The 107,093-nt window shown below is 57.6% G+C and carries 79 protein-coding genes, 3 pseudogenes and 1 CRISPR repeat array; of the genes and pseudogenes, 32 read left to right on the top strand and 50 right to left on the bottom strand.

From position 1 onward, the window contains the following. A pseudogene (locus KP699_RS06660) lies at positions 1–193 on the bottom strand (IS5/IS1182 family transposase); the annotation flags it as partial. 101 nt (positions 194–294) lie between these two features. Between KP699_RS06660 and KP699_RS06655 the strand changes: the two are divergent. Next, positions 295–1,857, top strand: a complete 1,563-nt coding sequence (locus tag KP699_RS06655; RefSeq protein ID WP_086654698.1) for an APC family permease — start codon at positions 295–297, stop codon at positions 1,855–1,857. A gap of 107 nt (positions 1,858–1,964) precedes the next feature. Here the strand turns inward: KP699_RS06655 and KP699_RS06650 are convergent, their stop codons facing one another. From KP699_RS06650 to KP699_RS06640, 3 genes are all read right to left on the bottom strand, one after another. Beyond that, the gene (locus tag KP699_RS06650; RefSeq protein ID WP_077929705.1) at positions 1,965–2,624 is read right to left on the bottom strand and encodes a GntR family transcriptional regulator; all 660 of its coding nucleotides are present in this window, start codon (positions 2,622–2,624) and stop codon (positions 1,965–1,967) included. 112 nt (positions 2,625–2,736) lie between these two features. Continuing rightward, positions 2,737–5,130: a glycoside hydrolase family 127 protein gene (locus KP699_RS06645; RefSeq protein WP_215762049.1), complete on the bottom strand. Its 2,394-nt coding sequence runs from the start codon at positions 5,128–5,130 to the stop codon at positions 2,737–2,739. Positions 5,131–5,201: 71 nt separating this feature from the next. Continuing rightward, the gene (locus KP699_RS06640) at positions 5,202–8,099 is read right to left on the bottom strand and encodes a DUF5695 domain-containing protein (protein WP_215762048.1); all 2,898 of its coding nucleotides are present in this window, start codon (positions 8,097–8,099) and stop codon (positions 5,202–5,204) included. A gap of 274 nt (positions 8,100–8,373) precedes the next feature. Here KP699_RS06640 and KP699_RS06635 point away from each other — a divergent pair, with 274 nt between their 5' ends. The 6 genes from KP699_RS06635 to KP699_RS06610 all read left to right on the top strand — a co-directional run bounded on the left by KP699_RS06635 (position 8,374) and on the right by KP699_RS06610 (position 17,009). Beyond that, a complete protein-coding gene (locus KP699_RS06635; protein WP_215762047.1) occupies positions 8,374–9,846 on the top strand; it encodes a peptide MFS transporter in 1,473 nt (490 codons plus the stop codon). Between the two features lie 164 nt (positions 9,847–10,010). Further along, positions 10,011–10,739 (top strand): IclR family transcriptional regulator, encoded by a 729-nt coding sequence (locus KP699_RS06630; protein WP_215762046.1) that lies wholly within the window; start codon positions 10,011–10,013, stop codon positions 10,737–10,739. Between the two features lie 87 nt (positions 10,740–10,826). Next, positions 10,827–11,225: a heme-binding protein gene (locus KP699_RS06625; RefSeq protein WP_212363574.1), complete on the top strand. Its 399-nt coding sequence runs from the start codon at positions 10,827–10,829 to the stop codon at positions 11,223–11,225. A gap of 25 nt (positions 11,226–11,250) precedes the next feature. Next, entirely contained in the window at positions 11,251–12,486 is a 1,236-nt protein-coding gene (locus KP699_RS06620; protein ID WP_025827213.1) for an MFS transporter, read from the top strand. A gap of 262 nt (positions 12,487–12,748) precedes the next feature. Beyond that, positions 12,749–15,163, top strand: a complete 2,415-nt coding sequence (locus KP699_RS06615) for a TonB-dependent receptor (protein WP_212363572.1) — start codon at positions 12,749–12,751, stop codon at positions 15,161–15,163. A gap of 220 nt (positions 15,164–15,383) precedes the next feature. Next, positions 15,384–17,009 carry an inorganic phosphate transporter gene (locus tag KP699_RS06610; protein WP_215762045.1) on the top strand — a complete coding sequence of 542 codons (1,626 nt, stop codon included), beginning with the start codon at positions 15,384–15,386 and terminating at the stop codon, positions 17,007–17,009. A 201-nt stretch (positions 17,010–17,210) separates the two neighbouring features. Here the strand turns inward: KP699_RS06610 and KP699_RS06605 are convergent, their stop codons facing one another. Genes KP699_RS06605 through KP699_RS06585 form a run of 5 tightly spaced genes read right to left on the bottom strand, consistent with a single transcriptional unit; the run spans position 17,211 to position 25,856 of the window. After that, positions 17,211–18,401 carry an acetate/propionate family kinase gene (locus KP699_RS06605; protein ID WP_215762044.1) on the bottom strand — a complete coding sequence of 397 codons (1,191 nt, stop codon included), beginning with the start codon at positions 18,399–18,401 and terminating at the stop codon, positions 17,211–17,213. 42 nt (positions 18,402–18,443) lie between these two features. Continuing rightward, on the bottom strand, positions 18,444–19,463 hold the full coding sequence (locus KP699_RS06600) for a bifunctional enoyl-CoA hydratase/phosphate acetyltransferase (RefSeq protein WP_215762043.1): 1,020 nt from the start codon (positions 19,461–19,463) through the stop codon (positions 18,444–18,446). Positions 19,464–19,494: 31 nt separating this feature from the next. Then, positions 19,495–20,514, bottom strand: a complete 1,020-nt coding sequence (locus tag KP699_RS06595; RefSeq protein WP_215762042.1) for a dihydroorotate dehydrogenase-like protein — start codon at positions 20,512–20,514, stop codon at positions 19,495–19,497. 39 nt (positions 20,515–20,553) lie between these two features. Further along, positions 20,554–24,144: a pyruvate:ferredoxin (flavodoxin) oxidoreductase gene (nifJ, locus tag KP699_RS06590; RefSeq protein WP_215762041.1), complete on the bottom strand. Its 3,591-nt coding sequence runs from the start codon at positions 24,142–24,144 to the stop codon at positions 20,554–20,556. A gap of 14 nt (positions 24,145–24,158) precedes the next feature. Further along, positions 24,159–25,856 (bottom strand): NAD(P)-binding protein, encoded by a 1,698-nt coding sequence (locus tag KP699_RS06585; RefSeq protein WP_215762040.1) that lies wholly within the window; start codon positions 25,854–25,856, stop codon positions 24,159–24,161. A 355-nt stretch (positions 25,857–26,211) separates the two neighbouring features. Between KP699_RS06585 and KP699_RS06580 the strand changes: the two genes are divergently transcribed. The 8 genes from KP699_RS06580 to KP699_RS06545 all read left to right on the top strand — a co-directional run bounded on the left by KP699_RS06580 (position 26,212) and on the right by KP699_RS06545 (position 38,192). After that, positions 26,212–27,195 (top strand): HlyD family secretion protein, encoded by a 984-nt coding sequence (locus tag KP699_RS06580; protein ID WP_215762039.1) that lies wholly within the window; start codon positions 26,212–26,214, stop codon positions 27,193–27,195. Then, a complete protein-coding gene (gene rbbA / locus KP699_RS06575) occupies positions 27,195–29,930 on the top strand; it encodes a ribosome-associated ATPase/putative transporter RbbA (RefSeq protein ID WP_215762061.1) in 2,736 nt (911 codons plus the stop codon). Before KP699_RS06580 ends, rbbA begins: the two co-directional genes overlap by 1 nt. Continuing rightward, positions 29,930–31,057 (top strand): ABC transporter permease, encoded by a 1,128-nt coding sequence (locus KP699_RS06570; protein WP_215762038.1) that lies wholly within the window; start codon positions 29,930–29,932, stop codon positions 31,055–31,057. The genes rbbA and KP699_RS06570 overlap by 1 nt, the downstream gene beginning before the upstream one ends. Before the next feature lie 6 nt (positions 31,058–31,063). Then, positions 31,064–32,506, top strand: a complete 1,443-nt coding sequence (locus KP699_RS06565; protein WP_374196895.1) for a TolC family protein — start codon at positions 31,064–31,066, stop codon at positions 32,504–32,506. Positions 32,507–32,671: 165 nt separating this feature from the next. Beyond that, a complete protein-coding gene (locus tag KP699_RS06560) occupies positions 32,672–33,364 on the top strand; it encodes a TetR/AcrR family transcriptional regulator (RefSeq protein ID WP_252346839.1) in 693 nt (230 codons plus the stop codon). A 774-nt stretch (positions 33,365–34,138) separates the two neighbouring features. Beyond that, the gene (locus tag KP699_RS06555) at positions 34,139–35,530 is read left to right on the top strand and encodes an NAD-dependent succinate-semialdehyde dehydrogenase (protein WP_215762058.1); all 1,392 of its coding nucleotides are present in this window, start codon (positions 34,139–34,141) and stop codon (positions 35,528–35,530) included. A gap of 259 nt (positions 35,531–35,789) precedes the next feature. Then, on the top strand, positions 35,790–36,326 hold the full coding sequence (locus tag KP699_RS06550; RefSeq protein WP_256940517.1) for an acetate uptake transporter: 537 nt from the start codon (positions 35,790–35,792) through the stop codon (positions 36,324–36,326). Positions 36,327–36,542: 216 nt separating this feature from the next. Further along, complete coding sequence (locus tag KP699_RS06545) at positions 36,543–38,192, top strand: alkaline phosphatase family protein (RefSeq protein ID WP_215762037.1); 1,650 nt, start codon at positions 36,543–36,545, stop codon at positions 38,190–38,192. Between the two features lie 94 nt (positions 38,193–38,286). Continuing rightward, positions 38,287–38,847: a CRISPR direct-repeat array (repeat unit 32 nt; unit sequence GTTTCTATCCACGCCCCCGCATGGGAGGCGAC). Positions 38,848–39,143: 296 nt separating this feature from the next. Here the strand turns inward: KP699_RS06545 and KP699_RS06540 are convergent. Together KP699_RS06540 and KP699_RS06535 are read right to left on the bottom strand one after the other, a co-directional pair. Beyond that, positions 39,144–39,731, bottom strand: a complete 588-nt coding sequence (locus KP699_RS06540) for an NADPH-dependent FMN reductase (RefSeq protein ID WP_215762036.1) — start codon at positions 39,729–39,731, stop codon at positions 39,144–39,146. A 32-nt stretch (positions 39,732–39,763) separates the two neighbouring features. Continuing rightward, a complete protein-coding gene (locus tag KP699_RS06535; RefSeq protein WP_215762035.1) occupies positions 39,764–40,633 on the bottom strand; it encodes a pirin family protein in 870 nt (289 codons plus the stop codon). Positions 40,634–40,752: 119 nt separating this feature from the next. Between KP699_RS06535 and KP699_RS06530 the strand changes: the two genes are divergently transcribed. Together KP699_RS06530 and KP699_RS06525 are read left to right on the top strand one after the other, a co-directional pair. Continuing rightward, on the top strand, positions 40,753–41,697 hold the full coding sequence (locus KP699_RS06530) for a LysR substrate-binding domain-containing protein (protein ID WP_215762034.1): 945 nt from the start codon (positions 40,753–40,755) through the stop codon (positions 41,695–41,697). Further along, positions 41,694–42,884, top strand: a complete 1,191-nt coding sequence (locus KP699_RS06525; RefSeq protein ID WP_215762033.1) for a low temperature requirement protein A — start codon at positions 41,694–41,696, stop codon at positions 42,882–42,884. Before KP699_RS06530 ends, KP699_RS06525 begins: the two co-directional genes overlap by 4 nt. 53 nt (positions 42,885–42,937) lie before the next feature. Here KP699_RS06525 and KP699_RS06520 read toward each other — a convergent pair whose 3' ends face one another. Genes KP699_RS06520 through KP699_RS06505 form a run of 4 tightly spaced genes read right to left on the bottom strand, consistent with a single transcriptional unit; the run spans position 42,938 to position 47,940 of the window. Further along, positions 42,938–43,672 carry a hypothetical protein gene (locus KP699_RS06520; RefSeq protein WP_215762032.1) on the bottom strand — a complete coding sequence of 245 codons (735 nt, stop codon included), beginning with the start codon at positions 43,670–43,672 and terminating at the stop codon, positions 42,938–42,940. Between the two features lie 10 nt (positions 43,673–43,682). Further along, the gene (locus KP699_RS06515; RefSeq protein WP_215762057.1) at positions 43,683–45,206 is read right to left on the bottom strand and encodes an efflux transporter outer membrane subunit; all 1,524 of its coding nucleotides are present in this window, start codon (positions 45,204–45,206) and stop codon (positions 43,683–43,685) included. A 4-nt stretch (positions 45,207–45,210) separates the two neighbouring features. Continuing rightward, positions 45,211–46,287, bottom strand: coding sequence for an HlyD family secretion protein (locus tag KP699_RS06510; protein WP_215762031.1), 1,077 nt, complete (start codon positions 46,285–46,287; stop codon positions 45,211–45,213). A gap of 15 nt (positions 46,288–46,302) precedes the next feature. Beyond that, positions 46,303–47,940: an MFS transporter gene (locus tag KP699_RS06505; protein ID WP_215762030.1), complete on the bottom strand. Its 1,638-nt coding sequence runs from the start codon at positions 47,938–47,940 to the stop codon at positions 46,303–46,305. A 120-nt stretch (positions 47,941–48,060) separates the two neighbouring features. On the opposite strand from KP699_RS06505, the gene KP699_RS06500 reads away from it, so the two are divergent. Beyond that, positions 48,061–48,984: a LysR family transcriptional regulator gene (locus tag KP699_RS06500; protein WP_215762029.1), complete on the top strand. Its 924-nt coding sequence runs from the start codon at positions 48,061–48,063 to the stop codon at positions 48,982–48,984. A 25-nt stretch (positions 48,985–49,009) separates the two neighbouring features. Here the strand turns inward: KP699_RS06500 and KP699_RS06495 are convergent, their stop codons facing one another. Next, entirely contained in the window at positions 49,010–49,417 is a 408-nt protein-coding gene (locus KP699_RS06495) for a lytic transglycosylase domain-containing protein (RefSeq protein ID WP_215762028.1), read from the bottom strand. A gap of 220 nt (positions 49,418–49,637) precedes the next feature. On the opposite strand from KP699_RS06495, the gene KP699_RS06490 reads away from it, so the two are divergent. Then, positions 49,638–50,237, top strand: a complete 600-nt coding sequence (locus KP699_RS06490; protein WP_215762027.1) for a methylamine dehydrogenase — start codon at positions 49,638–49,640, stop codon at positions 50,235–50,237. On the opposite strand, the gene KP699_RS06485 is transcribed toward KP699_RS06490, so the two are convergent. The 7 genes from KP699_RS06485 to KP699_RS06455 form a co-directional block, all read right to left on the bottom strand. Beyond that, positions 50,234–50,698 (bottom strand): cystathionine beta-lyase, encoded by a 465-nt coding sequence (locus KP699_RS06485; RefSeq protein ID WP_374196897.1) that lies wholly within the window; start codon positions 50,696–50,698, stop codon positions 50,234–50,236. The two genes, KP699_RS06490 and KP699_RS06485, sit on opposite strands and share 4 nt — an antisense overlap. Positions 50,699–50,729: 31 nt before the next feature. Further along, entirely contained in the window at positions 50,730–51,200 is a 471-nt protein-coding gene (locus tag KP699_RS06480) for a cytochrome c (protein WP_215762026.1), read from the bottom strand. Continuing rightward, positions 51,197–51,784 carry a methylamine dehydrogenase (amicyanin) small subunit gene (mauA, locus tag KP699_RS06475; protein ID WP_252346846.1) on the bottom strand — a complete coding sequence of 196 codons (588 nt, stop codon included), beginning with the start codon at positions 51,782–51,784 and terminating at the stop codon, positions 51,197–51,199. The genes KP699_RS06480 and mauA overlap by 4 nt, the downstream gene beginning before the upstream one ends. Before the next feature lies 1 nt (position 51,785). After that, positions 51,786–52,379, bottom strand: coding sequence for an alkyl hydroperoxide reductase (locus tag KP699_RS06470; RefSeq protein WP_215762024.1), 594 nt, complete (start codon positions 52,377–52,379; stop codon positions 51,786–51,788). Next, on the bottom strand, positions 52,379–52,897 hold the full coding sequence (locus KP699_RS06465; protein WP_215762023.1) for a MauE/DoxX family redox-associated membrane protein: 519 nt from the start codon (positions 52,895–52,897) through the stop codon (positions 52,379–52,381). Before KP699_RS06465 ends, KP699_RS06470 begins: the two co-directional genes overlap by 1 nt. Before the next feature lie 2 nt (positions 52,898–52,899). Beyond that, entirely contained in the window at positions 52,900–54,105 is a 1,206-nt protein-coding gene (locus KP699_RS06460; RefSeq protein ID WP_374196896.1) for an amine dehydrogenase large subunit, read from the bottom strand. A 71-nt stretch (positions 54,106–54,176) separates the two neighbouring features. Continuing rightward, on the bottom strand, positions 54,177–56,675 hold the full coding sequence (locus KP699_RS06455) for a TonB-dependent receptor domain-containing protein (protein WP_308164884.1): 2,499 nt from the start codon (positions 56,673–56,675) through the stop codon (positions 54,177–54,179). A gap of 392 nt (positions 56,676–57,067) precedes the next feature. Between KP699_RS06455 and KP699_RS06450 the strand changes: the two genes are divergently transcribed. Continuing rightward, a complete protein-coding gene (locus tag KP699_RS06450) occupies positions 57,068–57,610 on the top strand; it encodes a cupin domain-containing protein (RefSeq protein WP_025829444.1) in 543 nt (180 codons plus the stop codon). Here KP699_RS06450 and KP699_RS06445 read toward each other — a convergent pair. The 4 genes from KP699_RS06445 to KP699_RS06430 form a co-directional block, all read right to left on the bottom strand. After that, a complete protein-coding gene (locus KP699_RS06445) occupies positions 57,600–58,835 on the bottom strand; it encodes a cytochrome c (RefSeq protein WP_252346837.1) in 1,236 nt (411 codons plus the stop codon). The genes KP699_RS06450 and KP699_RS06445 overlap by 11 nt on opposite strands. After that, positions 58,832–61,030: a molybdopterin cofactor-binding domain-containing protein gene (locus KP699_RS06440; RefSeq protein ID WP_252346836.1), complete on the bottom strand. Its 2,199-nt coding sequence runs from the start codon at positions 61,028–61,030 to the stop codon at positions 58,832–58,834. The genes KP699_RS06445 and KP699_RS06440 overlap by 4 nt, the downstream gene beginning before the upstream one ends. Then, entirely contained in the window at positions 61,020–61,481 is a 462-nt protein-coding gene (locus tag KP699_RS06435; protein WP_086654727.1) for a (2Fe-2S)-binding protein, read from the bottom strand. The genes KP699_RS06440 and KP699_RS06435 overlap by 11 nt, the downstream gene beginning before the upstream one ends. A gap of 184 nt (positions 61,482–61,665) precedes the next feature. Further along, positions 61,666–62,412, bottom strand: coding sequence for an SDR family oxidoreductase (locus KP699_RS06430; RefSeq protein ID WP_215762020.1), 747 nt, complete (start codon positions 62,410–62,412; stop codon positions 61,666–61,668). A gap of 152 nt (positions 62,413–62,564) precedes the next feature. Between KP699_RS06430 and KP699_RS06425 the strand changes: the two genes are divergently transcribed. From KP699_RS06425 to KP699_RS06410, 4 genes are all read left to right on the top strand, one after another. After that, positions 62,565–63,479 carry a helix-turn-helix domain-containing protein gene (locus KP699_RS06425; RefSeq protein ID WP_215762019.1) on the top strand — a complete coding sequence of 305 codons (915 nt, stop codon included), beginning with the start codon at positions 62,565–62,567 and terminating at the stop codon, positions 63,477–63,479. Positions 63,480–63,674: 195 nt separating this feature from the next. Then, the gene (exbB, locus tag KP699_RS06420; protein ID WP_215762018.1) at positions 63,675–64,415 is read left to right on the top strand and encodes a tonB-system energizer ExbB; all 741 of its coding nucleotides are present in this window, start codon (positions 63,675–63,677) and stop codon (positions 64,413–64,415) included. A 6-nt stretch (positions 64,416–64,421) separates the two neighbouring features. Beyond that, positions 64,422–64,889 carry a TonB system transport protein ExbD gene (exbD, locus tag KP699_RS06415; protein ID WP_215762017.1) on the top strand — a complete coding sequence of 156 codons (468 nt, stop codon included), beginning with the start codon at positions 64,422–64,424 and terminating at the stop codon, positions 64,887–64,889. Further along, on the top strand, positions 64,886–65,728 hold the full coding sequence (locus KP699_RS06410; protein WP_374196894.1) for an energy transducer TonB: 843 nt from the start codon (positions 64,886–64,888) through the stop codon (positions 65,726–65,728). Before exbD ends, KP699_RS06410 begins: the two co-directional genes overlap by 4 nt. Positions 65,729–65,974: 246 nt before the next feature. Here KP699_RS06410 and KP699_RS06405 read toward each other — a convergent pair whose 3' ends face one another. Continuing rightward, entirely contained in the window at positions 65,975–68,296 is a 2,322-nt protein-coding gene (locus tag KP699_RS06405) for a TonB-dependent hemoglobin/transferrin/lactoferrin family receptor (RefSeq protein WP_215762016.1), read from the bottom strand. Between the two features lie 160 nt (positions 68,297–68,456). Here KP699_RS06405 and KP699_RS06400 point away from each other — a divergent pair, with 160 nt between their 5' ends. Then, positions 68,457–69,044: a biliverdin-producing heme oxygenase gene (locus KP699_RS06400; protein ID WP_215762015.1), complete on the top strand. Its 588-nt coding sequence runs from the start codon at positions 68,457–68,459 to the stop codon at positions 69,042–69,044. 77 nt (positions 69,045–69,121) lie between these two features. Here KP699_RS06400 and KP699_RS06395 read toward each other — a convergent pair whose 3' ends face one another. The 14 genes from KP699_RS06395 to KP699_RS06330 form a co-directional block, all read right to left on the bottom strand. After that, positions 69,122–69,442: an antibiotic biosynthesis monooxygenase gene (locus KP699_RS06395; protein WP_086654734.1), complete on the bottom strand. Its 321-nt coding sequence runs from the start codon at positions 69,440–69,442 to the stop codon at positions 69,122–69,124. 15 nt (positions 69,443–69,457) lie between these two features. Next, on the bottom strand, positions 69,458–70,276 hold the full coding sequence (locus tag KP699_RS06390) for an ATP-binding cassette domain-containing protein (RefSeq protein WP_215762014.1): 819 nt from the start codon (positions 70,274–70,276) through the stop codon (positions 69,458–69,460). Next, entirely contained in the window at positions 70,273–71,337 is a 1,065-nt protein-coding gene (locus KP699_RS06385) for an iron ABC transporter permease (RefSeq protein WP_077931550.1), read from the bottom strand. The genes KP699_RS06390 and KP699_RS06385 overlap by 4 nt, the downstream gene beginning before the upstream one ends. Next, a complete protein-coding gene (locus KP699_RS06380; protein ID WP_308164885.1) occupies positions 71,334–72,239 on the bottom strand; it encodes an ABC transporter substrate-binding protein in 906 nt (301 codons plus the stop codon). Before KP699_RS06380 ends, KP699_RS06385 begins: the two co-directional genes overlap by 4 nt. An 80-nt stretch (positions 72,240–72,319) precedes the next feature. Beyond that, positions 72,320–72,649, bottom strand: a complete 330-nt coding sequence (locus tag KP699_RS06375) for an antibiotic biosynthesis monooxygenase (RefSeq protein WP_212355370.1) — start codon at positions 72,647–72,649, stop codon at positions 72,320–72,322. A 248-nt stretch (positions 72,650–72,897) separates the two neighbouring features. Then, entirely contained in the window at positions 72,898–74,571 is a 1,674-nt protein-coding gene (locus KP699_RS06370) for a glycosyltransferase family 4 protein (RefSeq protein ID WP_215762013.1), read from the bottom strand. 17 nt (positions 74,572–74,588) lie between these two features. Beyond that, the gene (locus tag KP699_RS06365; RefSeq protein ID WP_215762012.1) at positions 74,589–79,592 is read right to left on the bottom strand and encodes an AIDA repeat-containing protein; all 5,004 of its coding nucleotides are present in this window, start codon (positions 79,590–79,592) and stop codon (positions 74,589–74,591) included. 546 nt (positions 79,593–80,138) lie between these two features. Continuing rightward, entirely contained in the window at positions 80,139–81,794 is a 1,656-nt protein-coding gene (locus tag KP699_RS06360) for a phospholipase C (RefSeq protein ID WP_086654797.1), read from the bottom strand. Positions 81,795–82,178: 384 nt separating this feature from the next. Next, positions 82,179–82,628, bottom strand: a complete 450-nt coding sequence (locus KP699_RS06355) for a hypothetical protein (RefSeq protein WP_215762011.1) — start codon at positions 82,626–82,628, stop codon at positions 82,179–82,181. Continuing rightward, positions 82,618–83,217: a prepilin-type N-terminal cleavage/methylation domain-containing protein gene (locus tag KP699_RS06350; RefSeq protein WP_215762010.1), complete on the bottom strand. Its 600-nt coding sequence runs from the start codon at positions 83,215–83,217 to the stop codon at positions 82,618–82,620. The genes KP699_RS06355 and KP699_RS06350 overlap by 11 nt, the downstream gene beginning before the upstream one ends. An 8-nt stretch (positions 83,218–83,225) precedes the next feature. After that, complete coding sequence (locus tag KP699_RS06345; protein ID WP_215762009.1) at positions 83,226–83,624, bottom strand: prepilin-type N-terminal cleavage/methylation domain-containing protein; 399 nt, start codon at positions 83,622–83,624, stop codon at positions 83,226–83,228. After that, positions 83,614–84,045: a GspH/FimT family pseudopilin gene (locus tag KP699_RS06340; protein ID WP_215762008.1), complete on the bottom strand. Its 432-nt coding sequence runs from the start codon at positions 84,043–84,045 to the stop codon at positions 83,614–83,616. Before KP699_RS06340 ends, KP699_RS06345 begins: the two co-directional genes overlap by 11 nt. Next, positions 84,029–85,270: a type II secretion system F family protein gene (locus tag KP699_RS06335; RefSeq protein ID WP_215762007.1), complete on the bottom strand. Its 1,242-nt coding sequence runs from the start codon at positions 85,268–85,270 to the stop codon at positions 84,029–84,031. Before KP699_RS06335 ends, KP699_RS06340 begins: the two co-directional genes overlap by 17 nt. Further along, on the bottom strand, positions 85,267–87,036 hold the full coding sequence (locus KP699_RS06330) for a GspE/PulE family protein (RefSeq protein ID WP_215762006.1): 1,770 nt from the start codon (positions 87,034–87,036) through the stop codon (positions 85,267–85,269). Before KP699_RS06330 ends, KP699_RS06335 begins: the two co-directional genes overlap by 4 nt. A 41-nt stretch (positions 87,037–87,077) precedes the next feature. On the opposite strand from KP699_RS06330, the gene KP699_RS06325 reads away from it, so the two are divergent. From KP699_RS06325 to KP699_RS06310, 4 genes are all read left to right on the top strand, one after another. Then, the gene (locus tag KP699_RS06325; protein ID WP_252346833.1) at positions 87,078–87,863 is read left to right on the top strand and encodes an A24 family peptidase; all 786 of its coding nucleotides are present in this window, start codon (positions 87,078–87,080) and stop codon (positions 87,861–87,863) included. A 216-nt stretch (positions 87,864–88,079) separates the two neighbouring features. Next, positions 88,080–88,685 carry a type II secretion system protein GspM gene (gene gspM, locus KP699_RS06320; protein ID WP_215762005.1) on the top strand — a complete coding sequence of 202 codons (606 nt, stop codon included), beginning with the start codon at positions 88,080–88,082 and terminating at the stop codon, positions 88,683–88,685. Between the two features lie 5 nt (positions 88,686–88,690). Then, positions 88,691–90,988 (top strand): type II secretion system secretin GspD, encoded by a 2,298-nt coding sequence (gspD, locus tag KP699_RS06315; protein WP_215762004.1) that lies wholly within the window; start codon positions 88,691–88,693, stop codon positions 90,986–90,988. A 21-nt stretch (positions 90,989–91,009) separates the two neighbouring features. After that, positions 91,010–91,894: a type II secretion system protein GspK gene (locus KP699_RS06310; RefSeq protein WP_215762003.1), complete on the top strand. Its 885-nt coding sequence runs from the start codon at positions 91,010–91,012 to the stop codon at positions 91,892–91,894. Positions 91,895–92,011: 117 nt separating this feature from the next. Here the strand turns inward: KP699_RS06310 and KP699_RS06305 are convergent, their stop codons facing one another. Continuing rightward, positions 92,012–92,419, bottom strand: coding sequence for a lytic transglycosylase domain-containing protein (locus KP699_RS06305; RefSeq protein WP_215762002.1), 408 nt, complete (start codon positions 92,417–92,419; stop codon positions 92,012–92,014). A gap of 106 nt (positions 92,420–92,525) precedes the next feature. Between KP699_RS06305 and gspG the strand changes: the two genes are divergently transcribed. Further along, the gene (gene gspG, locus KP699_RS06300; RefSeq protein ID WP_215762001.1) at positions 92,526–92,987 is read left to right on the top strand and encodes a type II secretion system major pseudopilin GspG; all 462 of its coding nucleotides are present in this window, start codon (positions 92,526–92,528) and stop codon (positions 92,985–92,987) included. Between the two features lie 62 nt (positions 92,988–93,049). Here gspG and KP699_RS06295 read toward each other — a convergent pair whose 3' ends face one another. After that, on the bottom strand, positions 93,050–94,453 hold the full coding sequence (locus tag KP699_RS06295) for a cytochrome c peroxidase (RefSeq protein WP_308164880.1): 1,404 nt from the start codon (positions 94,451–94,453) through the stop codon (positions 93,050–93,052). 256 nt (positions 94,454–94,709) lie between these two features. Here KP699_RS06295 and KP699_RS06290 point away from each other — a divergent pair, with 256 nt between their 5' ends. Continuing rightward, positions 94,710–95,801 carry a PilN domain-containing protein gene (locus KP699_RS06290; RefSeq protein WP_215762000.1) on the top strand — a complete coding sequence of 364 codons (1,092 nt, stop codon included), beginning with the start codon at positions 94,710–94,712 and terminating at the stop codon, positions 95,799–95,801. Positions 95,802–95,883: 82 nt separating this feature from the next. Here KP699_RS06290 and KP699_RS06285 read toward each other — a convergent pair whose 3' ends face one another. The 6 genes and pseudogenes from KP699_RS06285 to KP699_RS06260 form a co-directional block, all read right to left on the bottom strand. After that, entirely contained in the window at positions 95,884–97,524 is a 1,641-nt protein-coding gene (locus KP699_RS06285) for an efflux transporter outer membrane subunit (protein WP_215762050.1), read from the bottom strand. 47 nt (positions 97,525–97,571) lie between these two features. Further along, positions 97,572–98,768, bottom strand: coding sequence for an efflux RND transporter periplasmic adaptor subunit (locus KP699_RS06280; RefSeq protein ID WP_212375807.1), 1,197 nt, complete (start codon positions 98,766–98,768; stop codon positions 97,572–97,574). Further along, on the bottom strand, positions 98,768–101,971 hold the full coding sequence (locus tag KP699_RS06275) for an efflux RND transporter permease subunit (protein ID WP_215761999.1): 3,204 nt from the start codon (positions 101,969–101,971) through the stop codon (positions 98,768–98,770). The genes KP699_RS06280 and KP699_RS06275 overlap by 1 nt, the downstream gene beginning before the upstream one ends. A 437-nt stretch (positions 101,972–102,408) precedes the next feature. Next, the gene (locus tag KP699_RS06270) at positions 102,409–103,281 is read right to left on the bottom strand and encodes a LysR family transcriptional regulator (RefSeq protein ID WP_215761998.1); all 873 of its coding nucleotides are present in this window, start codon (positions 103,279–103,281) and stop codon (positions 102,409–102,411) included. Positions 103,282–103,391: 110 nt separating this feature from the next. Beyond that, positions 103,392–105,293 (bottom strand): CocE/NonD family hydrolase, encoded by a 1,902-nt coding sequence (locus KP699_RS06265; protein ID WP_252346832.1) that lies wholly within the window; start codon positions 105,291–105,293, stop codon positions 103,392–103,394. Positions 105,294–105,430: 137 nt separating this feature from the next. Continuing rightward, positions 105,431–106,846 (bottom strand): annotated as a pseudogene (locus tag KP699_RS06260) (TonB-dependent receptor plug domain-containing protein); the annotation flags it as partial. An 89-nt stretch (positions 106,847–106,935) separates the two neighbouring features. On the opposite strand from KP699_RS06260, the pseudogene KP699_RS06255 reads away from it, so the two are divergent. Continuing rightward, positions 106,936–107,093, top strand: a pseudogene (locus tag KP699_RS06255) (IS630 family transposase); the annotation flags it as partial.

The following is a 107,093-nucleotide window of genomic DNA, read 5'->3' as shown; positions in this document are numbered from 1 at the left end:
GGAGGGCCAGCATCAGGCGCGGATGATACTGCGCCTTGCCTCCCGTGCGCACTGGCACGCAGAACGCGCTCATCGGAACCCGCTCAACGGCTGCAACAATGAAATGCGCCATATCGTCAGCAGGAAGCCACGACTTCAGATCCGGTGGCAGAAGATACGGCTGAGACCGGTCAAACGGGATGAAGCTGCTCATCTCACAACCTTACAACATCACCCCTTCACAGGGTACCCCAATCCGACAGGCTGCTAAAGCCCACCGCCAGCCAGCCACAAGACGGACGACAGGAGCCCTTCATGCCGCATGACGCCACACAGCATGATGACTCAGGCCACTTCAGGCAACGCCTTGGCCTGTTTGATCTGACAATGATCGGCTTCGGCTCCATCTTCGGCTCCGGCTGGCTGTTTGCCGCCGCGCATGTGGCGGATATGGCCGGTCCGGCCAGCATCGTCTCCTGGCTGATCGGCGGGATTGCGGTTCTGCTGATCGGGCTGGTCTATTGTGAACTGGGGGCGGCCCTGCCGCTGGCGGGCAGCGTCGTGCGCTACCCGGAACAGGCACATGGCTCGACCGCGGCTTTTCTGACCGGTGCCATGACAACCATCGCCTTCTCCAGCCTGATCTCCATCGAGATCGTAGCCGCCCGCCAGTATGCGGATGCCTGGACAGGGGGCCTGACCCGCAATGCCAGCGGAGACCCTACTCTGGCCGGGTGGCTGGTCCAGCTTGCGGTCATGGGGCTGCTGTATGCCATCAACCGGCGCGGTATTGGCAGTTTTGCACTCATCAACAATATCGTGACGGTTTTCAAATTTCTGGTGCCGACGCTCGTTGTCGTCCTGCTTCTGGCCGCCATGCACCCCGGCAACTTCAGCCTGCATGGCTTTGCGCCGCATGGCTTTCAGGGTGTGGAAACCGCCATTTCCGCCGGGGGCGTTATTTTTGCCTATCTGGGGCTGACCCCCATCCTCTCGGTTGCCAGTGAAGTGCGCAATCCGCAGCGCACCATTCCCATTGCACTGGTGGCCTCCATCACGCTGGCCATGCTGGTGTATCTGCTGCTCCAAACGGCATTTATCGGCGCATTGCCTCCGGCCCTGCTGACGGATGGCTGGAACGGAATTGCCACCCGGCTCAGCCTGCCCTTCCATGATATTGCCGTGCAGCTTGGTCTGGGCTTTCTGGCGCTGATGGTTGTGACAGATGCCATTCTCTCCCCCACCGGCACCGGTAATATCTACATGTCGGCCACGGCCCGCGTGGTTTATGCGTGGTCCAGAAGCGGCACGTTCTTTCCGGTTTTTCAGCGCATGGACACGCAGCGCGGTGTGCCGGACAAAGCCCTGCTACTGACATTCGGGCTGGCGCTGTTCTGGACTCTTCCGTTCCCCTCCTGGCAGGCGCTGATTGGGGTCGTGTCTTCCGCCCTCATGCTCAGCTATGCCATGGCGCCTACATCGGCAGCCGCCCTGCGCCGCTGCCAGCCTGACCTGCCGCGCCCTTTCCGCCTGCCCTGCTTTTCCGTGCTCTCCCCTCTGGCGTTTGCCATCGCCTCCCTGATTGTTATCTGGACGGGGTGGAGCACCCTGTGCTGGCTGATGCCCGCCCTGCTGGTGCTCACAGGGATTTTCATGATGCTTGTGCGGCGCAACCTGTCCAGTGCCGCGTGGTCTCAGGAACTCCGCAGCAGCCTGTGGATGCCGGTATATTTTCTGGGGCTGCTTGGTCTCTCATGGTGCGGTCCTTTTCAGGGCACGGGCCTGCTGAACCATGTGTGGGATGATGTGGCGGTGATTGCCTTTGCACTGATTATCCACCACTGGGCCGCGCTCTGCGGCGTAAAAACAACCCGGTAAAAACGGAGGCGGTTCAGGCGGGAGCGAGGCAGGCAGGCAAAGCAATTTCACATTGCCTGCACCTGATAAGCCGGCTTACAGGCAGACATCTCTCGCAGACTGGAATTTTATTTCAGCGCACCCCGGAGGTCATCCAGCGTCGTCTGAATATGTTTGCGCATCAGCTTTTCAATCTCGCGCTTGTTGCCAGCCAGCCAGCACGCCATCAGTTCACGATGTTCCTGATTAGCGCGGGTATCAATATCCTGCATATGCATATGGAAGCGTACATAACGGTCCGCCGTCACGTTGAGCAGGGTCAGCACATGAATGGTCGTGGGGCCTGCCGCAGGCTGGACCAAGGCCAGGTGAAAAAGCCGGTTATACACGCCCCGCCGTGGGTCCTGCCGTGCGACGGCACTTTCCAGCTCTTCCAGACAGGCCTGCGCTTTTTTTGCATCTTCTTCTGTTGCACTCTGCGCGCCAAGAGCCGTCGCCTCCGGCTCAATCAGCAGGCGCAGGTGAAAAACATCCTCCGCTTCTTTGCGCGTCAGCGGCGTGACAAAAAATCCGCGCTTGGGGTGCAGAGAAACAAGACCATCCTGTTGCAGGCGCACCAGTGCTTCACGCACCGGGATTTTGCTGATTTCAAACGCTGCGGCAATCCCATCCTGCCGGATCGGTTCGCCCTCCCCCACCTCGCCATTCAGGATTTGCTCGCGGAGAACATCATAAAGCTGGTCTGAAATAGACCGCGACACAAGCCGCGTCTTCTGTGGGGTGCTCATATTATACAAACTTCACTTCTATCGCTCAGATCTTGTCTGTATAGCTAAGGCATTCCCCACGCTGAAACAACCAATACGCATAAAGATGGCTGAAAATACCGGCCTGACTGCGTTACTCCGCTTTTTTACGGGCCGCCAGCAAACGCACCCCAAAGAACGGACCATTGGAACGGGACCCACCCGGGACGATACGCACCGTCAGGCTCTGTTTTCCGCGTGTCCATGCTTCCGGAAGCGCAACCTCCATCTCCACAAACCGTGCGGGCGCTTCCGCAGGCCAGTTCAGACCGGAAAGCGCTTTACCGTTAATGAGAATATGCGTGCCCCGTGTGCGCGGACTATCCTTGCTCCACAATGTCGTTTGTAAAACCAGCGGCCCCGGAGCAGCCTTGAGAGTAAATTCCATAAACCCGCCCGCGCGCAGATCCCGCCCGTTCCGCCCGCGATAGACAAGCGGCCAGGACTCATCCGCCTTCAGGCCGTGATCATGCTCCTGCTGCATTTCACCCAAATGAATAACATCAATCGTGCGGGCCGCGATATCCTTCTGGCGGCGCTGTTCCTCACGATATAGACCTTCTTCCTGCGTCCATTCCGTTTCTGAAAAACAGCGCAAATACAGGGCGCTGCGGCGCTTGTACTGCGCATAAAAAGGTTTGAATTCAAGCTGCGCCGGTCGTCCTGCCTGTGTCGTGCGATACACCGCCTCCTGCCCTGCCACCGGCACAAAATCCCGCACAACATCCGATGTCACAAGCGCCGGGTCCATAGCATCATAAGCGCCTTCGGCTGTGGCGAGATCAGCAGCCAGCACCATGGGGCCGTGCAGGAGCGAGACAAGATGCGGCGCTTCCACCGGGGCTTCCGTGCGCAGTGCCAGAGGCAATGTCAGTGTGACAGTATCCCCCTCATGCCAGACCCGATTGAGGATAACATATCCACCTTCAGGCTGCGCCGGGACGGTCTCGCCGTTTACCTTTAGCCAAATGGAGCCCTTAACCCAGCCCGGAACCCGCAGAGCCAGACGGAAAGGCCCGGCCGCTTTCGCCTCTTCCACGCTCAGCGTGACCTGCCCGTCATACGGGTAACGTGTGTCCATTCGCCAGACAACGTCCTGAGCCGCCCAGTGCAGGCGGGAGGGAATATAGAGGTTCACAAAGAGCGTCTCAGCCCCTTGCCACCAGATAGACTCTCCATGTTTGGCATGACTTTCCATGCCAGTCCCCACGCAGCACCAGAAACTATCTTCAGGGGTTGACCACTCCCGCACACCGGCGGTGATGGTCGGGGTCATGTAGGTAAACAATCCGGTGTGTGGATCATGCGCCGCCAGAACATGGTTCAGATGCGCACGCTCGTAATAGTCAAACAGCGTGCTGTCCGGCTGCCATGTGTAAACCTGCCGCGTCAGCTTGAGCATGTTATACGTATTACAATGCTCGCAGGTCTGCTCCGTCAGATGCTGAGAAACTGTGTCTGGTTCCGAGAAATATTCCCGGTCCGCATTTCCGCCGATCACGTAACTATGGTGCCGGGTCACGGCCTGCCAGAAAAAACGCGGCCCCACCTGCCAGCTTTTATCCCCGCTTACCTCCGCAATCCGCCCCAGCCCGATCAGCTTCGGAATTTGCGTATTGGCGTGCCGGTTGGCCAGATCATCCTGCCGCGCCATTAGAGGGTCAAGCACCGGATGGTCATAGGTGCGCTTTGCCAGTTTCAGCCACTTTGTATCGCCTGTGCGGGCCGCCAGCTCGGCAAAACTCTCGTTCAGTCCACCATATTCACAGGTCAGAACTTTCTGGAGCTGCGCGTCTGTCAGTTTGCTGTAAAAAACCTCAAAAAAACCACCCAGCCTGACTGCGACGGCCAGCGCATCCGTATTCTGGCAGTAGGTTTGTGCATCAAACAAACCGGCAAATGTTTTATGGATATTATAAAGCGGAGACCATGCTCCGTTCAGATCAAACCCACCTGAGCGGATATCGCCATTTTCAATTTCAGAAAAAATTATTTTCCCGCCAGTAATTTTTCCGTCTTTTTCCTTGCGGGTAAAGCCTGCGACATACCCGTCGCCCCATTTAGTCTGAACAAGAGCCAGTTCCTGCACAATATAGGCCACCCTGTTGCGACATTCGGCTTCCCCTGTCTGCGCATACATCAGAGCCAGAGCGGAGAGGTAATGGCCGAGCGTATGCCCGGCAATCGTGTCATTCTCCCACCCGCCATAGACTGCGCCTCTGGCAGGCAGTCCCGCCTGCGTGCGGAAGTTATGCAACAGGCGGTCCGCGCTCAGGCTCAGCAGATAAGCCCGGTTTCTCTCAACTGCATCAAGCCACGGGGAAGGAAGCAGCCGAACATCCTGCAGCGGCACCGGGGTTACGGCCTCTCCGGCTCCGCCCACCCTGTCCCCTGAGGCAAATGCCCGGCGTATTCCGGGCACACCGGATACCACGCCACCCAGAGCCGCACTTGTCAGCAGGAAACGCCTGTTCAGTCTGATCCCCATACTCTTTCCTTCCCACCGTGCAAAAACTATCGTCTGTTTCCGAAAATAAAGCTCTCAGAACGTAATCCGCCTCAAGGCCGCCCTGCATGCAGATGCAGAACGGTCGTCCTGCTGTGCAAAGGTATTTCCCACGCGCCCCGCACGCCTGGTGGTGCGGGGCTCAGAACGTAGGGATGCGCAGGCACTCCGGCAGGGTAGTCAGCGCGCAGCCGTGCAACCGGGGTCCAGCGGTCTGCTGCTGCCAGTGTGACCTCAATGTCCTGAGAGGCAGGATGATACGTCGCAGCTTCAAACTTTCCGCTTTCCAGCGTCAGGAAGACGCCCACCTGCGCGATGAAAATACGTGTTCTGGCACTATCTTTTGGCAGAACCGTCACGCTGCCATCGCGGCCTTCCTGCAGGAGCGCCCCAAAAGCCTGCCAGCCAAACGTGGGGTCTTTGATCACATCAACCTGTGTTGCCAGAGCATGCCCGTAAAACCCCATGCCGTAATCTCCGGAATAGGCATCAAATTGCATGGCATCCGGGGCAGAATGGAATGCGGCTGATCCAAATCCCTGCTGGTCAATATTGGTTAAAGCACCCATCAGGCCGCCATAGGCCACACGGAGCATATACAAATCTGCGGGCTGAGCCTGAAAAGCCGAAAACAACGGAACGGCATTCAGTGCAGAGCCATAATGGTGAATCTGCCGCTCAATCCGGGCACGTTTTCCGGCGTAGAGAAAATCCCAGTAACGGCGGGCATTTCCATTGTAGCCCCAACTTGGCAAAGCCGGATCATACGCCAGAATGGCATCCCGCGTTTCCGCCGCCTGTGCCGCATCACCAAAATAGGTCAGCCACGCATACACTTCCGGCTGCCCGGTGGAATCCCACGCCATTTCACTCCCATACGGGTAGCGCTGGCCTTTCCAGACAGTCTCACGCTTTTTCATAAGCGTTTCGATTACGCTCGCTTCTTCTGTCAGGTTTTCCCGTTTTAAATCCCTGAGGATTTCAACAAAAACATCCCCCTCCATCAGGCCATACTGCGTGTAGTACGGGGCCTGCTGCATCATGGCTGTCATTGTGACAGCCGCCTTACGCAAATACCACAGCGCATCATGCTGCTGCACCAGCCCGGTATGGTTGCGTGCCAGCCGATACAAAACCCAGTGCACCAGAGCGACATGCGGGTAATTATAAGCCCGCTGGATATCCGCCGCTTTTTCCCGCGACCATGAAGCCCATGTTTTCCAGTTTTCGCCTGTCTTATACAAATCGGGGAAATGAGCCGGATCATAATAAAACAGGCTTTTCCTGACACCGCCTTCTGCGGGCCCTGATGCAACCTGCAAGCGGCCAGTCACAGTTTCATTGACAAACCGCTCCAGCTTCGCAACTTCTTGCGGGTCGGGGTTGTCCAGCTCTTTCATGGCTGCGGCAACATAGCTGCCAGCCCCGCCCTCATCACTCAGCCCGGCAATCCAGACACGCGGCTCCTGCGTGACGATATGCCCGGCCTCCTGATCATACGTCATGATTGACGGGCTACGATGGAACGGGTCTGCCGGGTTTTCATACCACTGGCGTGAAAACAGAAAACGCCCCATCTCCTCAGCGGCCGTCCGGGCCGGATGGGTGACAAAATAGTTCAGCGTCTGCACACTGCCATCAGCGTACGTAACAGACAGGCGCGCCCGCCCCCATGTTCTGCCTTCTACCCGATAACGCTGCCAGACCCCGCGCGTGCCTTCCGGAACAAGGCTCAGTGCTCCCTCCGGCTCCACGGAAAAAGACCGAACAGGCAGCGGCGCCTGAAGGGAGAGGGTAGCGGGCAGGTCCTGCGGCACCACATAGCCCGGCAGGCTGACGGCAACCGGCCGCGCATGCTCTACCAGTGTTTTTTCAATCCCGCGCACACCGGGGGCAAACGTAAAGCGGATGCCAAAACTGCGTGTTTCACCGGGGTGTAAGCTAAACTGTGTCGGAGTATTCCACTGCGCACCCGCGTTTTTCCACTCCTGCCCGGCAAAACCGGCGCTGGCGGGCATCCAGTCATAAAACCCTTCAAACGTCTGGCTCCGGGGCGTGCCATCCGTCAGCACGGCATTCGCTCCGGGCACGGCATGGGGTGCATCCATAATCGGACGATATGCTTCCAGTGGTGTGTGACCCTCCGGCMCCCCGAGCAAAACAGGACCCGCCCCACTCATCCGCGTGACCTGAATATACCCCCCATCCCGCGCAATCGCGGGGTCTGCAAACACTTCGTGCCGGTGTGCCTCTTCCAGTGTTTCATCGGTAAAGTCATTCCCGAACACCAGCGGTATGCCCAAACCGCCAACTATCACGGTCTGTTTGCCGGGATTGGTGACAGAAAATTCCAAAACCAGATCCTGCCCGGAGAGCCTCCATGCACGAACAACCTGTAACGGAAACCCATACCCCAGAGAGGCACTCATATCGTCCCGCCGCAGGACACTCTCCTGCCCCCCGTTCTGGGTGCTGGGTTGTGTTACGGGCCGCCTGACATGCCATGAGGCGTAATCCTGCCAGCCCGTCTCCCCCTCGGTTTTCAGCCGGAAATCAATGTCCCCCAGATGCGCAAAACCATTCCCCTGCCGACGCGCCTCTATGCGCCATGGCAGATAATCCGCGTCTTTATCTGTCAGGGCAGAAAGCGCCCGCAGCGTTCCGTCCGATGCCTGAAACCGGAGAAAAAACGGCCCGGCATTGCAAAGGGTCAGGCTTTTTGCTGCATCACAGTGAAACACAGGCTGATCAGACTTATCGGATTGCCCTACAGCAGACCTAGCCTGCGCAAAAGCCGACAACGGCCCCACAAGGCCTGCCCCGCCTAACCCCGCCAGCATGAGAGCGCAGGGAACACGCTGCCAGAGCATCCGTATCCGGAAGCCCATGCACCCGGAAACCGTATTCCTTCCGGTGGGGCGGCCCGCCTGCCCTGCAAAACGTCGTCTCACTGTGCTGAAGCCTCTCAATCACGGGAATATCTTTAATATATCGTATACTATTTTTGGCAAGAGAGATAGATTTTATCGCGCGCGCTTTCAAGAAAGTCAGAAAACGGGTTGCTGAAAATATCAATCACTTTTTCAGACTAATTTCTTGTCCGAACCGATCTTCTCTGTATGATCGTATACGAAATAAGAAACCAGATTTTCGACCCGCTCTCCCCCGCCAGTTTCTTAGCCGCATAGCTTCCTCTGCGCGTGTGACGATGTAAGGACCCTCTCTGTGCAGCCAGACACCCCTCCCCTGACCGCCCCACGCTCCGCTTTTTTAACTCTGCTGGTCACGGAAGCCGCGGAACGTGCCGGGTTTTATGGCATGGAAGCCATCTTGCTGCTGTTTATGGTGCAGCAGCTTGGCATGGCCGATATGGGGGCGGATCTGCTGGTAGGGGCTTTCGCGGCCATGATTTACGCCACACCTCTGCTGGGCGGCTGGCTGGGAGACCGCGTTTATGGAGCCCGACGCACAGTCGTGCTGGGGTCCATTCTGCTCAGTGCAGGTTATGGCCTGCTTGCTCTGTCCACTGTGTATCGCACACTGTTTGAGCCCGCACTGGCACTGGCTGCAACAGGCAACGGGCTCTTCAAACCCAACGCCGCCCAGCTTATCCGCTGCCTTTATGAAGACCAGCCGCAGGAGCGGGATTCCGCCTTTACCCTCTATTATATGGCCGCCAATGTTGGCTCCGCTCTCTCCATGCTGTGTATTCCGTGGGTGCGGGACCATGCCGGATCTCTCACCGCATTCGGGCTTTGTGTGGCCGGGCCTGCCTGCGCGTTACTGATTTTGCTCTCCCGCACGCGGGCTTTACGCCTTACAGGTTCCGCACCAGACTACGCTCCCCTCCAGTTCCGCGCCGCGGCGGCTGGTGCGGGAGCCATTGCGCTCTGTGCGCTCGCGGTTATGGCCGTTCTCTCCAGCGCCTCTTTCGCCAGACTGGCTGTTCTGGGCTGCCTCGCGCTCGTGGCTTTACTCTGGATAGCACTCTACCGCCGTGCGGCCTCACGGGAGCGGCTGAATCTGGTCACCATGGGGGTCATGCTGCTGCAAAGCATTGCGTTCTATTGCTTCTACCAGCAGATGCAAACTTCCCTCACCCTGTTTGCCCTCACCCATGTTGATGGCACGTTCCGGCTGGCAGGGCATGCCCTGTTCACACTTTCAGCCGCTCAGTTTCAGGCGCTTGACCCGATCTTCATTATTCTGCTCAGCCCCCTTCTCGCCAAACTCTATCACGCTCTTGCCAGCCGGGACCGGGACTTCTCCCTGCCGACAAAATTCGCGGCAGGCTTCGGTTTTGTAGCCCTGGCCTTTTTTATCTGGTGGGGCGGCACCTATCTTGCTGGCCCCGGCCTGACCAGCGCATGGCCCATGCTGGGCGGTTATTTTGCTCTTGCCACGGCGGAATTACTGATTGGCGGCTTAGGGCTGGCCGTTATTGCCCGCTACGCGCCCGCCCGCCTGAATGGCCTGATGGTCGGGGCCTATTATCTGACAGTCGGAGCCGGCATGTATTTAGGGAGTGAGATTGCCAGCCTCGCCAGCCCGCCCGCAACAGCCGTCCCGCTCCACAACCATCATTATGAAACCCTGTTTGGCATTCTGTGCCTGTGCGGCCTCGGGCTGGTCAGCGTTGCCCTCCTTCTGGCCCGGATGCTCAACACTCTGGAAGATCGTCATCAGGCGACGGTTTAGCCCCTGAGCGGTCTGGCCAGCACGCGCGCACCATTCAAGCTGGCCCGGCTAGCACGGCAGACAGCCAGAAAGAAAATCCGCAAAAGTTCATCCATACTGAACACGCCCCCGTTCCCAAAGACAGGTTGCTCACGATAAAGCGTGAACATCAGGAGACCTGTCCCATGGGCAAAACCCCGAAACTGATTCAGTCCATTGAACGCTCTGCCGCCATTCTGGAAATTATTGCCCAGGAGGGTGGCAGCGCACGCCTGCAACAGATTTCCGGCATTTCGGGGATTGGAAAAACCACCGTCCATAACATTCTCCAGACGCTGGACCATCTGGGCTATGTGCAACGCCGGACCGGGGACATGCGCTACCATCTGGGTGGCCGCATTCTCAATCTCTCCCGCATTGCGGGCGACGATAATGCGCTGCGCGCACGCCTCCGCCCAACGCTGGAAGCCATTGCGCAGGAAAGTGACGCCACCGTCTGGCTGGCGGTTCCCAGCGGGGATGAGGCCGCCTATCTGGACATTATCAACCTGCCGGACCCGTCCCTAATGGGGACCATTCCGCGCCGGGAAAAGCTGGAAGGCTCCGCTGTAGGCCTGGTCTTTCTGGCCTTTGTGCCCGGCCTTGGTAAACGGGTGCTGAGCACCCGCGCCAACGCCCTGAACAGTGACATTCTGGCCCAGATAGACACTGTCCGCATCAAGGGCTTTGCGCTGGATCTGCAAACCTATCATCCCGGCGTAAACGGGGTGGCCATTCCCTGGCGCGACAACGGCGAGGTCCGGGCCAGCATCTGCCTGACAGGGCCCGCCAGCAAGCTTCCGCCCCACCGCCTCAGCCGTCTGGCATGGGTGATGATGAAGCAGGTCGAGCGCATGGATATCCAGAACTGTTGAACAAATAAGCTTTCCCTTGCGCGCTGCATTCCCTTATTGACCGGCGCAACGCCTCTGCGCCTTTTTCCAGAAAGCGATTTTTCCGTTATGAACTGCACTGCCGCTCACGCCATGCTGAACGCCGCTCTGGCTGAAGCACACCGCATGAATGTCTCCGTCTGTATTGCCATTGTGGATGCCGCAGCATGGCCAGTCGCCTTCCTGCGCATGGACAACACCATTCTGGGGGCCATTGATATTGCCAATAAAAAAGCCCGCACAGCCGTCCTGTTCCAGATGGACAGCGCCGAATTTGCTGAAATTGCCCACCCCAATGCCCATGCCTACACGCTGGAAAATACCAATGGCGGGCTGATCAGCTTTGGTGGCGGCCTTGTGCTGAAAGACGCTGATGGAACCGTTGTGGGAGCCATTGGTGTCTCCGGTGCCAGCACCGCTGACGACATTGCCATTGCAACCGTTGCAGCCCGCGCTCTGAACGCCTGAACGTTTTTTTTAGCCGAGACCCTTTATGACAACAGAAACCGTATTGCCCGAGGGCACCATGACTGTGGTTCCGCCGCCGCACGGCAGAACCGCAGCCCTTCTTACCCTGACATTCGGCACGTTTGTTGTCGGAACCGGGGAGTTCGCCATTATGGGCATGCTTCCTGAATTTGCGCAGTCCCTTAACCTCTCTCTGGCGGATGCGGGCTATGCCATTACCGCCTACGCGCTGGGGGTGGTGATTGGCGCCCCCCTTATTACCATTCTGGGGGCACGCCTCTCCCGCAAGGAACTCCTGCTGGTTCTGCTGATCATGTTCTGTCTGGGCAACTTCCTGAGCATTGTCATGCCAACGCCGGGGCTGGTTGAAGTCGCGCGTTTTCTGACAGGCCTGCCCCATGGCGCCCTGTTTGGCATCTCAGCACTGGTGGCGGCCTCCATGGTGGAACGCTCCCGCCGGGGCTGGGCCGTTGGCCGGGTGCTGTCCGGTATTGCCATTTCCACGCTGATTGGCGCACCATTTTCCACGTTTGCGGCAGACCATTTTGGCTGGCGGATTGCCTACCTGATTATCGGCGTCTTTGGCGGCCTGACCTTTCTGGGCGTGCTGCGCTATATTCCGGCCGATAAACCCAACCGGAAAAACTCCCCGCTCCGGGAAGTCACCGCACTGGGCAACACACAGGTCCTGCTTACCCTGCTGACGGCAGCCATCGGCTTTGGCGGCATGTTTGGCATTTACACCTATCTGACCAGCGTTCTGCAAAACGTCACGCATGTGCCGGAATGGCAGATCATGATCTATATGGTCATCTGGGGCGCGGGCATGCTGGTTGGCGCAAATGGCGGGGCCTGGCTGGTGGACCGTAACATCAACCTTGCCGCCATTCTGGCTCTTGCCGGGAGCGCTGTGATTATGCTGGCTTTTTCCGCGGTTCTGCACAGCAATATCAGCCTCATGGTCATTGTTTTTCTGGTCCCCACCTTTGTCAACGGCCTTGGCCCGGCACTTCAGACCCGGCTGATGGATTTTGCGGGCGATGCCCAGACACTCGCCGCCTCGCTCAACCATTCCGCCTTTAATATTGCCAACGCGCTCGGGGCGTCTCTTGGCAGTGTGTTGCTGGCCAACCAGTTCGGGTATGGGTCACTTGGCGTTGGCGGCGCCATTCTCTCCGTTGGCGGCCTGCTGGTCTATCTGCTGGCTCTGGCTCTGCTGAAAAAAAGCGGGCAGCAGGAAGAGCGGAGCCCCATTCTCTAAAACGCAGCTTTTTCCTGAAAAAAGCCTCCTTCCCCGCACTCTGTGAAGGAAGGAGGCTCACGCTTTTCCCTCATACGGGCAAAGCCTTGTGCAGCCCCCACGCCACAAATCGCGATGTTTGTGCAACAGACCGGGGGGAAAACTGTCTTAAAATGTCACAAAAACATCACACCCTTCCTTGAAGGCTTTGCATATCTGGAGGTTCAACGGCTAAGAGACCGCTTCTCTTTGACCCGCATCACCCCCCGGAGTGCTGACCGAAGTGCGCACCAAACACCTGCTTTTGTCCTCTATCACGCTGTTCGCTGTCGAACGCCCGGCTCTGGCCGCTGAAGCCACCGCACAGCACAAGCATGCGCCACGCCATGCGCAGCCGGTTTCCGCTCATGCCCCGGCAAAGGCGGAGAGCACTCCGAAGACCAAAGCCCGGCCCGCCACCAGTCACCACAGCAAACCGGCCGATCTGGAATCGCACGGTACAGAAAGTGTGTCCGTCACCGCCCGCCAGCTGACCGGGCGTGATGCGGAACAGGCGGTCACCAAGGCCATTATGCGGCAGTATGTGCCGGGCACCAGCCCGTATAAAATGCTGGACCGGATGCCGGGGGTCAGCTTCTCCTCCACAGACCCGTTCGGCATCGACAGTTTTGGCGCCAATCTGTACGTGCGCGGGTTCTTCATGAACCAGATGGGCGTTACGGTGGATGGCGTTCCCCTGAATGACCAGACTTATCAGTCTGTTAGCGGCATGAGCCTCGCCTCCTCCATCATCCCGGATGATATCCAGTCCATGCGGATGTCACAGGGGGCCGGATCGGTCGAACTGCCCTCCACCAACACGCTGGGCGGCACCATCCAGATTGGTTCGTCCGACCCGTCTGAAAAGCGTGGCGGCAAGATCAGTCAGTCTTTCGGCAGCTACAATTCCTATCGCACCTATGTGCGGCTGGATTCCGGCAAACTGAACGATACCGGCACACGCTTTTATACCTCCTATGCCCGTACGGATGAAGGCATGTGGATGGGCCGGGGCGACCAGTTCATGCAGCAGGTTGATGCCAAGCTGGTGCAGCCCATCGGCCACCGCAGCCGCATGTCCGCCTTCTTCAACTGGTCCAGTCTGGCCCAGTGGAACTACCCGGACACCTCCATCGGCATCCTGAAAAATCTCGGCTGGCGTACCCCGCATCTTTATCCCAATTACGCGCAGGCCTACGGCATTGCCAACGGCACCCTGCCGGTGCCTGCGGGCTATAACAACGTGCCGGGTATCAACGGGGCCGACATCGCCATGTATGATGGCGGGCAGTCTGAAATCAACTTCATGGGCGGTCTGCATTTTGACCTCGCTTTGACAGACCGCCTGACATGGAACACCACCGTCTACGGCCACAGCCAGACCGGCTATTACAGCTACACGGATTCAGAAGATCCCTCGCCCAACGGCGCACCATTTTCTGAAGAGGTCTGGCAGAACCGTCAGGAACGCTACGGCATAGATACCAGCCTGCGCTACAAATGGGGCCGCCACACCATTGAAGGCGGCGTCTGGTATGAAAACAACAACCAGCAGGCCGGACTTTTCAATTACCAGCAGCCTGTTCTGGGGGAAGGCGCACCGCTGAAAGCCGTTGGCCCGTATGATGTTTACGGCAAGGCCTTTCTGCAGGGCTACAACTTCCAGTGGACCACCAACGTCATGCAGTTCCATCTGCAGGACAGCATTCAGCTGACACCGGGGCTGGTGCTGCATGCCGGGTTCAAATCCATGGTGGCGACAACGGCCGGTGGCGCAAACTACAACAATGCGGACTGGACGGGGGCGGATGCCCTGCCCAATGGCTCTCTGACAGCCTCACAGGCCTTCCTGCCGCACATCAATCTGGACTGGCACCTCAACGACCACCACGAATTCTATGTAGACGTGGCTGAAAACATGCGCGCCTATGAAGTCTCGGCGTACGGTGTGGCCAACTCCATCTACTCCGTGCAGGATCAGGCAACCTTTCAGGCCCAGAAAAAGGCGCTGGAACCGTCCAAGGCGTGGGTCTATCTGGGCGGCTATCGCTATACGTCCCGCTACCTTCAGGCAAACGCGACCGTCTATCACGCCAGCCTGATCCATCCGCTTCTGGCAGCAGCCGTCGGGTCTCTGACCAACCCGGTCTCTCAGGTGATCGACTTCGGCCATATCTCCATGACGGGCGCCAACGGGGCCATTACCCTGACCCCTATCCCCGGCCTGAATTTTACCAATACGCTGAGCTACAACAAAGGCACGTATGACCGGAACGTCGATACCGTCGGCGGTTATTACGCGCTCTCAGGCAAGAATATCGTCAACTATCCGGCGTGGATGTACAAAACAGCCCTTTCCTATACATGGAAAGGAGCTACAGCGCATTTTGATGCCAACTATTTTGGCCGCCGTTATTACAGCTTTATGAACGATACCTCCGTTGCCGGATACTGGGTTGCCAATGCCGGGCTGGAATATCGCTTTGGGGATCTGAGCGTTCTGAAGAACGTCACAGCCAGCTTTAACGTCTATAACCTGTTCAACAACAAATATATCGCCATGATGGGCCAGAACGATAACCCCGCCGTTGGGGATTATCAGTCCATGGAACGCGGCGCCGTGCGCGAGTTTTTTGGTACAGTCAGCACCTCGTTCTAACAGACGGGAGGGGAGACCTGCCTCCCCTCCCCTTTGCACAGTATCCGGCGCAAGTAACGCTGAAGCATTCACTAATATCCTGTTTTAAAAAGAGACTTTTCTCCTTTTAAAAAAAGAGATTCCTCAGAAAAAACTGTCATAAATCTATCATCTTTCATTCATCGTATTTCGCATTCATTTTTCGTAAAGAAGCGCAATATCACTCAATGATGGATGCGTAATGTCCCAGACAGTCATGAATTCTTCTGAAGAGAGTATGCAGGCCACACGCCCGAATATGGACGTTGGCAACAAACCTCTTCATGTCATTATTTTCTTCGCCGTGCTGATTGGCGCTCTGGGCTTTGCGGCCTTCAGCATCCTTCAGGACATGCATTCCGCAGGGGAAGGCCCGCTGGCCGTCGGCACCTTTGTGCTGCTGGGCATTGCGCTGGTCATTGCTCTGGGGTTTGAATTTGTAAACGGCTTCCACGATACCGCAAACGCCGTTGCCACCGTGATCTACACCCGCAGCCTTCCGCCGCTGGTCGCGGTTGTGTGGTCAGGGTTCTGGAACTTTCTGGGTGTTGCGCTCTCCACCGGCGCGGTGGCGTACAGCATCGTCACCCTGCTTCCGGTTGAACTGATCCTTCAGGCTGGCAGCAACGCTGGCTATGCCATGATCTTCGCGTTGCTGATTGCCGCCATTGTCTGGAACCTCGCCACCTGGGCTTTTGGTATTCCCAATAGTTCCTCACACGCGCTGGTAGGGTCCATCATGGGTGTGGGTCTGGCCAACCAGATCCTTGCTCCGGCAGGTGCCGCCACGCAGGGTGTCGACTGGGGTCAGGTGCAGAAGGTATTTTCCGCTCTGCTGTTCAGCCCCGCCTGCGGCTTTCTCATGGCGGCTCTTCTGCTGTTTGTCATGAAGCTGCTGATAAAAAACAAAGCCCTGTATCGCGCACCGGAAGGTGACAAACCGCCGCCGCTGTGGATCCGTGGTCTGCTGATCTTTACCTGCACGGGTGTTTCTTTCTCTCATGGCGGGAATGACGGCCAGAAGGGCATGGGGCTGATCATGCTCATTCTGATTGGCGCCGCCCCCACGGCCTACGCGCTCAACCGCGCCATGCCGGAAAGTGCGATGCCTGCCTTTATTGAATCCGCAGGCCATGCGCAGCAGATTTTCGCCAGCCACGGCACAGGCACCCCGGCGGACCTGACGGAGCAGCAGGCGCGTGACATTGTTGGTGCCGCTCTGCGTGCCAAAGCTGTCTCCTCTCCTGAAATCTTCGGTGCTCTGGCTGTTCTGAGCACCGACATTTCCACCTCCGTCAAAACCTATGGCTCCATGAAGGCCGTTCCGGCGGCTGCCGTGCCCAACGTTCGTACAGACATGTATCTGGTTGCAGACGCCATCCGCGTGATGGGGGATGCGCAGGGCTTTAATGCGGACGAAAAGAAGTCTCTCAAATCCTTCCAGTCTTCCCTTTACAGCGGCACGCGCTTTATTCCGCTCTGGGTCAAAATCTCCGTCGCCATCGCGCTCGGGCTTGGCACCATGGTTGGCTGGAAACGTATTGTGGTGACAGTGGGTGAGAAAATCGGCAAGACCCACATGACCTATGCTGAAGGCGCCTCTGCTGAACTGGTCGCCATGACCACCATCGGTCTGGCTGAGCGGTATGGTCTGCCCGTCTCCACCACGCATATTCTGTCCAGCGGTGTAGCTGGCACCATGTGGTCAAACGGGTCCGGCCTGCAATTGTCCACGCTGCGCTCCATGGCGCTGGCATGGGTCACCACCCTTCCCGCCGCTATGGCAATCTCCGGCTTCCTCTACGTGCTGTTCCGTCAGATTTTCTGATAACCAGCCTACCCTCCGGCTCCGTTTCCAGAACGCTGGCCGGAGGGACCAGAGACGGCCACCAAGGCCCCAACAAAAAAGGCGCCTCCCTCTATGGGACGGCGCCTTTTTTCTGGCCAGCTCAGCCTACAAACCCAAACACCCGCACAAAGCCAGTTTTGCGCGGATGCTTACAGTCTTTAACGCATCAGTTTTACAACATCAGAGAAATTTCAGGACACTGAGATAAATCTCACGTTCCTCATCCGTCGGTGTGACGCGCACTTTTACCCGGCTGTCGGGGGCGCTGATAACAGGTGCATTCTGGCGGTTTGCCTCAGCATCCAGCGTCACTCCTGCCCATTCCAGAACCTGACAGACTTCCTGCCGCAAGGCGGCATCATGCTCACCAATTCCTGCGGTAAAGACCAGTCCATCAAGCCCGCCCATGACGGACACCAAAGCGCCAATCTCCTGCCGGATACGGTACACAAACAGGCTCAGGGCTTCAGCGATCTGTTGACTCTGAGCAGACGTCTGATCCTGCGCCAGAATCTCACGCAGAACCCGCATATCCGGCGAAACACCGGAGACCCCGAGCAGACCGGACTCATGGTACAGCGTCTGCACCAGCGCGCGCCAGTCCGCCTTTTCTTCCTGCACCATATAGAGCAGCACACCCGGATCAATCGCCCCGCAGCGCGTACCCATCATCAGCCCGTCAAGCGCTGAAAACCCCATTGTGGTTTCAAGGCTTTTTCCGTCCTTCAACGCACACAGGCTCGCACCGCTGCCCAGATGCGCGATAATGGTGCGGCCAGTTGCAAGGGCCGGGTCAATCTGTGTCAGACGCTGGGCTATATAGCTGTAGGAAATACCGTGAAAACCATAGCGTACCACCCCCCGCGCCTCATACCGGCGAGGAAGAGGCAAAAGCCGGGCCACTCTGGGAATGGTGCTATGAAATGTGGTGTCAAAACAGGCGATCTGCAGGAGGTCTGGCCGCTTTTGCGCAATGGCTTTTGCCGGAGCCAGTGTGGCCTGCTGATGGAGCGGGTCAAATGGCGTCAGCTGATCCAGCTTGTGCAAAACTTCGGGCGTAATTTTAACGGGTTCCAGAAAATCCGCGCCACCATGCACAATCCGGTGCCCGACAGCCACAACCCGCCCTTTACCGGAAAACTGCTCCATCCAGCGGAACAGATGATCAAAAATATCTAACCCCGTTTCAGACCAGTCTTCGGGCGGCAGCGCAACGCCTTCATGATTTTTGGCATGCAGACGCGCCCCTGCCGGGCTTTGTTCGATTTCCCCTTTGAGAAGCACCGTCGCTTTCTGGCTGTCAGCGGTATCGTAAACAGTAAATTTCAGACTGGAAGAGCCACTGTTAAAAACAATAATAACGTCCTGCATCCATGACTTCCTTTTTCTGGCTCTTCCTGCCTGCATCCGCTGCTACGCGGCAGGCGCGCTTTCGGGGTGCAGATGGCGCGCGTAGAGTGCGCCAATGGCAATGGAGGCCAGACGCGCCTGCACGCTGTCTGCCCGGCTTGTCAGCAACACCGGCACGCTGGCCCCCAGCACAACCCCTGCAGAGTCTGCTCCGGCCAGAAAAATCATGTTCTTGGCCAGCATGTTGCCTGCTTCCAGATCCGGCACCACGAGGATCTGTGCGCGCCCCGCCACGGGTGAGGTAATGCCCTTAATTCTGGCGGCATCCAGACTCACGGCATTATCCATAGCCAGTGGCCCGTCCAGAACGCCGCCTTCAATCTGCCCGCGCTCCGCCATTTTACATAAGGCCGCGGCATCGACCGTCCCCGGAATTTTAGGGTTTACGGTCTCCACCGCAGAGAGCAGCGCCACACGCGGCTCACCCAGCCCGAGGCCACGATGCAGGTCAATGGCGTTCTGGACAATGTCCCGCTTCACCGTAAGGTCCGGGAAGATATTGATAGCCGCATCCGTCACAAAAATCAGATCATCATAAGAAGGCACCGCAAGAAGGAAAACATGGCTCACCCGGCGGGCGGTTCGCAACCCACTCTCTGGTGAGACAACGGCGTGCATCAACACATCTGTGTGCAGACTCCCCTTCATCAGGGCATGCACCTGCCCGGCGCGAACCAGCGCCACAGCCTGCGCGGCTGCGTCCTGCGGGGTCGCGACATCCACAATTTTCGTGCCACCCAGATCAATCCCGCAGTTGCGCGCCACCTCGGCAATCAGGGATCGCGGACCGATCAGAACCGGTTCCACAATATTTTGCTGCGCTGCATCCATCGCACCTTCAAGCGCGTGCGGCTCACACGGCCAGACAATGCCGATGCCTACTTTGCCGGGGAGCTGTCTGGCGCGCTCAATCAGAGTTTCAAAGGCCTGATGGCTCCTGGCTCCGGAGGCTGCGGGCATATACGCACTGTCCTGCACATAATGCTGCGGGGCAGCCCCCGGCACGGAAGGAGACGACGGCATGGTCTGGTTATCCTGCTGAGACATGATGCGCTTACTGCCCAAAAACCGGTGTGCCAAAAACTGGCGTAGAAGACAAAATACGCCGATATTGGTCCCGCAGGAATGTCTCGGCTGTCTGGGCGCTGCCCTGTGCGGCCAGTTGCCCTTTCAGGCTGGCAATGCACTCAACAGACCGCGCGCCCATCCACGCCTGCATGTCTGCCAGCATGGTGGTAATAAATGCCGGGCCATGCCGCAGCAACGCGGAGGTGACCATCGCCACATCCGCCCCGGCCAGCAGGCACCGCACCACATCCTCACCGGAATTCACACCGCCAGAGACCGCAAAACTGGTCCTGAGCCTGCCGGACAGCAGGCCCGTCCAGATCAGGGGCAGCCGAAGCTCGTAGGATGTGCTGAGCTGTGCATCGGCTTCTGGCGCTACCGGATGCAGGTCCAGCCCCGGCTCATAAAACCTGTTGAACAGAACAAGCCCCGCAGCCCCCGCCTCCACCAGCCGTTTGGCCATATTGCCCGGCGCGCTGAAAAATGGAGGTAGCTTGATGCTGACAGGAATTGTCACGTCCGCTTTTATCGCCCTGAGGATAGCGATAAACCGTGCCTCGACCTCAGCGCCCGTTTCATCCGGGTCGGTCGCCATGTGCCAGAAGTTCAGCTCGATCGCCGCGGCCCCGGCCTGCTCTAGCTTGCGGGCAAAATGGACCCAGCCCGCCTGCGTGCAGCCATTCAGGCTGGCAATAACCGGCACCCCGGCCCGCTCCGAGGCCCGCCGCAGCACGGAAAGCCGCCCGTCCAGCACGGTGGCTTCCGGCACGGCAGGAAAATAGCCGCCATTCACATCGGGGTGACTGTCCTCCCCGGTTTCAAACAGGGCGGCATCACGCACCTCCTGCGCGGCAATGTCCTCCTCAAAAATGGAGGCCATGACAACGGCGGACGCCCCGGCATCCGCTACGCGCAGAATATGGTCCAGATCGGCCGTCAGAGGGGATGCAGACGCCACAATCGGGTGCCGCAGGGAAAGCCCCAGATACTGTGTTTCAAGGTTCATACTTTCTGAACTCCCTTGTGCCTCATGTTCCGGGTCACTTCAGTCCACATCTTCCCAGTGCGGCAGGAAGCGGCTGCCATCACGGGCGGCGAGATCCTCATAAAGGCGGTAGCGTTCATTCAGCGCCGCCTGCGCCTGATGCAGCATGTGCGCCGCTGCCTCCGGGTGCGTCCGGGTCAGGGTTTTGTAGCGCAGTTCCTTATAAGCATAGTCTTCCAGCGGTATACGCGGGCGCGTTGAATCCAGCCGGAACGGGTTCAGCCCGCTTTTCCGCATGGTCGGGTCAAACCGGAACAGGGGCCAGTAGCCGGAGGCCACCGCACGCGCCGCCTGCTTCATGCCTGTACGCATCTCAATACCGTGCGCAATGCACTGGGAGTAGGCCAGAATGATGGATGGCCCCTCATACGCCTCGGCTTCCCGCATGGCGAGCACCACCTGCTCCGGGTTTGCCCCCATAGCAACCTGCGCCACATACACATTCCCGTAGGAAATGGCCTGCATAGCGAGATCCTTGCGCGGCGCCCGTTTGCCTGCTGCCGCAAACTTGGCGGAAGCCCCCAGCGGCGTTGCCTTGGAGGACTGGCCGCCGGTGTTGGAATAGACTTCCGTATCCAGCACCAGCACATTTACGTTCCGGCCCTGTGCCAGCACGTGGTCCAGCCCGCCTGAGTCAATATCGTACGCCCAGCCATCCCCGCCGACAATCCAGATAGAGCGGCGGATCAGGAAGTCCGCCACGGAAAGCAGCATGATTGCGTCCGGCGCGTCCACCCCTTCCAGCTTCTGCTTGAGGGCTGCAACCCGCCGCCGTTGTTCTGCAAAATCCGCTTCCGTATGCAGCGAGGCGCTGAGCAGGGCTTTCGCCAGATCCTCACCCACCAGAGCAGACTGTTTCTGCACAAGCTGGCGGGCGAGACTGGTCTGTTCATCCGCCGCGATGCGGAAACCCAGACCAAATTCGGCATTATCTTCAAACAGGGAGTTGGACCATGCCACCCCGCGCCCGTCAGCATTCGCTTTCCAGGCATGGGCAGGAGTATTGCCCGCAAAAATAGCAGAGCAACCCGTGGCGTTTGCAATCTGAAGCCTGTCACCAAACAACTGGGAAATCAGCTTCAGATACGGGGCCTCACCACACCCCGCACACGCCCCGCTAAACTCAAACAGAGGCTCAAGGAACTGCACCCCACGGACATTGGCCTCATTAATGGTTGTCCTGTCCATATCAGGCAGTTTTTCAAAAAACGCGATATTCTGACGTTCCTGTTCCAGAATAGGGAGTTTTTCACCCATATTGATCGCGCGTTTTTCTGTTTCCGGCACAATTGCCGGGCAGTTTTCCACGCACACGCCACAGCCTGTGCAGTCTTCCACATAGAACTGGAGAGTGAAACGGGAGTCAGGATACCCCCGTGCATTGATCTCCGCAGATTTGAACGCAGCAGGCGCTCCTTCAAGATCCGCCACATCATACATTTTGGCGCGAATGACGCTATGCGGGCAGACAATGCTGCACTGGCCGCATTGCAGGCAGGTGTCCGGGTCCCAGACAGGCACTTCCACCGCAATATTGCGTTTTTCATACTGCGTGGTGCCACTGGGAAATGTTCCATCGACCGGCATATGGCTCACCGGGATCAGATCCCCGCGTCCTGCAATAATTTCACCAGTCACCTGTTTGACAAAGAGCGGCGCAGTCTCCGGCACAACCGGCGGCATCGGCACCGTACCCGTTGCCTGATCTGGCACCCTGACCTCGTGCAGTGCATCAAGTGCGGCATCTACAGCACGGAAGTTGAGCTGAACGACAGCATCCCCTTTTGCCCCGTAAGATTTCTGAATGGCCGCCTTGATTTCCGCAATAGCCTCATCCGCTGGCAGCACATTGGACAGATGGAAAAAACAGGTTTGCAGAATGGTGTTTACGCGCGGGCCAAGCCCGAGCTTCAGCGCAACGTCCGACGCGTTGATCACAAAAAACCGTAGCTTTTTGGAAACAATCTGATCCTGCACCTTACGGGGCAGATAGTCCCAGACTTCATCCGGCCCATACGGGCTGTTCAGCAGGAATGAAATGCCGTCATTCGCGGCCCCCAGCACATCCCTGCGGAACAGGAAATCAAACTTGTGGCAGGCAATAAAGTCAGCATGGCGGATCAGATACGGCGCCGTAATCGGGCTTTTGCCAAACCGGACGTGCGAGGCTGTCTCCCCGCCGGATTTATGGGAGTCATAATCAAAATAGGCCTGCGCAAACCAGCCGGGTTTTTCGCTCAGAATTTTAACACTGTTCTTGTTGGCCCCCACCGTGCCATCCGCGCCCAGACCGTAGAACAGGCACCGCACCGTGCCTTCCGGCTCAATGTCAAAATTCTCGTCATATGTGAGGCTGGTCTGGCCCACATCATCCAGAATACCGACGGTAAAATGGTTTTTGGGGGCAGGCTTTGCCAGTTCATCAAACACCGCCCGCGCCATGGCTGGGTTGAAATCCTTGGAGGACAGGCCATACCGCCCGCCAATAACGCGCGGCATATGCGGAAAAAGCCCTTCCCCCACGCCCTCGGCCAGAACGCCCACCACATCCGCATGCAGCGGCTCCATGGGCGCGCCCGGCTCCTTCGTGCGGTCCAGCACGGCAATGGAGCGGACGGTTCTGGGGAGCGCTTGCAGAAAATGCTTCACCGAAAACGGCCGGAACAGGCGCACCTGCAAGACGCCAACCTTCTGCCCCTGCTGGCACAACCATTTTGCCGTCTCACGCACCACTTCCGCACCAGAGCCCATGCACACCACAACCCGCTCGGCATCCGGTGCGCCCTCATACCGGAACAGCTGATACTGGCGGCCAGTCAGCGCCGCAAAACGGTCCATGGCGGACTGCACGATATCCGGCACCCGCTGATAAAACGGGTTCACGGATTCACGGCTCTGAAAATACGTATCCGGATTATGCCATGTCCCGCGAATAAACGGATTTTCCGGACTAAGGCCGCGTTTGCGATGCGCCAGAACCAGCTTATCATCAATCATGGCGCGAATGGTTTCATCCGGCACCAGATGCAGCCCGTTATATTCGTGCGATGTCCGGAACCCGTCCGTGTAGTGAATAAACGGAACGCGGGCTTCCAGCGTTGCGGCCTGCGCGATCAGGGCCAGATCATGCCCCTCCTGCACGGTGCTGGCCCCCAGAATGGCAAAACCCGTGGCCCGGACAGCCATAATATCCTGATGATCCCCAAAGATAGAGGACGCCCCGGCTGCCAGCGCACGGGCAGCAACGTGGAAAACGGTCGATGTGAGTTCGCCCGCAATCTTGAACATGTTGGGGATCATCAGCATCAGGCCCTGTGATGCTGTAAAGGTCGTGGTCAGAGCGCCGGTTTGCAGGGAACCATGCACACATCCGGCGGCCCCGCCTTCGGCCTGCATTTCCTGCACCACCGGCACACTGCCCCAGATATTACGTATCCCCTGATCTGACCAGGCATCCGCCAGCTCCGCCATGGTGGAGGACGGCGTGATAGGGTAAATGGCGCAGACTTCATTCACGCGGTAGGCAATATGGGCAACAGCGGTGTTGCCATCCATGGTCACACTTTTTACGGTCACACTCTGGTCGGTCATGACGCTTTTCCCTCTCACGCACGCACTTTGAAGCTGGCCGGAGCAATGGGCTCCCCAAGGTTCCCCGTCGCGGCGTGGTCATCCGGTGGTTCTGGCTGCATGTCTATGGCGTGGCAGGGGCACTGGGCGGCGCAGAGCGCACAGCCCGTGCAGAGGTCCATGGACACCTCATACCCCTTCCCGCGCCCCAGCCGCGTAATGGCCTGCTCCGGGCAGGCGGCAAAACAGTTGTCACATTCAAAGCAGTTGCCGCAGGACAGGCAGCGACCGGCCTCATACCGTGCCTGACGCTCGGTTAACCCTCCGGTCACTTCCTCAAACCCGGTCCGGTCTGTCAGCGCGCGTTCGGGCTGTTTGCTGCGCGGTGCATCCCGATAGTCTGGCAGATGCAGCATATCAAAGCTGACAACAGGATGGCTTTCCGGATGCACGTAGGCCTCACCCTTCAGATAGGCATGGATTGCATGCGCTGCGCGTTTGCCATGCCCGGTGGCCGTCGTCATGGTGCGGGCCCCGCCAATGCAGTCGCCACCCGCGAAAATGCCCGGAGCGCCTGTCATCAGGGTTGTGGCATCCACGGCAACCGTATCATTTTTCTGCACCGTTACATCAGGCGTCGTCGCCAGCAGGGACAGATCACTATGCTGCCCGACAGCCATCACCACAGAGTCCGCAGCCAGCGTTGTGGTTTCCCCCGTCGGTGTGACGCTGCCATCCTCATTCATGGTGACGGTCTCGACCGTAATGCCATCCGCCCCGAAATGGTCCACCACGTTCAGCCAGCGAATTTTAACACCTTCGGCAAAAGCCTCCGCAGCCTCACCCGGCAGCGCCTCCATGTGGTCCTGATCATACCGGAAGACAATCACCACATCCCGCGCACCAAGGCGTTCTGCCGTACGGGCGGCATCCATCGCCACGTTCCCGCCGCCCACAACAGCCACCACGCGGCCAAGCTGCGGCTTTTTCTGTGCGCTGACATCGTCCAGCAGGCTGACAGCATCTACCAGCCGTTTTCCATCCCCGGTGGGCACATTCAGATGGTTGGCAAGCTGTGCGCCTACCGCCACAAAAACCGCATCAAACCCGCCCTCGGCTTTGGCTTTTGCGAGATCATCCACCTTAACGCCGCATGTCAGGGTGACGCCGGGCATAGCGGCAATCCGGGCAATTTCCTGCTGGAGTTCCGCGCGAGGCAGGCGATAGGCCGGAATCCCGTGCATCATCATGCCGCCCGGCTCAGCTGCGGCGTCACGGATTTCAACAGCATGACCCTGCCGCGCCAGATGGTAAGCACAGGAAAGTCCGGCAGGCCCTGCGCCGACAATCAGAACTTTCTTGCCGCTGGCCGGCGCTGCTTCAAACGCCCAGCCATTTTTCAGGGCTTCATCCCCCAGAAACCGTTCTACCGCGTGGATAGACACGGATCCATCCAGCGCTCCGCGGTTACAACCGCTCTCACAGGGATGATAACAGGCGCGGCCATGCACGGCTGGCATCGGGTTATTGGCCACAAGCGCCCGCCATGCCTGCTCATATGCGCCGGCCTGCGCATGAGCCAGCCAGCCCTGAATATCCTCCCCGGCCGGACAGGCCTGATTACAGGGGGGCAGAAAATGTTCGTAAACAGGGCGCTGCCACCTTCGGCTTCCTACGCCGCGCCGCGCAGTGTCCTGCATAATCTGCGTCATATCGTGGAGCTTCATCGGCATTATCGTTCTCCCGTCACGTGCGGCACGAATTTTAAGGCTCTGAGCAAAACAGGCAGCAGGCACGCCCGACACGTCATGTTGCAGCACACCATATAAAACACGAACGATCTGTCAACTTTACAAATTTATGAAAAATGAAGATTTTGTATGGCTTCATTGATTTAGGTCAATTTAGCCGGGAGCGCGGAAATACCTTGACGAAACCGCTTTTAATCAAGACCTGAACAGTTCTGTATAGCGTCATATAAATGACGCATTAATAACTTGACGATTCCGTCATGAATTAAGCATAGTGCCGCGTCTTTAACGCACACCACCTCCACCTTCATCCGTTTTTTGCCAGACAAGGTCCATTGTGAAAGCTCCTGTAAAAATCACGATTATTGCTGCGTCTCTCCTTATTGTTGCAGGAGGAGCCTTTGCATGGCACCAGCATCAGCAGGCGGAACGGGTGCCGGATGGCATTCTTTACGGAAACGGGCGTCTGGAATTAACGCGCATAGACGTTGCGGCAAAATATCCGGGCAGGATCACAAAGCTTCTGGTTCATGAAGGGGATAGCGTTACCGCCAATCAGGTTCTGGCGCAGGAAGATACTGCTACCATACAGAGCCAGTATGATCAGGCCACCGCCCAGCAGAACCGGGCAGCCAGTGCCGCAGAGCGGGCCGGTGCGGAGCTTTCAGCGCATCAGGCGTCTTTGCGCCTTGCGCAGGATGAACTGCGGCATGCCCAGACCATGCGCCGCCAGAACCTTGTTTCAGACATGGAAGTCACACAGCGCCGCACACAGGTTGAGTCTGCTCAGGCTGCCGTGGCCGCTGCGGCGCAGGCCGTGCAGGAAGCCCGGCACGCAAAGGACGGTGCCGCGGCACAGGTCCGCCAGATTCAGACCGTGCTGGAGGACATGACCCTGCGGGCCCCTGTAGCAGGCCGGATTGAATACCGTATTGTGGAAACAGGCAGCGTGGTGGCACCGGGAGGCCGTGTTTTTTCTATGCTGGACCCGGTTGACCCGTATATGACGCTGTTTTTTCCCACAGCCGCCGTGAACAGCCTGAAAGTGGGAGATGACGCGCGTATCAAGTTTGATGGCATCGACACCCCCGTTCTGGCGACCGTTTCCTTTATTGATAGTCAGGCCCAGTTCACGCCTAAATATGTGGAGACCGCGACAGAGCGGGAGCAGCTTGTCTATCGTGTCAAACTCCGCGTCACACCGGAAGAACAGCAGCATCTTGGCGCCCTTCTCAAAGCTGGCATGACGGGTGAAGGCTATATCAGGCAGCGTCCGGACGCCGCATGGCCCAAAACCGCCCTGCGGAGCAATGCCGGGTGATGGCCACCCCTCCGTCTGAAATCCGTGTGGAAGGTGTCTGCCACGCCTATGGCGGGCATGATGTTCTGCATGATGTCTCCCTTACCCTTCCCGCAGGCCAGACCATTGCCTTTGTCGGGCCGGATGGGGTGGGAAAATCCACTCTGCTGGGGCTGATTGCCGGGGTGCGGCACCTGCAAACCGGCACCATCCACACGCTGGGCGTGGATATTCGTAACAAAGCAGAGCGCGAAGCGTTTCTGACGCGCCTTGCCTTCATGCCACAGGGGCTCGGGAAAAACCTCTACCCCACCCTGTCCGTGCGCGAGAATATTGATTTCTTCGGCAGGCTGTTTGCGCTGGATGCCCTCACACGCGCCAGCCGTATTACGCACCTGCTGGAGGCTACCGGGCTGGCCCCCTTCCCCAACCGGCCAGCGGGGCAGCTCTCCGGCGGTATGAAACAGAAAGTCAGCCTGTGCTGCGCACTGGTCCATAATCCGGACCTGCTGATTCTGGATGAACCGACGACAGGGGTGGACCCGCTCTCCCGCCGCCAGTTCTGGGCACTGGTGGACCAGATGCGGGCCGAGCGGCCATCCATGACCGTCATTGTCTCCACGGCCTATATGGATGAAGCTGAACGGTTTTCCTGGCTTATCGCCATGAATGACGGTCGTATTCTGGCCTCCGCCCCGACAGCGGACGTTAAAAAACAGACCGGCACCACAACAGTCGAGGCCGCCTATACCTCCCTGCTGCCAGAGGCGGACCAGAAAGAAATTTCTGACTTCACCATTCCGCCCTACCAGGATGATGGCAGCCCGCCCGTTATTGATGCTGAAAACCTGACACGCCAGTTTGGCACGTTTAAAGCCGTTGATAATGTCAGTTTCCGCATCCGGCGGGGCGAGATTTTCGGCTTCCTCGGCTCCAACGGCTGCGGCAAATCCACGACCATGAAGATGCTGACCGGCCTGCTGGACATTACCAGCGGCACCGCGACCCTGTTTGGCCGCAAGGTGACGCCGGGGGACATGTCCACACGGATGCGCATTGGCTATATGTCTCAGGGCTTCTCGCTGTATGAAGAACTGACAGTCCGGCAGAACCTCATGCTTCAGGCGGAACTGTTCCGCCTCTCCGGCGCAGAAGCCAGACGCCGCGTTGCTAAAATGCTGTCAGACTTCCGGCTGGAGGAACAGGCAGACGCCCGCCCGACCGGCCTGCCACTAGGCATCCGGCAAAGGCTGCAACTGGCGGCGGCCTGTATCAATGCTCCGGACATCCTCATTCTGGATGAACCCACCTCCGGCGTGGACCCCGCCGCGCGGGATATGTTCTGGAAACATCTGGTCGCGCTGTCCCGTGAGCAGCATGTGACGATTTTTGTCTCCACGCATTTTATGAATGAAGCCGCCCGCTGTGACCGTATTTCCCTGATGGACAAAGGGAAGGTTCTGGCAATGGGCACTCCGGAGGAGATCATTCAGGACGCCCACGCCGCAACACTGGAAGATGCGTTCATCACGTTTCTTGAACATGCGGGAAACAGCGTCTCAGCGGCCAGCACACCACAACAGGCTCAGACCAGCACAGCGCCTGCGCGGGAAATTCCCGCGTGGCTCCGCTGGTTTTCCCGCTGCTGGGCCTTTGCGCGGCGAGAAGCCGTGGAACTGACGCGGGACCGCCTGCGCCTGATGTTCGCCATTCTTGGCCCGACCATCCTGCTGCTGATTTCCGCCTACAGCGTCTCGTTTGATATCAATACCATCCGCTATACCGTCGCGGATTATGACCATACCCACGCCAGCCGGGAACTGGCCGAGCAGTTCCGTGGCTCCCGCTATTTCCATGAGACGGCCTACTCCCCGGACCGCGAAACACTGGAAACCCGTATCCGGCAGGGGCAGGTTGCGCTCGGGCTGGATATTCCGGATGGCTTCGGGCGGGATCTGGCGGCAGGGCGCAACCCTACTGTGGGGGTGGTGATTGACGGCGCAATGCCGTTCCTGAGCGCCAATGTCCGCGCCTATGTAGATGCCGTGCTGCTGACATACGCAGCCAGTCTGCAAAAAGCCCTGCCCGCCTCCACTACCGCCGGTCTGATGCCCATCAATATTGTGCCGCGCTTTGCCTATAATCAGGAATTCCGCAGCATTTACGCCATGACACCTGGCACCATCATGCTGGCCCTTATCCTGATCCCCACCATGCTGACAGCCCTTGGCGTGGTGCGGGAGAAAGAAATTGGCTCCATCATGAACCTCTACGCCTCCCCAGCCAGTTCCGGGCAATATCTGGTGGGCAAGCAGTTGCCTTATGTCGGGCTGGCCATCCTTGCCTATCTGGTGCTGGTTGTCCTCTCTGTCACGGCGCTGGGGGTACCACTCAAGGGGTCATTCCTCGGCCTGACGGTGGGGGCTGTGCTGTATATTCTGGCCTGCACGGGGCTGGGCCTGCTGATTTCAACCTTTGTCAGCTCTCAGGTCGCGGCTATTTTCGGCACGGCTATTATCTGCCTGATCATGTCCGCCAATTTTTCCGGCCTGCTCTACCCCATTTCCACCCTGACGGGCGCGACCTACTATCTGGCAGAGACATTCCCGGCCTCATGGTTCCAGCTTATCTGTCTGGGCAGCTTTACCAAAGGGCTTGGGGTCGGGTCCTTTTTGTCCATGTATGCCGCACTGGCCGCCTTTGCTGCGGTCTACATGCTCGGGGCGCGTCTTTTCCTTAAAAAGCAGGATAGCTGATGCTGCGCTGGGTCATGAATGTCGGCCTGCTGTGCCGCAAGGAATTTTACAGCCTGATGCGGGACTTTGTCCTGATGGGGCTGATTGTCTTTTCCTTCTCTTTTGCCGTTGTGCTGGTAGCGCATGGCGTGCGGATTGATGTCTCCAACGCCACTGTGGCGTTTATTGATGAAGACCATTCCGCCCTTTCCCGCCAGCTCCGCTCTGTCGTGCTGCCACCATATTTCAAGCAGCCAACACTGACGGACCGCGTTCACAGCAAAGCCGGGATGGATAACGGCACCTATAACTTTGTGATTGATATCCCGCCCCGTTTTGAGGCCGACACACTGGCAGGCCGCACGCCGGATGTTCAGGAGCTGATTGACGCCACCGCCATGACACAGGCCGGGCTGGGGGCTGTCTATCTGCAACAGATTTTTATGGCGGAGGCACAGGCGCAACTCCATACCCCTGATCTGAACGCCCTGATGCCCTTCCACGGGGAAAGCCGTATCCGCTTTAACCCGAACAGTGAGTCCGCATGGTTTACCTCTGTCATGCAGGTTGTCACCAACGCGACAGTTCTCTCCATTGTTCTGGTCGGGGCCGCGGTGATCCGTGAGCGGGAACACGGCACCATAGAGCACCTGCTGGTGCTGCCGGTCTCGGCCAGCCAGATCGCCGTCGGGAAAATTCTGGCCAACGGGGCGGTCATTCTGGTGGCCAGCCTGCTGTCCCTCTGGCTGACGGTGCATCTGTGGCTCGGCGTGCCCATTGTCGGCAATCTGTTCCTGTTTACCGCCTGCCTTGTGCTTTACCTGTTCTCCGTCACCTCTCTGGGCATCATGCTGGCCACCATTGCGCCGACCATGCCGCAGTTCGGGCTGCTGGTGGTGCCTGTCTATGCCGTGGCCTATCTGCTCTCCGGAGCCGCGACCCCGGTGGAGAGCATGCCGGACCTTGTGCAGTCTCTGGTGCGGTTTTTCCCCACCACCCAGTTCGTGAAAATCTCACAATCCATCCTGTATCGCGGCGCAGGCTTTGAAAGTATCTGGCCCTCGCTGCTGGCTATTGTGTTTTCCTCCACTCTTTTTCTTGCCATGGCGCTGCTCCGCTTTCGCTCCATGCTTGCCCGTCAGGACTGACTGCCGATGTCTTTTTCAGCCCCTACCGCCCGCCTGCTGCTGACCACGCTCCTGTGCTCAGGCGCTGTGGCCTGCTCCCCTTTTAAAACCGAGATGCCTCCCTCGCAGGTCACTCTGCCCGCACAGTTTACAGCAGCTCCGGCCAGCACAGAGGCAACAGACCTCACGACATGGTGGACGGCATGGCAGGACCCGCTGCTGACCCGCCTGATCCAGCAGGCTCTGGCCGCCAACCCAGAGATCCGGGTGGCGCAGGCCCGTGTGCAGGAATCCCGCGCTTACACCACAATGGCAAAATCGGCCCTGTATCCCACACTTGGCGCAACGGCAGGCATGATGGGTGGCGGGATGGACTGGCGGCATCCTGTGCCGCCTCTGCTGAAAATGGCGGAACCCAATATTCAGGACCCTGCGACGGACGGCCATCTGGCGGGCATTACCATGGCATGGGAGCCAGATATCTGGGGTGGTAACCGGGCAAGAGCGCGAGTGGCAAGGCAGATGGCTCTGGCATCGGAAGACGTTCTGCACGGCACCCATATGGCCATTGCGGCAGATGTCGCGGCCAATTACGTCACAGCGCGCGGCTTGCAACAGCGGATTGCCCTGCTGGACCAGTCCGTCAGCACGCTTCAGTCCCTGCTGCATTATGCCAGCGCGCGTTTTGATGCCGGGCAGACCACGCAGGCGGATCTGGAAACCATCCGGGGCCAGATTGCCGCAGCGCAGGTACAACGGCCGTTGCTGGTCGCTGCACTGGATGCCTGCCGCCACCGGCTGGCCATTCTGTCCGGCCTGCCGCCCGAACAGGCCCCCGATCTTTCCGCTCCGGCGCAGTATCGTGTCCCGGCGCCCCCGATGACTGAGCTGCCCTCCACAGTTCTGGAGCGCAGGCCAGATGTCCGGCTGGAAAAACACCTGCTGGACGCCAGTCTGCAACGGCTTATCAGCACCAAAACCGACCTCCTGCCCCGCTTCGGGCTGGAGTTTTTTGGCGGCGATGGCCGTCTGCGGTTTGATGGGATTCCCGGCGTGTCGGGCTCTGGCGGCCTGATGGCAGTCAACGCCTATCTGCCCCTCTTCAATGCGGGCCGGATACAGGCCAAAATCCATGCTTCCGACGCGCAACTCCATCAGACACTCGCCACCTATGATCAGACGGTGCTGACAGCACTGGCGGAAGTGGAAGATGCGTATGAAAACCGGAGCAGCGCGGACCAGTCCATCACCAGTCTGACGGCGGAAGTCAGCGCCCTTTCTCGGGCCGCCACGCAGGCGCGCGGGCTGTATGAAGGCGGGCGTTTTACCATGCAGGACGTGCTGACAACACGCATCAAGAAGATTGCAGCACAGGATGATCTGGCCAGCGCGCAGACACGGCAAGCCCTCGCCACCGTGCAGCTTGCCCGCGCTCTGGGCGGAGGGTGGAGCAACCAGCCGCCATCCTAACCCGAAAGTCACCTCTGGTCCGCACCACCACGCGCGCCTGAGACACTGCTGACCCGCTTGCTTTCCGTATGACATTGGAACACAAAGATTATTCTGTGATCATTTCCTGTTTGGGCAAAATGCCGCCCGCCCTGCCTGAAAAGGCCTGAAGGAGCCCGACGAGCGTTGAAGACAAACCCGCAGCTTTCTCCCCCGGATGCCCCCACAGATGCACCCGCGAGACGCAAAGCCTACCGGACCTCCCGGAAGAGAGAAATGACAAGAGCCTTCAAGGAAGAGGCTTTTGAGCGGGCGGCATGGACTGTGTTTTCAACCCTCGGGCTGGATGCGGCAACCGTGCGGGACATTGTCTCCCTGAGCGCTGTTTCCCCCGGCAGCTTCTACAATTATTACAAAACCAAGGAAAAGATTTTTGATATTCTGCTGATCAAAGTTGCTGATCGCGTCAGGACTGTTGTCCAGCAATCCCGCTGCCCGACTGACAATCTGGACATGATGCTAACCAGAAGCAATCAGGCCGTTTTACGGGAACTGATCAGTATCAACGGAGCCCCTCGTTTTTTTGAACTGAACCAGCATCATATTCGCGCCCGGCTGTTCACCATGAAGGAGACGCGGGACATGCTGGAGGACCTTAAACAGAATATTCTGCGCCTGATGCCCGTTGAGAGCATTTCTCCGGACCGGCTGAGCTTTATTGCCGCCACGCTTTTGACCATGGGGCTGGAATCCCTGCTCTACATGGCACGGAACCCTCTGCTGGATATTGAGCAGATTTCCGGCCTGTCAGGCAGCATGGCAGCCGGGAATGTCCGGGGTGCCATAGCGTTTCTATGCAACTCGCCCCCAGAACACTGAGCATGAAGCACCACAGGAGACTGGTTCAATCATCGGCCCTGCGCCGGTTATACACACAACACAGCGTCCTCGATTTTCAGCATTCACCATATTTTACGAAACATAGATAATCGCCCCGTAAGCCCCCTGACCGCGAAGGAAGACGACACAGAATATCTTTCCAGAAGGAAAATCTTCGCATTTCTGTCCCTTAAGAGAAAAAAATCGACATATTTGAGCAGTTCGTTAGATAAAAAAAATGAATAGATCACATTATTTTTACTAGCTGCCACTTGGGATGAAATTTGCTCTAAATATTCCATGGTAAGAATACAAAATAATATATGAAAATTAAAAAATAGTTTTTTGGAAATAACTTACAAAACAAAACGTCATATATCATAAATATATTCAATTACAGACCATTTTATAAAAATAAAAATTCTTTATTCCCACAAAAATAGCCTCAATATAATTTTTATTAAATTTTTTATTAATATTTATGCTTTTATTTCATCTAAATTTTTGTTTTTATAATGCCATTGATATCTGAAAAAATATAATAAACTCCGGAATGCCAGATCATCCCCACCCCATCAGACTTCATTTTTTATCCATCTCTCCTATATGCCCCAAGGGCACACCCCCTTTCTGCCAGAAAGTCGCCGGTCTATATTTAGTCACGGTGCAAGGGTTGGCGATAAAGCAGAATGAGACACTCTGCTCTTCCTGATCGGATACCGCGGATGCGGGATCGCTCTCCTTTTCCTGTTTTTGAGTTTTTATGAGGTAATGATGGCTTACGCGACGACAAACCCTTACACGGAGGAGGTGGTTGCCACTTTCCCTGAGGCTACAGATCAGGAAGTCCAGACTGCACTCTCTGAAGCCCACGCCGCCTTTGAAAAATGGCGTGATACATCTTTTGCTGAACGTGCGCGTATTATGAATGCCGCCGCCGCTATTCTGCGGCGTGATATTGACAAATATGCCCGTCTTGCGACGCTTGAAATGGGCAAGACATTAGCTGAAGCTAAAGGCGAAGTTATTCTCTCCGCCGAAATTTTTGAATATTACGGTAAATATTCAGAAGACCTTCTGAAGCCTGAATCCCTGCCCGTGGCAGACCCGGCAACCGGCAAAGCTACACTGGTGCATGAACCGCTTGGCATCGTGTTTGCCGTCGAGCCGTGGAACTTCCCGTTCTATCAGGTTGTCCGCATCATTGCGCCGCAGCTTTCCGCAGGGAATGCCGTGCTGCTCAAGCACGCATCCAACCTGCCGCAGTGCGCTGCCTCCTGTGAAGAACTGATGAACGAGGCCGGACTGCCCAAAGGCCTGTTCCGGAACCTGTATGCCGCGCGTTCTCACACAGCCCTGATCCTGAATGACCCCCGCGTCTGCGGCGTGGCGCTCACCGGGTCTGAAGGTGCTGGCTCCATTATTGCCGGGGTTGCAGGCAAGGCGCTGAAAAAATCCATGATGGAACTGGGTGGCGCAGATGCCTTCCTGGTTCTGGATGACGCGGATGTTGAAAAAGCCGTCAAATGGGCCGTTATGGGCCGCCACTGGAATGCTGGTCAGGTCTGTGTATCCGCCAAGCGTCTGATTGTGGATGACACGATCTATGACCGCTTTGTAGAGCTTTACAAAAAAGGCGTTGCCGAGCTTAAAGCGGGTGACCCGATGGACCCGTCCACCACACTGGCTCCCCTGTCTTCCCGCGCCGCAGTGGAAGACCTGCACCGTCAGGTTGAAGAAGCCGTCAAGCACGGTGCAAAAGTTGAGGTGATTGGTCAGGAAGTGCCGGAAAAAGGCACGTTCTTCCGCCCTCTGCTGATGACAGGTCTGGACGGTGAAAATGAAGCCCGCCACTGGGAATTCTTTGGCCCGGTGACGCAGCTTTACCGCGCCAAGGATGAAGCGGACGCCATCCGCATCGCCAATGATTCTCCGTATGGTCTTGGTGGCGCTGTCTTCACGAAAGACGAAGCACGCGGCGTTCGCGTTGCCAGCAAGATCCGCACTGGCATGGTGAACATCAACCATCCGCTGATCCCCAAGGCAGACCTGCCCTTCGGCGGCGTGGCCCGCTCCGGCTTCGGGCGCGAACTGGTTGGTCTTGGCATCAAGGAATTTGTTAATCACAAGCTGATCAACGTCGTTGATATCGACGCTCCGGCCTGATCACACCTACCGGCAGGCTCCCTCCCCGGGGCCTGCCTTTTCACTTTCTTTTCCTCTCAAAATTTAGTCCTCTTTTTAAATCATGAAACGCCGCGTTTCCTGAACGGTACCGTGCGCCCGGATTTTAATTCTTGCTGACTCTGACGGGTTTGTGAGCAATCATGAATGTGATCAGCGTTAATTCCGATTTTAATATCTTTCCCCCGCAGCCCGGCCATAAGGTAAGGAATAACAATCATAAGAAACAGGAATAAATACGGTGACGAGCGAAAAATCCTACGCTAATCCGGGCCCTCTGGGCCTGATGGGTTTTGGCATGACGACGGTTCTCCTCAACCTTCACAATGCCGGACTGGTCTCCATGGGGTCAGCCATTCTCGCCATGGGCATTATTTTTGGCGGTACCGCCCAGATTTTTGCAGGCATACTGGAATTTTTTAAAGGCAATACGTTTGGCCTGACAGCCTTTACCTCTTACGGCGCATTCTGGATTTCTTTTGTTCTGCTCATTGTTCTTCCGCATTTTGGCGTTATTCCGGCCTCTTCCCCCGCTCTTATTGGCAGCTATCTGACCATCTGGGGGCTGTTCACCGCCATTCTTTTTGTCGCGACGCTGAAAGCCTCTAAGGAGCTTCAGGTTATTTTTTCAACCCTTGTTATTCTCTTCCTGCTTCTGGCGGCTGGAGAATTTACCGGTCTGCCGATTTTCGGCACGATTGCCGGGTATGAAGGCCTGTTCTGTGGTTTCTCTGCCATCTATCTTGCCGGGAAGGAACTGCTGCACGCTCAGGGCTGAGCGGGCAAGACTGGGAAAATCCCTGCCTGAAAGGGGGCCTGTTTTTACTGATGTTTCAGTATCCACGCCCCCGCACAACCTGCCTCTCCACAAAGACCTCCTACCCCTGCAAAAACCTGAAATTTTATACATCCTAAGCCCTCTTTCTGCTCTTCGGCATGAAAGAGGGCTTATGGTATAAGACCGGCTTTGACGTTTATTTTTGCAGGGATGCCCATGTTTAAAACTTTTTGCAGTATTGTGTGCCTCAGCACGTCAATGCTGACAGTTCTCCCCTCCGCATGGGCAGCAGAGCCTGACACAACAACACGGACACCCATCAAGCATCTGGTTGTCATTTATCAGGAAAACGTCGCGTTCGACCATTATTTCGGCACTTACCCCGTTGCGAGCAATCCGGCGGGCGAACCTGTTTTTAAAGCGTCTCCGCAAACGCCTGCCGCCAACACCCTGCTCAGCGCGCATCTGCTGGAAACAAACCCGAATACCAACCCCGAAAACGGGAAAAACGCCGCCCTCCCGTTCCGGCTGGACCGCACTCAGGCCAGCACGGCAGACCAGAACCACCTCTATACCGCCGAGCAGATGGCATATCATGATGGCAAGGCGGACCTCTTCCCACGTTATACAGGGCGCGGCACATCCGGCGGTGCGGGGGCTTTTGGCACGCGCGGGCAGGTTATGGGGTATTTTGACGGCAATACCGTCACGGCGCTGTGGAACTACGCGCAGCGTTTTGCCATGAGTGATGCCGCCTATACGGACACCTACGGCCCCTCCACCCCCGGCGCGCTGGAGGCTGTCTCGGGCCAGACCAACGGCATGAAAATTATTGCCACCACGCAGAAACCCGCCACAAAAGAGATTACCTCGCCCTTTATTGCGGATGGTCAGGGCGGCTGGACGATGATCAATGACATTGACCCGGCGGGAGACGTCTGCTCCGTTAAAGGCAATCAGGTCATGATGACCGGTAAAAATATCGGGGACCTGCTGACCGCCGCAAATGTCTCATGGGGCGGGTTTATGGGCGGTTTCAACCTGCAAACCAAAAACAGCGATGGTTCAACCGGTTGCCAGCGCGCCACATATTCCCCCGTGGTGCATGAAGTCATTACCGACTATATTTCCCACCATAACTGGTTCCAGTATTACGCCAGCACCGCTAACCCAACGCATGCACGCCCCAGCTCCCTTGCCGCTATCGGCCATACCCTGAGCGCGGATGGTAAAACACGCGATCCTGCAAATCATGAATATGATCTGGAAGATTTCAAAGCCGTTGTTGCGGCGGGTCGTCTTCCGGCTGTGTCATTCATCAAGCTGCCCGCATTTCAGGACGGGCATGGCGGCTATTCTGACCCGCTGGATGAGCAGCAGGGCATTGTCCCGCTTGTTAACATGCTGCAACAGCGGCCCGAATGGCGCGATACCGCAATCCTGATTGCCTATGATGATTCAGACGGCTGGTATGACCACGCTTTTATCCCGCCTCAGCATGGGTCATTTGATCCGGAAGTTGATCAGTTGAATGCTCCGGGCCGCTGTGGCACGGGCACAGCCTTTGCCGGGGTTGGTGGCAAGCCTGTCAACGGGCGCTGCGGACCGGGCACCCGTATCCCGTTTATTCTGATCTCCCCATGGGCGCGCACCAACGCAGTCAGCCATGTTCAGATCACGCAAAGCTCGATCCCGCGCTTTATCGAAGATAACTGGCTGAACGGCCAGCGTCTTGGTGGCGGCTCCTTTGATGCTGTCGCGCATGATCTGACCGACCTGTTTGACTTCACCAGCCCCCCGCGCCTCACCCCTCTTCTGCTTGACCCTGAAACCGGCACACCTCTGCCTCAGCCCGCGTCTCACTAACTTCCTGAAACCACTCAGGCTGGATGCCACCCTGCACCCAGCCTGCTGTGCCCCCGAGAACGTCCCGGGGACGCAAAAAAGCGCGCTCTCTTTTATCTTTATCCACGCCTCTGCACGGGAGGCGACGGATATCCTTTGCAATGTTCTCCTCCATGTCCCGGTTTCTATCCACGCCCCCGCATGGGAGGCGACAGTTTGCAGTGCTCAACGGCATTATCCGCAACCCGTTTCTATCCACGCCCCCGCATGGGAGGCGACCGCCAGGACAAAATCTTGCCGCTGTAAATATCCTGGTTTCTATCCACGCCCCCGCATGGGAGGCGACTTTCCATGATCGGAGCTGACACGCTGGTGCGCGTGTTTCTATCCACGCCCCCGCATGGGAGGCGACAACAGGCGCAACATCCTTGGCGACCACGTTGCGGTTTCTATCCACGCCCCCGCATGGGAGGCGACTTGACAGCACACCAGATGTGCCACCCGCCTTGCCAGTTTCTATCCACGCCCCCGCATGGGAGGCGACCGGTTGTGCTTGAGTGTGATATTCCTCCTTCTAAGTTTCTATCCACGCCCCCGCATGGGAGGCGACCTGCCGTGCTGCTTCGGCGGCACGGGAGTGACCAGTTTCTATCCACGCCCCCGCATGGGAGGCGACTGCGCGAGCATATCACCTGATGCGCACAAGAAAAATCGGGGGCTTTGCGCGAACCTGATACTCAGTCGGCTTTTCTGGCTGTCCGATCTCGGAGTATGAAAATTTTTTCATTCCAAAACAGCTACTTAAGCCGTCCGCGATCCTCCCCGGTTTTTTACAACCGATAGAGGTTCGCGCAGACGCCTCTTTAGGGGTGAACTCCCCCTGCGCCATCATCCGTCAGAACGATGATGGCGCTCAATCATAGGAAAGTTCTTTATCTCCCAGCTTTTTTGAACCCACCTGACGCGGCCAGTTTAGCCCGCATCAGGCGTATGCGGGGAGACCTGCCTTGCCAGCGCGCCGAGGGCTGCAATCTGGCGTGTGAGGTAGGCACGGGTTGGCTCGTCTGTCAGGCGCAAATTCTCTGCGTCAAACTTGCTCATGGCCTGCCCGATCATCACCTCCGGCTTGTTCAGCACAAATGCGTCCAGAAACACCAGAGTTTGCCGCAGGTGGTACTGTGCCCGCGCCCCGCCGATCGCACCGGGAGAAACAGTCTGCAACGCCACCGGCTTGCCTGCCAGTGGCTGAGGAGCCACGCGGGAGAGCCAGTCCAGCGCGTTTTTCAGCACACCGGGGATAGAGTAATTATACTCAGGCGTTACAATAATCAGCCCGTCCGCCGCCCGGATCTGCTCCGCCATGGCCAGCACAGGTGCCGGAAAACCCTGCTCCTGCACATCCTGATCATAATGCGGAAAATCCCCGACTGACCCCAGATGCGTGATGGTTATTCCCTCCGGGGCCAGTTCCGGCAGGGTCCGGGCGACAATTGCATTCAGGGACCCTTTTCGCAGGCTGCCCAGCAGGGTGACGAAGTGAAGAGGCTTAGTCTGAGACATGGATTTTCTCCTGTTGTTCGTTTGCAGACAGGTCAGGCGTGAATGCCGCCAAACCGTCCGTTATTGAAATCTTCAATCGCCTGCCGGATTTCATCCTGCGTGTTCATAACAAAGGGTCCGTATCCCGCAATCGGCTCGTTCAGCGGCTCTCCCGTCAGCACCAGAAAGCTGCTTTCTCTGGCGGCCTGTACCGTCACCGTCGCGCCCTCATGGTCTAGTAACGCAAACTGAGCAGCCCCGAGTTCCTGCGTCCCGTTTAAAATCAGCCGCCCTTCCAGAGAGACAATGGCCGCGTTGTGTCCGGCAGGCACGCTCAGCGTCACCTGCGCTCCTTCATGCAGCACCCCATCCCACACGTTCAGAGGTGAGAAAATGCGGGCCGGACCATGGGCCCCGTCACACTCTCCTGCAATCACGCGCAAATGCCCGGCATTATCCGGCAACGGCACGGTGGGGATCTGGTCTGCCAGTAGAGTCTGGTACCCCGCCGGAGCTGTTTTATCTTTTGCGGGCAGATTGACCCACAACTGGACCATCCGAAAATTTCCGCCGGTTTTCGCGTAAGCCGGAGAATGAAATTCTTCATGCTGAATGCCGTTCCCTGCCGTCATCCACTGCACATCACCCGGCCCGATAATACCGCCCCCGCCCGAGGAATCCCGGTGTTCAACCTCGCCGTCATAGACGATGGTCACCGTCTCAAACCCTTTATGCGGATGTTCGCCAACACCCCGCCTCGCGTCGGTGGGTTCAAAAGCGTGCGGTCCGGCATAATCCATCAGCAGAAACGGGCTGAGATGCTTGCCAAACTGGGTGTAGGAAAACAGGGAGCGGACAGGAAAGCCGTCCCCCACCCAGTGACCACGGTCATTGCCGTAAGTGCCAAGAATTTTCTTCTGCATGGTCTTGTCCTTTTTCAAAGGCCTGAAGCCTGTGCCTCTTTGCTTGATAAGAACTATGGGTTTCCCCTATTGTCGCAGGAAGAGCGCAGGATCGAACAATGCGTTCTACAGGCAGGACGATGAGAGACCTCAACGACTTTGAATATTTTGCACAGGTCGTCAAACATGGCGGTTTTTYTGCGGCTGCGCGGGCAACCGGCCTTCAGAAATCCCTCCTCAGCCGCCGCGTCCGCCTGCTGGAAGACCGGCTGCACACGCGCCTTATCCAGCGTTCCTCCCGCCATTTCAGCGTCACGGAAACCGGGCACCGGTTTTATGAGCATTGTCAGGCCATGCTGGCGGCGGCGGATGCTGCGGAACACTCCGTCGCGCGTCTTCAGGCTGAACCCTGCGGGCAGATCCGGCTGAGTTGCCCGGTTGCCCTGCTCACCTTTCAGTTTGGTGCCCTGCTGGCCCGCTTTATGCTGCTCTACCCCGCCGTCACCCTGCAACTGGAAAGCACCAACCGGCAGGTTGATGTTTTAAAGGAAGGGTTTGACCTCGCCATTCGGGTGCGCTTCCCGCCCCTTGCCCCTTCGGACCTCGTGATGCGCACGCTGGACACCAGCACCCAGTGCCTTGTTGCCGCCCCCTCGCTGGTACCCCAGCCGCTGACCTCCCCGGCGGATCTCAACGGCCTGCCCAGTCTGGACTTCAAAACCCATCCCGGCACCCACTCATGGCTTCTGGAAAACCAGCAGGGGCAGACAGCCACCGTGTTTCATGAACCCCGTCTGGCAACGGATGATATGGCTGTTCTGCGGGAAACCGCGCTGATCGGCGGCGGTATTGTGCAGCTTCCCACCATGATGATCTGGCAGGATATTGAGGCAGGCCGCCTTGTGCAGGTTCTGCCCGGCTGGCACCCGCGCGCAGGGATTATTCATGCCGTTTTTCCGTCCCGGCGCGGGCTTGTGCCCGCCGTCCGGGCTCTTCTCGACTTTCTGGCGCAGGAATGTGCTACGCAACGCGGGTTTGCAGCGGAAGCGTTTAAAGCGCCCCCTTTCCAACGGAGCCCTTCATGACTGAACAGGACGCCTCAATGCATCGCCTCATGCGTAAGCCGGGGGCAGACAATGCCCGTGTGATGAACGAGGAACTGTTTTTTGATCTGGTTTACGTGTTCCTCGTGACACAGATCAGTCATGGCCTCCTGCACCATCTGACGGTTCTTGGCGGCGTGCAGACCCTCATCCTGTGGTTCGCGGCATGGCTGGGCTGGCAATATACCGGCTGGGTGACAAACTGGTTTGACCCGCGCGTGCCCGCCCTGCGCGGGGTGCTGTTTCTCACCATGGCGCTCGCCCTTGTCTGTGGTGCGGCGGTGCCAGAAGCCTTTGGCCCGCGGGGGCTGGCCTTTGCGGTCTGCTACGCGGCCATGCAGGTCGGCCGCTCGGGCTTCATCGTCTTCAGCCTGCCGGCCACACACCCGCTTGCTCCAAACTACCGCCGTATTCTGGGCTGGGGTGTTATTGCCGCGTGTTTCTGGATTGCAGGCGGCCTTGCAACACCGGAGGCGCGTGTTCCGTTATGGGCCGCCGGGGTGGTGTGTGAATATCTTTCCCCCATGTTCGGCTTCTGGCTACCGGGACTGGGCCGGTCTCACACATCGGACTGGACCATCTCGGGCAAGCATATTGTGGAACGCTGCCAGTTGTTTGTGATTGTCGCTCTTGGGGAAACCATCATGGCATCCGGCCTTTCCCTTGCGGAAAGCGCGCACTGGTCATGGATTGAACTGGGCGGATTTGGCACCAGCTTTCTCTGCACGCTGGCCATGTGGTGGCTGTATTTTGAAACCTCCAGTGAGGAAGCGGAACACGCCATAAGCAGTTCGCCCGATCCGGGCCGGATGGGGGCTTATTTCCACTATCTGCATGTTATTCTGATCGCCGGAATTATCGTCACCGCCGTCGCGATGGATCTCCTGCTGGAAAACCCGGTGGAAGAAGCGCACGGTGCCCCGGCTCTGGTCATGACGCTCGGCCTCGCACTCTACCTGCTGGCCAGCACCGCATATCGCTGGGTCGCCACGCGGCGGCTGGCCAGCAGCCAGATTATCGGTGTGGCGCTCCTGCTTCTGGTCGGCTTTGCCGGGCAGGCGCTTCCGTTATGGGAACTGGCGCTCTGTGAAACAGCCCTCTTCCTGATCATCAGCCTTGTCGGGTCACGGAAGAGCGCACGGCATGGTGTCCATTCCGGGGCCTCGTGACAGAGGCCTCCCGGTCATAGCCAGACCTTCAGTGTGGGGCGGGTTCTGTTGAGTCACACCGCAGCCACATCCGTCAGCAGCACCACGGCCTGCTCCAGCGCCATGACTGTCAGGGTGGTTACCCCCTGCGCGGCAACGGCATCGCCCGCTTTCAAAACAGTCTCTTGCACCCGCACCACGCCGGATACCACCACCAGATACAGATCACGGGCCGGGCTGGTGCGATAGGCCACCCCCTCACCCGCAGGTATGGCCGCATGCAGCAGGCGAGCCCCGGCACTCAGCGCCACAGGCGCGCCATCGGTCACGGTTTCAGTCTCTTCCGGATCATCCTCCGGAAAGCCGGAGGCGAGAATTCTGAACCCGCCATCTTCTGTTTGCGAAAAACCCGCGCGGCTTTCCTGCCGGGGCGTGCCTGCTTCCGTATCGGGCAAAAACCAGAACTGAAGAAAAGACGCCCCTTCCGCCCCCGCCTGCCATGTCAGCATCTGGCAGCCTGACCCGGTGCTGATCAGATGCAGCCCTTCAACCTGAAGGCTCTCCGGCGCAAAATCATCCACCTGCACCGTCAGGCTTCCGGCCTGCACCCATGTCAGAATATCAACCGCTGCTTCCGGCCCCAGGGAATATGTCCCGAAAGGAGAGAGCACCCCAAGATTGAGAGCCCGCAGGCGCCCCTCATGCTGATATGCCGGGTCTCGATACGTCGCAAATGCAAAATGGCAACGCAGAGCAAGACTATCTGATCGCACTAAACCGAGGCTGTCCGCCCGTCTGACAGTGATCATCCTCTCCCCCTCAGGCCGGTGTTCTGGCCGCAGGCTGTGCCGGGTAAACCGCCTGCCACCCGCCGCCAACAGCCCGATAGAGATGCGTCACGGAGCCAGCGACCTGCGCCGTCGCGAGTGCCAGCGCGCTTTGAGATGCAAGGAGCGCATTCTGCAAGGTCAGCACATTCAGGAAGTCTGATGCCCCCTGCACATACTGTGCTCTGGCGGTTTCTACCGCAATCTCGTTCTCATGCACCGCCTCGGCCAGTTCGTCCCGCCGGCTCTGGGCTGCGGTAAAGTCCGCCATGGCATCATCTATTTCCTGCCAGGCCTTCAGCACCGTACGCTGGAAAAGGGTTGCGGCTTCCTTCTGCTGGGCCTTGCGCAGGTGCAACTGGCCTGTCAGGCGGCCACCTTCAAACAGGGGCAACGTGGCCGTCGGGCCAAAGCCATACTGGCGGGAAGCCCATGACCCCAGCCCGCTGAACTGAAGCGCCTGAATATCCAGACTGCCGGAAAGCGTAACGCGCGGAAAGAAATCGGCAATCGCCACGCCAATGGCGGCTGTCGCCGCATGCAGACGGTCCGCAGCCATACGGATATCCGGCCTCTGCTCCGCAAGCTGAGACGGCAGGCCAGCAGGCACCAGCGCAGGCACGGAAGGAATACCGGCAGGCCTGCCCAGTTCAGCATCCAGCGCACCCGGTTCCCGCGCGACCAGAAAACTCAGAGCATTCAGCAAATGGGTTTCCTGCGCCTTAAGCGGCGCAAGGCGGGAGGTAAAACTGTGCAACTGGCCCGTTGCCTCCGCCACATCCAGCCGCGTTGCCGCCCCTTGTTCAAACCGCAATCTGGTCAGCCGGACGCTGTCCCGCGCCACAGCAATATTATGCTCAAGAATCCCCACCTGCGTCTGGGTCGCCCGCAGGTCAATATAGTCCTGCGCCGTTTCCGCCATGAGTGAAACCAGCGTATTGCGCCGCATATCTTCGGTTTCCTGCGTGGCGGCGGTAGCCGCTTCCACCTGCCGCCGCACATGCCCCCAGAAATCCACCTCCCACGAGGCATTCATGCCGTATTGCGGCAGATTGAACGACGGATTGCCGACACTGCCGGGCAAAGCCGTAGGGCCAAACCCCGGCATGCCGGAGGCAATGGTGCCTGCCTGCTCCCGCTCCATCGTGCCGAGCAACCCCAGCACGCCGTTGGTACTGGCGCGCTCCCGCCCGTAGGACGCATTGGCTTCCACATGCGGCATCTGGGCCGCGCTGGCAATACGCCGCTCAGCCTGACTTTGCATCAGGCGCAGGCTCGCCGCTTTCAGGTCCAGATTGGAGGCCGCGACCTCCTGCTCCAGCTTTGTCAGCGCAGGATCATGGAACAGCGTCCACCACTGCGGATCGGCCGAGGCGGTTGTGATGCGGCTGGCCGCAGGCAGCTGCGTCTGCCGCCATGTGGCTGGAGCCGTGACCTGCGGTGCGTGATACGTCGGCCCCACCGTGCACCCCGCGAGCGCCACTGTGGAAAGGCCTGCAAACAGGACGCGCTTCATGGCGTTACTGCCAGACATAGCGAGCATCATTGGCATGCGGCCCTTCCGGCTTTGAGGACGTATCAACACTCACTTCCACAGACATCCCGACCCGCACTCTGGCCGCCAGCGGCTGGCCGGGGTCAAATGTCAGCTTGACTGGTACGCGCTGGACCACCTTGGTAAAATTGCCGGTGGCATTGTCTGGCTGGATGGGGGCAAAGGCCACCCCTGTAGCCGGAGCCAGTGAGTCCACATGCGCCTTCAAACGCTGACCGGGGAAGGTATCCACCCGGATTGTCGCCTGCTGCCCCGCCTGCACTTTTGTGAGCTGGGTTTCCTGAAAATTGGCCAGCACATAAGCCTCATGCACCGGCACAACCGCCAGAATACCCGTACCCGGCTGCACGTAGTTGCCCACACGCACCCCACGCTCGCCAACAACGCCATCAACCGGCGCGGGAATGGTGCAATAGGAGAGGTTGAGTTCCGCCTTTTTTTCATCTCCCTGAGCGCGCACCAGAAGACCTCGGGCACGCTCAAGCTGGCCTTTCAGCACCGCCACCTGCCGGATCGCCGCCTCCACGCCAGCCTGATCAAGGGCAATCGCGGCGTCCGCCTCTTTTTCATGCGCTTCGGACGACTGCTTCTGCTCAATCGTCCCGGCGCCACCGGAGGACAGATTGCGGTATCGCACCGCATTCTGCCGGGCGAACATCAGGCGGGCCTGATCCGCCTGCACGGCTGCGCGCGCCTGCGCAATAACGGCGTCCTGCCGGGCCAGTTCGGCCTCAAGGTTGCTGACATCCCCCTGCGCGGCCTGCCTGTTCCCACGGGCCACGTCCAGCGCAGCCCTGTAATCCTCATCCTCAATATGGGCGAGTTCCTCTCCCGCCTGGACCTGCTCGTTATCCTGCGCGCGGACGCGGTCAATGCGCCCGGCAACTTTTGGAGCAACCGTCGGGAAATCCGCCGTGACATACGCATCATTGGTATACTGGTTGACGCCATCGCCATTCACCAGTCGTGTTCCGCCCCACGCAAGAATGGCAAGAACACCTGCGGCACAGCCTGCATAGAGCAGAGGTTTTTTATAAATCATGGTCAGAGTTCCGAATTAACGAGCAGGAGTGTTGGGGGAGGGCGCACGAGGCGGATAGACGCGGTGCGGCAGCAGCAGATTCATCACCGCGTAGCCAAGACAAACGCAGACCAGCACGGCGTAAATATCGTTCAGCGCCAGCACGAGAGACTGCTCATGCACATAGGTATGAAACACTTGCAGGCTGTTCCGGGCCACATGCCCGGCATCGGGCGATGTGCCGGAAAGCTGGTGCGCAATGGGGTTGCCCATCCCCTGCAAAGCCAGCGCCTGCGTGCCGTGGTGGTCCAGCAGCATGGTGGAATGGTACTGCTCCCGCCTGCGGCTGAGTGCGGCAAACAGGGCATACGCCACGGCATTGGCCAGCCCTTTGAGCATATTCACCATGCCGGAAATAAACGGGCCGTCCGCTGGCCCCATCGCCATTGTCGCCAGCATCAGGGTTGGAATGACAGTCATTGGCTGACCAAAGACCTGAAGGATCTGGAGCGGATAGAAATTGTCGCGCACCCAGTCCACCGTCAGCCATGTGCCAAGCCAGGCCGATGCCGCAAGGCAGAGCATGCCCCCGGCCAGCACAAACCGGCAGTCGACCTTGCGGCTGTTACACAGGGCGGCAATCAGCGGCAGCATGATAAGCTGCGGCAGGGCAACCACCAGTGAGACCGGGGCCGCCTGCACAGGCCGGTAGCCCCGCACGGCCTCCAGATAGGTGGCAGGAATTTCCGCCATGATGGAGCAGATCGCCAGAATACCCACAAGTGAGAGCAATGCCGCCTGAATATTGCGGGACCGCCAGTACTGGATGCGGAAATACGGGCTGGGGTGAAAGGCCTCGTTAATAACGAACACAATAAAGGCCGCCATGCCCCAAAAGGTCAGGCTGGTGATCAGAGGGGAGCGGAACCAGTCCAGCCGGTCCCCCTGATACAGCACGGTTACGAGCGAACAGATGGCAGGCAGGCCCACACTCAGCCCCAGCCAGTTGAACTTTTCAAACCGTTCAAAATGCATCGGGTCACGCGGCAGACCATACGCCATCATCCCCACGGCAATGGCGGCAAGCGGAATAATTTCCCAGTACAGCCAGTGCCAGCCCACTGTCTCAAACCAGAAGGCCTCCAGCGGCAGGCCAAGATTGGGGCCAAAGGTTGCACTCATGGCATAGCCGCCAATGCCGAACACACGGAGTGGCGGGGGCAGATATTTGAGCATGACCGTCATCAGTACGGGCGGCAGGCAGCCCCCTGCCAGCCCCTGAAACGCCCGCAGAATGCACAGGGATGTCACGTCCGGCATGAAAGGAGCCGGAATGGAGAGCAGCGCCATGACAACGGTCATGAAAATAGAAAACCGGTAGATTGAAAACGTCATGTAAAACCACGGCGTAAACGCCATGGCGGCAATATTGAATGCCTCATAAACCGAGATCAGCCAGCTTCCCTCATCGTGCCCGATATGCATCGCGCCCCGAATGTCGGAGAGGCCAATTTCGGTCACATGCTCATTAAAGCCCGCAACATGCACAGCCAGCAGCATGCCCAGACAGCCAATAACAGTCCGCAGACCAAAAGGCGGAATATAGGAGGGCAGCGGGGGCGAGGCGTGGATAACGGGCGCAGCAGCAGCCTGAGGAGGGACTATGGTCTTCATGAGCGCCAATCATCCTGAGCCTCCGGCGACCGACAACCCTCATTAATGGAAAGCGACGACTTCGATTTTCGGAAGAATAAAGTCTGGTCAATGCGCCAGACAAAATCTATTTCTGGAAGGATGAAAGGGTATGATCTCGACCTGCTCCGCTCCCTTCAGGTGCTGACTGAAGAGGAAAGCGTCTCCCGTGCGGCCCGCCGCATGAAAATGAGTGAACCGGCCATGAGCCGCCAGCTTGCCAAGCTCCGCACTGCCTTTGCAGACCCTATTCTGGTGCAGGCCGGGCGACGAATGCTGCCGTCGGCCTTTGCCGCCGGTATTCTCAGTCAGGTGCAGGATCTGGTCCGTCAGGCGGACAGCCTGCTCGCCACACGCGCCCTTGCCAATCTTGCCAGCATGGCCCCGACTTTTACCATCCGCGCGAATGATCTGGTCATTGCCGCTCTCGCCCTGCCGCTGCTGGAAGCCCTCAAGCAGGAGTGCCCCCGCTGCGAGGTGATCTGGGCACCGGAGCTGGACGCCGCTGCGTCAGACCCGCTGCGGGATGGCGGTGTTGACCTCTATATTGGCGCAACGGACCTGATGAAGCCTGAAATCCGCCGCCAGACGGTCCTGCGGGACCACATGCGCGGGCTTGTGCGCAAAGGGCACCCTATTCTGGCTGCCCCTGTCACACCGGAGAGTCTGGTGCTTTATGATTATATCAGCGTGTCCCGCCGTGGCCGGGCACGCGGCCCGATCGACTGGATGCTACAAAACCAGTATGGCCTGACCCGCCGTATTGCCATGGTCGTCCCCAACTATCACTGCATGGTTGAAAGCATGAAAGGGACGGACCTGATCCTTCCCCTGCCGGGGCTTGTTATCAATCATATTTCTCAGGACGCTCTGGGGCTGACCTCTTTTGAATTCCCGTTCTCCCTGCCGGGCATTGAGGCCTTTCAGGCCTGGCACCCCCGGCGGGATACAGACCCGGTACATCGCTGGCTGCGGGAAACACTCTTCCGGGTTTCCCGAAAGGTTTTTGAAAACGTAGCTGTGTAGGGAACCAATCGCCGGAAACAGGCTGCTATTTTTTTCTGGCAAACATGGCCGTGGCCATATCCAGCACTTTTTCCCTGTAGGCCGCGCTAAGGGTTTTCGTGTGGGAATGATAATAGCCAATAGCCTTTATCACATCGCCATGCGCTTCATTAATGTACGTTCTCATAATCAGGGCTGAAGCTTCCACGTTAAAGCACGGGTCCGAGACCAGACGCTGCGCCGTCTGCGGCACCGGAAGATGCTTTACATCCGCAAGCGGGCGCACCCAGCGAGTGTTAATCTGCATTAGCCCTAAATCCGCCGAGCCATCCCCATTCGGATGCACCATACCGGTTGCACCCCCTTCCACTTTCTGAATGACCGGCAGAACGCGCGGGGGAATGTGATAGTGGGTGGCGCTGGCAATCATACAGGCGAGAAGTGAAACAGGCATTGTGGTCCTGATTAAAGCGGATGCGTCTGCATCATGTGACGTCCCTCGCCCCCAGAAAGCACGCCCTGAGAACAGCGTCTCCTCTAATTAACCCGTCCGGCTTTTTCAAGGCAGCAGGGGGACGTCTGCATCCGGGCCGCAACGTGATCAGGACAGATATTTTGATCGACCATGCTGCCATTTGTTGCAATAGTGCAGCAAATAGCATGGACTGGTTGATATGAACGCTCTGATACTGGCGCAGGGAACATTATGGGGCGTCCTGCTGCTGACAGCAGCGGTCTCCTTGCTACTGCTCAGGCAGATTAAAGCTCTTTATCGCAAGATTGCACCCCTTGGTGCTCTGGCCCCCGTCAGCCCGGCAACCAGCACGCTGCCCCCTCAGCACCTGTCCACACTGGACGGGCAGAGTGTCACCATCGGTGGACACCATCAGAACGGCAGACAGACACTACTGTTATTTGTATCTGGCTCCTGCCCTGTCTCACAAAAAATGATTTCTATCACACGTGATTTCTGTGGGCGGGAAAATCTGGATCTGCTGTTTTGCGGGGATGATACCCCACAGGCGCAGCAGGCCGCCCTTCTCACTCTGGGCCTGACACAAAGCGAGATGGTCAATTCCGCCACGCTGGGCCGCCTGCTGGGTGTGGACCGTGTTCCGTTTGCCGTGCTGCTTGCTCCGGATGGCGCGGTGGAAGCCCGCGGGCTGGTCAATAACCGGGAACATCTGGAAAGCCTGCTGAGCGTGCGGGCAACAGGCTACAGCTCCATCCAGTCCTTTCTGGATGCCAATCCGCGCGCGCTTTCAGCCTCTTAACGGGGGCATTGCGCCGCCGCGCGGGCCAGAACCTCAGCCCGCAACGCCAGCAGATCAGTCGAGGCTATGGGCTGCGCGCGCGCGACATGGATTTCCGCAGCCGTAAACGGTTTTGTGCCCGCTGGTGTGCTGGCACCGCCAAGACGAAACAGCACAAAATTCATAACATCCGCCAGTTCCTGATCATCCCGGATCAGGGACATGGAAACACCGGGAACCCGCCCGATATACGCGCGCCCCTCTGCCGAGCAGAGAAAGGTGCCCACATGGTCCCGCAGCACCGGCACAAAGGTGCGGGCAGAAACGCCCTCAATCCCGTGGCAGCCGCCACAATGCGTCAGATAATTGGTGGTTGCGTGGTCCAGCACCGCGGCCCGTGTGGAAAGCGGTGCCCCGACACCGGCGAGAAGCGCGAACACCGCCCCTGCCAGAAACCAGACGGCTCTGGCAGGGGAACGCATGGCGCGTGGCGTCATACAGAACCCTGTCGCCTTACGGGATAGGGTGTGCGGCATTCAGGGCGCTCCGTTCAGCCTGAACTTCCGGCCCCTTCTTGGGGGTTGCGCGCGCTGCCTTGATATCATCCGCCGTGAGCGTCGGGGCGGGCCTGGTATCCCCCAGTGAGGCCACATAGCTCAGCACAGCCGCAATATCCTCGTCAGACAGCGCCTTGAGTGACGGCATGAAACCGGCATAAGACGCACCCCCCGCCTGAATGGGGCCATGCAGACCATTCAGCACAACGTCCGCCAGATATTTTTTGCCTTCCGGCGTGCTGGCAATTTTATCAATCCGGTTTTTCAGAACAGGAAACTGGCCCGGCATCCCTGCACCGCCTGCCTGATGGCATACGGAACAGTTGGTGTTGTAAACTGTCAGACCATCGGCCGCATATGCGGAACCGGCCACAACCGGAGCGGCCAGAACAACGCCTGCCAGAAAACGTAAACCGTGCTTAATCATGATGCATTCCCAACAATAACAGAAGTAGAACAATTATAGATCAGTGCGCCCGTACCGAAACACCAGATAATATCATTATTGGCCTGAGGCCGATAGCTTGGCTGGTCACCTTCCGTGCCAACACACATGGGCTGGCTACAGGCATCCTGACCGCAACAGTCACGATACGCAACAAGGTAAGGCTGCCCGTCACCCGGGTTAAAGCATGTACCAATCCATGAGGTTGGTGAGGGACTTGTGCCCGGCGGGCAGCTATGCACCCCACCACCGCAGGAGGCACACAGAAAGCCATCAATGGCACAATAGCGCCAGTAATTACAGGCCGTAGGGTCTGTTGTCTGGGCGCTGGCGGCAAAAGGTGTAGGCGCCTTGAATTTGGGTTTTGCCGTCTGCGCGGCGGATGCGCGCTCAACTGGCAGCATCGGGATCAGCGCACCAAACGTGGCCCACGCCCCAACCCGCCCCAGCAGGCCGCGCCGGGAACTGTGGCCCGCTACGTGCCGGGTCAGGCGTTCAACCGTGCGGTCCAGCAGGCTCCGGGCCGCACCATTGTGTTCAGCACGCACCCCGGAACGCACAGGCATATCAGACTGCGACATGAGAGACCTCTTCTTTCAGGGCCGGACGTGCCTGCGGCAACGTGGCAACCAGAGCTTCAATTTCGCGGCGGCTGCCCGCAACATCCCGCGCCGTGATCACGCCACGGGGGTCAAGCACCACCAAGGTTGGCAGACGGCCAATCTGCATCAGCAAAAGCAGTTCCATACTCACCAGCAAAGGCACCCCCTCCAGCGGGGTCTGGCGCGCCATGGCGGAAAGAGCCGCTACATCCCCCTCGCCTATCAGCACAAGATCCAGACCACTCGCCTGCGCCACGCTCCGGGCGATGGGAAGGGTGCGTTTGCATACCGGGCAATCCGCGGAGACAAACATCAGCATCATGGCGCGGCCAGCCGCACTGGCTCCCCCGATTGCAACCGGAGCATCCGCCAGCGTGCGCGCTGTGACCTGCGGCAAAGCCTGCCCCGCCTGCAAACCGGAGAGAACCGGCTGCACGCCGATGGGGGCCAGACGCTCATGCAACACGCCAATCTGGCGGGCCAGCACAAACACACCAAGAGCCAGAGCCAGCGTAAAAAGTGTCAGGAGCACTGTGGAGACTGTAAGAATAATCAGCATCAGCCCACAGCCTCCGCTCTGGTGAGAGATGCCGTGGCCATGCACAACAACAGGAGAGACACACCCATCAGCAAACCTTCAACACACAGCAGGCCAAAGTCTGGCTGGCCGCATAAACCCGTCAGAAAAACCAGCACTGCCAGCACCACATTCCGCCAGATAGACGCCCAGGACAGGCGCACATCCACACCGGGAATACAGCCGCAGGACAGATGCGTGCGGCCCCGCGCAACATTGATCCCCATGGCCACAGCAAAGAGCAGCAAGAGTGCGGCAGACACTCCCCCCGCAACAGCCGTCACCGCCCCTGAAAAGAGCCAGAGACCAAGAAGCGTTTCCGTCACGATAATCGCATAGGCCGCGGGAAAGGCTGCATCCAGAGGCAGAAGCCGATAAGCTGCGATGTCAGATGCAAAGCGGGCGCTATCCGTAGCTTTCCCAATGCCCGTGAAGAGAAACAGCGCGCCAAACGCCCCGCTTCCCAACGCACCGAGCATATGCAGCACAAGCGTCGGCACGCTTATTCGCCCAGCGCGATGGTAAAGTACAAATCATCACCCAGATGCTGCATTTTACGCAGTTGCTTTCCGGTCTTCATATCCCAGATCAACAGGTCTCCGGTGCTGTCATTGGTGAACAGCAGCGGCTTTTCGTCCTGCGTAACCCCCACCATGCTTGCTGGCACAGGCAGCTTGATGCGGCGCACCAGTTTATGGGTTGCGGTATCCAGCTCCCAGATTTCTGTGCCGGGCTTTTTATGGGTCCAGAACGTACCCTCATGCATCAGCACGAACAGATGCCCGCTGGCATAATGCAAAGCTGATAACTGCCACCCGCCCGGACGCCATGTTTTTGCAAAAGGCGCTTCAGCAGCCGGTGCTTTTTTCAGGCCAGCCGCTTCCTGAATAGACCACGGGGCGTCTACTTTACTTTCGGCAGAGAGGCTGGTGGGGTACACAAGGCCGCTGTAGGAAATAAACCATGTTTTGCCATCCGGCCTCCGGGTAGGGCTGTGCTCAAAAACAGCATCTTTTTCAGGATCAAAAAATGGCTTTGTGTGTGTCACGTCTGCTTTGCCAGCCTTCAGGCTGACATTGGCAAGGCCGCCATCCGCACAGATTGACGTAAACCCGTCATTCCCCCAGGGGTAGGCCAGAGCACAACCGGGCAGATCCACCGTCTGGCTCACTGTATGTGTGGCAGTCTCCACAACATGCACCGCGTTTGTTGGCACCATGGAAAAGACGTAAACCCGGCTGCCATCCTGACTGATGGCGAGATCATTTTTCTTGGGTGTAACGAGCGCCCTGCCGGGGAGAACTTCATCATTCGTAATGGTCAGGGTCTGGGGGTCATAGGCAGGTAAAAGATCAAGACGGTCGCCCCGGTTGCCGCGTGACCACACCGTTTCCGCCACGTAAAAAGCTCGCCCTTTCGGGTCCTGCACAACATTCCCGTTATAGGCGGCCTGCACCATGCCCAGCAGTTTGCCTTTATCCGCATCCACCACATAAATGCGGCCATCCTTGGCATGGGTGCCTGCCGTATCCTGCACCAGAATACGGTGAGGTGTAACCGGAGAGAGCTTGATAATATCGCTTTCTTCCTCCTGCACCACCGGCTCATCCGCCCGGGCTTTTCCCGGTGCTGCGGAAAAGGTGCTCAGTGCCACAAGGCCCAGTGCAAAGGCCGCCGTGCTGGCCCGGAGAGCTGTGGAATAGCGCATAAAATCAAACCCTTTGGCTGAGAGAGCGGATGGAAGCACAGCTGTGCCGCGCAGGAAAGACAAAAGCGGCATCAAAATTCCGCACTGACCGTGCCAAAAAATTCACGCACAGCACCCCGTTCCAGAGACTGATAATCTCCAGACATCGGGTTTCCGTTTTGCCCCATCATGGAAATATATTTCGAGTTGAACAGGTTGTAGACATTGAAATCGACCGACAGATTTTTCGCAAACCCAACCTTCCCGAAATTATATCGCGCCCCCGTGCTGGCCAGCCAGTAGCCCGGCACAGACGTATCATTCACATAGCTATAGTAGCGCTTAGAATAATAATGCACGTCAAAATGCGTTTCCAGCCCTTTCCAGCGATAAGACAGGTTGGCCTTATACATAAACTGCGGGAAATTGACGATTTTTTTGCCTTTTGTGTAGTAAACGCCATCAGAGGTGGAAATATTACCGCCATAGGTCGAGTGGTTATAACTGACACTGTTATACAGGGCCAACCCTTTAATTGGCGTCAGCGTTACTGCGGCATCAACACCATTTGTATGCACGCTGGTTGGCACAACAGTGGAGACAGGAGCCAGAATAGTCCCCTCCGTTGCTGCCTGAAGGCGGTTTCTGGCATCAACATGATATCCGGCCAGACTGGCCTGTATCAGCTTATCCGTATACCGGTAGCCAACGGCATAAACCCAGTCTTTTTCAGGGGAAACACCGTTCTGGAGTTTTTTGAACGCCGTCTGATCCTGCACGGACCATGGTGAATTTCCAACCCCGTTTGGCAGCACCTGATAGGTGCGCATATTTTCCGCAAGATCAAAATAGAACTCATGATTTTTCAGAAAATGATAACTTGCACCAACATGCGGCAAAAATGCGCTGGATGCCGTCATGGTGCCATTAGGCAGTGCATCCGCGCCGGTGTAATCGGGATTGTTGTAAGACGCCCCGCCCGCAGTGGTCGCCAGCATGGATTTGAAACCTGCCGTAACACGCAAATTTTCAATCGGCCGCCAGGTATCCTGCAAATGGAACGCGAAGTTGTTGGTTCTCCAGTTAAACCCGTATCCCTGCTGGAACGCTTTGCCATAGGTATCATACGGGCCAACAGTTTTAAGCGGAGCGCCCTGCCCTAATGTCGGCTCGTTATACCAGAATAATCCGGCTTCCTGATTGTTGTTTTCATACCAGACGCCAGCATCAAGACTATGGTTAGCAATTTTATATAAAAAGCTGGTTGTAAACCCGTATCGCTCCTGCCGGTTCTGCCAGACCTCCTGAGAGAACGGGGCCTCCGTATCCGCCGAGGGGGTGGAGGTGTCAGAATATGTATAATACCCGGTCTGGCTGGTGCCATACAGAGTGGAGCGCCAGCGCAGACGCTCCGTAAGAGCCAGATCAAAATTCAGGCCGCCGGTGTAATTGATCTCATGCTGGCCACCATCATACAGGTAAGGAGAATCTCCGTTAGCCTCAATGGCATCCGTAGTTGGAAGGGAAATGTTCCCTGCCACGTAATTATAGGCTTTTGCGTAATTGGGGTACAGATGCGGCGTGCGCCAGCCCAGCCCGTCCAGCATTGCCAGAGACGTATCCCAGTAATTCCATTCGGCCAGATCACTCCAGTTGAAAAACGCCTTCATGACGCTCTCATGCCCGATAGGCTGCACCAGCTTGGCGTCCACCTGCTGCTGGAACTGGGAGCCGCCGCCCGCCCACATCCCCTCGTCTGAACGGGAATAGGCCGTCATGAACTTGGTGCCGGTGCTGTTGAGCTTGCCACTGTCCAGCCGGGCATAGGTGCGGAAAGAACTATAGCTGCCAAAGCCCTGAGAGACTTTGCCGCCAAGCTGGTCCTTCGGGTCTCCCGTTTCAAACTGCATTGTGCCGCCCAGTGTGGAGGTGGAAGGCACATTCACCCCACCCGGCCCTTCCGAGATGATGCTGCGATCAATATCGTCAGAAATAGCCGCCTGAATGATATTCAGGCCGTTATTGCTCTCATAGGTCTGGTCATTCAGCGGAATCCCATCCAGCGTGACGCCAAGCTGATCCATAAAGAAGCCGCGCACGTAAATGCTGGCCCCCCAGAGGTCGATCCCCAGCGGGTCTGTTGAACTGAAACTGACCCCCGGCAGCCGGTCAGCCGCTTTCAGCACAGAGGTGCCGGGCGTAAACTGCTCCATCACCGCTTTGGAAACCACATTATCCGCCCCACGGGAGACACTCCGGTGAGAACTCACGTCCAGAGCCTCGCTCCCGCCCTGCACAGGACCATGATCCCGATGCCGGGCAACAGGCGCCCCCCTTCCCCCCGCGGGGGCACGAGAGGCAACAGCCCCTTTATGCACGGAGGCCCTGGCGCGAGGTATATGATGCGCCTGTGAAGCACCGGACGATGAGAGGGATGATGAAACCGGCGCAGGAGTATTGCCTGCGGCAGCTTTTGCAATATCCGCTGCAAGCAGCGCGGGCATTGTCAAAGCGGAAACCGACACGGCGCATCGAAGGGGCAGTTTACGGCGGGACGTCACCCTGTCTGCAGGGCTGGATTTTCTGCTCACGTCTGGTTCTTCCACATTTGAATGCCAGCAAAGGCGAGAATGAAAAACGCTTTTCCTTGCGCCACGGAGCATCTGCCTGCCCTCTCCCGCCGTGAGACTGGCCTTACACAGATACAAAACAGACAGGGCGAAGGGGGCTCCTTACAGACCCCGCAAAAACGTTTCACTGATGTTATGATATGGAGAACAATACTACATCGCAACAGTTTTATACGTTTTTTCTATGCCCGCAGCCTTCACCCGCGCAGCGGGCTATGTGTTCAGCATCAAAAACACTTTAAACAGCGACATTCCGGGGCGATCAGCGTTCGCTTTTTCAAACCCGCCTCTTGCCAGAAGCCCTGTTTCTTCATTACGATTAAAAAATGTCATCAGAGAACAAGGCTGACATTATGGATGTTGGCGGCACACTTTATGCTCTACGCACACAACGCGGCCTGTCCCAGCGTGAACTGGCCCGGCGGTGCGGGGTGGCCAATGGCACGATATCACTGATTGAATCCAACGCCATCAACCCGTCAGTCGGGTTGCTCCGGCAGATTGTTCACGCCCTGCCGATGAATTTATCAGAGTTTTTTGCGTTTGAGCAGCAGGATGAACGCAGACTGTTCTACCGCGCGCATGAACTGCGGGAAATCGGCGGCAAAGGGATTTCCTACCGCCAGATCGGGACAAATCTGAACGGCCGCGCCCTGCAAATCCTGAATGAAGTCTACGCGCCGCGCACCGATACCGGCAAAGCCATGCTGCAACATACCGGGGAAGAAGGCGGCGTGGTCATCAGCGGGGAGATTGAAATTACCGTTGCTGAGCAGCGGACCCTTCTCGGCCCCGGAGATGCCTATTATTTTGACAGCCACCTGCCGCATCGCTTCCGCAACATCGGCAAGGAACCCTGCCACATCGTCAGTGCGGCAACGCCTCCTAGTTTTTAAAGGCAGAAGCTTTAATAGCTGTCTGTGTGTTGCCAAAATGGGCCGTCACATAGGCCGTAATGGCCGCCAGTTCTTCCGCCGTATAGGCTTTTGAAAAGCCGGGCATAAAAACGCGACCCTGCGCTGTTTCTAGCGCTGTGCCCGTGCGTAAAACCTGCACCAGATTATCCCCTGCCGGATCTGACACGCTATGCGCTCCCCCCAGCGCAGCCCACGCTGACTGCCGCCCCTGACCGTCTGGCAGATGGCACCCGGCACAGGCCTGAGCAAACAGTCCCTCCCCGCGCCGCGCAACAGCATCCCCGGAAGGCATCGGGTGCGCAACCGGTCCTTCCGCAATGGGGGGCAGACTGCGCAGATATGTCACCATGGCGGCAATGTCTTCCTGCGTCATATAACGCAGGCCATGCTCAACGGCTTCCGCCATTGGCCCTGACGCCGGCCCTTTCCCGCTGGCAGCGCCCGTCGAGAGATAGGACGCAAGCTGGTCTTCCGACCAGTTCCCCAGACCATGCTGCCTGTCTGACGTCAGATTATAGGCCCGCCAGCCCATCTGCATTGCACCCGCATAGGCTTTGCGACTCAGCCCATATGTCAGGGTTCTGGGCGTGTGGCACTGACTGCAATGCCCCAGAGCTTCCGTCAGATAAGCGCCACGGTTCCATGCCCCGGACCGGGCCGGATCTGGCTGAAACCGCTTGTCCGGATTGTTCAGCAAGTTCCAGAATATCAGCCCCCAGCGCTGATTAAAGGGAAAGCTGAGCTGGTTCTGCCGCGCCGGGGCCTGCTGAGGCTTCAAACTGAACAGATATGCCCGGATTGCCAGTGCATCAGCATCGCTCAGCAACGTGTAGGCCGTATAGGGCATAACGGGATAGAGATGTTTCCCGCCACGGCCCACGCCGTCCCGCAACATTCTGAGCCATTCAGTATCGGTATAATTTCCAATACCTGTCTGCTTATCCGGCGTGATGTTAACCGCAAAAACCGTGCCAAATGGCAGGGTAAACGGGCGGCCTCCCGTCAGACCAGCGCCATCCGGCGCGGTATGGCAGGCGGCACAGTCCGCGGCACGGAAAAGATACGCGCCACGCCTGACCTGCTCCGGCTGCTGGCTATCGGCTGGCGCAGGAACACTCTCCGCCAGAGCCGCAGCACTGCACCAGATGGAAGACGCAAGTCCCGTGGCATACAGCATGTTTTTAAAAGAACGGAAGAGCGTCATACCTTGCCTCCCCCCATCTGTCTGGCAAACGGAATACGACGCAGACGTTTCCCGGTTGCTGCAAACAGGGCATTCGCCAGCGCGGGAGCCGCCGCAACAGTGCCAACCTCACCAATTCCGCCAATTTCAGCGTCCGGGTCTGACACAAGATGCACCTGGATATCCGGGGCCTCATTCAGACGCATCATCCGGTAATTATGAAAATTTGTTTGCTCAACACGCCCATTTTTCAACGTGATTTCATTATAAAGCGCCATTGTCAGGCCAAAAATCAGGCCGCCCTGAATCTGCGCGACAATACCGTCCGGGAACACCACCGGGCCGCAATCCACAGCACTATGCGCCTGAATAAGCCTGATTTGCCCATCAGCCTCCACGGCAACCTCCAGCACCGTCGCCGCCCATGTCTGAAAAGAGTAATGGAGCGCAACGCCCATCCCGTGCCCCGATGGAAGGCTCTTGCCCCAGCCAGACTGTTTTTCAACCTCATTCAGAACTTTCAGCGCACGCGGCTGGTGGGCTGCCAGCGTCTTTCGGAACGCCAGCGGGTCCTGCGCGGCCTGATGCGCAAGCTCGTCAATCATGCTTTCCACAACAAACACATTGTGCGTCGGGCCTACACCGCGCCACCAGAGCGTTGTAACCGCATCAGGTTCATCTCGCACAAATTCAACCAGATGGTCAGGCAGGTTATAGGGTGTCTGAGTCGCGCCTTCCACCGCATCAGGGTCCAGCCCGCCCTGCATCCCTTCCGGATACCAGCGCGCCGTAACAGCAGACCCGGTTGTGCGATGATGCCAGCCGCTGATAGCACCGTCCTGCGTCAGGCCTGCAGAAACGCGGTCATAATAATATGGGCGGAACTGATCATGCGTGATGTCCTCCTTCCGCGTCCATATCAGCTTGACCGGATAAGGCACCTGTTTTGCAAAACGGGCTGCCTGACCAATGGAATTTGAATCAAGCCTGCGCCCGAACCCGCCGCCAATCAGATGATTATGCACCGCAATTGTTTCCGGCTTTAAGCCGGTGGCGTCTGCCACTTCCTGCCGGGCCCGGCCGGGTACCTGCGTACCAACCCACACATCCGCTCCGTCCGGGCGAATATGCAGGGTTGTATTAATCGGCTCCAGCGCCGCATGCGCCAGAAAAGGCAGTTCATACACAGCATCAATGCGCGTGTGCGCCTGCTTCAGGGCATCCTCCGCGTTTCCGGCCTTCAGCGCCACAACGCCGGACTGGTCTGAGGCCGCTTTCATGCGGGCAATAATGTCACTGCTGGACGTCGCGGCATTCGGGCCATAGTCCCACTGCGGGGCAGCCGCATCCAGCCCTTTGATCGCGGCCCACATGTGCTCGCCAATGACGGCCAGAGCATCCGGGAGCGTCACCACATCCACCACGCCCGGAACAGCAAGAGCGGCCGCACGGTCATACCCTGTCAGATGTCCGCCCTTAACCGGGCAGGCCATTATACGCCCGATCTTCATCCCCGGAACCTGCACATCTATCCCGAACTGCGCACTGCCGTTGGTTTTGGCTTTTGTGTCCAGCCTGCGGGGATTTGTGCCAATCACCGAAAAATCAGAAGGGGACTTGAGGACAACCTTTGCCGGAACAGGCTGACGCGCCGCAGCCTCCGTCAGAGCGCCATAAGACAGGCTCTGCCCGCTATCAGGATGAAAAACCTGCGCGTTCCGTGTCTGACAGGCATGCTCGGGCACACCCCAGATCTGCGCGGCGGCGGCCACCAGCATCATGCGTGCCGCAGCCCCGGCCTCCCGCAAGGGCACCCAGCTATCCCGCGTGGAGGATGACCCACCCGTCTCTTCCTCACCCGCCACGCTATCCACGTACGCCGGATCGGCCGGTGCGGCTTCAACAGTCACCTGATCAAGCGTAACGCCCAGCTCCTCGGCCAGCAGCATGGAAATGCCGGTGTAAATCCCCTGCCCCATCTCCGCGTAGCGCATGATAAACGTCACAGCGCCCTGTGGCGTAATCCGGATAAATGCGTTTGGCCGGAAAATAACCCCTGTCGCGGCATCCTGCGCTCTCGCAGCCTGCAAAAGCGGCAGGCCGGGCAGAAAGGCAGACAGGAGAAGCCCACCGCCCCCCTTAACCACAGCGCCCAGCAAAGCCCGGCGGGAGGCTGGCGGAAGGCCGTTCTTCGTTTCAGGGCGCTTATACGTCATCAGACGCAGCTTTATGAATGGCTTTACGGATACGCACATACGTCCCGCACCGGCAGATATTGCCAGCCATTGCTTCATCTATCTCGGCATCCGTCGGGTGCGGATTTTGCTGCAACAAGGCGGTGGCCGCCATAATCTGCCCGGACTGGCAGTAGCCACACTGGATCACCTCTTCATCCAGCCAGGCCTGCTGCACCTTTGCGCCTGCCTGTGTGTGTTCAATCGCTTCAATAGTAAGAATATCGCGCCCGGCGGCCGCTGAAACTGTCAGCAGGCACGCCCTGACAGGCTGCCCGTCAAGATGCACGGTGCACGCCCCACACTGAGCAACTCCACAGCCATACTTAGTGCCGGTCAGCCCCAGAATATCCCGCAAAATCCAGAGGACGGGCATATCCGCTGGCACGTCCACTTCACGCGGGGTGCCGTTAACTTTGAGATCAAACCTCATACAAATCCGGCCTTACTGCGCTGACTGTTGCGTATCCGTAAGGTATGATACCCCAAAGCAGGCCAGCAGTTAAAGGCCGATGGGGATGAATACGCCCCACTACCGTAATTTTACCCTGCCTGCCCCCATGCAAACACGCGGGGTCTGCCCTCACGCAGCCCCCTGCCAGACCGGCTGATGCGCGTTACCATCCCTGCTCAGTGGGGAGCACAAACAGCTCGGCAACATCCATGCGTTCTGGTGATTTCAGGGCAAAGAGAATACTTTCCGCAATATCCTCCCCCTCAAGAAACGTCATGGATGCCGCCAGATCATCCATCTGTTTACGATAGCCCGCATCTGTAATCTGCTCATAAAGCTCGGATTTAACGGCTCCGGGCTGAATACAGGTCACGCGGATGGCATGCTTTGGCCCGACCTCCATTCTCAGCCCGTCAGAAAACGCTGTAATGGCGGCCTTGGTCGCGCAATACACGGCAAGCCCCTTAAAAACCTTACGGCCAGCAATTGAGGACATGTTGAAGATATGGCCGGAATGCTGCGCGATCATCTGCGGCAGGGCCGCCGCCGTAGCATTAAAAACACCGGAGATGTTCACATCTACCATGCGCTGCCATTCTGCAACCTTCAGGCTGTCAACATCCGACAGAGGCATCACACCGGCATTATTCACCAGCACATCCAGCCGACCAAATTGCTCCACGACAGTCTGAACAGCCGCTTTGCAGGAGCCCAGATCCGTCACATCGGTTTGCAGCGCAACGGCTCTCCCGCCAGCCTGCGCAATGTCCGCAACCAGAGCCTCCAGACGCTCTGCACGCCGCGCCGCAAGCCCCACAATCAGACCTTCTGCCGCAAGTTTGCGTGCTGTCGCAGCCCCAATCCCGCTAGATGCGCCGGTCACAAGTGCTACTTTGCCAGAATGTTCCATAGTCATGTCCTTATAACGTGCCAAAAATCGGCACAGTTTTGAGGAAACTTCTATAGAAAAAGGAGCAAACCCGTTCGCTTGACGTTTTGCCTGAACTATTGTGATTTTGCTTTTTTCTGCATTTTTTCCCGACACCACACCAGCAAAGCCTGATGCCTCTACGCCACCAATCCCCGCTCCGCTTCGCCAGCCAGATGCTGGAACAGCATATTCCCGGTCGCAAAATCGTACAAAGCGAGGGAGACGCATGGAAAGACGCTGAAGCTCAGATCTTTGACCGCCCTCCACAGGAGGAAGATCTGCTGGTCCCAGCCGTAGCAGAGCCCCTGCTCGTCTGGATCATGTCAGGAGAAGCACAGATTGAAGAGCGGGAACTGGCGGGAGAATGGACACGGACTAACGCTCAAACCGGCTCTTTTTTCCTGACACAGGCAGGCGCTCCCTACCTGATGCGGTGGAAGACCCTGTCCGAATGTCCGTTTCAGGTCCTCCATCTCTATCTTGGGTCTGACCTTGTTGCCCGAGCGGCCCGCTCTCTGGGATTAAATCCATCCCGATGCCGGATGCGGGATATCTCCGGCGCACAGGATGCGTTTCTTACGGGGCTTTTAAATGGCCTGACAGCAGAAATGCTTTCTCAGCCTTCGGCAAACCTTTTACTGGTGAACGGCCTTCTCGAAAGTCTGACCGTTCATCTGCTTCGGCAGTATGCCGATACAAACACCGGGCCTCAGCACAGGGCCGCACAACTCCCGGCGTGGAAACTCCGCAAAGTACTGACATATATGCAAGCGCATCTTGCCGAACCGTTTGATCTGGGCGTACTGGCGGCAGTATGTGGCATGAGCCGCTTTCATTTCAGCCGCTCTTTTCACAACACTATGGGGCAAAGCCCGTCGCGCTGGTTCATACAGGCCCGGATGGAACAGGCCGCCCATCTGCTGCTCCACACAGATTTGCCTGTCATAGAGATCGCCCTGACTGTCGGCTATGAGAGCCCGAGCCACTTTGCGCAGATTTTTCGCAAAACAACCGGCATCAGTCCACGCAGCTACAGAGCACTTTGAGGTCTTGCCGAGAAACAAAGAGTCTTCTCCCTGCTCCGGCTCACCGTGATGTTATTCACTTCCAAAGCGACGCCATTTTATATATGAGAATGTTTCTTAGTTGCTTATATAGCAAATAGTACTCATAAATGTTCGTCTGGTGCTTCTTCTGGCCTTGTGACGCGCCACGCGCTGTTTTCTGGAGGTTTACCGCTCATGCCAACGCTCTCGCCCTCTGCATTATCGTTCTCCCCATGGGATATGTTTATCAATGCAGGCCCGCTTGTGCGCTGTGTCATGATGCTCCTTGCTGTGGCCAGTATCCTGACATGGACCATTTTTATTGCGAAATCCGTTGAGTTTTTTAAAATTCGCCGCCAATTGCGCAAAGCGGAACTGGCGCTGGAAAATGCGAATACCCTTGACTGGGGGGAAGAAAGCACGCGGCAGAGCAGCATAGCCCACACGCTCGTTATGGCGGCCGAGCAGGAACGGACACGCTCTCAGGATATTGTTGATGATAATGACGGGCTGAAAGAGCGTATCGTCCTGCACCTTGAACGGCTGGAAGCCGCTGAAGGCCGCAGACTGATGCGTGGGACAGGCCTGCTTGCCACCATTGGTGCCACCTCCCCTTTCATCGGGCTGTTCGGTACCGTCTGGGGTATCATGACATCTTTTACCGGCATTGCCGCCAGCAAAGCCACCAGTCTGGCCGTTGTCGCACCGGGCATTGCGGAAGCCCTGCTTGCCACGGCGCTGGGGCTGGTTGCCGCTATCCCTGCCGTGGTGATTTACAATCACCTTACCCGCCAGAGTGCCGCCTGCCGGGCACAGGTTGCTGACCTGACCGCTCTTGTGATGCGCCTTGTCTCTCGCGATCTGGGCCGTATGCAGGCCTTAACAAAAACCGGACAGGTTGTGCGTTTTGATCTTCCGCGTCTGGCGGGAGAATAACCGCTCATGCTCCGTATTCGTCACACTGATGAAAACCCGCATGAAGCGAGTGAGATAAACGTCACGCCATTTATTGATGTCATGCTGGTCCTGCTGGTGATCTTTATGGTCACGGCCCCGCTCACGACTGTCAACGTGCCGGTCGATCTCCCGTCCTCCAGTGAAAAACCCGCCCCCCGCCCCGATGATCCTGTTTTTCTGACTGTAAAAGCTGACCACAGTCTGGCGCTGGGAGAAGAAACAATCGCGACGGAGACTCTGGCCACTGCTCTGAACAGCGCCACAAAAGGCAACAGGGAACAGCGCATTTTCCTGAGAGCAGACAAGACTGTGGATTACGGCACATTGATGAGCGTGATGGATCAATTGCGCACAGCAGGCTTTCTGAAAGTCGCGCTGGTCAATCTTCAGGGGCAGGAGGAAGGCCAAGAAGCCCATCCTGCTCAATCAGGCAGTACGGACACCGCACGATGAGCAGAGCATCCGGCCAGATCGGACCAATGGCGGCGTCTTTCACAGAATGGCATTCTTCAAAAACACAGCGGGAAAGGCGGGAAGAGACTTTAAGATGGGGTCTCTCATTCATGAGCGTGCTTGTCGCCACCGCAGGAGTGACCGCGTGGATCACCAGCATTCCGCACCCTGTTACCCCTGTTGCAGCAGCCCCGGCGGCCGCAATTGCTCTTGATATGGTCCCTGCACTAGTCCCGGCTGCCACATCCCGGCAAGACGTGCCGATGCCACCCCAGCACGTCCGGCCCGTACCGGTACCCACACCTGTCGAACCACCCAAAATAACGGCCCCTCCATCACCAGCCCCCTCTCCGCCGGTTCCCGTCCCGAAGCCGGATAAACTTTATAAGATTGTTAAAAAGCACAAAGCAGTTCCAAACTTAAAAAAAACGCCGCCTGAGAACAGCCAGCAGATAGACGCAGCGGAAGCCTCTCTACCTTCTGCTGCAACACCCGCCTCCTCTCCTCAGGCAGCACCGGCCTCAGGCGTCTCCTCACCCAACGCGGCGCATGATCCTGTAACATGGCAGGGCGCTTTGCTGGCTCAGCTTGAAAAATTCAAACGCTACCCGCAAACGGCAATGGCCGAGCATGAAGAAGGTGTCCCGACAGTCACCTTTTCCATGGACCGCGCCGGTCATGTCTTGTCTGTCAGATTAAGCAAAAGCTCTGGCCACCCCCTTCTGGACGCTGAAGCCATTGCGCTTCCTAAACGCGCCCAGCCTTTACCCGCCCCGCCCGAAAGCGTCCCGGGAGAGCCCATTACTTTAACGGTGCCGGTTGAATTTGATATCCATTAGTCTTGCTGGCTGGCGGACTGCCACTTGGTCGTCCCGCCAGGCTTACTCAACACGCAGGCTCTTCTCAGACTGGCAGACACATATCGCGTCTTTTCAGCACAAACCGTTTTGTAAGCGCTGGAGTTAACTCTCGAGACCACCGGATAGCGGTTGCCCACTGGCCGCCAGACCGGCAGCCAGTGGGTTATCCTGATCCAGACAGTCCTCAAAAAATGAAGCTTCAACTACGGTCAGAGTGCTTCAGCGTCAGAACTCAATCCGGGCCGTCACTTTAAAAGAGCGGCCGGACTGTGTGTAATACCGCTCAGAAAGCGAGGTGGAAGACTGGCCATACGGGAGAGAGGCCGCATTGTAATAGGCTTTATCAAACATGTTATACATCCCGGCCTGAATGCGCAGGGGTTTATAAAATGCCGGGCTATACCAGCCAGTCAGATCGAAAATAACATAACCCGGTGTTTTCCACTGGTTGCTCAAACCACCAGTCGACGTCAGATATTTGGCATTATCCCGGCCTGCCGCAAAAGTGCCGGACAGATCCGCCCCCCAGCGCTGGGTTTTATAACCAAACCCAATAATGCCACGGAATGGCGCAACCGAACTCAGGTGGAAGTTTTTATCCTGATCCCGCCCATCGGCATAGGCCAGAGAGCCCCAGACATGCCAGTGATCATCAAACGCCCAGTTTCCGCTGGCTTCCACACCATAAATCCGGACATGTGCGAGATTGGTATAGCCATAGCACAGCATATATCCGTTACAGCCGCTTATCCCCATCATATCTATAAAATTATGATAGTGATTGTCATAGAAAGAAATTTTAGCTCCCCTCTCGGAGTTCCCGTATTTCATCCCGACTTCCCAGCCTCTGCTGGTTTCGGGCTTGAGATCAGGGTTCCCGACAACCTGATAAACCGGTGGCGTGCTGTAGTTCAGATATTCCTCAGTGGCAGACGGAGCACGATAGGCCTCGGAATATTGTCCATACAGAACAACATCTTTTGCCACGCGGGCTTCCACCAGAACTTTGGGTGAGAAATGCGAACCATGCGCCCCGTGAGGTAAACCCGCATATCCGGCATTGGCCCTGTAAGACGCTGTATTCTGCGGGTCACGCTGGAAATAATCAAACCGGAAACCTGGTGTAATATGCAGCCATTCACCACGGCCAATGCCGATGCGGTCCTGCACAATAGCGCCCATATCTGTACCATGCACTTTAGGCATATCGGAAAAATTATCATGCGTATAAGCGCTTGAAACAGCCCGCTGGCCTGTCTGCGTCTGGTAGGTGTCCGTCAGAAATACCTCTCCGCCATAGGTCAGCACATGATGCAACGGACCGGTGAAAATGTTGTTTGTGGCCGAACCCGTAACACCATAGGACTCTACAGGCAGAGTCAGATGCTGATGAACATAGGCGCGCGGTCTGGCAGGGTCACGGTTTGTAATATCCGTATCCGTCTGGATACTCTGCCAGTAAGCCAGAAAATGCGCTTCACTGAATAATGCTGTCGGGCTTTTGGCCTGATAATCATAATTGGCTGATACGCGAGACCGCTGGTTTTCACTGCGGGTACGATACACGTTTGTGGCCGTTGTCTCGGATGTTCTGGTGCGTTCATCCGTATTCCGGTCAAACCACTCCCCGGTCAGACCAATTCTGTGCCCACCGGCAAAATAATGCCTGATCTTGCCCAGGAAACTGCCCTGATCATAGGAAGAAGGATCTTTTGCCGTGCGCGTCCGGCCATATCCATAAATATCACCGTGGTTGCCAATCTGGCTGCCATTCTGATAACCGCCCTGAAGCAGGAAAACCGTATTTTTATAGCGGGCTGCAAAGGCCTGATTCAGCAAAGCCGCCTCACTTGCGCCGTTGTAGGTCAGCTTGGTCAGGCCCCCAAAGGTTTTACCCGGCTTAAGAAGATCCTCCGGGTCCAGCGTGCGCAAAGCAATGACGCCCCCCAGCGCCCCGGTACCAAAAAAGCTGGAATCAGCACTTTTAACAACGTCAATCGCACCAAGGGAGTTGAAGTCAAAATTACTCACGCCCCCCTGTGCTGAATTGAAAGACCCTGCATAAGCCCCGTCATTTGCCCAGGGCATACGGACACCGTCGATGGTGGTCAGAATCCGGTTCTGATCAAGGCCCCGAATGTTGATGCTGGAATTGCCACTACTGTAATTCACCGAGGCATCCACACGGCGGGAAAAGTCTTCCAGACTGTCAATCTGCCGGTCACGGAGTGTTTTGAGCGTTGTGGTGGTGGTCAGCACCCCTGCCTTCCCCACCGCACTGTGATCCTTGTCAGGATCAAACTTCATGGAGTCCAGAATATCCGCTTTGCCGCGTACTCTGACTGGCCCCAGAATGACCGCCTGAGGACTGGCGGTCTTTTTTTGTGATGACTTTTCTCCAGAGCCAGCCTTCACAGCAGCTTCTGATCTGGGCTGTGTGGCATCAGGTGCCGCGGCAAAAGCGGGAGTTATGCAGGCATAGGCCAGAGCGGTTGTTGCCAGCATCCGGTAACGCACGGCCCGGCGAAAAAGAGGCAGCGGTGTCATTCTACATCCATAAATGCGGTTAATGAGAATCATTATTAATTTATGATGCACGGCAGAGTGTGCCCCATCAAGCAGTTATTGCACATGATTCTCATTTGCGTTAAATTAGTCACACCGTCGCACTTTTCTGAATGCATTTCTGTCATAAAGGACACACCTCATGACCAGAACGTCTGACCAGCTCTCCCTGTCTCTCCGGCTTAAAGATGCCACGCACACGCTGCATGAAGACCTCGATAAAGGCATCATGGCACATGGTCTCTTCTCAAGCTCTGAAAAATACAGGAATTTTGTAAAACTCCAGTATCTGTTCCACAGAGACGTGAACGCCGCGTATAATCATGTTCAGTTGGTAGAAATCATTCCTGATCTGGCAGCCAGAAACCGCTTTGCCCATGTCTGTCAGGACATGCAGGATCTTGGCCTGCCCTTCCCTGATGAGGAAAACACTCTGGATATCCCGGATGCGTCGACTGCTGCGGGATGGCTGTATGTGGCGGAAGGCTCAAAGCTGGGAGCGAACTTCCTTATGAAGCTGGTAGAAAATCTAGGCTTTACCGAGAATTTTGGGGCGCGGCACCTGGCGGCGGATCCCGGCGGCAGGGGAGCCTCCTGGAACGCCTTTAAAAGTGCTATTGACCACGCCGGGTTTGACCCTGTTCTTGCGGCAACCGGCGCGCGGGCAGGCTTTCTGCGTGTCAAAAACTATATGACCGCACCCGGCACCCTCAGCGCGGTTTCGGCCTGAGCAGACGCATAAAAAATGGCCTGAAAGTCTATAAAGTTTCAGGCCATTTTTACATCACACAAAACAGATTATAAAAATCAGATTGTTACGTCCTGCATAACGGTAAAGCCTTCAAACACCGGCGGCCCAGCCGTCAGAGCACGCCCCTGCCCTGCCCCGGCATGGGCCTGACGGAACTGCTCAGACTGCGTCCAGCCGACGAAAGCATCATAAGACTCCCACACCGTGTGCGAGGCATAGAGCCTTACGCCCTCTTTTTCGGGCCCCTGAAGAAACTGGAAGCTGATAAATCCGGGAACCGTCTTGAGCAAAACCTCGCGGTCCAGCCAGCGTTTCTGAAAAGCCTCTTCATTTTCAGGAGCAACCAGAAAGCGGTTCATGGCGATATACTGAGACATACTCTTTTTCTTTCCTTATGATAAAGACCGGCACATCATATCGTGTGGTAAGATATACGGCTTTCCTGACACCGCATGTTGACGCACGCGCCCCTCCTCCAGCCCGAAGACATGGCAGGCGAGTTCATTGGTTAACACCTGCTCCGGTGGCCCCTGCGCATGGATCGTTCCTTCATGCACCACAACAATACGGTCAGCACAGGCCGCGGCCCAGTTCAGGTCATGCAGCACCAGCACAACGCCTCCCCCCTTTTGGGCATGGTCCCGCGCAAGGTTAAGCACCAGATGCTGCCGGGAGAGGTCCTGCGCTGAAATTGGTTCGTCCAGCAGTAAAAAGCCGGGCGCTTTGCCAGTATCGTGCACGGCAGATTCAAGCTGCATCAGCACCCGTGCCAGATGAACACGCTGACGCTCACCTCCGGACAAGCCCATAACATCGCGCCCGGCAAAAGCCGCCAGCCCCACCCGCTCCAGCAAGGCTTCCGCAAGGACCATGCGCGTCGCGTGGCTCAGGGAGGGTGCTGAAATATGGCTGCCCATCGCCACCAGTTCCCGCAATGTAAACTGGGCCCGCAGGGGGGAATCCTGCATCAGCATCGCCCGGCTGGCCGCCAGTCCGGGGGCTGATAGTGTCGCCACAGGCGCACCACCCAGAGACACAGTGCCACTGGTTGCTGGCAGAAGGCCGCTGGCTAGGCGAAGCAGCGTGCTTTTTCCCGCGCCGTTCGGGCCGATAAGCGCTGTAAGCTGCCCTGCCTCAAAATCCAGAGACGCCTCATGCACAATGGCATTCCCCCGGATGCCCCAGCCGACATTGCGCAGAGAAAGCGTCATGCCAGCCTCTCCCGGTCATGCACGCGCGTCAGCAGCCAGACAAAAACAGGCGTTCCTAAAACCGCTGTCACAATCCCCACCGGCACATCCGCGGGCATGGCGATAACGCGCGCCAGCGTATCAGCCGCTATGAGTAAAATCGCCCCCAGCAAGGCGCTGCCCGGCAACACCAGCCGATGATCCGGCCCGGTAACCAGACGCACCAGATGCGGCACAACAACCCCCACAAAGCCAATCGCCCCGACAAAAGAAACCGCGGGCCCCACAGCACACGCAACCGCAAACATGGCAAGCCGCTTGATGCGCTCAACAGGGTAGCCCATCAGGCGCGCATCACTCTCCCCCAGCAACAAAGCATTCAGAGGCGATGCAAGACAGGCGGCAACCCACCCGGCTACCAGCAAAAACGGACATAGCAGACCAATGCGCGGCCATGTGGCGCCCGCAAAACTGCCCATGGTCCAGAAGGTCAGATCCCGTAAGGCTGTGTCATTCGCACGGAAAATGAGAATTCCCGTCAGCGCGCCAGAAAACGCACTAAAAGCCACCCCGGCCAGCAGGATCATGCTGACAGACGTCGCGCCACCGCGTGTTGCAAACAGATAGAGCGCACACGCCGCAACAAAGCTCCCGAGCATCCCTGCCAGAGGCACAGCCCACGCTGTGCTGAGGAGCGCGACATGCCCGCCACCAGCACCCAGATCAAGCCATGCTCCGCCAAGAACGAGCACACAGGCCGTCGCCAGAGCCGCGCCGGAAGACACCCCGATCAGCCCCGGGTCCGCCAGCGGATTTCTGAAAAGCCCCTGCATCACGGCCCCTGCAACAGCCAGAGCCGCGCCCGTAAGGCCCGCCATCACAACACGCGGGCCACGGATCTGGGTCAGCACGACACGGTCCGCACTGTTCCCCGCCTCTATCCCGCCTTGTAGCCCGCCGTGCCACAAAGCGGTCAGATGCACGCCGGTTGCGCCGACATTAAGCGATATGCCGACAGCCACAATCAGGACGGGACATAACGCGCACAGAAACAGAACAGCACGCCGCCGCGCCAGACTCATGCGGGATGGCCTGCCGCAGCCATCATTTTTGCCAGATCAAGTGCGGCCTGCGGTATGCGGGGGCCAAAGCCCAGCAAACGCTCCCCCTCCATACTGACAAACGCACTATTCCGACCCGCAGGCGTCAGGCGGAAGCCGGGGTCTGCCAGAAGATCGGCGCGAATAGCCGCCGCAGTCTGATCCATGAGGAGAATGATATCAGGCTTGAGAGCGACCAGATTTTCCTGATCCACAATTTTATAGCCCTGCATGGCACCACCCGCATTAACGGCGCCCACAAGCCGGATCATGGCATCTGCCGCAGTACCTGTGCCGGCGGCCATCGGGCGATTATTGGTCATACGCATGATAAACAACACACGCGGTTTTGCGGGATGCTCCGCCCGCCATGCGTCCAGTTGCTTAAACTGTGCGGCAATCGACTGGCCAAGCCGGTCTCCTTCCGCCTGCGCGCCAACAATATCCGCCAGAAACCGGGTGCGCCCCTCAATAGCCTCCGGGGATGGCGTGGCATCCACAAACACAAGCGGAACACCAGATGCCACAAGCTGATCCATTGCCGCAGGCGGGCCTGAATCGTTCATAGCCAGCACAAGATCCGGGCGCAGGGACAAGACACCCTCGGAGGAAATGGCTCGCATGTAGCCGAGGTCTTTTTTCTCTTTCCGTGCCTGCTCTGGCCATGTGGACGTTTGATCCACCGCCAGAATGTCGTGTGACCGGCCAAGCGCGTAAAGCGTTTCCGTTATGGTGCCGCCAATGCTGGCTATTCTTGTTGCGCCGTGAAGCGTAACGCGCCGCCCTCGACAGTCCGTGACAATGCGGCCAGCCTCTGTCCCTGTAGCCTGCTGAGCCAGCCCGACACGGGGCAGGCAGGCCGACGCCACACCAAAAGTCAGCAGGGTTCCAAAAGCACGGCGGGAATACCGGGACGCGGCCGAAAGATGGAGACGGTTCTTCTCCGGGATCTGCTGCATGGTCATCAGGCTGCTTCCTCCTGCCCGGAGACAGTGCGCAGCACCTCATATCCACTGAACTCGCGTTTTTCGAGCGTCAGAACTTCGCCTTGCCCCATCCCTTTATGTGCTGTTTGGAAAATATCGGACTGACGCCATGCCTCATACGCCTCCCGGGAGGCCCAGACCGTCTGCGAGGCATAGGCGATGTAGTCCGGGCGTGTTTCGCCGCGCATAAACTGGATCATTAAAAATCCCGGAGCAGTCTTTAACAGCACGTCCCGGTCAAGCCAGCGGCTTTTGAACGCGGATTCTTTTTCCGGATGGACTTTAAAGCGGTTCATAGCGACAAACATGAAGACCCCACCCTATAAAATGCCTGAAAAACCAGCATTTTTAGAAGCGCAGCGAGACTGTGCGCGTTACATGGCAGAAACCTTTCCATAAACGCAATTGAGAATCAATATCATATAAGACGCATAATCGTGAGCACTCTGATCCGGCATGAGGGCGCCGCCAGTCTGAGGCCCATCAGAACCTGTGTCATGACAGTGCATGACAACCTGACCACTGAGAGAGTTTCTGCAAGGAATCCGCTGCGTCTTTAAGCCGGCTGTTCCGCAATTTTTCTTTTCTGTGCAGCCATTTTAATCGCTGCGTGCAGGGCATCCGTGGTTGTTTTTTCGCTAAATGTCGCCGCGACGTATGCCTGCACTTTCTCGCTCAGAGACTGGCAGCGCTCCGGGTCTGCATACAATCTGAGAATGCAGGTCTTCAGTCCTTTTTCATCTTTCGTCGCCAGCGAGGCCAGCGCACGGGGCAGCTTCAGCCCTTCCGCCGCGGTCTGCGTCATCACGCAGGGAACACCGGCGGCAAAGCTTTCCAGCACTTTGCCTTTAATTCCGGCTCCAAATCTCAAGGGGGCGACAGTCAGACGCACGCGGCCCAGAACCTCTTTATCCAGATCCTCCACATGCCCCACAACGCGCACACCTTCGGGCCAGCACAGATGCGGAGGCAGATGCGCCCCCACCAGCCAGACAGTCAGGTCTGGAGATTTGGCGCGTAACTCTGGCAAAATCGTCTCAACAAACCAGCGCGCTCCATCAAGATTGGGCGCGTGAGCGTAATTTCCGATAAAAGCAATATCTCGCCGTTTTTTAAAATCTTTTACCGGAGATCGGACAGGAATAGCCCACGGGACACAGGCAATGCGCGCCTGCGGCACAGCCTTGCTCAGCCATGCTTCTTCCTCCGGTGAGTGGGTCAGCACTCCGTCCGCCTGCCAGGCCGCCGTACATTCCTGCAAACGGACAGACCGGCTGAGCGCAAGCAGTTCTGGCCGTTTTTCAAGCACACCCTGCCCGTTCAGCCGCTGATGGTGCAGGTCCGCAACACTATACAGCACTGTCGCGCCGGGCTGATAATGCCGGGCCAGAGCCAGATAGCGTGTCGCGACACCAATACGATGCAGATACACCACGTCAAACGCTCCCGCCTGACGGCGTAAGAGATCCTCGACAGACGTGTAATGTGGGGCATGCCAGACAGTCAGCCCCTCCTGCTCCAGAGGCATGCAGGCGGACCTGTCTGGGTCCATATCACTGGCCGCAACAAAACTGACGTTATAGCCAAGTTCTTTCAGGCTTCTGGCATGCGATAAAATAGCCTGTGCCCCTGCATCACGACCCGAGACCGGCAGGTTTTCATCAATAATCAGGGCACGGGGCGTTCTGGTTTTCTGCGGGATGGCCGGGCCATAACGGCGCGCGAGGCGGCTGTAACGCTCCCTCTGCTCCTGCCCGCTTTCCGTCCGGGCATGGGAGGCAAGGAGTTTGTCTGCAACATCAGCCAGAAAGGCCAGAATATCTTCTCGTTCGGTATTTGTTTGCGCACCCTGTGCAACCTGACGCACAAGACGCTGCAAGTCTTCATCTAACGCTCTGGCAGCTTCAATCACCACCGGAGACCCACTCAGTTCAGAGCCATCACTTTCCCGGCGAACCTGAATAACATGGCGCTCATGCACAGGCAGGGACGCCGGAATAAGCAGGTCAAACCCGCACCGGACCTCACTAAACCCCGCCCGCGCAACATCGGGCCGGGCCTGATTGGCAATAACCCGTGCAACAGGTTTCCCGTTATCCAGGATTTGCAGGGCGACTGGCTCTCCCCCGGCTTCAGGCTGCGCCCAGCCTGCAATACGGGTCCGTGTCGCTAAATCCAGATATCCCGGCAACACCGAGCGGTGTGCCGGGACAATATAAGGTGCTTTCATGCCTGTCCGGCTTTACGTCAGGCCACAGCGCGAGACGCGGGAACAACGTCCACCACTGTGAAAGACAGATTTGCACTCTGCTCCTCCGTCAGACCGCCAAGCAGATCGACTTCAAAAGCATGGAAACCGTCACCCTTGCCTGCGGCTTTCAGGTCCGCACGATACTGGTCTGCCATGGCATAGCAGAGCACCACACCACTGGCAGAGATTTTCAGACGCAGTTTGCCATCCGGCTGTGCAGGGTCCCAGCCCCAGCCTGAAATACGACTGCGGCTCACTTTATCCACATAAAGCTCAGCGGACGCCGTGGCAGGCTGTTCTGCAGGAGCAAGATAGCGGCGGACAATTTCCAGCGCCTCACCATCTTCCACACGCGGCGCGCAATAGCGCGGAGCCGCCGGTTCTGCATCCGGGTAAAGCTCCGCAAATTCATGCGCGTTATGGAACATGCCGCGGCTGCCATCATCTACAAAAGTCTCAGACGGTGCTCCTTCTGCATAAATAATGTCGTGCGTTTCCAGTTCTATGTGGATGTATTCAATAACGCTGACATTTTCTGCCTGCGTGATGGTCTGCCCGTTTACCAGCGCATGAGCCGGAACCAGCACGCCGAGCAGGAACATGGCATGCAGCGGGGAGATCACCAGATCCCGCCTCGGCAGGCCGTTTCCAAGCGCACCTGCAGCAATTCTGACCGGCATAATATCGGTGCGTCCGGCAGCAAAACGACCATCATACGCCCGGCGGCCAATCCAGCGGATCGGGCGCAGAGCGCCATCACGCGTGACAAGACGATCGCCAATTTCCAGCGTTTCAACAGGACGTTCCCCTGTTTCCGTCTGGATTAACGTGCCGGGGCAATAGCATGGCGTGCCTTCTTCCAGCGTCAGAAGCGTGCCGCCGTGCCCATCATCTGAAAGAACGAAGAAGTCATTGCTGTAATCACCTTCCAGCGTTGCAATGGCGCTGGTGCCCGTTCCGCTGGAAAGATCAAGAATATGGCCTGCATCAATACTGGCCGTGTTGCTGCTGTCATAAGCCAGCCAGCCAAGATCCAGAGAACCGCCAGCACTCAGATGCACACCAGCCAGAGAACCACCGGACTGAACCTGCACGCTGCCACCACTGCTGACAACCATGCCGGAAATGCTTGCTGTGGACGTAACTGAAAGAGCCGCCCCACTTTCCACCGTGGCATCCGACAACGTTCCCGAAACTTCAATCTGCCCACCGCTGTGCACCGTCACGCCTGAAGCCGTGCTCCCGGCTTCCACCGTCAGTGTGCCACCGTTGTTGACGGTAGTGCTGGAAGCTGTAGCGCCTTCCACCAGATCCAGTTCGCCACCAATAACAGTCGTATCGGTCGCGGAGGCACCGGTAAAAATCGTCGTCTTGCCGCCCTGCTGGACTGTCCCGCTGGCAACGCCACCCTGCTGCACCTGAAGAGATGCGCCGTCCTGCACAACCGTGCCAACGGCCGTTGCACCGGAGCCCGCATAGAGCGTCGCAGAGTTCGTCAGGGTTGTAGCGGACGCCACGGCCCCGTCTGTCAGATCAAGGATGCCCGCACTGCTGACCTGTGTGCCGCTCGCCGTACCGCCTGCATCGACTTCCAGATACCCGCCGGACCCGACAGAGGCCGACACTGCAGACCCGCCCTCTTCCACAAACAGGCTGCCGCCGTCCGTGAGGCTGGCTGCGGAAGCGACGCCCCTGGAATAAACATCAACTTCACCACCGGAAACCGTTGCACCGGACAGAGTGCCGGAGACAGACACCAGGCCGCCCGTGTTCACCGTTGTGCCGGACGCTGTCGCACCAGAGGACACAGTCAGCGTGCCGCTGCCAGCCACCGTGGTGTTCGTCGCGGTGGCGCTCTCAAAGAGTTCCAGTTCACCACCGTTCACCGTGGCGTCGACTGCGGAAGCCCCGGCAAAGATCGTCGTCTTGCCGCCCTGCTGAACCGTCCCGCTGGCAACACCGCCCTGCTGCACCTGAAGAGATGCGCCATCCTGCACAACCGTGCCAACCGCTGTTGCACCGGAGCCGGCATAGAGCGTCGCAGAGTTCGTCAGGGTTGTAGCGGACGCAACCGCTCCGTCCGTCAGATCAAGGATGCCAGCACTGCTGACCTGTGTGCCGCTTGCTGTCCCGCCTGCATCCACTTCCAGATATCCGCCAGACTCGACAGACGCGGATACCGCAGACCCGCCCTCTTCTACAAACAGGCTGCCACCGTCCGTCAGGCTCGCGGCAGAAACCAAACCACCGGAATACACATCCACTTCACCGCCTGAGACTGTTGCGCCAGACAGATTACCGGAGACAGACACCAGACCGCCGGTATTGACCGTTGTGTTCGTTAACGTGCCACTCTCGACCACATCGAGTTCACCACCATTAACAGTCGTATCGATCGCGGAAGCCCCGGCAAAGATGGTCGTCTTGCCGCCCTGCTGAACCGTTCCGCTGGCAACACCGCCCTGCTGCACCTGAAGAGATGCGCCATCCTGCACAACCGTGCCAATGGCTGTTGCACCAGACCCGGCATAGAGCGTGGCAGAGTTCATCAGGGTTGTGCCAGACGCTACGGCCCCGTCTGTCAGATCAAGGATGCCAGCACTGCTGACCTGCGTGCCACTTGCCGTGCCGCCTGCATCCACTTCCAGATACCCGCCGGAGCCGACAGACGCGGACACCGCAGAGCCACCCTCTTCGACAAACAGGCTACCGCCGTCCGTCAGGCTGGCTGCGGAAGCCACGCCCCCGGAATAGACATCAACTTCACCGCCGGAAACCGTTGCACCAGACAGAGTGCCAGACACGGAGACCAGACCGCCGATGTTGACCGTTGTGTTCGTTAACGTGCCACTCTCGACCACATCGAGTTCACCACCATTAACCGTCGTATCGGTCGCGGAGGCCCCGGCAAAAATTGTCGTCTTACCGCCCTGCTGCACCGTCCCGCTGGCAACGCCACCCTGCTGCACCTGAAGAGACGCACCATCCTGCACAACCGTGCCAACCGTTGTCGCGCCGGAGCCAGCATAGAGCGTGGCAGAGTTCGTCAGCGTCGTGCCAGAGGCCACGGCCCCGTCTGTCAGATCAAGGATGCCCGCACTGCTGACCTGTGTGCCGCTTGCAGTACCGCCTGCATCCACTTCCAGATATCCGCCGGACCCAACAGACGCGGACACTGCAGAGCCGCCCTCTTCCACAAACAGGCTGCCGCCATCCGTCAGACTGGCTGCGGAAGCGACGCCCCCGGAATACACATCGACTTCACCACCGGAACCCGTTGCACCGGACAGAGTGCCGGAGACAGACACCAGACCGCCGGTGTTGACTGTTGTGTTCGTTAACGTGCCACTTTCGACCACATCGAGTTCGCCACCATTGACCGTGGTGTCGGTCGCGGAAGCCCCCGCAAAGATTGTTGTCTTGCCGCCCTGCTGCACCGTTCCGCTGGCAACACCGCCCTGCTGCACCTGAAGAGATGCGCCATCCTGCACAACCGTGCCAACCGCTGTTGCACCGGAGCCGGCATAGAGCGTCGCAGAGTTCGTCAGGGTTGTGCCAGACGCTACGGCCCCGTCTGTCAGATCAAGGATGCCAGCACTGCTGACCTGTGTGTCGCTTGCTGTCCCGCCTGCATCCACTTCCAGATATCCGCCAGACCCGACAAAGGCCGACACCGCAGAGCCGCCCTCTTCGACAAACAGGCTGCCGCCATCCGTCAGACTGGCTGCGGAAGCGACGCCCCCGGAATACACATCGACTTCACCACCGGAAACCGTTGCACCGGACAGAGTGCCGGAGACAGACACCAGACCGCCGGTGTTGACTGTTGTGTTCGTTAACGTGCCACTTTCGACCACATCGAGTTCGCCACCATTGACCGTGGTGTCGGTCGCGGAAGCCCCCGCAAAGATCGTCGTCTTGCCGCCCTGCTGCACCGTTCCGCTGGCAACGCCACCCTGCTGCACCTGAAGAGATGCGCCATCCTGCACAACCGTGCCAACAGCTGTCGCACCGGAGCCAGCATAGAGCGTCGCAGAGTTCGTCAGGGTTGTAGCGGACGCAACCGCTCCGTCTGTCAGATCAAGAATGCCCGCACTGCTGACCTGTGTGCCGCTTGCCGTCCCGCCTGCATCCACTTCCAGATATCCGCCAGACCCGACAGACGCGGATACCGCAGACCCGCCCTCTTCCACAAACAGGCTGCCGCCGTCCGTCAGGCTGGCTGCGGAAGCCACACCACCGGAATAGACATCAACTTCACCGCCGGAGACCGTTGCGCCGGAGAGAGTGCCAGAGACGGAAACCAGACCCCCGGTGTTGATTGTCGCGCCGGATGCCGCCGCGCCGGAGGATACAGTCAGCGTGCCGCTGCCAGCCACCGTGGTGTTCGTCGCGGTGGCGCTCTCAAACAGTTCCAGTTCACCACCGTTGACCGTGGTGTCGGCTGCGGAAGCCCCCGCAAAGATTGTTGTCTTGCCGCCCTGCTGGACCGTCCCGCTGGCAACGCCGCCCTGCTGCACCTGAAGAGATGCGCCATCCTGCACAACCGTGCCAGCGGCCGTGGCACCAGACCCGGCATAGAGCGTGGCAGAGTTCGTCAGAGTTGTGCCAGAGGCCACGGCCCCGTCTGCCAGATCAAGGATGCCCGCGCTGCTGACCTGTGTGCTACTTGCCGTGCCGCCTGCGTCCACTTCCAGATATCCGCCGGAACCGACAGAAGCCGACACCACAGAGCCACCCTCTTCCGCAAACAGGCTGCCACCATCTGTCAGGCTGGCTGCGGAAGCGACGCCACCGGAATAAACATCGACTTCACCACCGGAAACCGTTGCACCGGACAGAGAGCCTGAGAGAGACACCAGACCGCCGGTGTTGACTGTAACAAAAGACGAGCTGACGCCAGCCGAAATCTCGAGGGTTTCTCCGTTGTTCACAACCGCACCGGACTGCGCGGCTGTATCGGTTTCCGTCTGTGTGGACCGTGACGTAACGTTATCCATGCTCTTTTCTTTCGATACCGGGTGCGAGGCCATGCGGCGCAGGGGAAAAACGGGACAAAGTCTGGTAGGCGCAGTCGAGATAGCGACCCTTTCGGGAGCCGTATAAAAATCAGATCACATCAGATTTTCAAAAATTCTGAATTTGTAAAAATTATTTGATAGTGCCCTTTGAAATGCGAAAAATTTTTCCTTCCAGCAGCACAAAGCTGGCAGCAACGTCCGAGGCAAAAAATCTTGTCACCATAAAGAAAAAACTCTTCTGTTTATCGGCTTAGATAGCGCTCTCAGACACACTCAAGCCGCCACCTTCACACGAAAGGCACATTTTTCTGCCGGAACTTCTAAAAGGATTTGCGGCGAATTGGTGTGACGTTTCCATGACGTCTTTATGAAAACGGAACGCTTTAAAAACAGGCCGTTCCAGGCACTCAGCCCCGAACAAAAAAAGCAACCGACGCCAGAGAGTGCGCCGGTTGCTTCAAAAATCTGATCTAAAATCTAAGAATGTCGCCTTATAGCATTCCGGCTACATCCTGAAGCGGCTCTTTAGTTGCTGATTGTATCGGTCAGCACGCTGCCCGTTGCCGGGTCAAGCAGAAGCTGGCCGGAACGCTGATGCGTGAAGTCAAACAGATCTTCAATGCTGCCAGATGTTTCGTCAAAAGACCCGCCGCCCAGACGCGCACCGTTCAGCCAGTTATCTTCAATGAAGCGCACAACAGAGGCTTCCGTGGAGAGCGTGTGGCTGACAGAGTTTGCCTTGGCATACGGAGAGATCACGATAAAGGGCAGACGTGTGCCCGGACCGCAACGCCCGTTAACCGGCTGACCGCTGACACCCAGAGGCTGGCTGCCGGTCGTGCCGCAAACGCCGCTCCCGTTCACCTGATCCGCTGTCGCATCAAAAGACCCATGCTGCGGGGCAACATACTGGTGATCATACCAACCGTCAGAGTCATCATACGCGATAATGACAGCCGTGCTGCTCCATTCCGGCTGCTGCTGGATGAAGTTGACGAGCTTTACAACACCAGCCTGTTCGTCCAGCGGGTCAGAATACCCGGCATGACCGTCCTGATAAGCAGGCATTTTGATGTAAGACACTGCCGGGAAATTCCCAGACTTCAGTGAGGCATAGAAGTCGTTCAGATCGTACTGATGGTTGGCAGGCTCAACCGCCGTAGAATTTGCAACCGTGCTGTAGCCCACTGCCGCCATGGAAGAGGGGCGTGTGTGCTGCGGGTTGGACGTTGTCGCGAAATACTGGAACCAGTTGTGATGCGGAATGTAGTCCGTCACATCCTGAGAGACGACATCAGAATAGGTGCGGCGCTGGCAGCCTGTGGTGCCATCGCTGTTGGCACTTGTCAGGTCAAACCCGCCCATGAACCCACCCCAGGGGATGTTTTTGGTGTTGAGCAGATCACCAATGTTCTTTGCGTTCAGCAGCACGGCGTTTGATTTGGAGGAGCAGACGTCATACGCCGGGTCCACGTCATTGATCATCGTGTAACCGCCCTGACCATCCGCAATGATGGAAGAGGACGTTTTGGACCCCACGATGGACTGCACACCATTTGTCTGGCCGCTGACAACTTCCAGAGCACCCGGCGTGGAGGGACCGTACGTGTCCGTATAGTTATTGTCGCTCATGGCAAAATGCTGAGCGTAATTCCAGTATGCGGTAACCGTGTTCCCGTCATAATAGCCGAGAACCTGACCTGCCGTACCAAAAGCGCCAACGCCACCAGAGGTGCCGCGACCTGTGTATTTGGGGAACAGATCCATTGCGCCGTTATGCGTTGCCTGCTGTTCCGGCGTGTAGGCGTGGTTCTGGTCAGCGGTAGCAGCCTGTGTGCGGTCCAGACGGAACGGCAGAGCGGCGGCGCTGCCGTTTGCGCTGCTGCTGTTAGGGTTCTGGTCCAGCAGGTTGGCATTCTGCAGGTTGTTGACCTGCGGCGTGCCTGCGGCTGCCGTAAAGGCGGGTTCGCCACTCGGGTTTGCAGCCTTGGGGTAGGTTGCAAAATAGTGATCGAACGAGATGTTTTCCTGATAAATCACCACGAGATGCTTGATGGGCGTTTTGGTGGCGAAGCTGGATGCCGGCAGATGCACGGACCGGGAGGCCCGGATACCGGCAGCGTTGCTCATGGCAGGCAGAGAAATAGACAGCGAAAGAAGAGCCGACAATGCGACTTTCATGGGCCTGGCGAACACCGTTAGGTCACCTTTCGTATTGTACCGCCTCCGTTCAGGACCCGCCGCACCATGAAAATACCGGCACCCGATAAAGGAGGCCGGTCTGGACACTGATGGCTGCGAAACCCTCTAACAGAGCGCATAATTGCTAAACCACCCGCTCAATAGCCTTTGTTTTCAAGTTGATGTGTGACTGTTTCATGAAGAACTTATGACAACGGAACAATTGCTTCCGCGTAAATAAGAATGGCTCTTAAAATCTCTCACCTACTCTCAGAAATTTGAGAACAAGGGACCAGTAAGGCGTAGGATTGATTCGGAAAATCTCATGAAAAATTAAAGATCTTCATAAATATTACTAATTTGCCATATAACGCCTTGCTTAACTTATTCTGCCGCCTCAGGCGCCGGGGAATGATCGGCCATTTCCGTATCCAGATGATGCTGAAAATCCGGCCGCTGGACAATTTGCTGGCCGCCACGCTCCAGCGTGACCGACTCCCGTGTCACAGCAACAACTCTCCAGCCCGCAACACTTTCCCCCTGCCGCACCAGATGCCCGGCAGAATTCTCCGCTCCCCGGAACAAAGCGCCGTGCTGCCCGGCGGAATGAACAATACCAGTCAGCACCGGCAAAGACTCAGCCTGTGCGGCCGTCGCATCCGGCCGCCTGTCCGGCGCAAATAGCGGCCGACCCAGCACCGTTTTCACCGCATCGTCCGATGCAGCCCTTTCTGCCGGGGGCGCAGAAGCCGAGAAAGCCGGAAGCGTGCAGGCCCACACACTTTGCAAAACCCCTATTCCCACCATTACCCGTGTCCCATAGTTACGGCTCATCAGCAGTTCCATCTGTTCTGAACGGTTTGATTATTATCTCAGGCCAGAGCGTGCCACGCTCTGGCACCACCCTCACCCCAAACAGCACCGGGGCCGTGCCGCTCCATGTGGTGTGCCAGCTCGCCGGAGACCCTCCCCAGTACCGTACGTGCAGGGCGGAAACGGCACTTGCCAGAATTTCTTCATGCGGGCGTTCCTCCGGCGCACAGCCGGGCCGATGATGGATCTGCCAGCGCAAAACCAGTTGCTTCTTACGGTCCACACCCAGACCAATGCTCACCTCATGCTCCTTGCCGTCAGGCAGGCGGGTCAGCGTGGTCAGAGCCAGCCTGTCCTCAGCCCCTGTTACGGCGCCTTCATCTGGCGTAACAGCCGCCAGCAGCTTGCGAAGCGTCGCGTCTGTTTCCACGCGTTCCGCAATCCGGTCCTCCTCGGCATGCTGACGTGCCCAGCCACGCAACCCGAAAGTGACACCCCCGGACAGCATGAGAAACAGCAATCCCAGAAGCGCTGTGACCACAAGCATTTCCAGAAGGGTAAACCCGGCCTGTGCACCATTTTTTCCGCAGGCAAAACGACTGGTCTGCATGAACATTTTCATGGAGCAACAGGCGGCCCAAACCGTCGCCCTGTCAGATGCACACGTGCACCGCCGCCCCACAGCACCTCAACATCCACCGCATAAAAGGCCAGCGGTGCACCATTGCCGGATGGAAGCGTTGCGATCTGCCTTGTTTCCATCAGCCAGCGATAACCGTCCGGATCAGCGCCCTCCTGCCGCCCGATAACGGGGCGCGTCAGCACCAGCGCACTCTCCAGCCGGGAGCGGGCACGGGCCAGAGCATCCTCGCGGGAGCCGGAACGGGCCGCACTCTCCAGAGAGCCGCCCAGTATAACGGCCAGCACCGCCAGCCCTGCCGCGGCAATGGCAAGGGCGACAATCACTTCCAGCAGGGTGAAGCCCTGCTCTGCAACGGGAGACCTTTCAGACGTCATGCATCACAATCCTTCCCGTCAAAGGGCTGACGGACACACTGAGCCTGCGGGTTCCCACCTGCAAAACCCAGGAAACAGCCGTGCCGAGCCCATCGGGCTGAAAAACAAGAGGGATGGGTGCTACAAGAACCGCCTCTTTCGGCAAAGACACCTTTCTAAGAACCATTTTTCCGGAAAGTTCGAGAAGCTGGCTGTGCGCCGCATCAAGCCGGACCGTAATCGCAGCCCCTTTCGTCATGGCATCCAGACGCGCGGTACGCAGGGTGGACAGCAACGCCTCACGCGCCTGCAGAAAGGAGGCCAGCGTGCTATGCACCGGGCCACGCTCCAGCATCAGGGAGAGAAAAAGTCCGGCAATCGCCAGAACAATAATCATCTCCAGCAGCGTAAACCCCTGCTCCTGCTTAATGCGCAAGGTCATTCAGCCCCAGCATGGCTAGCAACAACGCTGAGACAATACCCGCCACCACAGCCCCCATCACAACGGTAATGGCAGGTACCAGCAATGCAACCATACGCTGTAATCCTACCCGCACCGCGTCCTCATGCAACTCCGCAGCACGCAGGCACAGGGGGCCGAGCTGGGCTGTTTCCTCACCTAGACGCATCAGATGGATAGCCCGCGGCGGGAACAGGCCCGCGCTCTCCAGCGGGCGGGACAGACCGCCCCCCTCCCGCGCCACAAGAGCTGCCTCTGCCACAGCCTGTGCTCCGGCGCGGTTGCCAATAACGTCCTCACTGATTTTCAAGGCACTCAGCAGAGACACGCCATTTTGCAAGAGGGTTCCAAGCGTGCGGGTAAGCCGCGCCGCCATGATATTCCGTGACAGCGCACCAACCACCGGCAGCCGGAGCAAAGTCTGGTCAAACCGCAGGCGGAACGCAGGCAGTGCCAGCAAAGCGCGCAAAACAAAGACGGCGGCAACACAACCAAGCAGCAGAACCAGCCCCCAGCGGGTCAGAAAATCTCCGGCGGCAATCACACATCGCGTCAAAAACGGAAGCTGCGCCCCGGCCTCCGCAAATAGCGGGACAAATTGCGGCAGAACCCCGGTCAGCAGCAACACAACCGAGCCAATGGACGCGACAACCAAAATGGCCGGGTAAATCAGCGCGGACTGGATGGCGGTTGTGAGTTTGCGCTCCCGCTCCATCAGCGTGGCCAGCCGGTCCAGCGCTTCTCCCAGCGCGCCCCCGGCCTCCCCGGCTTTCACCAGATTGATATAAAGCGGCGTAAAACTTTCAGCCCGCGTGGACAGCGCGGACGCAAATGACCCTCCATTCCGCATGGCGTCTCGCAATTCTACCAGCACCGCGCGGGCACGGAGGCCAGAACGCCCGGTCTCTGGCAGGGTCTCGATCAGAAAACGCAAGGCGCGGTCCAGATCCAGCCCCGCCCCCAGCATGAGCGCCAGCTCCCGCGTGATATCCGTAACCTGCGCGCGCCTCAGACCTGTGCGCCGCAGGGAAAATGAAATTTGGAGCCCTGCCAGACGCCCACGGTCAGACTGTGGCATAACACGCACGGGTGTCAGGCCATTACGCCGCAGATCCGCCACCACATGCGCTTCATCCGGCCCCTGCGCCTGCCCGCGCTGGAGCTGACCGTCTGCCGTGAGCGCACGATAATGCCAGGTGGTGCTCACGCGTCAGAGGCTCCGGATACTGGAACCGGGGCGGACGGGACTTCGGTCTCGGCGCGGATAATCCGCATGACTTCCTCAACCGTCGTTTCTCCCTCACAGGCGGCATCGATCCCGGCCTGAAAAAGGGTCTTCATCCCCTCGTCCGCGGCCTGACGCTCAATGGCCGTGTGATCAGCCCGCGCAAGGATTAGCCGGACAATAGCAGGCGACGGCACCAGATATTCCGCAATGGCAATACGCCCGCGATATCCGGTGTGGCGGCACTCCGGACACCCGACCGCCTGCCAGAGTGATGCGGCCTGATCCGGTTGAATACCCAGCCGTTGGCCCACGGCCGGGTCAAGCTCAATCGGAGCGCGGCAGCTATGGCAGAGCCTGCGTACCAGCCGCTGGGCCAGAACGCCCCGCAGCACGGCTGTTTGCAGATAATCCTCCAGCCCCATATCCCTCAGGCGGGTAATAGCGGCGGCGGCTGAATTGGTATGCAGTGTGGAAAGCACCAGATGGCCGGTCAGAGCCGCCTGTGCAGCAATCTGGGCAGTTTCCAGATCGCGGATTTCTCCCACCATAATCACGTCCGGGTCCTGCCGCAGAATGGCCCGCAGGAGTGTTGCAAAGGTCAGGCCGATCTGCGGGCGGATCTGAATCTGATTGATACCGGCAAGCTGATATTCAATTGGGTCTTCAATCGTCACGACCTTGCGCTCGGTCACATTCAACTGCGCCAGCCCCGTATACAGCGTGGTGGTTTTGCCGCTGCCCGTCGGGCCAGTCACCAGCATAATGCCGTTCGGCTCCTCCAGCGCTGCACGGAACTGCGCTGTTACAGCCGGAGAAAGACCAAGCCGCCCATACTCAAATTTAACAGAACCCCGGTCCAGCACACGCATGACCACGGATTCCCCATGCAATGCCGGAATGGTGGAAACACGGAAATCCACCGAGCGCCCCCGCACCGCCAGTTTGATACGGCCATCCTGCGGCAGACGACGTTCGGCAATGTCCAGTCGCGCCATGATCTTGATGCGGGAGATAACGGCGGCAATCAGCCGTGCAGGCTGGCTGTCCATTTCATGCAGCACGCCATCATACCGGAAGCGGACCCCCAGCCGATCCTCAAAAGGTTCAAAATGGATATCTGAGGCGTGTGTCTCCACCGCCCGGAAGATAATCTGGTTCACCAGCCGGATGACCGGCGCTTCACTTGCCAGATCTTTCAGGCGGTCCGCATCCTCTTCAAGCGGGTCCCCCTCCGCGCCTCCCTCCTCTGCGTCCGCCCCCTCAGTCTCCGCTGCTTCCGGGTAAAGGCGGCTTAAAGCAGCTTCCAGATCCACCGGCAGAGCCGCCATCGGACGCACTGGCAGAGCAACGGCCAGAGAGACCGCCTGCACAACAAAATCATCCAGCGGGTCCGCCATTGCCAGTGGCAGCACGCCCCCTTCACACGGCAGAGGCACGGCAGACGCCTGCCGCAAAAACGGAGCACTCAGTATGTCTGGCAGAACCGGTTCTTCCAGCGCGGCCAGTGCAGCGGCAGAGACAACGGGCCAGCCCGTCAGTGTGGCATAGGCGGCGGCCAGTGCGGCCTCGCTTACCAGCCCGAGCTGAAGGAGTATGGTCGCCAGAGCCTGCCGGTTTTCCGTCGCAACCCGCCGCGCCCGGTCCAGCACAGCCGCATCACACGTACCGGCCTGCATCAGAGCGCCCGCAAGCCGCGCCTCTGCCTGCACACGCGTTCCGGGAGCAGGAAGAATAGAAAAGCTCATACCACGCAGACCTTTTTCTGAGATCCGGACAGGCCCGGTGCTTGCAGGCCCGCGGAACCTCCGGCACAACACACGGCATGCGCTTCCTTCTTCTGGCTCTCGCGCCGTTTATTGGCAGCTTTCTGGGCGTTCTCATTCGTCGGCTGCCACGCGGGGAGCCGGTTGGCATGGACCGCTCCCGCTGCGAGGTGTGCCACCATACGCTTGGCCCGGCGGAACTGATCCCTCTGCTCAGCTACGCGGTTCAGCGAGGACGCTGCCGTGCGTGCGGCGCGCGTATTGACCTGTTTCATCCGGCTATTGAACTCGCGGCAACAGTGGTCGCTGCTCTGGCGCTCATGCTCGCAGACCCTGCCTCCCCGTTCGTATACGGGACTGTCCTGCTGGGCTGGGTCCTGCTGGCATTAAGCTGGATAGATTTTGAAACCTTCCTGCTGCCAGACGCCCTCACCCTGCCCCTGCTGCTGGGCGGCATTGTGGAAGGATGCGTGCTCGCGGATGGCCCTTCTCTGTTGAGCCGGGTCACAGGGGCGCTGGCCGGATGGGCGCTGCTGAGTGCAGTCTCCGCCCTATATAAAGCGGTACGCGGCAGAGCAGGACTGGGCGGGGGAGATGCCAAACTCCTCGCGGCAGGCGGAGCATGGGTGGGGCTTGAGGCGCTGCCCTCCGTCCTGCTCGGCGCGTCCGTCTGCGGTTTCATCCTTGCCCTCATTCTGGCGGCGCGGGGCCGGCACCTTCACGCCAGAATGATGCTGCCTTTCGGCCCGTGTCTGGCTCTCTCACTCTGGATAACGCGCCTGATGCAGCACGTATGGGGCTGGTTATAAGAGAACGCTTTCCGGGCGACCAGATCAGCATCCTCCGCACCCGGAACGTTTCATCAAACTGTCACAACTTCCCCCTCGCCACCCGGAAGACGGGGGTGGTAAGCACCCTCACGGTTTTCCCCTGTTGCTGCGCGCAAGGCATGAGCACGCCATGAGCCTCCTGTTGACCCCTCTTCTGAGCCCGGCTGCCCTCAGCCTGTCTGGCAGGCACTGCGCGTGACAGACGCACGCCTTCCAGCAGGCCTGAGCGGACAGATCCTTGCCTGTAGCGTGACGTTTGCGGGGCTGGCCTGCGTTGCCATGACAGGCCTTTCGCTGCTCTCACTCTATCAGAACCGGGCCGCAGCCCTTGAAGACCAGCGCACAGTCCTCAGCCACACAGAGCAGCTTATCCGCCAGATCCCTGACCTCAAACGCCGCTATCAGGAACGCCATAGCTCAGCCTCCAGCGCGCACATCCTGCTGGCAGGCCAGAGTGATTCCGAAGCAGCCGCCAACCTTGTCCAGACAGTGCAGGCACTGGCCGCACAGCACCAGATTGAGATCGCCAGTCAGGAAACCATACCGCCACACACCATGGGGCATTTCCGCGCCATTGGCGTCCGCATTGCGCTGACGGGCAACTGGGCCGCCTTTGTCGCGCTGCTTGATGATCTTGACCACGCACAACCCCGCCTGCTGGTTGAAGATCTGGAAATCCAGCGCGCCCGCACTGTCACTGAAGCCACACGCGGACATACCAGCGCCGTAGACGCAACGCTTTCCATCACGGGTTACAGGGCCGATCTCGGCACGCCCGCTCAAACCGCTCCGACACCCTGAGGATCATGCCGCATTTTTTCCGTCGCTTCAGCGCCGCCTCCCTCCTGATCTCCATAGCTGGCTGCACCCAGAAACCACCGGAACTGGCTCCCCTGCCTGTGCCGGAGCATGACATCCGCGCAACCGTGCGGGAGGACGGAGCCGTAGCCCCCCTGCCTGCCAACGGACAGACATTTGTGCGGATGGGGAGCGGCACGCGCGGCGGCCTGCCGGGCAATACGGCAAGTGGCGGAGGCGATATTTCCCTGAATTTTGCAGGCACGGATATTCATGCCGTAACGGAGCAAATTCTGGGGGGCATCCTGCACGTCAACTACGTGATTGACCCCTCCGTGCAGGGCACCGCCACCCTGCACACTGCTCAGCCTCTGCGGCGGGACCAGCTTATTCCGACGCTGCGTGTGCTGCTGGCCGGGGCAAACGCAACGCTTGTGACGCAAAGCGGCCTGTACCGGGTTGTCTCCCTCTCCTCCGGCGGCGGGCCCGGCGCTGGTGCTGGCTCGGCCAACAGCACAACCGCCATCCCGCTGCGCTATACAAACGCCGCCAGTATCGCAAAGCTCATTCAGCCCGTGGTGCAGGGCGGAGGCCACGTTGCGGCAGACCCGGACAGCAATACCATCATCCTCTCGGGGGACCCGGCAACACGGGAAACCCTGACAGAACTGGTCCACACCTTTGATACGGATACACTGGCCGGGCAGTCCTATCTGCTGCTCCCCGCAACAACCGGCACGGTGAGTGAGCTCAGTCAGGCCCTGAAAAATGCTCTGGGCGTCCGCCGCACGGGGGGCGAGAACGCAGGGCCGGACTCAATCCGCCTGTTCCCCATGCCCAGCATTGATTCCATTCTGGTCACAGCCCGCCAGCCCCGCCTGATTGAAGATGCACGACGGGCCTTTTCTGTGATTGAAGCCGGCCGGAAACAGACGGTGCGGAACTGGAGCGCATTCTACCTCCAGAATGGCCGCGCGAATGATGTGGCCTATGTGCTCCAGCAGGCTTTTACCCCTGAGCATGTCACGGCCACCCCAACGCCTTCGCCCAAACAGCAGACGGGCATGAATTCCAGCAACAGCAATTCTTCATCCGGCTTTGGCAGCATGTCAGGCTCCTCCAGTCTGGGGTCTGGCCAGTCCGGCTCCATGGCGTCCGGCAACAGTTCGGGCGATTCCAGTTCCGGCGCGTTTGGCAGCAGCCTGAACAGCACCAGCGGACAGAACCAGACGACCAGCCAGAATGACGGGATCAGCAATAACCCGCTTCTGGGCGGTCTGGGCAACATGAACGAAAATAGTGAGAACAGCTCTCACATTCGCATTATTCCGGACCTGCAGAACAACTCCGTTCTGGTATATGGCACGCGGGCAGAAACAGAAACCATCACCGCCATGCTGCATAAAATTGATATTATGCCGCTTCAGGTCATGGTGGATGCCACCGTCGCGGAAGTCACGCTGAATGACTCTCTCCAGTATGGCACACAGTTTTTCTTTAAATCCGGCGGCATCAACGGCATTCTGAGCAATGCAACACAAAGTCTGGGAGCTGCCAATCTGGTGTCCTCTCAGCTTTCCTCCAGCTTTCCGGGGTTTGTGCTGGGCGGCAGTGGGCAGGGTGGCGCGCCTTTCGTTATCAACGCGCTGCAAAGCGTCACTAAAGTCCGTGTTCTGTCGTCCCCGCAGATCATGGTGGTTGATAACCAGCCCGCCTCCCTCATGGTGGGTAATCTGGTGCCTTATCTGACGGGGGCGACAACAAGCGTTGTGACCTCCAATTCCACCATCACCAATTCCATCAACTACCAGCCAACCGGCGTGATCCTTCAGGTCACTCCGCATGTGAGCAATACGGGGCTGGTCACGCTGGATATTTCACAGCAGGTCAGTTCCGTCTCATCCTCCACCACCAGCACCGGCTCTTCCAGCATCAACAGTCCCACCTTCTCCCAGCGGCAGGTCAGTTCCCGCGTGGCGATCGAGGATGGGCAGACCGTCGGGCTGGCGGGACTGATTACCGATAACGCGTCACGCGGCAATCAGGGGCTGCCCTGGTTAAAAGACATTCCCATTCTGGGCATGCTCGGCAGCCAGCAGACTAACGTGCGGGAACGGACGGAACTGCTGGTGCTCATCACCCCGCATGTAATCCGCAGCCAGAACGATGCCCGCGCCATGACGGAAGACCTCCGCCGCAACCTTGCGCAATCTGCCGCTCTGGCCCCAGAGCTTGCACGGACGCCGCAGACAGGCTCTCCCGATCCGCAGCAACGGATTTTAAAAGCCGTTGGCCTGCATGACTGACGCTGCCTGACCTCCCGCACCATGCGCAGCGCCCCCCGGCATGCCCCCCTGAATCAGCAAGGTTTTGCCTTGCTGCTCGTGCTCTGGACACTGGTGACTCTGAGCCTGATTGGCACAGCCCTTCTGGTCGGGAGCAAAGCAACCACGGAGCAGGATGCGGCAGAAACTCTGCTAGCCACAACACAGGCACAAGCCGATGCGGCCATCCAAACGGCCTTATATCACTTGCTAACGACTGGAAGCGCACACTGGGCTGCGGACGGAACCTTCCACACCATTACCGAACCAGACCTGACAGCGGATGTGCGCATACAGATAGAAGCCGGGAAAATTAACCCGAACCACGCGCCGCCCGGCCTGCTGACAGCCGTTTTCGAGACCGCAGGTCTCCAGACCCCAGCCGCACAGACACTGGCCCGCATGGTGGTGCTGTGGCGCACGCCCCCGTCCCTCACGCAGCAGGCAAACCGGCAGGCCAATACCAGTCTGTTTGCAACACTGGGAGCGTGCAGACCCGCAGGCCGCCCCATGCGGACACTGGACGACATGGCCGAAATCCCTGGCATGACGCCCAGCCTTTTGCAAACACTCTCCCCGCATCTCTCTTTTACGCAAAAAGACATGCCCTCACCCCGCACCCATGACCCCTTTTTACGTGCGGTCTTCGCGCAGATGCAGACGCAGCCACAGGGAGGACCATCCCCCATGCAGGGAAGCCCCCTTCCCCCGCCAGCGCAGGAAGAGACCACTGCAAACTGGGCAGACCGGACACTGATTGTCACAGCACGGGTTACAAGACCGGGCGGCCACATGCTGCTCCGCCGGGCCGTGGTGGCACCACAGCCGGGACGCAACACCCCTTTTGCCGTTCTGTCACTGGAAACACTCCGTCAGGACCAAGTGTAACCGGCCTGAAAACTGCGCGTCATTTTGAGAATAAAGACAGTTTGATGAACTCTTTCTCTTCCCGCCCCCAGCCGGTTGAAACCTCACCCGGCGGGCATTAGAGCAGGACCGGTCGCGTTACTGTCTGGCAGGAAACATTGAGACCGCAGTGCCCAGTACCTTCTGCCTGTAAGCCGCATTCAATGATGGCGTGTGGGAATGATAATAGCCTATGGCCTGCATAAGATCACCATGAGCCTCATTGATATATGTGCGCAGGATCAGGGCGGACGCAGCCACATTAAAACAGGAATCAGACACCAGTCGCGCCGCAGTCTGCACCGCGGGCATATGGGTCACCTGCGCCAGAGGCTGCACCCAGCGCGTGTTAATCTGCATCAGGCCCAGATCGGAACTGCCATCCGTATTCCGCCGCACCATGCCCGCAACGCCGCCTTCCACTTTCTGAATCACGGGGAGAACACGGGGCGGAATATCATACCGGATTGCACTGGCAACCATGCAGGCAAGAAGGGGAATGGGCATCGTGATCCTGATCGTAGCGGGCTGCTTTCTGCACAACCCATGACTCACTTTTCCGGGCGGCGCACTATAATGCGCCCGTCCTTCGCACAAGTCCTGTGAGGATTTTATGACAAACTCTCATTCTGCTTCCCCGCTCCCGCCCGAAGAGAACAATCCGCAATCCGGCTTTACCCTGCTGGAAATTCTGGTTGTGCTGGCTATTCTGGCGTTGCTGATTGGCCTTGTTGCTCCCGCAGCGTTACGCCAGCTTGGCGGAGCACGTGTCTCAGTCGCCAGACAATCCATCTCCCGGCTTGGCTCGGTGCTGGATCTCTACAAGCTGGACGTCGGGGCCTACCCGACCACGGAAGAAGGTCTTGCAGCCCTCATCCACAAACCGGCCGATGCGCAGAACTGGAACGGCCCGTATCTGAAAGATGCAAACGAGCCCAAAGACCCGTGGAACCACCCCTACAGCTATCAGGCCCCTTCATCACGCGAGGGCCATGATTATGACCTGTGCTCCGCCGGAGCCCGCGGCAATGGCGCAGCCAGTCCCGGTCAGTCCGGTGCGATCTGTAACCCGTAACCCGCTGCGCGCCCGATGCCAGATCGGGCGCATATTTCTCAGGTTTTTCTTAAGGGGTTTTCTCAGGGATTTTTCTGAGGCGTGACAGATGCATCAGCCTGCGTGGCATCCCCTGTCCAGCCATCTGTCAGCGTCTGCAAAAAGGCGATAATCGCTTTACGCTCAGCCTCATTCAAAGCAGGTGCCTCACCGGGTTTCCGGTCAAACGGTGCGTCGCTTTTATCAATATTGCCCTGATACGCGGCAGGAATATCGTTATAGGCCTGCACCTTGCCATCCGGACCTTTCGGATAAAACCGCCCCGGTTCCAGATCACGCAACACGTAGAAATCCATTACATCCTCCAGTGAGTGGAAGACACCGTTATGGAAAAAGGTCTGGCGTGTCGCCACATTCCGTAATGTCGGGGTCGCGAACATTCCGCAATAGGGTGCCAGCTCCTTGCGGCCGCCCGGTTTCTGGTCGCACACGCCCAGGTCATAATAAGAGGCATCATGCGTGTGCGTGAGAGCAGGATTACGGGGGGCAGCAAGAGCCTCATACTGATGGTCCGTAAAGAGCGGCGGCAAGCCGTCTCCCCGCACCGTATCGACATGGCAGGCCGCACAATTTCCCTTTTTCGGGTCATTAAACAGCAGATAACCCTGACGTTCGATGGGAGAAAAACGCGCGTTCCCCTGCAACCATGCGTCAAACTTGCTGGAATAGGGATGGAATTTCTGGTCTTCAATCTGGTAACGCGCCAGAGCAAACAGGCCTTCTGACAACAGGAAATCAGAGGACTTACGGCCACGAATACCCGCAAGATCCCGCAGCGGAGCGGCATAGTCAGCCGTCTGGAGCCGCGCCGTTACTTTTTCAGGCAGACCCGCCATTTCATCCGGGTCAAACATCGGGCCGCTGGCCTGCTGGTGCAGCGTATCGGCCCGGCCATCCAGAAACAGGCCGCCCTGTGGCACCAGGTTGGCCGCGGAGCTTGCTGTGTTAGAGGCACTTTTGGCCGCATGCGCGCCACCGGTCACCGGCACCGCAATAGTGGGCGCAACATCATCCGCCACCGCATCATCCGGCCCGATGCTGAACGGCGGCTGGCGCTCCAGATAGGTCAGGCTCGGAATTTCACGCCGCCCTTCCCTGTCTCCCGTCACACCACCCATAAACACCGAAGTCTTACCCGCCGGGCCGTAATGCAGGCTGGGCACATGGCAGGACGCGCAGGAAAATTTGCCCGAACCGGACAAAGCCGGATCAAAAAACATGGCCTTGCCGACCGTTGCCATCGTGGATAACGGCTGCTGCGTATGCAGGTGCAGCTTGCGCGGGCACGGGTTACTTCCATCCGCAGCCGGGTTACAGGCCGCTCCCCCCGCTGGCTGGGCGCGGGCAGCACCACCAAGTCCCAAAGCCAGCAAAGCGGCGCATCCGGTCACCAGAAATGTTGATTGAAACAGCTTAAAAGAGCGCACGAATGGAAACCTTCTTTTGCAGCGTTCGGACCCGGCCTTCCGAGAGACGGGGCTGCTTACCATTAACCTCTTCTTATAATTATGATTGTTTGATGAAAAACTCACTGAAAAAGTGGTGAGACCGAGATGTCTCAAAACTGTCACACCCCACACCCTGACAGGCAGAGAACGCCAATGCTATGAGTACCGCTATATTTTTGCATAGTCGCCGGATCAGACCCGGCCAGAGCCTGCCCACCTGTCACACGAGATTTTTTTGAACGCCATCACCCGTACCGCCCTGATCACCTGGTGGCTTGAGCAGAACACGGCCGTCCTGCGCAAAATATCTTCCCGCTATCTTCCGGCACGCCTCGCGCGCGCTCTGCATACGATCCAGACCCGTTACGCCATCCCTACTGTCGTCATTGCGCCCACAACAGGGATCCTGACATTACTGCCCCAGACACCCGGTGAGCCCCCTCAGCACGCCCCAGCGACACCTGATGGCATGGCGCATCTCGCCAGTCTGTGCGCCAGCCGCCAGCCCGCGTTGCGGGCATGGCGTCACCGCAGACAAAAATCCCTCCGCATACGGGTAGTATTTCCAGACCTGCCGATTTTACAGCGCGTTATCCGGCTTCCCGCTGCTGTAGCGGGAGAAGCCGTCTCACTGATCAGCTATCAGATGGATCGGGTTGTGCCCTTTCCGGCTGAAGAAAGTGTGTGGGGTCTTACACCCCTGCCCTCCGAGCATCCGGCAGAGGCCGAGTTTCTGCTCAGCGTGGCACCGCTGGCCCCTCTTGCTCCCTGGCTGGATGCTTTTAAGGCGGCGCACCTCACGCCCGTCTGCTTTGCAAACCAGAAGAGCCACTCAACTGTCAGTCTGCCACTTGCAGAGCATGGCCTCTCCAAAAAGACATCAGGCCAAACCGCTCTTCTGATCGCCCTTGCTCTGGGGATAGTCCTCAGTGTGCCCTTCATCCGGCAGTCCGTCATGGAGTATCGGCTTGCCGGGCAGCTTGAGGAACTTCAGCCTTCACGGCTGGTTGCAGAAACACTCCGCAACCGTATTGATGCGCTGACAAGTGCCAGCACCCTTCTTAACCGTGAGATTCAGCGGGTTGGCTCCCCCCTCACGCTTCTCTCCAATCTGACAAAATCTCTGCCGGACACGACGTTTCTGGAGTCTCTGTCCCTCAAACAGGGGCAGGTTACGCTGGAAGGTCAGTCAAAAGAGGCCGCCCGTCTGATCGGTCTGCTGGAGCATGACAAAACCATGCGGGACCCCAAATTTGTCGGCCCGCTCCTGCGTCTGCCCGATGGCCGGGGGGAAAGCTTTACGCTGCACGGAACTGTTTCAAACTAAGGCTCAGAACCCACGTTTTACCGCAAAACATGGGTACTGAGCCTGTTTTTCGTATAATCTTCACCAGAAAATCTGGAAAAAACTATCGCGGCAACCTGGCTGGGCTGGACGAAGTGCTGCGTCCGGCGGCGCCTGTCTCCACGGGCCCGGTCGCCGTCAGATTTTCATACTGCGCCGGGTCAGGTGGGCTATCAATGCCCGCCACCGGCGCAGGATGGTCCAGTCCTTCATACTGAAAGCCCTTGAACGTCATGGTCTGGTCCGGTGTCGGGAGCAGCTTATCATTCCAGCCCCCACCCAGTGCCCGCACCATGCTGACAGCCGCCTGAAGAGCACGGGCCTGCACCTGTGCCTGCTCAATCCGGGCGTCAAGCGTGTTGACCTGCGCAATCAGCGCATCAAGATACCCATCTGCGCCCCCCTTATACAATGTCATGGTCAGGGTCTGAGACTGCATGGCGGCATCAACCGCCTGTTTAAGCCGAACATTTTCCGCCCTCAGGCGCGCCGTCATGGACAGGCCGTTTTCTACATCCCGGAAGGCAGACAGCACCGTCATACGATAATGGTCCCGCGTCTCCCGATAATTGGACCATGTGCGCTGGAGCTGGGCGCGGCGCAAGCCACCTTCAAACAGCGGCATGGTGACGGAAGCCCCGTAAGACCACATGCTGTTTGCCAGATTAGCCAGATCAAMCCCGTTGGCATMAAAACCGCCATTGGCATTAAAGGACACATGCGGATAGAACGCCGCACGGGCAATACCAATAGCCCTGTTGGCCTGCGCCATCTCACGCTCCGCAACAGCAATGTCCGGCCGGCGTTGCAGCAGTTCAGACGGCATCCCGAGTGGAAAAACAGGTTCCTCCTGATCCTGAGTTGCCACTTCAGAAATATGAAAAGACGACGGTGACGCATTGACCAGAACAGCCAGAGCATGTTCCAGAACCTCGCGCTGCGCCTGCACATCAAGCTGACGCGCCTGTGTCATGTAAAGCTGGTTTTTAGCCCGCGCCACGTCAATGCCAGTTGCGTCCTGATTATCCAGCCGTGTCTGCGTCACCCGCAGCGCCTGCTGATAATAGCTGATGGACTGCGTATAGATCGCATTCTGGGCGTCCAGCCCTCTTAACGCAAAATAATCGCTTGCCAGTTCCGCCTGAAGGCTGAGCCGTGCGGAGGCATACTGCGCGGCCTGTGCCTGCGCATAATATTTCTGCGCACGCACCCGGTTGCGGATGGAAGACCAGATATCAGGCTCCCAGCTCGCCATTCCTCCGTAAAACTCGTCTGTTGCTGTTATTGGCCCTTTGTATCGGAACAATCTGTCAGAGGAGCTTTTGTTGTTGCTGGACCCAAAAGCCAATGCAAAATGCGGCAACAGGTCCGAGCGTGCTTCCATCACAATAGATCGTGCCTGAATAAAGCGTTCAGCCGCGGCCTGCAGATCCGCGTTCCCGTTCATCGCCTGCGCTTCCAGCGTGTTGAGCGTCGGGTCTGCAAAAAGTGTCCACCAGTCCGAGCGCATGACAGTTTCCTGCGGCTGTGCCTCATGGAATAACCCCTGCCCATGCCAGGACATCGGCACAACAAAATGCGGCGCCTGATAGGCAGGAGCAAGATCACACGCACTCAGCGCTGTTAAGGCGGCAAGGGTTCCAGCTTTCAAAATCTTTTTCTGAGAAAAGATTTTTTGAAAGGCTGCCTTATCTCTTCCCGGCATCGGCTTGCTCTTACGCGTTGTTGTCTGGGGACGTATCAGGAGCGTGCTCATTCATCATCCTCCTCTTCACTATCACTGGAAGATGCGAGGTATCCTTTCTCCGGCACACTCAGGCGCACGGTCTGGCCTTCAAGCAGGTCAGCGGGAGGGTTGTTGATAATATGGTCCGTCGGGGTCAGGCCTGCGTCCACTTCCGTATAGGCGTCAGACATGCGGCCCACAGTTATGTTTTTGTAGTGGGCTTTATTCTGGGCATCCACCGTAACAACCTGCATCCCTTTTTCCTGAAACACCAGCGAACCAGTTGGAACTGTATAAACGCCCCCTTCCGCCGGAGCAGAAAGCGAGACAGAGGCAAAGGTGCCGGGCCAGAGTTTCTGGTCAGCGTTATCAATGGTAAATTCCGTCACGGCCGTTCGGGTATTGGGGTCATACCCTTTTGCAATCGTCAGAAAATTGGCTGTAAAAACCTGATTGGGATATTGCGGCACCGTCACACGCGCCTTGAGCCCCGGCTTCAGAACGTAGGAAAACACTTCCGGCACGGAGACAAAAAGACGCATCTCATGCGTATCGGCCACAGTAAACAGCTCACTTGCTGTACCGTTGGCATTCAGATTGCCACTCCCTGCACCAACATAGTCCCCCACGCTGATATTTCGGGCTGTCACCACGCCATCAAACGGGGAGACAATGGTTTTAAACCGCTCAAGCGCATCATAGTGGTCAAGGTTATGCTGGGCCGCGTCCAGCGCTGCGCGCTCTGATTTTTCGTTGGCATTCTGAACAGACACAGACTGGCCAGAGACAGCCTGTGATTTACCCATGGAACGCCAGCGGTCTGCCGTAACCGTTGCCAGCCCATATTTGGCCTGTGCGACCTGCAGATCCGCCTTGGCCTGTGCATACTGCGCATCCAGACCCGGCGCATTAATTTCGGCCAGAGTTTCCCCTTTTTTGACCGCTGCGCCGTAATCCTTATACCACATTTTTGTATAACCGGAGACCTGCGCATAAATGGGTGCTTCGTACCATGCGCTGATCGTTCCCGGCAAAGTCATGGCGAGTGTCGGCGGGGCAGGTTTTGGCTGGACCACAGCAACATCCGGCACGGTGGCATGCGTGGCATCAGCCTGAAGCGTGAGCTGGTTATGCTGATGCTGGATTTCCAGATAAACCACATATCCCACAATTACGCACAGCAGAGCGCCGATAAACAGGCGGTTTTTTGTAAGAGTGGACATCAGATAGCCTCCTGCCCGTTTTCATGGCCCGCTTCAGGCGGACGAGATTTTTTTGTATGAGAACGATTATGGAAAATTGCGTAAACGCACGGAACAAAGAGCAGAGTTGAAACGGTCGCCAGAATAAGGCCACCAATAACTGCTTTCCCCAACGGTGCATTTTGCGAATTACTGATTGCCATCGGCACCATGCCAATCACCATGGCAGAAGCCGTCATGATAACCGGGCGAATACGGCCAAACCCGGCTTCTATCGCTGCGGTCAGAGCATTTCCGTGCAAGGCAAACCGTTCTTTTGCAAAAGAGACAACCAGAATGGAGTTTGCCGTTGCTGTGCCCATGCACATGATGGCGCCCGTCAGGGCCGGAACAGAAAGACGTGTCTGCGTCAGGAACAGGCTCCACGCAATACCGGCAAGTGCTCCCGGTAGAGCCGAAATAATAATGAAAGGATCAATCCATGACTGGAAGTTGATAACAATCAGCATGTAAATCAGCACCACCGACACAACCAGTCCGGCAATGAGTTCCACATACGCCCCGTGCATCGTGACAGCCTGCCCACGGATATCCACCGCGGCTGTCTGCGGCAGGTCTTTTTGTGTGCTGGCAACTGTCTGTTTTACTTTTGCCAGAACAGACCCGAGATCCGTGCCTTCAGCAGAAACATACACATCAATTTCCGGCATGGAATTGTAGTGAGAGACCTGCCCCGGCGTGCCAGTTGGCGTCACGGTGCTGATGCTGCCCAGAAGCTGCATATCCGTCCCTTTAGGGTCATTATCCCCTTTATCGACAGGGATTGTTAGCAAATCATTATAATGGGTCAGCTGATCCTGTGAGACATACACATTCAGCGGGAACGTAATGCCGGTTTTCGGGTCAAGCCAGTATTGGGGGTCAACCGTCTGACTGCCAGACAGGGTCATCAGTTCGTTATTGGCAATATCGGCTTCTGTCATGCCGGTCGCCTGACTGAAAGTCCGGTTACCTTGCACAAACAGGGTCGGCGTTTTCATGGTCTGCTGAATAACCACATCTGCAGCACCGGGGATAGCACGCAGCTTATTCACCAGAAGACGCGCATACTGATAGTTGTCACGAATATCCGGCCCGGAAACCTGAATATCAATCGGCGCAGGAGAACCAAAGTTCAGGATTTTTTCAGTCAGATCAGCCGGCTGAAAGGTAAAAACACTTCCCGGAAATCTTGCGGATAAATCACTGCGCAGCAGTTTACGGTAGTTCCAGACAGGAGATTCCTCATCTTTGAGAGAAATTGTCAGGTCACAATCCTGCGTTCCGATAGACGGGGTTGGGATAAAGGCCTGATTATGAGGGCCTTCAGGCAAGCCACAATTGTTGATAATGCCGGAAATTTTCCCCGGAAGAAGCTGCTGGACCCGATCATCCACCAGAGAGACGATCCGGCCGGTTGTTTCAATACGCATGCCCAGCGGAGTGCGCATATGCATCTGCATGACACCGGATTTCACTTCAGGGAAAAAATCCTGTCCGGAGAGCAGGAACAACCCGACAGAGAGCACTGACGCCCCCAGAAAGCCCAGAGCGAAAACACCGCGCCGCGCAATAATACGTTCAAGCAGCCGCCCATATGCCGCGCGGAAATTATGGAACGCATGCTCAAACTTGTTCTGGAAGCGGCCAAGAACACCCTTGGGCAGCGCAAGATGTTCATCGCTATGCAGGCCCGGATGTACCTGCCCGGCCAGAAGATATTTGGCCATGGTCGGCACCAGTGTGCGTGACAGAATGAAGGAGGCCAGCATGGCGTAAACAATGGCTTCCGCCATGGGCATGAAGAGCCACCCGGCAACCCCGCTCAGCCGGAAAAGGGGCGTCCAGACAATGCAGATACATAATGTTGAAACCAGTGTCGGCACAACAATCTGGTTTGCAGCGTCAATAATTGCGGTTTCCAGCTCCTTCCCTTCTTCAAGATGGGTATCAATATTTTCAATCATCACGGTGGCATCATCCACCAGAATCCCGACAGCCAGCGCCAGACCGCCAAGCGTCATGACATTGATGGTCTGACCGGACAGCAAAAGGCAGATAATGGCGGAAAGAATAGCAAGCGGGATGGACGTGGCGATAATAAGGGTCGAACGCCATGACCCCAGAAAAAGCAGAACCACAAGCCCTGTCAGAATAGCCGCCGTCACCATCTCCCGCACAACGTCCTTAATGGCGTCTTTCACAAAAACGGACGCATCACTCAGGATGGAAATATGCACGTCAGGCGGAACAAGTTTCTGAATACGGGGCAGAAGTTCTTTTGTGCGTGCCACAACATCCAGTGTTGAAGCATCACCGCTTTTCATGACAACGACTTCCACACCCTGACGCCCCTGCACCAGAACAAGGTTGGTCTGTGGGTGCCCGCCACGGTAAACCTGCGCCACGTCATGCACATAAATGACGGCGTTCCCAACACGTTTGACCGGGATATCACCAAGTTCTTTCATGGAACGCGGGGTTGCGTTGGTCTGCACCATCCAGTCGGTTGTGGCGATTTTTTGATCACCGGCAGGAAGCACAATATTCTGCTTCCGCAGAGCGTTCTGCACATCCATTGCAGACAGATGGTGCGCCTGAAGCTGCTTCTGGTTCAGCGCAACCATGATAAAGCTGTCCATCCCACCATAAGGATGAGGGAGAACCGCGCCCGGCACTGTGACCAAAACAGGGCGGATGCGTGTCATGGCAATTTTATACAGATCAGACGGCGTCTGTTTTTCAGAGGTGATCTGAAGAGCCAGAACCGGAACAGAAGATGCCTCCAGCTTCATCACCATAGGTGCTGGAATATTATCCGGAAGCTGTTTGATAACAGTCTGGGAAATTGCTGTAACTTCTGCCTCAGCCTCCCCGATATCCGTGCCCGGCTGGAAGTAGATATTGACGATGCTTCTGCCGTAGTAAGAGCTGCTCTCCATATGCTCTATGCCCTCCACGGTGGAAGTCACGGCCAGTTCGTAATTATAGGTGATGCGCCCGGCAAACTCCTCCGGCAACATGCCACCGTATGTCCATACCACAGACACAACGGGAATCCTGATATTTGGAAACACGTCGGTCGGGGCTTTGAAGAGAGACAGCACACCAAAAGCGAGAATAAGCAGCGACAGGACAATAAATGTGTAAGGTCGCTTCAGCGCCGTCACAACGATGGCATTCATGCGTTTCCTTCCTTGCTAGGGTCGGTGGAATTCAACGCACAATAGAATTTGATTTATACGGAAATCTTTTAAAAAAAATATTATCGTCTTATATAAATTTTTAATAAGTCAATTCGAGCGTCTGAGCGTTCTTATTTGATTGGCGTGATCAGAGACATATACAGTGTAATAACACGCCACGACGTTCCGGTTTATTGGCTTATATTGTAAGATTGCAAAATTATTTAGAGTAGCGGACTATCGGACCGCTCAGGACTAATGCTCTGTAGCAAAGAAGTCCTTTTTCTTTGTCAGCATTTTTGGCGTCTACTGTGTCAGAGGAGATTAAAACCAAGGCTGTCTTCCCTTTCCACCACCAATGCACGGAAGGATAAAACACAGCCTATACGCCCTCAGATTGTGCGTCTTTTGTAGTCAAAAAACAGCAGCAAACACTCTTACCGACTGCTTTGAGAACGCCAGATTTTTTCAGTTACAGCGCTCCTGCGCCCCATCTTCCGGTAAAGTCTTATCTCCAGAGGAAGTTCCTCACCCACCGCAACAATCTGACCGTCCTGCAATTCCTTCGAGACCAGACTTTTGGGAAGCCAGGCAACACCATGGCCTGCAAAAACCATATGTTTAAGTGCCTCCGCCATCGCACTTTCATTAAGGTGTCGCTCTTCTGTCAGAACATGCAGCGTCCTTGATTGGGCAGAGTGACTTAACTGCCCCAGCAGAGAGTTTTCGCTATAGGACAGGAGTGGATAGACCGTATCGTTATCTTTATAAATAGCTCTTGAAATCACAGGAACAAAAGAGTCAAACCCGACAATTTTATAACTATAGACATTGTCGTCTAAGGGTATTTCCATGCTCTCATTGTAAAAACAGAGCAGGAAATCATATTCCCCTTCAGAAAGGGCTGAAATACAATTGTAGAAATCGTCCGACAATAAGCGTGAAAAGACCTGCCCCACCTCGTCTTCAATTTTTTGCAGCCAAAGCGGAAAAAAGGTGATCGCGATTGTATGCAGTGCTGCGACTGATACAGTCGGCATTCTATCATCCGGCTGCCGTTGCAGGTTATTTTTTCCAGTATTGAGCAGCCTGATGGTGTCTTTCGCGGTTTCACGAAAAAGCATCCCTTCCGCGGTCAGGGATGCCGGGTAGCGCGTCCGGTCAATTAACGCCACGCCTACCCACAATTCGAGAGCCTGTATCCGCCGGCTAAACGCGGATTGCGTGACATTCCGCTCCTCAGCCGCTTTTGAGAAGCTTTGCAGGCGTGCCAGCACAAGAAAATCTTCAAGCCACTTGATGTCCATCATTATGCATCCACACGCAGCGTCTGCACAGGCAACGCAACCAGACCTCACATTCCTGCATGATACCATATCATTCCGGAAAGAGAACAGGCCTGAAAAATGTGTTGAGGAGCTTACTGCAGAACGGGAAGCGTAATGTTTGATGCCGCCTGTGGCGTGGTATAGATCCTCTGTGTGGCGGCCTTAAAATCCGTCCCTTTCGCGTCTGGGATACTCGGCACCCATGTCTGGGGGTTGCGATCAATCAGCGGAAACCAGGTAGACTGGACCTGCACCATAAGTCTATGCCCTTTCAGAAAGACATGGTCATGGTCCCGCAGGGAAACAGGCCATTCTGTGACCTTATTCGGCTGTAGTGGCGTCGCATGGCTCAAATCACGCAGATAACGCCCGCGACGTACCTCCATCGCAACAGGAAATTCATACCCGTCCAGTGATTGCGCCCATGATGCCTTGTCATCTTTGGAATAAACGCTTTCCTGCCCCTTTTCCGGAAAAACATCGATCAGCTTGATAATAAAATCGGAATCCTGCCCGGACGTCGCTGCAAAAAGATGTGCCTGAACCGGCCCGGCAATCCGGAGATCCTGCTCAAGCGGCGCGCTCGTAAAACTCAGCACATCCGGCCGGTGATCAACAAACCGCTGGTCCATTGTCTCCCATGTCCGCCATTCCCTGACTGGAAATGTTGGTGAGATCGGACGTGGCCGGTAAGGAACCGGACTATCCGGGTCGGAAATATACTGTCGGTAAGGCGTGTCCTGCACTTTAGGAGCGACAAAAGACAATGTTCCGTCAGAATGGAAATAGAGGTTCTGTGACGAGACGTGCTTGTCTGGCCATGTCGCATACGTCCGCCATGTATTAGAGCCCGTCTCAAAAATCCTAGCTTTCCAGTCAGGCTTTTCACCCTTGTCATGCAGATAGTAGGCAAAAAAAGGTGCCTCTATTTCATCCTGAAATTCCTTGCTGGTCTTGTGTCCCCCCAGCAGCATCGGCCCGATTGAAGCCCCGTCTGTCCTTTGCCACCCACCATGAAACCACGGACCAGCGACGATAAAATTCGTATGATCAGGGTCATGAGACTGAGATTTATAAAAAATATCCCATGGTCCCATTGGATCTTCCTGATCCCAGAACCCTGCAACATTCAGATTAGGGACTGTGGAACCTGTAATTTTTTTATACCACGCCTCTTCCTGCCAGAACGCATCATAATCCGGATGATCCAGATTTGCGTTCCAGTAACTCAGTTTGCCGTGCGTATAGAGCCTGTCTGTATTCCGGACAGGTCCAACACGCAGGTACCAGTCATAAACATCATGGGTATCAAAATCATAATTTGTGTTTTTGTTCTTATCGGCCTGTTCAAGAACGCAATATTCAAACGTATAGCTTTCCCGAAGAGCACCGTAATGATGATTATCATCATTCATCCACTGGTCCGCCGGGGCGGCCTGCTCGCTGATGGCCTTGAGCGCAGGATGTGGGTGCAGCAACGTAATGCCTGATGTCATTCCGGCATAAGACACACCATACATTCCAACGCGACCGTTCGTGTTGGGAATATTTTTAACAAGCCAGTCAATCGTATCCCATGCGTCATTGACTTCATTCGCCTGCATGGGGTCATTCGCATCATAACGGGCAGTTTTCAAAAACTGGCCCTCAGATTTAAAGCGCCCCCGCAAATTCTGGTACACCATGATGTAGCCGTCTTTCTGAAAAGCCTTCCAGCTGGGCAGGGCGCTGGAAATGTCTTTCGTAGATTCCGTATCAATCATGGCCTGATCAGGAATGCCGTAAGGCGTGCGCGTCAGCAAAATTGGCAGAGGGCGGGTCTGGTCTTTTGGGATCACAATTACCGTTTGCAAATGCGCCCCATCACGCATCGGAATCATCACTTCCCGCACATCATACTGTGATGAAGCATGAGAGGCCTCGGAATAGGCTGGCTGAGGCGCAGCATGCAGCGGGCAAAAGGAGCCAAAAGCCAGCCCCAGAGCGGTCGCCATTGAACACGCCCTGAGTGATCTTTTTGCCATATCATGCGCACCCATTGCTTCCTCCAGAATTCAGAATGTTTCCGGGTCAACAGCAAACACCCGGAAACATTTCTACCGCTCTTCAGACCGTATCTCTTCAGTCTGCATTACAGATCGACGTTGACGCGACCATAATAATACCCACCCGTAATGGGAATTCCCGAATTTCGGAAATCATAGATATTGGCACCAACATAATTGAACTGATCTTGCAGCCTGCGCGGCCGCTGATTGAAGATGTTGTTCGCACCAACCGCAACATGCAAACGCGGCGTAATACGATAACCCACCTCAAGATCTGTCAGCCAGACCGGCGTGTTATTATACTGGCCAAAGCAATGCACCGAATAACGCAGTGACCCACCATCCAGAGGGCACACAGCACTGGCAGGCGTCTGATCCTCATAAGTCATCAAAGTGCTTGTCAGGCCATAGCGCGTTTCACGCAAATTGATGTCCCAGCTCTGAAAGGTCCAGTGTGCGTTCAGAATGATCTTGCTGCGCGGAGAGGCAGTCGTGAGATAACTAACATTCTGTGCATTCAGCACCGGGCTGCCGTGCTGATCTGTATTGATATGGCTCATACGCGTCCGGTTCAGGTTGAGCGATGCGCTAAGATCGAGATTCCCGTATTTTTCAAAACGGAACACATAATCACCTGAAATATCGATCCCCTGCGTGCGGGTAGAACCTACGTTTGCAAAATAATAAGCCGTTGTATTGTCCAGAAGCACACCCGGCGGGATGGAAGCCCCTGTCTGGAGGATGGCATCATGCGCCGCCTGCCCTCGCACTGTGCCCCCACCAGCAATCCGGTCCCGGATATTGATCTGATACACATCGACGCTGATATGAAAACGGTCCACCGGCTCAAGCAGAATTCCGGCCTCGGCACTCGTGGAGCGTTCGGGTTTCAGATGGTTTGCGCCAAGCGCCTTTGCGGCATCACTGGAGGCTGCCAGCAAGCCACCCGCATTGGTCGGGCCGATATTCACCTCGCTATAATGCTCTTCCGCAAGAGTGGGTGCGCGGAACCCGTTGCTGATGGTGCCACGGATTGCAATGCGTTTGGTAAAATCATAGCGGGTCGAAATCTTACCGTTTTCCGTATTACCTGTGTCCGTATAGTGCTCAAACCGACCGGCAAAATCGAGGTCCCAGTGCTTTAAAGGATGGAAATCTCCGTCCAGATAGCCCGCCCAGATGTCACGGCTCCACTTCCCGGCGTTTTCCGGAATAATCCCGCCAAAGGCCTGCGTGCCGCCATACAGATAAGATGCAGGCTCACCCGCATACAGATGATACATATCCAGCCGATGCTGCCCGCCAAACGCCAGCGTCATTGGCACGACATGACCAATATTGAAGCGCCGACGGAAACCAAGATCATTCGTCCATTGCGCCATTGAATAAGACTGCGCCGTGACCGTTGTGGGCGTATAACCTGTATATTTATAGAGGTTGATGTTAACCGTATTCCGGTTGTTAACCCGGTCATCATCCTCGCCGTAAGTCGTGCTCATACTAATTTGTTGAGGCTGTGACTCATGGGGTACCCATTGGTTTAAAAATGTGATTCACAGGATGCCATTGTTGAAGGAAGGTATCTCTGATGAGCAAGGCAGTCGCACTCCGCGAGGATTATGACGCAGCGAGGGTGCGCAGTCAGGCCCGAGGAAGCAGACATGCCGCCCAGTCCCGGCGCCTTCTGGCGCTTGCCGCGATTTATGACGGGGCGACACGTGGTGAAGCGGCCCGTCTTGCGGGAAC

The organism is Acetobacter sp. P1H12_c, assembly GCF_018811975.1.
GTDB classification, from domain to species: Bacteria; Pseudomonadota; Alphaproteobacteria; order Acetobacterales; family Acetobacteraceae; genus Acetobacter; species Acetobacter persici.
This window is presented reverse-complemented; position numbering and strand designations above follow the sequence as displayed.

Coding starts and splice junctions, on each gene's coding strand:
- KP699_RS06655 (WP_086654698.1), top strand. CDS start 295: ATGCCGCATGACGCCACACAGCATGATGACTCAGGCCACTTCAGGCAA.
- KP699_RS06650 (WP_077929705.1), bottom strand. CDS start 2,624: ATGAGCACCCCACAGAAGACGCGGCTTGTGTCGCGGTCTATTTCAGAC.
- KP699_RS06645 (WP_215762049.1), bottom strand. CDS start 5,130: ATGGGGATCAGACTGAACAGGCGTTTCCTGCTGACAAGTGCGGCTCTG.
- KP699_RS06630 (WP_215762046.1), top strand. CDS start 10,011: ATGGGCAAAACCCCGAAACTGATTCAGTCCATTGAACGCTCTGCCGCC.
- KP699_RS06625 (WP_212363574.1), top strand. CDS start 10,827: ATGAACTGCACTGCCGCTCACGCCATGCTGAACGCCGCTCTGGCTGAA.
- KP699_RS06620 (WP_025827213.1), top strand. CDS start 11,251: ATGACAACAGAAACCGTATTGCCCGAGGGCACCATGACTGTGGTTCCG.
- KP699_RS06610 (WP_215762045.1), top strand. CDS start 15,384: ATGTCCCAGACAGTCATGAATTCTTCTGAAGAGAGTATGCAGGCCACA.
- KP699_RS06605 (WP_215762044.1), bottom strand. CDS start 18,401: ATGCAGGACGTTATTATTGTTTTTAACAGTGGCTCTTCCAGTCTGAAA.
- KP699_RS06600 (WP_215762043.1), bottom strand. CDS start 19,463: ATGCCGTCGTCTCCTTCCGTGCCGGGGGCTGCCCCGCAGCATTATGTG.
- KP699_RS06595 (WP_215762042.1), bottom strand. CDS start 20,514: ATGAACCTTGAAACACAGTATCTGGGGCTTTCCCTGCGGCACCCGATT.
- nifJ (WP_215762041.1), bottom strand. CDS start 24,144: ATGACCGACCAGAGTGTGACCGTAAAAAGTGTGACCATGGATGGCAAC.
- KP699_RS06585 (WP_215762040.1), bottom strand. CDS start 25,856: ATGCCGATGAAGCTCCACGATATGACGCAGATTATGCAGGACACTGCG.
- rbbA (WP_215762061.1), top strand. CDS start 27,195: ATGGCCACCCCTCCGTCTGAAATCCGTGTGGAAGGTGTCTGCCACGCC.
- KP699_RS06570 (WP_215762038.1), top strand. CDS start 29,930: ATGCTGCGCTGGGTCATGAATGTCGGCCTGCTGTGCCGCAAGGAATTT.
- KP699_RS06565 (WP_374196895.1), top strand. CDS start 31,064: ATGTCTTTTTCAGCCCCTACCGCCCGCCTGCTGCTGACCACGCTCCTG.
- KP699_RS06555 (WP_215762058.1), top strand. CDS start 34,139: ATGGCTTACGCGACGACAAACCCTTACACGGAGGAGGTGGTTGCCACT.
- KP699_RS06545 (WP_215762037.1), top strand. CDS start 36,543: ATGTTTAAAACTTTTTGCAGTATTGTGTGCCTCAGCACGTCAATGCTG.
- KP699_RS06540 (WP_215762036.1), bottom strand. CDS start 39,731: ATGTCTCAGACTAAGCCTCTTCACTTCGTCACCCTGCTGGGCAGCCTG.
- KP699_RS06535 (WP_215762035.1), bottom strand. CDS start 40,633: ATGCAGAAGAAAATTCTTGGCACTTACGGCAATGACCGTGGTCACTGG.
- KP699_RS06525 (WP_215762033.1), top strand. CDS start 41,694: ATGACTGAACAGGACGCCTCAATGCATCGCCTCATGCGTAAGCCGGGG.
- KP699_RS06520 (WP_215762032.1), bottom strand. CDS start 43,672: ATGATCACTGTCAGACGGGCGGACAGCCTCGGTTTAGTGCGATCAGAT.
- KP699_RS06515 (WP_215762057.1), bottom strand. CDS start 45,206: ATGAAGCGCGTCCTGTTTGCAGGCCTTTCCACAGTGGCGCTCGCGGGG.
- KP699_RS06510 (WP_215762031.1), bottom strand. CDS start 46,287: ATGATTTATAAAAAACCTCTGCTCTATGCAGGCTGTGCCGCAGGTGTT.
- KP699_RS06505 (WP_215762030.1), bottom strand. CDS start 47,940: ATGAAGACCATAGTCCCTCCTCAGGCTGCTGCTGCGCCCGTTATCCAC.
- KP699_RS06500 (WP_215762029.1), top strand. CDS start 48,061: ATGAAAGGGTATGATCTCGACCTGCTCCGCTCCCTTCAGGTGCTGACT.
- KP699_RS06495 (WP_215762028.1), bottom strand. CDS start 49,417: ATGCCTGTTTCACTTCTCGCCTGTATGATTGCCAGCGCCACCCACTAT.
- KP699_RS06490 (WP_215762027.1), top strand. CDS start 49,638: ATGAACGCTCTGATACTGGCGCAGGGAACATTATGGGGCGTCCTGCTG.
- KP699_RS06485 (WP_374196897.1), bottom strand. CDS start 50,698: ATGCGTTCCCCTGCCAGAGCCGTCTGGTTTCTGGCAGGGGCGGTGTTC.
- KP699_RS06480 (WP_215762026.1), bottom strand. CDS start 51,200: ATGATTAAGCACGGTTTACGTTTTCTGGCAGGCGTTGTTCTGGCCGCT.
- mauA (WP_252346846.1), bottom strand. CDS start 51,784: ATGCCTGTGCGTTCCGGGGTGCGTGCTGAACACAATGGTGCGGCCCGG.
- KP699_RS06470 (WP_215762024.1), bottom strand. CDS start 52,379: ATGCTGATTATTCTTACAGTCTCCACAGTGCTCCTGACACTTTTTACG.
- KP699_RS06460 (WP_374196896.1), bottom strand. CDS start 54,105: ATGCGCTATTCCACAGCTCTCCGGGCCAGCACGGCGGCCTTTGCACTG.
- KP699_RS06450 (WP_025829444.1), top strand. CDS start 57,068: ATGGATGTTGGCGGCACACTTTATGCTCTACGCACACAACGCGGCCTG.
- KP699_RS06445 (WP_252346837.1), bottom strand. CDS start 58,835: ATGACGCTCTTCCGTTCTTTTAAAAACATGCTGTATGCCACGGGACTT.
- KP699_RS06440 (WP_252346836.1), bottom strand. CDS start 61,030: ATGACGTATAAGCGCCCTGAAACGAAGAACGGCCTTCCGCCAGCCTCC.
- KP699_RS06435 (WP_086654727.1), bottom strand. CDS start 61,481: ATGAGGTTTGATCTCAAAGTTAACGGCACCCCGCGTGAAGTGGACGTG.
- KP699_RS06430 (WP_215762020.1), bottom strand. CDS start 62,412: ATGGAACATTCTGGCAAAGTAGCACTTGTGACCGGCGCATCTAGCGGG.
- KP699_RS06425 (WP_215762019.1), top strand. CDS start 62,565: ATGCCTCTACGCCACCAATCCCCGCTCCGCTTCGCCAGCCAGATGCTG.
- exbB (WP_215762018.1), top strand. CDS start 63,675: ATGCCAACGCTCTCGCCCTCTGCATTATCGTTCTCCCCATGGGATATG.
- exbD (WP_215762017.1), top strand. CDS start 64,422: ATGCTCCGTATTCGTCACACTGATGAAAACCCGCATGAAGCGAGTGAG.
- KP699_RS06410 (WP_374196894.1), top strand. CDS start 64,886: ATGAGCAGAGCATCCGGCCAGATCGGACCAATGGCGGCGTCTTTCACA.
- KP699_RS06405 (WP_215762016.1), bottom strand. CDS start 68,296: ATGACACCGCTGCCTCTTTTTCGCCGGGCCGTGCGTTACCGGATGCTG.
- KP699_RS06400 (WP_215762015.1), top strand. CDS start 68,457: ATGACCAGAACGTCTGACCAGCTCTCCCTGTCTCTCCGGCTTAAAGAT.
- KP699_RS06395 (WP_086654734.1), bottom strand. CDS start 69,442: ATGTCTCAGTATATCGCCATGAACCGCTTTCTGGTTGCTCCTGAAAAT.
- KP699_RS06390 (WP_215762014.1), bottom strand. CDS start 70,276: ATGACGCTTTCTCTGCGCAATGTCGGCTGGGGCATCCGGGGGAATGCC.
- KP699_RS06385 (WP_077931550.1), bottom strand. CDS start 71,337: ATGAGTCTGGCGCGGCGGCGTGCTGTTCTGTTTCTGTGCGCGTTATGT.
- KP699_RS06375 (WP_212355370.1), bottom strand. CDS start 72,649: ATGTTTGTCGCTATGAACCGCTTTAAAGTCCATCCGGAAAAAGAATCC.
- KP699_RS06370 (WP_215762013.1), bottom strand. CDS start 74,571: ATGAAAGCACCTTATATTGTCCCGGCACACCGCTCGGTGTTGCCGGGA.
- KP699_RS06365 (WP_215762012.1), bottom strand. CDS start 79,592: ATGGATAACGTTACGTCACGGTCCACACAGACGGAAACCGATACAGCC.
- KP699_RS06360 (WP_086654797.1), bottom strand. CDS start 81,794: ATGAAAGTCGCATTGTCGGCTCTTCTTTCGCTGTCTATTTCTCTGCCT.
- KP699_RS06355 (WP_215762011.1), bottom strand. CDS start 82,628: ATGAGCCGTAACTATGGGACACGGGTAATGGTGGGAATAGGGGTTTTG.
- KP699_RS06350 (WP_215762010.1), bottom strand. CDS start 83,217: ATGCAGACCAGTCGTTTTGCCTGCGGAAAAAATGGTGCACAGGCCGGG.
- KP699_RS06345 (WP_215762009.1), bottom strand. CDS start 83,624: ATGACGTCTGAAAGGTCTCCCGTTGCAGAGCAGGGCTTCACCCTGCTG.
- KP699_RS06340 (WP_215762008.1), bottom strand. CDS start 84,045: ATGACCTTGCGCATTAAGCAGGAGCAGGGGTTTACGCTGCTGGAGATG.
- KP699_RS06330 (WP_215762006.1), bottom strand. CDS start 87,036: ATGAGCTTTTCTATTCTTCCTGCTCCCGGAACGCGTGTGCAGGCAGAG.
- gspD (WP_215762004.1), top strand. CDS start 88,691: ATGCCGCATTTTTTCCGTCGCTTCAGCGCCGCCTCCCTCCTGATCTCC.
- KP699_RS06310 (WP_215762003.1), top strand. CDS start 91,010: ATGCGCAGCGCCCCCCGGCATGCCCCCCTGAATCAGCAAGGTTTTGCC.
- KP699_RS06305 (WP_215762002.1), bottom strand. CDS start 92,419: ATGCCCATTCCCCTTCTTGCCTGCATGGTTGCCAGTGCAATCCGGTAT.
- gspG (WP_215762001.1), top strand. CDS start 92,526: ATGACAAACTCTCATTCTGCTTCCCCGCTCCCGCCCGAAGAGAACAAT.
- KP699_RS06280 (WP_212375807.1), bottom strand. CDS start 98,768: ATGTCCACTCTTACAAAAAACCGCCTGTTTATCGGCGCTCTGCTGTGC.
- KP699_RS06275 (WP_215761999.1), bottom strand. CDS start 101,971: ATGAATGCCATCGTTGTGACGGCGCTGAAGCGACCTTACACATTTATT.
- KP699_RS06270 (WP_215761998.1), bottom strand. CDS start 103,281: ATGATGGACATCAAGTGGCTTGAAGATTTTCTTGTGCTGGCACGCCTG.
- KP699_RS06265 (WP_252346832.1), bottom strand. CDS start 105,293: ATGGCGACCGCTCTGGGGCTGGCTTTTGGCTCCTTTTGCCCGCTGCAT.